Below are 113,938 nucleotides of genomic sequence, written 5' to 3'. Positions count from 1 at the left end.
ACGGAACGCTACTGCCAGCCGGGCCGTGCTCCGCCCCTCGGGACGTGAGCGGAGCGGTCCCGCCAGGGGTGTTCGGCGACTTACCCTGGACGGGTGCCAAAGACGAAAAAGGCGAAGGACGACAAGAAGGTCAAATCGGCCGTGGATTCTTCGCGGGCGAAAGCACCGAAGCTGTCGAAGAAGGCCCTGGAAGCCGATGAGAAGGGGCTCGACTTCGCCCGCGCATGGGTGGAGTTCCCCGATCCGGCGGACGACGAGCAGATCTTCCGTTGCGATCTGACCTGGCTGACCTCCCGGTGGAACTGCATCTTCGGAAGCGGCTGCCAGGGCATCCAGGCGGGCCGCGCGGCCGACGGGTGCTGTTCGCTGGGCGCCCACTTCTCCGACGAGGACGACGAGAAGCGCGTCGCCGAGCACGTGGCGCGGCTCACGCCGGAGATCTGGCAGCACCACGACGAGGGCACGGAGCACGGCTGGGTCTCCGAGGACGACGAGGGCTCGCGCCAGACCCGCCCGTTCAACGGCTCGTGCATCTTCCAGAACCGCCCCGGCTTCGCGGGCGGGGCGGGCTGCTCGCTGCACATCCTGGCCCTGAAGGAGGGCCGCGAGCCGCTGGAGACCAAGCCGGACGTGTGCTGGCAGCTGCCGGTCCGGCGCACGTACGACTGGATCGACCGCCCCGACGACACCCGTGTTCTCCAGGTCTCCATCGGTGAGTACGACCGCCGCGGCTGGGGTCCGGGCGGCCACGACCTGCACTGGTGGTGCACCTCGGCGACCTCGGCGCACGGCGCGGGCGATCCGGTCTACGTCTCCTACCGGGCGGAACTGACCGAACTGATGGGCAAGGCCGGCTACGACCGCCTGGTCGAACTGTGCGAGCAGCGCCTGGCCTCGCAGCTCCCCCTGCTGGCCCCGCACCCGGCGGACCCGGTCGGCTGATCGCCTACGACGTGGAGGGGCTCGGGTCGCCGCTGTCGCTCGGCGGCGGCGACGAGCCCGGGTCGGTCGGCGCGGAGCTGCTGGGAGTCGGCTCGGGGGTGGGCGTCGAGGGCGGCTGGCTCGGGGTCGGCTCGGCGGAGGACGCCGTCGGCGTGGGGGCCGGGTCGACGGGTGGGGGGTTCCCGGGGCTGCTGGGCCGCGGCTCCGGCGCGGGGTCGGTGGGGCCGGGGACGGTGCCGTAGCCCTCGATGGAGACGATGACGCCCGCGGGCGAGACGGCCACGCGCGCGTGCCAGTGCCCGGAGGGCTCGCGGAGCGGGTCGACGTACACCTTGACCGTCACCGACTCTCCGGGCCGCAGGGTTCCCGACGACCGGCTCAGATACAGCCAGCGGGCTCCGGTCGCGGCCGACCACCGCACGGGCTCGTCGCCGGAGGCTGTGAGCGTGATGAGGGTGGTGTCACCGCTGGTCCCGGCCGTCACCTCGAGCTGCGCTGGACCCTTCGTACCGACCCCGTTGACGCTGATGACCTCGACGGACACATCGGACGCGCCCTCGCCGAAGCCGCCGCCGGGCCGGGTGCTGGCGTTGCCGGCGTTCTCGTAGCCGCCGCCGGCGGCGGACCCTTCGAGGCCGCCGGGCCCGTGGTCCCGGCCGGCGGTGGCGCCGGGGCCGCCGCCCTCGCCGTCGTCGACGAGGGGCCCGCCTCGGTAGGCGGACCACAGAGCGATCACCGGCGCGGCGACGACGGTGGCGACCACGGTCGTCGTGACGGCACGCGCGCGCAGCCGGTCGCGGCGGGCGGCGCGGTCCTTCGGGTCCATCGGGAAGCCGCGCCGGTCGAAGCGGGGGACGGCCGCGCCCCGCGCGCGCGGGTGGTGCGCCATCGCGACGTGCAGGGCCGCGCGGGGGGCCTCCAGTACGGGCAGCGCCTCGGGTGTGACGCTCGCGCCGGGCCAGCGGCCGGGCACGGCACGTTCCGCGGCGCGCCGGCAGCGGGGGCAGTCGTCGACGTGCCGGACCAGTTCGCGGCGCAGGGCGGTGCTGAGCACGAGCTGCTGGTCGCCGGTGAGACGGGCGACGCCGGGGCAGCCGCCGGTCTCCACGACGGCGAGCACCGCGCGGGTGCGTTCCACCTCGCAGGCGGCGGAGGCGAGGAGTTCGCGGGCGGCGGCGAGGTCCAGGCCCAGCACGGCGGCGACCTCGTGGGCGGCCAGGTGATGCCGTACGGCCAGCTCAAGGGCCTCGCGCTGCTCCGGGCTGGTGCCGGCCGCCTCCGGCCAGGCGAGCAGGGCCAGTTCGCGGCGCCGCCGCTGCTGCACCTCCTCGGAGACGGGCGGTCCCTGGGCCGGGACCGGCCTGGGCCGGGGGCCGTGGCGGCCCGCCGCGTGGCCGGGCTGACGTTTCTGCCTGGCCTCCGCCATCTTCCGCAGGCACGACCAGCGGGCCAGGGCGTACAGCCAGGCCCTGCGGTCGTCGGCGGCCTCGGGCGCGCGCCCGCCCCGCCGCTCCGCGAGCGCCAGTACGTCACCCAGCGCGGCCGTCGCGGTGTCGTGGTCGCACAGTACGGACAGGCAGTAGGTGAACAGCCCGTCCAGGTACGGCTCGTAGCGCGCAGGCGTCCGCTGCGCCAGCGTCCTCGCGGCGCCGCGGTCACGCGCCTCGCGGTGCGCCCGGTGTGCGCCGGTGGTGCGGGTCGAGGTTTCCGGGCTGCTGCTCATCACCCGTGCGACCGTAGGCGGCCGATGGCCGGCCATTCCGGCAGCTTGAGCACATTTACTCCGTACGGGTGAAACGATCCCTCATAAGGGGACACGCGGTGGTCCTGCCCTGGCCTGTTCCCCTGCACAACTGGCCGATTCCGGGTGCTGCCGGGTTGTTGCCGAGGCGGGGGCGTCGCGCAGCTCGGCGTCAGCGAGGTGCCTCCCCCAGAGGGGGACCCCCAGCCCACCCGCGCCGCCCTGGGGGTACCTCCCAGGCCCTTAAGGCACTGGGGGAGGCACGCATGCCCGCGGCGGGGGGGGCGCGCAGCCCGGGGCGACGGCGGCGCGCAGGCGGGGGCGGCTGCAGGCCGCGGGCAGCGGGGAGCGGCCACGGCCCGGGGCATCAGGCGCGTACGGCGGGGAGGGGACGGGGCGGGGGGTGTCCGCCCGCAGCGGCCGCCGTCAAATGCCAGAGCCCCCATAAGTAACTGGTTCGGCGGACCGAGGACGGATCCCCCCCGCCCCGGCCCCGCACCCCCCACCCACGTAGCGCGCTACAGCAGCAGGCCGCCGCAGGCACCCCTGTCAGTGCCGACCGCTACCGTTTCCCCCATGGCCGCCCGTACGAAGACCGCCAAGGACCGCCCCTCCTACCGCTGCACCGAATGCGGCTGGCAGACCGCGAAGTGGCTAGGCCGCTGCCCGGAGTGCCAGGCATGGGGCACGATCGAGGAGTACGGCACGCCCGCGGTCCGCACGACCGCCCCCGGCCGCGTCACCACCTCCGCCCTCCCCATCGCCCAGGTGGACGGCCGCCAGGCCACCGCCCGCACCACCGGCGTCCCCGAACTCGACCGCGTACTCGGCGGCGGCCTGGTCCCCGGAGCGGTCGTCCTGCTCGCCGGCGAACCGGGCGTGGGCAAGTCCACCCTCCTCCTCGACGTGGCCGCGAAGGCCGCGAGCGACGAGCACCGCACCCTGTACGTCACCGGCGAGGAGTCCGCGAGCCAGGTCCGCCTCAGAGCGGACCGCATCGGCGCGCTCGCCGACGACCTCTACCTCGCCGCGGAGACCGACCTCGCCGCCGTACTCGGCCACTTGGACGCCGTGAAGCCGTCGCTGCTCATCCTCGACTCGGTGCAGACCGTCGCCTCCCCCGAGATCGAGGGCGCCCCCGGCGGCATGGCGCAGGTCCGCGAGGTCGCCGGCGCGCTCATCCGCGCCTCCAAGGAGCGTGGCATGTCCACCCTCCTGGTGGGCCATGTCACGAAGGACGGCGCGATCGCGGGCCCGCGCCTGCTGGAGCACCTCGTGGACGTCGTCCTGCACTTCGAGGGCGACCGCCACGCCCGCCTCCGCCTGGTGCGCGGCGTCAAGAACCGCTACGGCGCCACGGACGAGGTCGGCTGCTTCGAGCTGCACGACGAGGGGATCACGGGCCTCGCCGACCCCAGCGGCCTGTTCCTGACCCGCCGCGCGGAACCCGTGCCGGGCACCTGCCTGACCGTCACCCTGGAGGGCAAACGCCCCCTGGTCGCGGAGGTCCAGGCACTCACGGTCGACTCCCAGATCCCCTCCCCCCGCCGCACCACCTCCGGCCTGGAGACGTCCCGGGTGTCGATGATGCTCGCGGTGCTGGAACAGCGGGGCAGAATCAGCGCACTGGGCAAAAGGGACATCTACTCCGCGACGGTCGGCGGAGTGAAACTCTCCGAGCCCGCCGCGGACCTGGCGGTGGCCCTCGCCCTGGCCTCCGCGGCCAGCGACACCCCCCTGCCCAAGAATCTCGTGGCGATCGGTGAGGTCGGTCTCGCCGGCGAGGTCAGACGGGTCACGGGCGTGCAGCGCAGACTGGCCGAGGCACACCGTCTGGGCTTCACGCACGCCCTGGTACCGGCCGACCCGGGCAAGATCCCGCCGGGTATGAAGGTGCTGGAAGTCGCGGACATAGGGGACGCGCTCAGGGTTCTGCCGCGCTCGCGTCGCCGAGAGGCCCCCCGGGAGGCGGAGGAGCGCCGGTAGACTTTGCCCTGGTCTCGCCCGTCCGTACGAACCGCGTGCGCGTACGGGAGCGCCCCAGAACCCGCGACCGGAGGAGTGCAGTGGCAGCCAACGACCGGGCAGCAGCTCCCGGAAAGTCCGGTGGGAGTGCCGGTTCCGATGGTCTGATGCGCGCTTCCCTGAGCGCCGTGGCGCCGGGTACGGCGCTGCGCGACGGCCTGGAGCGCGTGCTCCGCGGCAACACCGGCGGCCTGATCGTGCTGGGCTCGGACAAGACCGTCGAGACCATGTGCACGGGCGGCTTCGTACTGGACGTGGAGTTCAGCGCGACCAGGCTGCGCGAGCTGTGCAAGCTGGACGGCGGCATCGTGGTGTCGTCCGACCTGTCGAAGATCCTGCGGGCGGGCGTGCAGCTCGTGCCGGACCCCACGATCCCGACGGAAGAGACCGGCACCCGGCACCGCACGGCGGACCGTGTCTCGAAGCAGGTCGGCTTCCCGGTGGTGTCGGTCTCGCAGTCGATGCGCCTGATCGCGCTGTACGTGGACGGCCAGCGCCGGGTCCTGGAGGACTCGGCGGCGATCCTGTCCCGGGCCAACCAGGCCCTGGCGACCCTGGAGCGCTACAAGCTGCGCCTGGACGAGGTCGCGGGGACGCTGTCGGCGCTGGAGATCGAGGACCTGGTGACGGTCCGGGACGTCTCGGCCGTGGCGCAGCGCCTGGAGATGGTCCGCCGTATCGCCACCGAGATCGCCGAGTACGTCGTCGAACTGGGCACGGACGGACGGCTCCTGGCGCTCCAGCTCGACGAGCTGATCGCGGGCGTGGAGCCCGAGCGCGAGCTGGTCGTACGGGACTACGTGCCCGAGCCGACGGCCAAGCGCTCCCGCACGGTGGACGAGGCACTGGCGGAGCTCGACGCACTGAGCCACGCGGAACTGCTCGAACTGTCCACGGTGGCAAGGGCGTTGGGTTACACGGGCTCGCCCGAGACGCTCGACTCGGCGGTCTCGCCGCGCGGTTTCCGTCTGCTGGCGAAGGTCCCGAGGCTGCCCGGCGCGATCATCGACCGCCTGGTGGAGCACTTCGGCGGCCTTCAGAAGCTGCTCGCCGCGAGCGTGGACGACCTCCAGACGGTGGACGGCGTGGGCGAGGCGCGCGCCCGCAGTGTGCGCGAGGGCCTGTCCCGCCTGGCGGAGTCGTCGATCCTGGAACGCTACGTCTGAGACGGGCCGGCCGACCGGCCCCGAAACGGATAGCGGAACCCGCCACCCCGAAACGGGTCACCCCGCAACTGGTCACGCCGGAGCCGAAAGCCCCGAAACGGACCGCCCCGGAACGGGTCACCCCAAAACTGGTCGCCCCGAAAAACTAGTCGGCCTTCAGCAGGAACGACGTCTGCGCCTTGGCGAACCCCGCGGACCGCGCCTCGACGAGGTACGTCCCCGCCCCGGCCACCCCTGCCGGAGGCGTACCGCACTCGGCGGCGCTCGGCTTGCGGTCCCACTCCACGGTGTAGGTGATGCTGCTGCCCGCGGGCACCCGGTACAGCCGGCCGGCGGCGCCCTCCGGGCAGTCGGCCGAAGACCAGTACGGGTCGTCCTCGTTGGTCCGCGTGATGGTCAACACCGCACCCTTGGGCCCGAGATCGACCTTGCAGTCGCTGCCGGAAGAGTTCTTCGCGGTGATCTGGAACGAGGGCGTCTGGTCCGGCGAGTAGGAGTTGTGCAGGCTGCGCAGGGTCAACGTCACGGCGTTGGAAGTGCAGTTGGGCAGCGAGGAGCTCGCGGGCAGGGCGCTGACGGAACCACCGCCGCTGTCGACGGCACCTCCCGCGGATCCCGAGCCACCGGCGCCGGACCCGTCGCCCCCGTCGGAGCCGCCCGCCCCGGAACCGTTGGCGCCGTCGGAGTCGTCGCCGGTGCCGGACCCCGCGTCACCGCCGGAGCCGGACCCCGATCCGGAGCCTGACCCGTCGGACCCCCCGTCGCCCGACTCGTCGCGCCCGCCCGGGGCTTGACTGATCGCCGGCCCCGAACCGGAGGGACCGGGAGTGATGGTGGAGGGCGCGGGATTCTTGCCGTTGGTGCCCTGCGCGTCCTTCCTGCCGCCGCCGCCCGAGGCGACGACCCAGGTGGCCAGCAGCGCCAACAAGGCGACCATGGACACCAGAACGACCCTCCGTCGCCAGTAGATGGAGGAGGGAAGCGGCCCGACCGGATTGCGCAGAGATCCCACGGCGCAAACTGTACGAGAGATCGGCGCCTCAGCCTGCCCCACCCGCCGTTGATCGCATCAACTTTTCCGGATCATCATCCCGGACTCCCCGACGAGCGTTCGCAGTCGCGCGCCTTGCACCTCTGGCCAAGGCCCCCCGGCGGCTCGGCCCACCCCGCCACACGCCCCGGGTGGCGCTCCCCCCGACCCCCCGCCACCGCATGGCAGGATCGGAGGTGCCATGACTGCTCCCACGAAGCCCCCGCACAGCACGCCCCCGCCCACGGAGACGGCCGAGACAGCGGCAGCCGCCTCCTCCCGGGGAGCGGATCTGCACGCACCGGTCATCGACTGGTTCGACGAGAACGCCCGTGACCTGCCCTGGCGGCGCCCCGAGGCCGGGGCGTGGGGCGTGATGGTCAGCGAGTTCATGCTCCAGCAGACGCCGGTCAACCGCGTCCTGCCGGTGTACGAGCAGTGGCTGGCCCGCTGGCCGCGCCCGGCGGACCTCGCCCGCGAGGCCCCCGGCGAGGCGGTACGCGCCTGGGGCCGGCTCGGTTATCCGCGCCGCGCGCTGCGGCTGCACGGCGCCGCGGCCGCCATAACGGAGCGGCACGGCGGTGACGTGCCGTCCGACCACGCCCAGTTGCTCGCGCTGCCCGGCATCGGCGAGTACACGGCCGCCGCGGTGGCGTCGTTCGCGTACGGGCGCCGGCACGCGGTGCTGGACACCAACGTACGGCGGGTGTTCGCGCGCGCGGTGACGGGCGTGCGGTATCCGCCGAACGCCACCACCGCCGCCGAACGCAGGCTGGCCCGCGCGCTGCTGCCGGAGGAGGAGGCGACGGCCGCGCGCTGGGCGGCGGCCTCGATGGAGCTGGGCGCGCTGGTGTGCACGGCGAAGAACGAGACGTGCCACCGCTGCCCGATCGCGGCGCAGTGCGCCTGGCGCCTCGCGGGCAAGCCGGAGCACGACGGCCCGCCGCGCCGGGGGCAGACGTACGCGGGCACCGACCGCCAGGTCCGCGGCAAACTGCTCGCCGTACTGCGCGAGGCGCGCACGCCGGTCGAGCAGTCCGCGCTCGACGCCGTCTGGCACGAGCCGGTGCAGCGCGCCCGCGCCCTGGACGGGCTGGTCTCCGACGGCCTGGTCGAACCGCTGCCGGGCGGCCTGTACCGCCTGCCGTCGAGCTGAACCCGGCCGACCCGCCGAGCCACCGCAGCGGACCCGTAAGAGACGGGACCGCCAAGAAGCCGGACCCGTAACAAACGGCCGTAACGAACGACGGCTCCGACCCGCGCCCCAAATTCCCCCAAAGCACGGCAACTCAGCGACCCGCCTTACCCCGTTCCTACTTCTGTTACACAACCGACGGACAGCCGCGCGCTGTCCGCAGGCTGCTTCGGACAGCCCCGTGACAACCCCTCCGTAGCTTCTTGGGCAGACCAGACACGGGGAAGCGGGAGGCGGTTGATCATGGCGCAGGGCGAGGTGCTCGAGTTCGAGGAGTACGTCCGTACCCGGCAGGACGCGCTGCTGCGCAGTGCCCGCCGGCTGGTACCGGACCCCGTCGACGCACAGGACCTGCTCCAGACCGCCCTGGCCCGTACGTACGGCCGCTGGGAGGGCATCGCCGACAAGCGGCTGGCCGACGCCTATCTGCGCCGGGTGATGATCAACACCCGGACCGAGTGGTGGCGCGCCCGCAAGCTGGAGGAGGTCCCGACCGAGCAGCTGCCCGAGGCCTGCGTGGACGACTCCACCGAGCAGCACGCCGACCGTGCCCTGCTGATGGACGTACTGAAGGTGCTCGCCCCGAAGCAGCGCAGCGTGGTCGTGCTGCGACACTGGGAGCAGATGTCCACGGAGGAGACGGCCGCCGCTCTCGGCATGTCGGCCGGAACCGTCAAGAGCACGCTGCACCGGGCCCTCGCGCGGCTCCGCGAGGAGCTGGAGTCCCGCGATCTCGACGCACGCGCGCTGGAGCGTGAGGAGCGGGAGCGTTGCGCGGCCTGAGCGGCGCGGAATCCACACAGGACCGGTACCAGGCGGAGCCCCCTCGGGGTTCCGCGGAAGCCGGACGGTACGAAGCCGGACGGTACGAAGCCGCACAGTACGGGGAGCGCACGGCGCCCCCGCGCGGGCGGGACTCCTGGCGGGCGGTGAGCACGGCGGCGGCCGGGCTCGCCGCCCTCGCCCTCGCGGTCTCCGCGTGTTCCACCGGCGGCACCGGCGCCCGCGACGAGGGCCCGGCCCACGCCGACGGCATGGCGGGCGCGGCAGCCTCCCCCTCGGCCCCGGCGCCGGCCTCCTCGCGGGTGAACGCCGTACGGCTGGTGCAGGAGGACCCGCTGGTGTCGGGCGCGGTCAAACAGGGCCTGCGCCCGTGCGTCGGCGACAAGTACCCCGTCGACGTGTCCTACGGCGAGCTGACCGGCGGCCCGGCCGACGATGTCGTGATCAACGTGCTGACCTGCGGTGACACTGTCGGTGTCGGCTCGTACGTGTACCGCCGCGAGGGCGGCCGCTACGAGAACGTCTTCCGGGTCGAGGAACCCCCCGTCTACGCCGAGATCGACCGCGGCGACCTGCTGGTGACCAAACAGGTCTACGACGAGGGCGACCCCGTGACCGACCCGTCCGGCGAGGACGTGATCACCTACAGCTGGGCGACGGACCGTTTCGTCGCCAGGCACCACTGGCACAACGACTACGGCACGACCGCCGGTGGCGAGCAGCCCGCCCCGGCGCCCGAGAGCGACTGACGGAGCATCCGGATGGCAGACCAGACCCACGTGCTGTTCGTGGAGGACGACGATGTCATCCGCGAGGCCACCCAGCTCGCCCTGGAGCGGGACGGCTTCGCGGTCACCGCCATGCCCGACGGGCTGTCGGGCCTCGAGGCGTTCCGCGCGCACCGCCCGGACATCGCCCTGCTGGACGTGATGGTGCCGGGCCTGGACGGGGTGAGCCTGTGCCGCCGTATCCGCGACGAGTCGACTGTGCCAGTGATCATGCTGTCCGCGCGGGCCGACTCCATCGACGTGGTGCTCGGCCTGGAAGCGGGCGCCGACGACTACGTCACCAAGCCGTTCGACGGGGCCGTGCTGGTCGCCCGTATCCGTGCGGTGCTGCGCCGCTTCGGGCACGCGAGCGGCGGCGCGCAGGCCGAGGAGGCCGGGGCCGCGGTCGGCGGGGTGCTGAGCTTCGGTGACCTGGACATCGACACCGAGGGCATGGAGGTGCGGCGGGCCGGACAGCCGGTCGCGCTCACCCCGACCGAGATGCGCCTGCTGCTGGAGTTCTCCTCCGCGCCGGGGACCGTGCTCTCTCGCGACAAGCTCCTGGAGCGGGTGTGGGACTACGGCTGGGGCGGTGACACGCGGGTCGTCGACGTGCATGTCCAGCGGCTGCGGACGAAGATCGGCCAGGACCGCATCGAGACCGTGCGCGGCTTCGGCTACAAGCTCAAGGCGTGAGCGGGCGGGGGCGGGGCGCGGCCGTGCGGGGGGACACCGGGGGATCGCTGCCCCGACGCGTGAACACATGGACCGGGCTCGGGCGCCGGCGACGACAGTCCGACGGGGACGGCGCCCGTCCGCCGGGGCTCGTCCCCGGGAGCGGTGACGGCGACCGTTTCACCGAGCCCACCCGCCGGAACGACGACGATCTGTACGCCGCCCCTGCCCGCCGGAACGACGACGATCCGTACGCCGCCCCTGCCCACCGCACCGCCGAGGACGCGTACTCCGACCAGACCCGTCGCACCGCCGACGACCCGTACATCGGCCGGGCCTTCCGCACCGCCGACGACCCGCGCCCCCGGCTGCCGCTCCCCCACCCCTTCCCCCACCACGACAGCGGCTCCCGTCCCGGGCACCCGCACCACCCGGTCACCGGTCCGCGCCCGGGGGCGCACCTCCGTTCGCCCTGCCTCGGCAGACTCACCGGCCCCCTGCTCCGTACGCGCCTCGGCCGGCGGTTCGCCGGGAACCTGCGCCGGACCCGGATCGGCAGACGGCTCGGCAGGCGGCTCGGCGACGGTCTGCGCACCGGACTGCGCTGGAAGCTCAGCGCGGCCATCGCCCTGGTCGGCGCGCTGGTCGCGGTGGCGCTGAGTCTGGTCGTGCACAACGCCGCCCGGGTCTCGATGCTGGACAACGCCCGTGACCTGGCCGACGAGCGGGTGCGGATCGCCCAGCGCAACTACGAGCTGAACGGCCGCCCCAACTTCCCCAACATCGTCGTCGACGACCCCGATCTGCCCGCCGAGCTGCGGGAGAAGGTGGAGCGCGGGCGGCGGGCGACCTATGTGTGCGACAGCCACGACGGGCCGCCGGAGATCTGGGCGGCCGTGCCGGTGACGGACGGGCGGGTACTGTCCCTGCACAGCGGCTTCCCCGACCGCAGCGCGGACATCCTCGACGACCTGGACCAGGCGCTGGTCATCGGCTCGATCGCGGCCGTCCTCGGCGGCAGCGCGCTCGGCGTGCTGATCGGCGCACAGCTGTCGAGCCGGCTGCGCCAGGCGGCCTCGGCCGCGAACCGGGTCGCCAAGGGCGAGACCGAGGTCCGCGTCCGTGAGGAGATAGGCGGGGTCGTCCGGGACGAGACCGACGATCTCGCGCGGGCGGTGGACGCGATGGCGGACGCGCTGCGCCAGCGTCTGGAGGCGGAGCGGCGGGTCACCGCCGACATCGCGCACGAGCTGCGCACCCCGGTCACGGGCCTGCTGACCGCGGCCGAACTGCTGCCGCCGGGCCGTCCGACCGAACTGGTGCTGGACCGGGCCAAGGCGATGCGCACGCTGGTGGAGGACGTGCTGGAGGTGGCCCGGCTGGACGGGGCCTCGGAGCGGGCGGAGCTCCAGGACATCATGCTGGGCGAGTTCGTGGCCCGGCGCGTTGCGGCCAAGGACCCGGACGCCGAGGTGCTGGTGGTGCACGAGTCGGAGGTCACCACCGACCCGCGCCGCCTGGAGCGGGTGCTGTTCAATCTGCTGGCCAACGCCGCCCGGCACGGCCGCCCGCCCATCGAGGTCACGGTCGAGGGCCGGGTGATCCGGGTCCGCGACCACGGCCCCGGCTTCCCCGAGGACCTGCTCGCCGAGGGCCCGAGCCGCTTCCGCACCGGCAGCAAGGACCGCGCCGGGCACGGGCACGGCCTGGGCCTGACCATCGCGTCCGGCCAGGCCCGGGTGCTGGGGGCCCGGCTGACCTTCCGCAACGTACGGCCTCCGGGCGCGCCGGAGCATGTGCCGGCCGACGGCGCGGTCGCGGTGCTGTGGCTGCCGGAACACGCGCCCACGAACACGGGCAGTCACCCGATGCTCCCGGCGCCGAAGTAGCCCCGGCCTCACGACGGCACCGGCGGCCCCGGAGTCACCGGCTCAGCAGGCCCGGTCCGCTCAGCAGGCCCAGTCCTTGTCCAGGTCGAGCTCGCCCTCGTGGGGCTGGGTGAAGGAGAACCAGTTCCCCGAGTCGTCGCGGAACAGGGCCTCCGTGCCGTACGGGCGCTCCTGGGGGTCCTGGAGGAACTCCACGCCGCGGTCCTTCAGCTTCTTGCAGTCGCCGTGGATGTCGTCGGTGGTGAGCACTCCGGCGCCGAGCACTCCCTTGGTCACCAGCGTCTTCACCATCTCGGCGGACTCGGGGTCCATGGCGGGCGGGCCGGGCACCATCAGGGTGAGCTCGACGTCGGGCTGTGCCGGGGAGCCGACGGTGAGCCAGCGCATCCCGCCCTCGCCCATCGTCATGTCCGTACGGACCTCCAGCCCCAGCTTCTCGGTGTAGAACTCCTTGGCACGGTCCTGGTCCAGTACCCAGACGGTCGAGATCTTGAGTCCCTTGATCACGGCTTGCTCCTGTGAGGTGCTGCTGAACTGGCTTGTGCTGCCACCGTAGGCAGCACGGCCCCCGGCCCGCTTCTCCGGAATTGCGCTGCCTCTCGCTTCTCCGGAGTCGGGCTCCACGGCCTCCCCGGGACCGCGCTCCCCTGCTTTCCCGGCGCAGCCTTCACCGCCCCTGGCCGTCGCCGCCCTGTCGGCCACCGGGTCCGCCGCCGAAGCCGCCCGCCCAGAGCATCGCGTAGCACCCGGGTATGAGCGCGGCCCCGCGGCCGACGTGTGTCGCCCGGTACTCGCTGGGGGTCAGCCCGGTCCACAGCTTGAACCGGGTCGAGAACGTGCCGAGGCTGCTGAAGCCGACCAGGTGGCAGATCTCGGTGACGGTCAGATTGGCGGTGCGCAGAAGGTCCTGCGCCCGCTCTATCCGGCGGTGGGTCAGGTACTGGCCGGGGGTCTCGCCGTACGCCCCTTTGAAGGCGCGGACGAAGTGGTAGCGGGAGTAGCCGGCGTGTGCCGCGACCGCGTCCAGGTCGAGCTCGGGATCGGCCCAGTCCCGGTCCATGGCGTCCTTGGCGAGCCGCAGCTGCCGCAGTCTGTCCACGCGGGCCTCCCCTCCGTCGTCGCACGGCCCTGTTCCTCCATGAACCGATGGTGGCACGGGGGTCTGACAACGCCCCCGGCCCGCGGCGGGGACTGCACGGCGGAGCCCTGCCGGGAACGCCGCAGGCCCCCGGGGCGGACACCCGGGGGCCTGCGGTCACGCGCTGGTCGGACGGCTTTCAGGCGGCTCTCAGACGGCTTCGGCGGGGGCGTTCGGCGCGGCGCCCTCGGTCTTCTGCGGCCCCGCTCCCTTCAGCGGCACCTCCTTGACGAACACCGACGCGATCACCGCGATCACCGCCACGGCCGCGCCGAGCAGGAAGGCACCGTGGGTGCCGGAGGAGACGGCGTGCTGGTAGGCCTCGCGGGCCGCGGCCGGCAGCTTGGCCAGGCTCGCCGCGTCGAGCTGCGCGGACTGCTCGGTCATCCGGGAGCCCAGCGCGCCGGCCCGCTCGGCCATGACGTCCTGGACGCGGTGGTTGAACAGCGCGCCCATGATCGCCACACCGAAGGACGAGCCGAGGGTGCGGAACAGGGTGGTGGTGGACGAGGCGACGCCCATGTCCTTCAGTTCCACGCTGTTCTGGGCGACCAGCATGGTGATCTGCATCAGGAAGCCCATGCCCGCGCCGAGCACGGCCATGTAGAGCCCGGAGGTGAGCCGCGAGGTCCCGGTGTCCATCAGCGACAGCAGGTACAGGCCGGTGACCATCAGGGCGCTGCCCGCGACGGGGAAGATCTTGTAGCGGCCGGTGCTGGTGGTGACCCGGCCCGCGACCATCGACACGACGAGCATCGCGCCGAGCATCGGCAGGAGCAGCAGACCCGAGTTGGTCGCGGAGGCGCCCTGCACCGACTGCTGGTAGAGCGGCAGGAAGAGCACCGCGCCGAACATCACGAAGCCGGTGAGGAAGCCGATGACGGACATCAGGCTGAAGTTGTGGCTGCGGAAGATGTGCAGCGGCACGATCGGCTCCGCGGCCCTCTTCTCCCAGAACAGGAATCCGACGAGCGAGGCGACGCCGATGGCGGTCAGCTCCATGATCCGCGCGGAGGTCCAGGCGTACTCCGTCCCGCCCCAAGTGGTGACCAGGACGATGGAGGTGATGCCGACGGTGAGCAGCGCGGCGCCGACGTAGTCGATGCGGGCCTTGGCGGCCTTCCTCGGCAGATGCAGCACGGCGCCCACGGCGGCCAGCGCGACCACGCCGAGCGGGAGGTTGATGTAGAAGGCCCAGCGCCAGCCCCAGTGGTCCGTGATGGTGCCGCCGACGAGGGGGCCGCCGATCATCGCCAGCGCCATGACACCGGCGATCAGGCCCTGGTACTTGCCGCGCTCACGCGGGGGCACGAGGTCGCCGATGATCGCCATCACGCCGACCATCAGACCGCCGGCGCCCAGACCCTGGACGGCGCGGAAGCCGATGAGCTGGCCCATGTCCTGGGCCATACCGCTGAGCGCGGAACCCGCCAGGAAGATCACGATGGACGCCAGGAACGAGCCCTTGCGCCCGTACATGTCGCCGAGCTTGCCCCAGATCGGGGTCGAGGCGGCGGTGGCCAGGGTGTACGAGGTCACGACCCAGGAGAGGTGCTCGAGGCCGCCCAGTTCGCCGACGATCGTGGGCATCGCGGTGCCGACGATCATGTTGTCCAGCATCGCGAGCATCATCGCGATCATCAGCGCGAGGATGACGACCCGTACGTTCTGCGGCTGTCCGGGGCTCTCCGGGGTCGCCGCGGGCGCGGAGCCGTCTTCGTCAGGCTTGTTCTTCTTCGGTGTCGCGGTGTCCGCCATCGTCTCCCCCAGCCCGGGTACTTACTTGCCGACCGGCTAGTTGCCTACACTGGAGGAAGCTAGCCCTCTAACTAGCCGGGCGTCAAGTAAGTTCAGTCGAGCCGATTTCCGCGGGAGCGCGAGGAGTACGAGGATGGGCGTCACGATGGACGGCACCAAGCAGCAGCGCCGCGGCAACACCCGCCAGCGCATCCAGGACGTGGCCCTCGAACTCTTCGCCGAGCAGGGATACGAGAAGACCTCCCTGCGCGAGATCGCCGAGCGCCTGGAGGTCACGAAGGCCGCGCTGTACTACCACTTCAAGACGAAGGAAGAGATCCTCGTCAGCATCTTCGAGGACCTCACGCAGCCGATGGAGGACCTCATCGAGTGGGGCAGCCGTCAGCCGCACACCCTGGAGACCAAGCACGAGATCATCCGGCGCTACAGCGACACCCTCGCGGGCGCGGCACCGCTGTTCCGCTTCATGCAGGAGAACCAGGCGACCGTCCGTGACCTGCGGATCGGCGACAGCTTCAAGGAGCGGATGCGCCGGATGCGCGACATCATCGTCGACCCCGGGGCCCCGCTGATCGACCAGATCCGTTCGGTCAGCGCGATCTTCACGCTGCACGCCGGGATGTTCTTCCTCCAGGACCTCGAAGGCGACCCCGAGGAGAAGCGCGAAGCCGTCCTCGAGGTCGCCATGGACCTGATGTCCCAGGCGCACTCGGGCGCCTAGGTCCGCCGCGGGGCAGGCGGGAGTTTGACGACAGGGCCTGGGGCCCTTTCTGCCGGAGATCCGCCGGACGGGCCCTGAGAGCAGTCGGTCAGAGGTCTCAGACCTTCAGACCCTTGCCGCGCAGGAAGGCGACGGGGTCGATGGCCGTGCCGTAGTTGGCGGTCGTGCGGATCTCGAAGTGCAGGTGCGGACCGCTGGAGTTGCCGGTGTTGCCGGACAGGGCGACGCGCTGGCCGGTGCCGACGACCTGGCCGACCTTCACGTCGACGCGGGACAGGTGCGCGTACTGCGAGTAGGTGCCGTTGGCGTGCTTGATCACGACGGCGTTGCCGTACGCGGGACCGTCACCGGCGCCGTTGCCGCCGGCCTTGACCACGGTGCCGCCGTGCGCGGCGACGACCACGGTGCCGCTCGGGACGGCGAAGTCCTGGCCGCTGTGGGTGGACTGCCACATGCCGCCGGCCTGCGCGAAGCTCGCGGACTTGGCGTAGTGCTTCACCGGCGAGACCCAGGCCAGAGCCTTCTTGGCGGCGGCCTTCTTCGCGGCGGCCTTCTGCGCCGCCGCCTTCTTGGCAGCGGCCTGCTTGGCGGCGGCGGCCTTCACCGCGGCCGCCTTCTTCGCGGCGGCGGCCTTGGCCTGCACGGCCGCGGCCTTCTCCACGGCCTGGGCCTGGGCGGCGGCCTGGGCCTGAACGGCAGCCTGCGCCTGGACGGCGGTCGCGGCGACGCCGGCCGCGGAGTTGTCCACGGCGGCCGCGACCCCGGCTCCCAGCACGGCCGACGCTCCCAGGCCGGCGGCCAGGACAGCGGCACGGGTGCGAAGGGACGTGCGGAAGAAACGGGACGTGACGCGCTGGGACATGAGGAACCTCGTGGGGTGGGGGACATGAGCGACCACCCGGTGCACAACTGCGTCCGGATGGCTATCCCTTGGTACCCGGATCGCCCATCAGGCCCCAAACGTGTGATCTACGACGAAAGCTAGTACCGATCACCCAAAGCCCCGAATCATTGACAGAACCCCGAATTGGGACGAATCACCCAAGAAGCCGCGATCAGCGGCATGAAGCCCAGGCGTTCGGCACGGGACACCCACCTCAAGATCGCCACTATTCCCCCTAGTAACGGACAAATCGCCTGTGCGGCATGTCACCGGGGCCTCCGCCGCTCTGTGACGGGCGCTACGCGCCGCTGACCTGCGATGTGACGGGGGCTACGCCTTTTACTACCGTCCAGTAACCTGCCGGTCCCCTCGACGCCACCTGATCCGTCGAGCATGCTCACGACACGTTGGTTGTGTACGGGACGCCGTACACGCGTGAGAGGACCCCCACACATGACCGGACGACGCCTCTGGACGCGTCGCGCTGCCGCGACCGCCGTGACCGCGACCGCCCTGGTGGCCCTGGCCGCACCGGCCCAGGCCGCACCGGCCGCCACCGGCACGATCACGACGGCCGCCGCCGCGACCGCCGCCGCGGACGTCGACTACGCCACCTGGCAGAAGGACTGCCGGGCGGTGATGAACCAGGCGCTGCCCGAGATCAAGCAGCGCATCGCCCAGCCCAGGCCGGGCGAGAAGCAGGCGATCGTGCTCGACATCGACAACACGGCCCTGGAGACCGACTTCGGCTTCAGCTACCCGCAGCCGGCCAACAGCCCGGTCCTGGAGGTCGCGCGGTACGCCCAGGAGCACGGCGTCGACCTGTTCTTCGTCACGGCCCGCCCCGGCATCATCTACGGGCCGACCGAATGGAACCTGGAGTACCGCGGCTACGAGGTCAGCGGCCTGCACGTCCGCGGCTTCCTCGACCTGTTCAAGAACGTCGCCGACTACAAGACCGCCCAGCGCGTCTCGATCGAGAACAAGGGCTACACGATCATCGCGAACATCGGCAACAGCGCCACCGACCTCTCCGGCGGCCACGCCGAGAAGACCTACAAGCTGCCGGACTACAACGGCCAGCTCTCCTGATCCCACCCCCGCAACTGCGGGTAGCCTCACCCCTGTTGACGCGATCACGGGGGTGGGGCGGGATGGATCCGGCGGTACTGGGCGGCAGACTCGCCTCTTCGATGATCGCTCCACTCCTGAAGAAGCTGTTCCGCTCCGACGGCCCCGGCGCGGGCCTGGTCGACAAACCGGTCAGGCTGTCCGCCCTGGTCTCCTTCCGCGGCGAGAAGCGGGCCCTTCAGGAGCGGGACGTCCGCGGGCTCGCCGCCCAGCTCGTCGCCCAGGCCGTGGACTCCCCCGGCGAGCCGCCCTTCCCCGCCGACGAGCGGCACGCCGTCACCGAGGCCCTCGCCCGCCGTCTGATCGCGCTCGGCGACCTGGACATGGACGACGTACAGGCCGTACGCCTCGGCCGGCGCGAACTGGCCGCGAAGCTGCGGGCCGCGGCCCCGGCCGACGGGCTGTCGGCGGACGCGGAGCACTTCCTCGACTCGGCGACCGAGTGGGCCTGCCTGCACATCCTGGAGTTCTTCACCCGCCGGTCCACCTTTGTGGCACGCACCCTGGTGGAGCAGACCCGCGGCCAGGCGGACCTCATCGCCAAGGTCGACGCCCTGCTCGCCCGCACCCCCCGCCCGGCGGCCTCCGACACGGCCTTCGAACGCCGCTATCTGCCCTACGTCGCCGACCGCCACGACCACCTCACCATCTACGGCCTCGACCTGCGCGACTCCCCCGACCGCTGGCCGCTGGAGGTGGCGTACCTCAGCCTGGAGGCGACCGGCACGGGCCAGGACGTCCCCTTCGAGGAACCCGAGCCCGCCGCCCCGGCCCACATCCCCGCCGAACAGGCCCTGCGCGACCACGCCCGCGTCCTGCTGCGCGGCGATGCCGGCTCCGGCAAGACGACGCTGGTGCAGTGGCTGGCGGTGACGGCGGCGCGGGACACCGGCGAGATCCCGTACGTCCTGCCGCTGCGGACCCTGATCCGCCGCCCCGCGCTGCCCGCGCCCGCCGACTTCCTCACGGCCGTCGGCTGCCCGCTCGCCCCGCCCGAGGGCTGGGCGGACCGCGTACTGTCCGCCGGTCGCGCGCTCGTCCTGGTCGACGGCCTGGACGAGATCCCCGCCCCCGACCGCCATCGCGCCCGCGACTGGCTCCTGGACCTGATCAGGGCGTTCCCGGGCAACCGCTGGCTGCTGACCTCCCGCCCCACGGCCGTACGCCCCGACTGGCTGGCCTCGGAGGGCTTCCGCGAGCTGCTGCTGGCGCCCATGCGGCGCGGGGAGGTGGCGAAGTTCGTCCACCGCTGGCACCGGGCCGCCCGCGCCCCGGAGTACGAGACCCCGCTGCTGGACTCCCTGCGCACCAAGCGCGACCTGGCCCGCCTCGCCACGAACCCGCTGATGTGCGGTCTGATCTGCGCCCTGCACCGCGAGCGCCGCGGCTACCTTCCGACCGGCCGCAAGGAGCTGTACGACGCCGCGCTGGCGATGCTGCTGACCCGCCGCGACAAGGAGCGCATGGGCTCGGTGGACCAGGTCGACCTGGGCGAGGAGGCGCAGCTCGAGCTGCTGCAACGTCTGGCGTACGCGCTGGTGCTGAGCGGCCGCACGGAGATGGACGCGGAGACGGCGGAGGGCATCGTCGAGCGCTGTCTCCCCTCGATCGCCCTGACGTCGGACGCCCGGTCGGTCCTCGCCCAGCTCCTGCTGCGCAGCGGCCTCCTCCGCCAGCCCGCCGACGGCGTCCTGGACTTCGTCCACCGCACCTTCCAGGACTACCTGGGCGCCCGCTACGCCGTCGAGGAGGGCCACTTCGACGTTCTGCTGAGCCACGCCGACGACACCCAGTGGGAGGACGTGATCCGCATGGCGGTGGCCCACGCCCGCCCCCGCGAACGTGCCTCACTCCTACGACAGCTCCTGTCCAGGGACACCCCTCGGCTGACCCTGCTGGCCCTGGCCTGCCTGGAACACGCGCCGGCCCTTGATCCGAGCGTGCGCGGGGACGTGGAGGCCCGGGCGGGTGCGCTGATCCCGCCCGGCACGAAGGACGACGCCAAGGCCCTCGCCGAGGCCGGGCCGCTGGTGCTGGAGCTGCTGCCGGGGCCGGAGGGGCTGACGGACGCGGAGGCACTGGGGGTGACGGTCGCGGCGTCCGTACTGGCGACGGAGGAGCCGGAGGGAGCACTGGCTGTGCTGCGGCGGTTCCGCGACCACCCCGACCTGGATGTGCGGCGGCAGCTGGTGGGGACCTGGCACCGGTTCGGCACGCAGGAGTACGCGCGGGAGGTGCTGGATCATCTGGACCGGCAGAACCTGATCCTCACGTGCCGGTCGTACGAGCAGGCGGACGCGATACGCCTCATGCGGCCCTGGACCCGGCTGAGCTTCGAGCAGTCGGCGGCGGACTTCCTCCCGCTCCTGGACCCGGCCACGGTCGAGCTGCTGCGGCTGGACGGCACGGCCGACCTGACCGATCTGTCGGTGCTCTCGGGTTTCACGTCCCTGTCCGACCTCTGGCTGTTGAGCTGCCCCTCCGCCAGGAACCTCGCCGCCTTGGCGGACCTGCCGCTGACGAACCTGCTGGTGGGCCCGATCGCGGACGCGTCGGGACTCCGCGAGCTGCGGTCCCTGACGCACCTCACCCTGTTCGACCACCGCGGGTGGCTCACCGACCTGCTCCCGCCCGCCGCACCGCTGGAGTACCTGCACCTCAGCGTGGCGGGCGGCACACTCGACGGTCTGCGCCGGTGGCGCACACTGACGTCGCTGAGCGTGCACGCGCGGGAGGTGATGACCACGGCGGACTGGTCCGAGATCGCCGCCCTGCCGGCTCTGGAGAGGCTCACGCTCCAGTCGTCGCTGGTCTTCTACACGTCCGGCCTCGCCATGCCCGAGCTGCCTCTGATCCAGGACCTGCGGCTGTTCCGTCCGGGCGGAATGGACCCGGCCCACTGCCGCATCCTCGCCTCCCGCCTGCCCAACGTACGCACCATCGAAGTCTTTGGCTCGCCCGGCTGGACCGCGCACGAGCTGGCGGACGGCTTCCCGTCCGCCGAGATCGTCGTCCGGTCCGACTGACCCCTGGGCACGCCGAAGGGGCCGGCGCCTGCACGGCACCGGCCCCTTCGGTCACGCTCACCCCCGGAGGGCTACGCGTCCTTGCTCAGGTTGGTGGGCCCGCCACCCGCGGCCTGCTCGATCGGCGGGACGTCGGGGAGCGCGGACTTCTCCTCGCCCCGGAAGGTGAAGGTCTGGTTCTCGCCCTCGCCCTCCGTGTCGACGACCACGATGTGGCCGGGACGCAGCTCGCCGAAGAGGATCTTCTCCGACAGCGTGTCCTCGACCTCGCGCTGGATCGTGCGACGCAGCGGACGCGCGCCCAGCACCGGGTCGTAGCCCTTCCTGGACAGCAGCTCCTTGGCGGACTGGGAGAGCTCGATGCCCATGTCCCGGTCCTTCAGGCGCTCGTCCACCTTGCCGATCATCAGGTCGACGATCGCGAGGATGTCCTCCTGCGTCAGCTGCGGGAAGACGACCACGTCGTCGACGCGGTTGAGGAACTCGGGCCGGAAGTGCTGCTTGAGCTCGTCCGAGACCTTGTTCTTCATGCGCTCGTAGTTGGTCTTCTTGTCGCCCGAGGCCGCGAAGCCCAGGTTGAAGCCCTTGGAGATGTCCCGGGTGCCGAGGTTGGTCGTCATGATGATGACCGTGTTCTTGAAGTCCACGACCCGGCCCTGGGAGTCGGTCAGACGACCGTCCTCCAGGATCTGCAGCAGCGAGTTGAAGATGTCCGGGTGGGCCTTCTCGACCTCGTCGAAGAGGACGACGGAGAACGGCTTGCGGCGGACCTTCTCGGTCAGCTGGCCGCCCTCTTCGTAGCCCACGTAGCCGGGGGGCGAACCGAAGAGACGCGAGACCGTGTGCTTCTCGCTGAACTCCGACATGTCGAGGGAGATCAGCGCGTCCTCGTCACCGAAGAGGAACTCGGCGAGCGCCTTGGACAGCTCCGTCTTACCGACACCGGACGGACCGGCGAAGATGAACGAGCCACCCGGACGCTTCGGGTCCTTCAGACCGGCGCGCGTACGGCGGATCGCCTTCGACAGCGCCTTGACGGCGTCCGTCTGGCCGATGACCCGCTTGTGCAGCTCCTCCTCCATGCGGAGCAGGCGGCTGGACTCCTCCTCGGTCAGCTTGAAGACCGGGATGCCGGTGGCCGTGGCGAGGACCTCGGCGATCAGCTCGCCGTCGACCTCGGCGACGACGTCCATGTCGCCGGCCTTCCACTCCTTCTCCCGCTTGGCCTTGGCGGCCAGGAGCTGCTTCTCCTTGTCGCGCAGGGAGGCGGCCTTCTCGAAGTCCTGCGAGTCGATCGCGGACTCCTTGTCGCGGCGGACGCCGGCGATCTTCTCGTCGAACTCGCGGAGGTCCGGCGGCGCGGTCATCCGGCGGATGCGCATCCGGGAACCGGCCTCGTCGATCAGGTCGATCGCCTTGTCCGGCAGGAAGCGGTCGGAGATGTACCGGTCGGCCAGGGTGGCGGCCTGGACCAGCGCCTCGTCGGTGATGGAGACCCGGTGGTGGGCCTCGTACCGGTCACGGAGACCCTTGAGGATCTCGATCGTGTGCGGCAGGGACGGCTCGGCGACCTGGATGGGCTGGAAGCGGCGCTCGAGGGCCGCGTCCTTCTCCAGGTGCTTGCGGTACTCGTCCAGGGTGGTGGCACCGATGGTCTGGAGCTCACCGCGGGCCAGCATCGGCTTCAGGATCGAGGCGGCGTCGATGGCGCCCTCGGCGGCACCCGCACCGACCAGCGTGTGCAGCTCGTCGATGAACAGGATGATGTCGCCGCGGGTGCGGATCTCCTTGAGGACCTTCTTCAGGCGCTCCTCGAAGTCACCGCGGTAGCGGGAACCGGCGACCAGCGCGCCGAGGTCCAGGGTGTAGAGGTGCTTGTCCTTGAGGGTCTCGGGCACCTCGCCCTTGACGATGGCCTGGGCGAGGCCCTCGACGACGGCGGTCTTGCCGACGCCGGGCTCACCGATCAGGACCGGGTTGTTCTTGGTGCGGCGGGACAGCACCTGCATGACCCGCTCGATCTCCTTCTCGCGCCCGATGACCGGGTCGAGCTTGGACTCACGAGCGGCCTGGGTGAGGTTCCGGCCGAACTGGTCGAGGACCAGGGACGTCGAGGGGGTGCCCTCGGCAGGCCCGCCGGCGGTGGCGGTCTCCTTGCCCTGGTAGCCGGAGAGCAGCTGGATGACCTGCTGCCGCACCCGGTTGAGATCGGCGCCCAGCTTGACCAGGACCTGGGCGGCGACGCCCTCGCCCTCACGGATCAGGCCGAGCAGGATGTGCTCCGTGCCGATGTAGTTGTGGCCCAGCTGAAGGGCCTCGCGGAGCGACAGCTCCAGGACCTTCTTGGCACGGGGGGTGAAGGGGATGTGCCCGGACGGGGCCTGCTGGCCCTGGCCGATGATCTCCTCCACCTGCTGGCGGACCGCCTCGAGCGAAATCCCGAGGCTCTCAAGGGCCTTGGCGGCGACACCCTCACCCTCGTGGATCAGGCCCAGGAGGATGTGCTCGGTGCCGATGTAGTTGTGGTTGAGCATCCGGGCTTCTTCCTGAGCCAGGACGACAACCCGCCGCGCGCGGTCGGTGAACCTCTCGAACATCGTTAATCGCTCCTCAGAGCGGTCAGGCAGTGGGGGGAACTTCCCCTCCCTGTCCTTCCGCAGCTTAGTCCCGCAAGCGGGGACCGCTCATTCCAACTGCCGACACCCTCGATGGCCTCCTGACCCCGAACGCCGACATCTGCTCCAACCCGATGGTGCGAGACGATGTTCCCGCAGGCCAGGCAGTTACCCCAGTCGCCACTACGCCGATGGCGAACGTGAGACGGCCTTTCCCGCGCGTCGCCCCCTCCCACTAGGGATGTCTTACCCCGTGGGACTGACACTCCATACCGTGCGCCCCCGGTCCCTCCGCTACGGGCGAACAACCTTGCGTCTCCCCGTACGCCCACCCGACCCCTCTTCCGGCACTCTGCGCACCTGTGGCGGCACCCAGCGTAACTCCGGCGCCGTTTCACCGGTTGCACTTGTCATGGTTGGCGCCCACCCGCCCGTGGCCCCGGTCCCTCCGGCCTCCCCGGCCCTGTCGTCCGTCTCCCCGACGGTCCCTCTTCCCCGCCGGGGCCGCCGGGCGGCCGGGGCGCATGCCCGGGTCCGGCGCTGGTACGAGAACGAACTGGGATGGGCGACAGTGCCCGGTGATCCGGTACGACTTTCGGTCGGTCCGCGCTTCGACGTGCTGGACGTCCCCGCGGCGGCGGGCCTCGCGGCCCTGCGGCATCTGCGGGCGGGCTCCCCGGTGGCCGTGTGCGGGGACCGGATGTGGCTGCTGACGGCCGCGGGCAGCGCGGAGGAGCTGCCGGCCGTGCTGGCCTGGCTGGAATGGGGGGCGCTGGCGACGGACCTGGTGCCGGTCGGCGCGGGCCGAACGATTCTGGCCCCATGGCCGCCGGGGCCGGAGTCGAGCACACCGAGGTCCGCGGACGAGCCGCTCACGAGCGGCCGGGGAGCGGGAGGTCCGGCCGCGGCCGGTCATCGGACGCCGGCGCCCGCGACGGGGCCACCGGTCCGGTCCGGCTCACTGCAGGGGGCCGCTTGGCTGCGGCCCCCCGTGCCGGGATGCGAGGTGGAGGCCTCGCTGCCGACGCTGTCGGCCCTTGGGGGCGCACAGGACGCCCCCGATCTCGCGAGGGTCGTGGACACGGTGGCCACGCAGTGCCACCGGATCCGGCTGCGGCGCGAGGGCGCGCAGCCACCGGTCATGCCGTAGTACCTCAGCCGTTGGCCTTCTCGTACGCCTCACGGATGGACGCGGGAACGCGGCCGCGGTCGTTGACCTCGTAGCCGTTCTCCTTGGCCCAGGCGCGGATCGCCGCGGTGTCCTGACTGCCGCCGCCGGCCGCGGCGCGCGTCTTTCCGCGCCCGCCCGAAGCACGGCCCCCGGTGCGCCGGCCGCCCTTGACGTAAGGGTCGAGAAGGCTGCGCAGCTTGTCCGCATTGCCGGTCGTGAGATCGATCTCGTAGGTCTTGCCGTCCAGCGCGAACGTCACGGTCTCGTCGGCCTCGCCACCGTCGAGGTCGTCGACAAGAAGGACCTGAACCTTCTGTGCCACCGGATTTCCTTTCATCGATAACGTGAGGGTCGAGGGTCCGCGGCTCCGCCGTTTCGCCGCCCCCTCTTATATGCAGTACTGCACTACGTCGGAAAGCAAACCGCTTTTGCTGGAAAAACACAAACCCCCGGGAGAGGACCGCAGGCCCGCCCCCGCCCGGGAAACATGCGCGATTCGGACATAGGGGAACCGGGCAAGGGGGATCGGCCAGAATACCTCCGGCATAGGCGACGGCATACCCCTTGGGATACCTGGGGATACCTGGGGATACCTCAGGCATACCTGGGGCATAGGGCCGGCGTCGATCACAGATGCAGAAGCATCCGGCTGTTGCCCAAGGTGTTCGGTTTCACTCGTTCGAGACCGAGGAACTCCGCTACGCCCTCGTCGTAAGAACGCAGCAGCTCCGCGTACACATCCGTGCCCACAGGCGTCTCGCCGATCTCCACGAAGCCGTGCCTGCTGAAGAAGTCCACTTCGAAGGTCAGACAGAAAACGCGCCGAACGCCGAGCCACCGCGCGGTCTCCAGCAACTTCTCCAGCACCTGATGGCCGACACCCGCCCCCTTCAGGCCGGGCCGGACCGCCAGGGTGCGGACTTCCGCGAGGTCTTCCCACATGACGTGCAGGGCGCCGCAGCCGACGACCTCGGCGTTGTCGTCGCGTTCCGCGACCCAGAACTCCTGGATGTCCTCGTAAAGCGTCACGGTCGCTTTGTCGAGCAGGATGCCGTCACGGGCGTAGTCGTCAAGGAGTCGGCGCACGGCGGGGACATCGCTGGTCCGGGCCCGCCGGACGGTGATGGCTTTAGCGGAGACTTCGGGACTGGCTGCTGACATGAGCGGACGCTATCGCCCGGCGCCCTCCGGTGCCGAGCCGGGGTTGTCCCCGCCGGCCGCTTCGGAAGGACCGACAGGCCGAGCGGGTTCTGCGGCTTCCGCGGGTTCGACGGATTCCGGGCCTTGGACGATCCGTACGGCGTCCGTGAGGGCCTGGCGCTGTTCGTCGCTCATCATCCCGAAGAAGGCGACGAGAGCTGCCGCCGCGTTGTCGCTCTGCGCCCAGGCGTCGTTCATCAGGGCCGCCGCGTAGGCGGCTCGGGTGGAGACCGCCTCATATCGATAGGCCCGGCCTTCCGCCTCGCGGCGTACCCAGCCCTTCTGATGGAGATTGTCCAAAACGGTCATCACCGTGGTGTAGGCGATCGACCGTTCCTGCTGCAGGTCTTCCAGGACTTCCCGAACGGTCACCGGGCGGTTCCACTTCCACACCCGCGTCATGACCGCGTCTTCGAGTTCTCCCAATGGGCGAGGCACAGCTCAGCACCATAGTGGGAGATCAAGCGGATGGCATGACAGACGTGCACATCGATCTACATAACGAGACAAAAAGGGCGCACGACTCTCGGTTCGGCCCGCCGGAACGGTGCCACGAGGAGTCGTACGCCAGGTCGCCGCGCGCCCCGGGAGGGATCAGACGTCGGCGCCCGCGGACGGGCGGGCGCCCTGCGCGCGCTTGAGGGCGGCGTCGACGGCCGCGTCCTCCTTGGCCTTCTGCGAGCCGCCCTGGGTCTTGACGATCACCCGGATCACTCCGATGAAGAACACGGCCATGACGGCCGGGGGCAGGAGCGCGGAGACGTAGTCCATGCCCCCAGAGTAGCCACGCGCGCGTGGGGGACCGTGACCGGGTGCCGACGGCTCCCCCGTGACACACGCGCGCGGCGCCGCCGTCCTCTCAGCCGGCGGCCAGGTGCTGCGGCGGGTCGGCGGGCGGCTGGGGCGGCTTGCGCCGCGGGAAGACCTCGCCGGGCGTGGGAATCGGCCGACGGGCGGGCTCGGGCGCGGCGGGCTTCTCGGGGCGGGGCCCTCCCGGCTCCTCGCCCGGCCGGCCCTCCGGCTCCTCCTCGGCGCCGAACGGCCCGGCGAGGCCTCCCGGTAGCGCCAGGAGCCGGGTACGGGAGGCGGGGACGGCGGGGACGAGACTCGCGGCGGTGCGGGCGGCGGTACGGCGGGCCAGGCGCGCGCGTACGTCCTGCTCGGCGAGCCTCTGACAGCGGGCGAGGAGCGCCGCGGCGACCGGGTTGCCCCTCAGCGCGCGCAGAGCGGCGAGGTCGTCGGGTTCGGGGCGGTGGCCGGCCCCCAGCACCTCCTCCAGCAGCGTCAGATATCCGGCCGCCGTGCCGGGCAGGGCTTGCCGGTAGCGGGCGAGGTCGGCCACCAGGAACGCCCGAAGCCGGGCCCCCTCCCGCATCGCCTCGTCTAGCGACTCCGCGAGGCGATGACATTCCTGGACGTCCTGGGCCGGGGCGGGGCCGGGGTGCAGGGCGAGGGCGAGAGCGCGGCGGAGCACACGCAGCTCCTCCGCGCCGAACGCCATGCCGCCGCGGGATCCGTATGGCGTGGGCATGCGCCGACAATACGCGCTAATCAGACAAACTCTGCGTATCCCGCACGTGTCCCCGCCCTATGCCACCCACCCGGCTGCACGGGAAGACTGACGGGGCGCTGCGCAACTCGGCGCGACGAGGTACCTCCCCCAGAGGGGGGACCCCCAGCCCACCCGTGCCGCCCTGGGGGTACCTCCCAGGCCCTTAAGGCGCTGGGGGAGGCACGCATGCCCGCGGCGGCGGAAAGACGCGTACGGCGGCAAGGGGACGGGGCGGGGGGTGTCCGCCCGCAGCGGCCGCCGTCGAACACCAGAACCCCCGTAGGAGACCGGATCGGCGGACCGAGGACGGACACCCCCCGCCCCGGCCCCGCACCACCCACCAACCGCAGGCGCGAAGCCAGCAGGCCGTCACATACGCGACACGTTCCGCTCGTACACCAACCGCAGCCCGACCAACGTCAACCACGGCTCGTGCTCGTCGATGACATGCGACTCACCGAGCACCATCGGCGCCAGCCCACCCGTGGCGATGACCGTCACCTCGTCCGGATCGGACGCCAGCTCCCGCGCCATCCGGCTGACGACCCCGTCGACCTGCCCGGCGAACCCGTACACGATCCCCGACTGCATCGCCTCGACCGTGTTCTTGCCGATGACACTCCGCGGCCGCGCCACCTCGATCTTCCGGAGCTGCGCCCCCTTCACCCCGAGCGCCTCCACGGAGATCTCGATGCCGGGCGCGATGACCCCGCCGATGTACTCCCCGCGCGCGCTCACCGCGTCGAACGTCGTGGCCGTACCGAAGTCGACGACGATCGCCGGCCCCCCGTACAGCTCGACGGCCGCGACCGCGTTGATGATCCGGTCCGCGCCGACCTCCTTGGGGTTGTCGGTGAGGATCGGCACGCCCGTCTTGACGCCGGGCTCCACGAGCACGGCGGGTACGTCGCCGTAGTACCGCCGCGTGACCTCCCGCAGCTCGTGCAGCACCGACGGCACGGTCGCGCAGATGGCGATGCCGTCGATGCCGTCCCCGAGCTCGTCGCCGAGCAGCGGGTGCATGCCCATCAGGCCCTGGAGCAGGACCGCCATCTCGTCGGCGGTACGGCGCGCGTCCGTCGAGATCCGCCAGTGCTCGACGATGTCCTCCCCGTCGAACAGGCCGAGCACGGTGTGCGTGTTGCCCACGTCGATCGTCAGCAGCATGGCCGGTACCGCTCCCTTACTCCGCCGCGCGCAGGTCGAGGCCGATGTCGAGGATCGGCGAGGAGTGCGTGAGCGCGCCGACGGCGAGGAAGTCCACGCCGGTCTCCGCGTACGCGCGGGCGTTGGCCAGGGTCAGCCGCCCCGAGGCCTCCAGCGCGGCGCGGCCGCCGACGAGGGCGACGGCCTCCTCGCACTCACCGGGGGTGAAGTTGTCGAGCAGGATCAGGTCGGCCCCCGCGTCGAGGACCTCGCGCAGCTGGTGCAGGGTGTCGACCTCGACCTCGATCGGCACCTCGGGGAAGGCCTCGCGGACGGCCTTGAAGGCCTGGGCGACGCCACCGGCGGCGACGACGTGGTTGTCCTTGACGAGCGCGGCGTCCGACAGGGACATGCGGTGGTTGACGCCGCCGCCGCAGCGCACGGCGAACTTCTCCAGCGAGCGCAGCCCGGGCGTGGTCTTGCGGGTGTCGCGGACGCGGGCGCCGGTGCCCTCCAGGGCGTCGGCCCACGCGCGCGTGGCGGTGGCGATGCCCGACAGACGGCACATCAGGTTCAGCGCGCTGCGCTCGGCGGTGAGCAGGTCGCGGGTGCGGGTGGTGACGGACAGCAGCTTCTGCCCGGCGTCCACCTGCTCGCCGTCCTCGACGTGGCGTTCGACCTCGAACTCGTCGGTGGCGACGACGGAGACGACGGCCTCGGCGACGCGCAGGCCGGCGACGACGCCGGCCTCACGGGCGACGAAGTCGGCGGTGGCGACGGCGTCCTCGGGGATGGTGGCGTCGGTGGTGACGTCGACGCCGCCGGCCAGGTCCTCCTGGATCGCCACGTTGGCGATGTCCTCGACCTCGAGCGGGTCGAGCCCGGCGTCGGCGAGCAGCTGCGCGAGGGCGGGGTCGAGCCCGCTCTCCGGGTACTCCTCGTCGGCGCCGCAGGCGCAGCCGTCGCCGCAGCCGCCTTCTTGGACGAGGGGAAGGTCGGTGTCGCTCACTTCTGTCACTGCTCCTGAGAGGGCTGGGGCTGCCGGGTCGGGGGAAAGTCTGCGGTGTCGGTGGTGTGCACGGCGAGCGTGCGGTCGGGATTGAGCCGTACGACGATATGGCGGCGCCAGGCCGTGTCGTCCCGGTCGGCCCGGTCCTCGCGCCAGTGGCAGCCGCGGGTCTCCTCACGCAGCCGGGCGGCGGCGACCAGGACACGGGCGACGCACAGGAGGTTGGTGGCCTCCCAGGTGTCGACGCCGGGCTCGGCGGTCTTGCCGTTCTCGTCGAGGGCGTCACGGGCGTCGGCGTGCAGCCGCTGGAGCTGCTCGGCGGCCCGGTCGAGGGAGCCGGCGGAACGCAGGACGCCCGCGCCGGCGGTCATGGCCCGCTGGATGGCGAACCGGGCCTCGGCGGCCTGCAGGGGGTGCGCCGGGACCTCGGGGTGGGGCACCGGCGCGGGCACGCGCGCGTGGAGCCGGTTCTCCGCGTGCCGGGCGGTGATGTCGCCGGCGATGCGCTCGGCGTAGACCAGGCCCTCCAGCAGGGAGTTGGAGGCGAGCCGGTTGGCGCCGTGCACGCCGGTGCAGGCGACCTCGCCGCACGCGTAGAGGCCGGGCACGGTGGTGCGGCCCCGGGAGTCGGTGCGTACGCCGCCGGAGGCGTAGTGGGCGGCCGGGGCGATGGGGATGGGTGCGGTGACGGGGTCGATGCCGTGGGCGCGGCAGGCGGCGAGGATCGTCGGGAAGCGGTGCTCCCACATCTCGGCGCCGAAGTGCCGGGCGTCGAGGAACATGTGCTCGGCGTCCTGCTCCTGCATGCGGCGCATGATGCCCTTGGCGACGATGTCGCGGGGCGCCAGCTCGGCCAGTTCGTGCTGCCCAACCATGAAGCGCACGCCGTCGGCGTCGACGAGGTGGGCGCCCTCGCCGCGTACGGCCTCGGAGACGAGCGGCTGCTGCCCCTCGGCGTCGGCGCCGAGGAACAGCACGGTCGGGTGGAACTGGACGAACTCCAGGTCGGAGACCTCGGCGCCGGCGCGCAGCGCGAGGGCGACGCCGTCGCCGGTGGAGACGGACGGGTTGGTGGTGGCGGAGAAGACCTGGCCCATGCCGCCGGTCGCGAGGACGACCGCGGGGGCGTGCACGGCGCCCACGCCGTCGTGCTGGCCCTCGCCCATGACGTGCAGGGTGACTCCGGCGGTGCGGCCGTCGGCGTCGGTGAGCAGGTCGAGGACGAGCGCGTTCTCGATCGTGCGAAGGCCACGCGCCCGTGTGCCCGACGGCATCACTCCGTTGACCGCCTCGACGAGCGCGCGGGAGATCTCGGCGCCGGTCGCGTCGCCGCCCGCGTGGGCGATGCGGCGGCGGTGGTGGCCGCCCTCGCGGGTGAGCTCGATGCCGCCCTCGTCGTCGGTGTCGAACTCGGCGCCGGTGGCGATGAGCCGGTGCACGGCGTCGGGGCCCTCGGTGACGAGGATGCGCACGGCGTCCTCGTCACAGAGTCCGGCGCCGGCGACGAGGGTGTCGTCCAGGTGCTGTTCGGGGGTGTCGCCCTCGCCGAGGGCCGCGGCGATGCCGCCCTGCGCCCAGCGGGTGGAGCCGTCGTCCAGGCGGGCCTTGGTGACCACGACGGTGGTCAGGCCCGCGGCCTGGCAGCGCAGGGCGGCGGTCAGGCCCGCGACGCCGGAGCCCACGACGACCACGTCCGCGTCGATCGACCAGCCGGGCGCGGGCGCGTGCAGTCGTATGCCTGTGGTGGTCACGAGGCGGCTCCGAAGGTGAGGGGGAGATTGTCGATCAGCCGGGTCGTCCCGACCCGGGCGGCGACGGCGAGGACGGCCTCGCCGGTGAAGTCGTCGTCGATCTCGGTGAAGTCGGCGGGGTCGACGAGCGCGAGGTAGTCGAGGGTCAGCGGCGGGACCAGACGGGCGGCGTCGTCCAGGACCAGACGGGCGGCCTGGCGGACGGCGGCCGCGGCGCCGGGCACGGCCTGCGCGACGGCGTGCGCGTCGGCGGCGGCGCGGGACTCCCCGAGGGCGCTGAGCGCCTCCGCGCGCGCGGGCGGCGCGGGCACCTCCAGGGCGCGGGCGCGCAGCGCCTCCTGGGCGGCGTGCCGGTCGCGGCCGGCGAACAGCGCGCGGGACAGGGCGAGCGCGGTGCGGCGCTCGGGCGCGGAGAGGTAGCGGTTGCGGCTGGACAGCGCGAGGCCGTCGTCCTCGCGCACGGTCGGCACGCCGACGATCTCCATGCCGAAGTTGAGGTCGCGGACCATGCGCCGGATGAGGGCGAGTTGCTGGGCGTCCTTCTGGCCGAAGAGGGCGAGGTCGGGCCGGGTGAGGTGGAGCAGCTTGGCGACGACGGTGAGCATGCCGTCGAAGTGGCCGGGCCGGGAGGCGCCTTCCAGGCGTTCGCCCATGGGGCCCGCGCTGATCCGTACCTGGGGTTCGCCGCCGGGGTAGACCTCCTCGACGGAGGGTGCGAAGACGACGTCCGCGCCGGCCTGTTCGGAGATCTTCAGGTCGGCGTCCAGGGTGCGCGGGTAGCGGTCGAGGTCCTCGCCCTGGCCGAACTGGAGCGGGTTGACGAAGACCGTGACCACGACCTCGCCGTCCGGCCCGGCGGCCTCGCGGGCGGCGCGGACGAGCGTGGCGTGGCCCTCGTGCAGGGCGCCCATGGTCATCACGACGGCGCGGCGGCCGCCACGCGCGCGTGCGGACAGTTCGGCGGCGGTGCGCAGCAGGGTGGTGGTCATCGGGCGTCTCCTTCGGCGCCGTAGCTCTCGGCCTCGTCGGCGAGTACGCCGAGCAGGTCCTCGGCGAGTTCCGGCTTGAGCAGTCCGCCGGCCAGCGCGCGGTCCGCGGTGGCGCGGGCCATGGCCAGATAGCCGGCCACGGTCTGCGGGGCGTGCTTGCGCAGCTCGGTGACGTGGGCGGCGACCGTGCCCGCGTCCCCGCGCGCGACGGGCCCGGTCAGGGCGGCGTCGCCGGAGCGCAGGGCGTTGTCGAGGGCGGCGCCGAGGAGCGGTCCGAGCATCCGGTCGGGGGCGGCGACACCGGCGGTGCGCAGCAGTTCCATGCTCTGGGCGACCAGGGTGACCAGGTGGTTGGCGCCCAGGGCGAGGGCCGCGTGGTAGAGCGGGCGGTTCTGCTCGGCGATCCACTCCGGCTCGCCGCCCATCTCGATGACCAGGGCCTCGGCGGCCAGCCGCAGCTCGTCGGGGGCGGTGACGCCGAAGGAGCAGCCGGCCAGGCGCTGTACGTCGACGGCGGTGCCGGTGAAGGTCATCGCCGGGTGCAGGGCGAGCGGCAGGGCGCCCGCGCGCGTGGCGGGGTCGAGCACCTTGGCGCCGTAGCGGCCGGAGGTGTGCACGAGGAGCTGGCCGGGGCGTACGGCGCCGGTCTCGGCGAGGCCCTCCACCAGGCCGGGCAGGGTGTCGTCGGGGACGGTGAGCAGCACCAGGTCGGACCGCTGGAGCACCTCGGCGGGCGGCACGACGGCGACGTCGGGCAGCAGTTCCGCCGCGCGGCGGCGGGAGGCGTCGGAGACCGCGGAGACGGCGACGGGCCGGTGCCCGGCGAGCCGGAGGGACGCGGCGAGCGCGGGGCCCACCCGGCCGGCGCCGACGACGCCCACGGTGAGCCGTGCGGGGCGGTCCCTGGGGTCTGGTTGTTGGACTGTACTCACGCGACGGTGGCCTTCCCGTTCCAGTCCGCTCTGGGTACCGGACGATTTCTCGTCATGTTAACGCGATCGGTTCGAGGGGTCCCCGGTCATCCACAGGCTGTGGGTTTCCCCACGCGGTCTTCGCGAACCCGCCCGAGGCTCCGCACACGGGCGGCAGGCGTCCGCGCGGGGAGGGCCTTCGCCCCCCTCCGGACGGCGGGACCGGGAAAATCCCTGTGCCGTGCCCCCGCGGATGACGAGATGATCCGCCCCATGAGCGACGTGGCGCGGCACGAGGACGGACAGGACACCCGATCGGGGCCGGAGGCCTTGCGCGAGCGGCGGCGCGCGGCCCACCGCGAGGCCCGGCGGGTGCTGTCCCGCGCGGGCTTCGGGAAGTCGCTCCGCGAGCGGCTGACATGGCTCCAGGAGGCCGGCGCCGAGGCGTACGACCTGGACGAGACCGCCGACATGTACGGCGACCGGATCGTGGAGGCCCTGGAGGCGCGGGTCGCCTCCCTGCTGGGCCACGAGGCGGCCGCGTTCTTCCCCACCGGCACGATGGCCCAGCAGGTGGCCCTGCGCTGCTGGGCGGGCCGCACCGGCGACGCCGCGGTCGCGCTGCACGGGCTGGCCCACCCCGAGGTGCACGAGCGGCAGGCGTTCAGCCGGGTCAGCGGGCTGCGGCCGGTGCGACTGACGTCCGAGTCGCGGCAGCCGACGGCCGCCGAGGTGCGTGACTTCGAGGAGCCCTTCGGGGCGCTGATGCTGGAGCTCCCCCTCAGGGACGCCGGTTTCCTGCTGCCGGGCTGGGAGGAGCTCGGCGAACTGGTCGACGCGGCGCGCGAGCGCGAGGCGGTGGTGCACTTCGACGGGGCGCGCCTGTGGGAGTCCACCGAGCACTTCGGCCGCCCCCTGGACGAGATCGCCGGCCTCGCGGACAGCGTCTACGTGTCCTTCTACAAGTCCCTGGACGGCTTCGGCGGCGCCGCGCTCGCGGGCCCGGACTCCCTCGTCGAGGAGGCGAAGACCTGGCGGCACCGCTACGGCGGGCTGGCCTTCCAGCAGTTCCCGACGGCCCTGTCCGCGCTGATCGGACTGGAGCGCGAGCTGCCCCGGCTGCCGGAGTACGTCCGGCACGCGCGCGTGGTCGCGGCCGCGCTGCGTGAGGGCCTCGCCGGGGCTGGTGTGCCGTGGGCCCGGGTGCACCCCGGGGTGCCGCACACCCATGAGTTCCAGGTCTGGCTGCCGTACGCCCCCGAGGTGCTCGCGGAGGCCGCCGTGCGCCAGGCCGAGGAGACCGGCACGATGCTGTTCGCCGGCGGCTGGCAGCCGGGCGGGCCGGAGCTGGCCCTCACCGAGGTCACCGTGCGCTCGGCGGGCCTGGAGTGGACGGCGGACGACGTACGGCGGGCGGCACGGGAGTTCGCCGCGCGGCTGCCGGAGGCGGGCGACCGCTAGCCCCGGCGGCGAGGACAGGCAACCGCTAGGGCCGGCGAGGGACGGACGACCACCAGCCCCGGCGAGGGGGGCCGGCCCGATTGACGGGGCCCGTCAATCGGCGGCGGCGTTGTCAGTGGCCGGGTGCACCATGGGGCCATGAGCGTGAGCATCGACATCACCGGGCTGCGGACGGACAGGGTGGTCTTCGTGACCGCCCCGCTGGCCGAGCTCGGCATGGCGCTGCACGCCCTGTCCGAACCGGCCCACCACCCCGGCCTCCAGGCGTGGGCCACCGGCGTGACCGCCCGCCTGGACCCGCATCTGGCCGACCGGATGTGCGAGGCCGACTTCCTGTGGCGGACGACGTTCTCGGACGTGTTCATGCCGTTCGCGGGCCTGCCCGGCGGCACCCTGCCGGGCGCGACGCTCGCCGAGGAGCTGGACCAGCTCGACAAGCTGACCGACGAGCAGTTCGTGGACGCGGCACTGGAGTTCGTGTGCCTGTCCCCGTCCGACGACCCGCCGCCGCTGGTGCTCAGCGACCCCGAGGTGCGCCGCCGGGCCCTGGAGACGGCCGTCGCGCGCGGGCCGCAGCAGGTGCGCTTCACCCAGCGGCTGCTGGACGACCCGCCCGCCGTGCGCGCGTGGCTGCGCCGCTTCCTGGAGGACTGCGACGAGGCCTTCTTCGCGGCGGCCTGGTCCCGGCTGAGCCACCAGCTGGCGGCCGACGCCCGGCACAAGACCGAGCTGCTGCGCCGCCGCGGCCTGGCACCGGCGCTGGCCGCGGTGTCCCCGGCCGTCTCCCTGGACGAGCGCGGCGGCCGGATCGTCGTGGACAAGGTGCTCGAAGGACGTACGTCGGCCGGGCCCGACGGCCTGCTCCTGATGCCGACCAGCCTCGGCAGGCCCCATCTGTCGGTGCTGCACCGCGCGGGCTGGCAGCCGGTGCTGCACTACCCCGTCGGCTCGCCCGAGCTGACCTCGCCGCCGTCGGTCGAGGAGCTGACGTTGCGGATGACCGCGCTGTCCCACCCCGTGCGGATGCGCCTGTGCCGTCATCTGGCCCGCAGCGCGTACACCACCAGCGACCTGGCCCAGGTGCACGGCATGACCGCGCCCGAGATATCCCGGCACCTCGGGGTGCTGAAGAAGGCGGGGCTGGTCACCACGCGCCGACGCGGGCGGTACGTCCTGCACCAGCTGGACGTCGCCGTGGTGGCCCGGCTCGGCAGCGACTTCCTGGAGGGCATCCTCCGCTGAGCAAGGCCGCGGCGGGAGCGGCCCGGGCTCAGTCGAAGCGGATGTGCCGCAGCCCCACCCAGGCTTGACGTACCCGCGTCCGCAGCGCGCCCTCGTTGTTGCGCCGCAGCGTCAGCCCGGCCAGGACGGCGATGCGGTCGGCGGTCTTGGGCACGGTCGTGTGGTCGGTCCACAGATGCTCGGCGAACTCCGGCTCGCTCAGCCGCTCCAGGCAGTGGTCGAGCCGGGAGACGGCCCAGCTCTCCCGGCGCAGCCCCGCGTTCCTCCCTGCGACGTACCGCGGGAGATGGCCGAACCCCCGCTCGCGCAGCCGTTTCAGTACGGTCTCGCGCTGGGCGAGCAGCGTGAAGTGGTGCACGGGGTGGCCGAGTTCGCGCAGGCGCCCGACGGTCTCGGCGAAGCAGCCGGGGTCGGTGACCGTCATCGGCGCGATCACCACCCCGTCGTGCTTGGTCAGGGCGAGGTCGAGGACCTCGACGACGCCGGTGCGCCAGGACGTCAGCTCCTGGAAGTCCCCGCGCAGTCCGGGCGGGAGCATGCGGCGCAGGCCGAACCCGGCGTGCTCGGGGTCGCAGACGACGCTGCCCGGCAGCCGGCGGTGTATCTCGTGTGCGGTCTGTGTCTTGCCGCCCCCGAAGGGGCCGTTGATCCACAGGAGCATGCGCAGACCGTACCGGGGCGCCGCGCGTACGTCAGCCGTGTCCGCCGGCCCGCACCAGCCCGGTCTCGTAGGCCAGCACGACCACCTGTACGCGGTCGCGCAGGCCGAGCTTGGTCAGGATGCGTCCGACGTGCGTCTTCACGGTCGCCTCGGACAGCACGAGCCGGGCGGCGATCTCACCGTTGGACAGTCCCTGCGCGACGAGGATCATGACCTCGCGCTCGCGCTCGGTGAGCCGCTCCAGCTCCTTGTGCTGGAGTTCGCGCCCGCCGGTGGGCAGCATCGGCGCGAACCGGTCCAGCAGCCGCCGGGTGGTGGAGGGGGCCACGACCGCGTCGCCGCTGTGCACGGAGCGGATGGCGGCGAGGAGTTCACCGGGCGGCACGTCCTTGAGCATGAAACCGGAGGCGCCCGCCTTCAGCCCGGAGAAGGCGTACTCGTCGAGGTCGAAGGTGGTCAGGATCAGCACCTTCGGCGGCTCGGGCTCGGAACAGATGCGCCGGGTGGTCTCGACGCCGTCCAGCTTCGGCATCCGGACGTCCATCAGCACCACGTCGACATCGGTCGAGCGCAGCACCTGGAGGGCCTCGACGCCGTCGCCCGCCTCCGCGACGACCTCCATGTCCGGCTGTGCGGCGAGCACCATCCGGAATCCGGTGCGCAGCAGCACCTGGTCGTCGACGAGCATCACGCGGATCGTCATCGGGTCCTCTTCCGTCTTGCGGGGGTCGGCTGGGTCCTACGGGGTGTCGGCCGCGGGGCGTACGACAGGTCTCAGTGGGCCGGTTTGAGCGGCAGCAGGGCGCTGATGCGGAATCCTCCGCCCGGCCGCGGGCCGGCGTCCAGGGTGCCGCCGACCATGCCGACCCGCTCGCGCATGCCGATCAGGCCGTGGCCCCGGCCGTCGACGCCGCCGTCCTCGTACAGCTCGTGCGGGGCGCCCTTGCCGTCGTCCTCGACGAGCAGGCCGAGGCCGTCGTCGAAGTAGACCAGGCGCACGCTGGCGCCGGCGTTCGCGCCGCCGTGCTTGCGGGTGTTGGTGAGCGCCTCCTGCACGATGCGGTACGCCGTGAGCTCGACGCCGCTGGGCAGTGGTCGCGGGGTGCCCTCGATCTTGAAGTCGACGGGCAGCCCGGAGCCGCGGCACTGCTCGACGAGCTCCTCGATCTGCTCGACGTCGGGCTGCGGCACGTACTCCCCGGCCTCCTGGTGCTCGCCGGTGCGCAGCACGCCCAGCAGGCGGCGCATCTCGGCGAGGGCCTGGCGGCCGGTGGAGGAGATGGTCTCCAGGGCCTTCTTCGCCTGGTCGGGCGCGGCGTCGAGGACGTAGGCGGCGCCGTCGGCCTGGACGACCATCACCGAGACGTTGTGCGCGACGACATCGTGCAGTTCGCGGGCGATCCGGGCGCGCTCGGCGGCGACGGCGACCTTCGCCTGTGCCTCGCGCTCCTTCTCCAGCCGGGCCGCGCGCTCCTCCAGCTGCGCGAAGTAGGCGCGGCGGGTGCGCAGCGAGTCGCCGAGCACCCAGGCCAGCGCGAACGGCACGGTCTGGAAGACCGCGATCGCCACGTTGCCGAGCGCGCTCGCCTCGCTGTCGGGCCAGCGCATCTGGGCCAGCGGCGCCGCGACCAGTCCGGCGGCCAGGCCGAAGCGGCGGGCCCAGCTCGCGCCGGTGGCGGCGACGGTGTAGACGATCACCAGCAGGGCGAAGTCCGCGAGCATCGTCGACACGTTCAGGGCGAGCTGGGCGACACCGACGACCGCGGCCAGGACCAGCATGTTCTCCGGCATACGGCGGCGCAGCGCGACCGTGACGCACAGCAGCAGCGTCACGGGGACGACGAGCCAGAGCTCGTTCCTCCCGTCGGTCCGCTCGACCGCTCCGCTCGCGACGGACAGCCCGAACAGGACGATCGCCCAGAAGGTGTCGACCCCGGTCGGGTGCCTGCGGAGGAAGTCATAGAGACGCTGCACGTAACCCAGAGTAGGGAAGACGGATGTGTGCCCGGGTCAACCGGAGGGCCGATCCGTGCCCGCCGCGCGTACTCCGCAAGGTGGAGGCCTCGTTCTCCTGTACGCCTAGCCTCGGTCCATGGGCTTCGTCTTAGCCTTGCGTCGTGGACGACGAGGTGTGGCGGGAGACGCGGGGCGCGGGTCCCGGTGACGGGTGGGCCGCCGAGTGGCTCGGGTGGCGGGCGGCGACGCGGCACGCGCTGTACGGGCCGGAGGGCTTCTACCGCCGCCCGGAGGGGCCCGCCGGGCACTTCCGGACCTCCGTGCACGCCTCCGCGCTGTTCGCGCGGGCCGTGGCCCTGCTGCTGTGCCGGGTCGACGAGGCGCTGGGGCACCCGGACCGGCTGGACTTCGTCGACATGGCCGCGGGCCGGGGCGAGCTGGCCGCCGGGGTGATCGCCGCGCTGCCCGCCGAGGTGGCCGCACGCGCGCGCGTGCACGCCGTCGAGATCGCCGCGCGCCCGCCGGGGCTGGATCCCCGGATCGAGTGGCACGCCGAGCCGCCGACGGACGTCACCGGGCTGCTGTTCGCGAACGAGTGGCTGGACAACGTCCCCGTCGAGATCGCCGAGGTGGACTCCGCGGGCGTGCCCCGGCTGGTCCTCGTGCGCCGGGACGGCGCCGAACGACTCGGGGAGCCCGTCACGGGCGCGGAGGCGCGGTGGCTGGAGCGGTGGTGGGCGCTGCCGGGCGAGGAGGGGTGGCGGGCCGAGATCGGGCTGCCCCGCGACACGGCCTGGGCGGAGGCGGTCGGGCACCTGCGGCGGGGGCTCGCGGTGGCCGTGGACTACGCGCACACCGCCGACGCGCGCCCCCTGTTCGGGACGCTGACCGGCTTCCGTGAGGGGCGCGAGACGGCGCCCGTGCCGGACGGGTCCTGCGATGTCACGGCGCATGTGGCGCTGGACGCGTGTGTGCTTCCGGGCGGGCAGGTGACCACCCAGCGTGCCGCTCTGCGCGTACTCGGCGTCACCGGCGCACGCCCCTCACTCGCGCTCGCCTCCACCAGCCCCGCCGAGTACGTGCGCGCCCTCGCGAGCGCCGGGGAGGCCGCGGAACTCACCGCGCCGGGCGGCTTCGGCGACTTCGGCTGGCTGGTCCAGCCGGTCGGCATCCCGGACCCGCTCGCCGAGGCGACCGCCTGACGTCCCGGCCACCGCCTGAGCCCCGCCGGGCGTCGCGGCCCGCGCCACCGGACGCCCTCGCCGGCCTCCCGGCCCGCCCCTCCGGCCCCGCGCCAGCCTCCGGGCACGCGCCACCGGACGCCGTCGCCGGCCTCCGGGCCCGCACCACCGACCCGTAGGGCCTACTTGTCGATGTCCCCGACCACGAAGAACATCGACCCCAGGATCGCCACCATGTCCGCCACCAGCGTGCCCGGCAGCAGCTCGGTCAGCACCTGGATGTTGTTGTACGAGGCCGAGCGCAGCTTCAGCCGGTACGGCGTCTTCTCGCCCTTGCTGACGAGGTAGTAGCCGTTGATGCCGAGCGGGTTCTCGGTCCAGGCGTAGGTGTGCCCCTCGGGCGCCTTCAGGACCTTCGGCAGCCGCTGGTTGATCGGGCCGGGCGCCAGCTGGGCGAGCCGGTCCAGACAGGCGTCCGCCAGGTCGAGGGCGTTGTGGGTCTGCGCCAGCAGGCACTCGAAGCGGGCGAGGCAGTCGCCCTCCTCACGGGTGACCACCTTCAGGGTGTCCTGGAGCTCGCCGTACGCCAGATACGGCTCGTCGCGGCGCAGGTCGAAGTCGACGCCGGAGGCGCGTGCGATCGGACCGCTGACGCCGTAGGCGTGCACGGCCTGCGGGGTGAGCTCGCCGACGCCTCGCGTGCGCCCCCGGAAGATCTCGTTGCCGAGGACCAGGTCGTCGAAGACGTCCATGCGCGAGCGCACGGCGGCGACCGCGCCGCGCGCGCGGGTGGCCCAGCCCGCGGGCAGGTCCTCCTTCAGGCCGCCGACGCGGTTGAACATGTAGTGCATCCGCCCGCCGGAGACCTCCTCCATGACGTTCTGGAGGACCTCGCGCTCCCGGAACGCGTAGAAGACCGGCGTGATGCCGCCCAGCTCGAGCGGGTAGGAGCCGAGGAACATCAGGTGGTTGAGCACCCGGTTCAGCTCCGCCAGCAGGGTACGGGTCCACACCGCGCGCTCGGGCACCTCCATGCCGAGCATCCGCTCCACCGCGAGGACGACGCCCAGCTCGTTGGAGAACGCCGACAGCCAGTCGTGGCGGTTGGCGAGCATGATGATCTGGCGGTAGTCGCGCGCCTCGAACAGCTTCTCCGCGCCCCGGTGCATATAGCCGATCACCGGCTCCGCGCTCGTGATGCGCTCACCGTCCAGGACGAGCTTGAGCCGCAGCACACCATGCGTCGACGGGTGCTGGGGGCCGATGTTGAGCACCATGTCGGTGCTCTCCGCGGCGCCGCCGATTCCGACCATGGTCTCCGTCTGAGGAGTCATGGACACAGTCTCTCCTACGTAGGCTGGCCGTATGGAGACGGGGAGCCGGGAAGACACACAGCCGCGCGAGGCCGAGCCGGTGTGGACCGCGCTGCCGCCGGGACTGCTGCGGATGCGGCGCCTGCTGCTGGTGGTGTGGCTGGGAATCCTGGGCCTGGGCCTGGGCCTGCTGCTGGGCCTGGCCGCCGGACCGCCCTGGGCGGCGTTCGCCCTGCTCCCGCTGGCACTCCTGGTCTGGGGCTGGGTGCTGACCGGCCGCAACTGGCGGTCCTGGCGCTACGCCGAGCGCGCCGACGACCTGCTGATCAGCCGGGGAGTGATGTGGCGCAAGGTCACGGTGGTCCCGTACGGCCGTATGCAACTGGTCGAGGTGACCTCCGGGCCCGTCGAACGGCACTTCGGGCTGGCCAGCGTCCAGCTGCACACCGCGGCCGCCGCGACCGACGCCACCATCCCCGGCCTCGACCCGGCCGAGGCGGAACGGCTGCGGGACCGGCTCACCGAGCTGGGCGAGGCCCGATCGGCGGGGCTGTGACCGCGCCGGGCGCCGAGGAGGGCGCGCGGCGGCAGCAGCACGGAACCGAACGCGACACCCACCCCGAGGCAGCCGTCGCCGCCCCCGGGGCGGCCCTCGGCGAGCGGCGGCTGCACCCCGTCACACCACTGCGGCGGGCCTGGGCGCCGATCGCCGTGATCGTCGGCTGGGCCGTGCACGACCCGGGCCAGGCGCAGCGCCAGCTGGAGCGGCTGACCACCACCACGCTGCTGATCGCGCTCGCCGTGGTCATCCCCGCGGCTTCCCTCTACGGCTTCCTGACCTGGTGGTACACACACTTCGCGGTCACCGACAGCGAGCTGCGCATCCGGACAGGACTGGTCTTCCGGCGCACCGCGCACATCCGGCTGGAACGCATCCAGGCCATCGACGTGACCCGGCCGCTGCTCGCCCGGATCGCGGGCGTGGCGAAACTCAGACTCGACGTCGTGGGCGCCGACAAGAAGGACGAACTGGCCTTTCTCGGAGAGCGCGACGCGCGTGCCCTGCGCGCGGAACTGCTCGCGCGCGCCGCCGGGTTCGCGCCCGAGACGGCGCACGAGGTCGGCGAGGCACCGGCGCGCGAACTGCTGCGCACGCCCCCAGGAGTGCTCGCGGTCTCGCTGCTGCTGACCGGCGCGACCTGGGGCGCCCTGATCGCCGCGCTCGTCGTGCCGCCGCTGCTGTGGCTGGCCACCCACAACGTGTGGACGGTCCTGGCGACCGCGCTGCCGCTGCTGGGCGCGGCGGGCGCGAGCAGCGTGGGACGGTTCGTCGCCGACTACGACTGGACGCTCGCCGAGTCCCCGGACGGGCTGCGCATCGACCGCGGGCTGCTGGACCGCAGCCACGAGACGGTGCCGCCGGGCCGCGTGCAGACCGTACGGATCGTCGAGCCGCTGCTGTGGCGCCGCCGCGGCTGGGTGCGCGTGGAGCTGGACGTGGCCGGGTCCTCCAACTCCGTGCTGCTGCCGGTCGCCCCGCGCGAGATCGCCGAGCCGCTCGTCGCCCGCGTGCTGCCCGGAGTGACCGTGCCGCCGTACGCGGCGCTGTCGCGGCCGCCGCGCCGCGCGGGCCGGTGCGTGCCGCTGTGGTGGCGCGGACACGGACTCCTGGTCACCGACACGGTGTTCGCCGCCCGGCACGGGCTGCTGCGCCGCAGCCTCGCCCTCGTCCCGCACGCGAAGGTGCAGAGCGTACGGCTCACCCAGGGGCCCTGGCAGCGCCTGTGGCGGCTCGCCGACGTACACGTGGACACCGGGGCCGACAAAAGCGTCCCGGCTCGGCTGCGGGACGCACGGGAGGCCGAACTGCTGCTGCACGCGCAGGCGGAGCGGTCCCGGACCGGCCGCCGGGTCGCGGGGCCCGACCGCTGGATGGCGTCCTAGGCCGGAACGCCGGATGGCGTCCTGGGCCGGAACACGAAGGCGCGGCGGCCCGAAGGCGCTGCGGCGCCGGGGCGGGAAGGGCGCCAGGAACGCGCGAAGGGCGCCCCGCCGATGCGGGGCGCCCTTCGCGTGTCGTGAGGCGGCGTCAGGAGACCGCGCTGCGCAGTCGCTGGACGTCGATCTGCTCGGTCTCGTCGTGCGCCGTCAGGTCGATCACCTGGCCGACGGCCCTGGTGCTCTCGTCGGCGGGCCTGAACCGTGCCTCGGCCTCGGCCTTGTGCAGGTCCAGAGCCTCCTGGCCGACGACGTCGGCGAGGTCCTCGTTCTGCACGGCCTCCAGCGCCGCGGACTCGGACTTCTGCGTGCCGAAGAAGTCGAATCCGCCCTGCACCGCCTGGCGTCGGGCGGGAGCCCCCGGGACGACGGCCACGGCGGTCGGGACGGTGAAGTGCCCGCGGGTCTGCCGCACGGGCAGCGCGGCGGCCGGCCGGGGCGCGGGGAGCATCCCGGCCGAGCGGGCGGCGGGAGCGTCGGCGGCGGCGGGGGTCTCGGGGGCGTCCTCGGCGGAGTGCTCTTCCGTCGAAGCGGCGGAGTCCTCCTGCACGGAAGCGGCCGAGTGCTCCTGCGTGGAAGCGGGCTCCGGCTGCTCGGTGGTCTCGGGGGCGGCGGCCGCGCGCTCGTGCTCGTCGGCCGCCTCGGACTTCCCCTGCGCCTCGTCCTCCGATGCCTCGTCGGCGGGGCGCTCACCGGGCCCGCCGGGACCGTCGGGCCCTTCGGGGTTCCCGGGGGTCTCCGGCTTCTCGGCGGTGGTGACGCCGGCCTTGCCCGCGGGCTCCTCCACGGGGTCCTCGGTCAGGCGGTCCAGGGCCGCGTTCGCCCGCAGGAACAGCCGGGAGCCCTCGGGGGAGAACACCGCGAGGGTCTTCGCCTCGTCCTCGCGCGCGTGCTCGTCCTCGCGCGCGTGCTCCGCCTCGGCGGCATCGGTCCGCTCCTCGACGGGCTCGGTCCGCTCCTCCGCGGCCTCTGCCCGCTCCCCCGCGGCCTCGCTCCGCTCGGGCTCGGCCTGGCGCGGCACCGGCGCGGGCGGCAGCGCGGCACGCGCCGGGGTGGTCGCCTCTATCTCCAGCAGGCGGCGGCCCTCCAGGGCCGTGGCCCGCTCGGTCTCCGCGGTGGCGTACCGGCGCAGCAGCGACGCGTGCTCGTTGCGCAGCTTCGCCAGTTCCGCCCGCTTCGCCCGCAGCCGCTGCTCCAGCTTGCCGCGCAGCTCGCGCGACTCGTCCAGGTCGGACTCCAGTTCGGCGACCCGTTCCTCGTGGCGCCAGTCGTCGCTCGCACGCGCGCGCGTGAGGTCGGCGACCTGCTTGCCCGCCTGCGTGTCCCAACGGCGCATGACGACGGCACTGGTGACCGCGGTGACCGCGGCGACCGCGGCGAGACCGCGCAGCAGTACCGCTTCCGTGAACACCCAGGGGCCGAGAGCGCAGACAGCGGACACGCCTGCGATCGCCGACGGAGGCAGCAGCCTGTGCAGAGGCGGGGAATGGCGGTGACGTCCACGTGGCATGGCCAGAAACTTACCGCGCGTAGGCACGTCATGGTGCCTTGGGTCACAAAAACTCGGCCATGCCCTGGCCTTCACAGCGCATCAGGAATTCACGCCGCCCCACGGGCACCGTCGGCCCCGTTGCGCCCGGCGCCTACAGCGAGTGAACCTCCGTGTCGAACTCGTCGTCCTAGAGGGCGCAATGTCGGCGGATGCCCGGATCGGCACCGGTACCGAGCCCTCTCGCGGAACCACGGGAAGCGATGACTGCCAGGGAAGAACAGGACATGCCGGGCACCGACACGGCCCCGCCCTTCCGCACACGGCACCTGCCCGGCGGTCCCCGCCCCGAGTCCGTCCCCGTCCTCGCCGCCCGCGCGGGTGTCCTGGTGGGCCTGCTGGACATCGCGGCGGGCGTTTTCCCCCGCTTCCGATACAGCCGAATCCACACCCTCCCCGACGTACTGCCGAGCGCCGTCGGCCCGTTCGCGGCTGCCCTCTCGCTCAGCGCGGGCGTCCTGCTGCTCCTGCTCACCCACGGCCTCGAACGCGGCCGGCGCCCGGCCTGGCGCGCCACCGTCGCCCTGCTGCCGATCGGCGCCCTCGCCCAGTTCGCCCACCGCGGCTCCGTCCTCGGCCTGCTCGTCCCGCTGGGACTGCTCTGGCCGCTGCTGCGCCACCGCGACCGGTTCGCCGCCCCGCCCGACCCGCGCGACCGCCCGCGGGCGCTCGCCCACTTCGTTCTCATGGGCGCCTTCTCGCTCGCCCTCGGCCTGGTCGTGGTCAGCGCCCACCCGGGCGCCACGATCGGCGACCCCAGCCTGGCCGACCGGCTCAGCCACGTCCTGTACGGGCTGCTCGGCCTCGACGGCCCGGTCGGCTACCGCGGCACCGCCTCCTGGACGGTCGCCCTCTCCCTCGGCGCTCTCGGCCTGCTCACCGCCCTCACCACGCTCCACCTCGCCCTGCGCCCCCGCCACGCCGGCACCCGTCTCACCCCCGAGGACGAGACCCGGCTGCGCGCCCTGCTGGAGCGGCACGGCGGTCGCGTCGCGCTCGGCCACCGCGCCCTGTGCCGCGACACGGCCGTCGTCTTCTCCCCCAGCGGCAAGGCCGCCGTCACCTACCGCGTCGTCTCCGGCGTCATGCTCGCCGACGGCGACCCCGTCGGCGACGCCGAGGCATGGCCCGGCGCCATCGAACGCTTCATGGACGAGGCCCGCGCCCACTCCTGGACCCCCGCCGTCATGGGCTGCTCCGATACCGGCCGCCGGGTGTGGACCCGGGAGACCGGCCTGGACGTCCTCGAACCCGGCGACGAGGCGGTGGTGGACACCGCGGATTTCTCCCTCGCCGGCCGCCCGGTGCGCGACGTACGCCGGACGGCCGGGCGGACCGGCTGCGCAACCCGGGTACGTCGTGTCCGTGACCTCGGCGACACCGGTCCGGACCGCGTCCGCCGCGCCGCCGAGGACCGGCGTGGCTCCGAGGACCGGCGCGGCACCGAGGACCAGCGCGGCACCGACACCGAGCGCGGCTTCGCCCTCGCGCTCGGCAGACCGGCCACCCCGCCGACGGCGACCGCCTGACGCCACCGCCCCGTCCCCCTCGGCGGACCACGCCCGGGGGCCGGGGACCCGTCGGCCCCCGACGCCGCCCTCTCCACCCCCGGGCACGCACCGGGCCGCACGCCGTTCACGGCCCGCGCGGGGCCTACGCTGACCATATGAGCAAGCAGAGCGGACGCGGGATCGTCGCGGGCCTTCCGGACTGGGACCGCTGCGCGGTCATGGGAGTCGTCAACGTCACCCCCGACTCCTTCTCCGACGGCGGCCGCTGGTTCGACACCACCGCCGCCATCAAGCACGGCCTCGAACTCGTCGCCCAGGGCGCCGACCTGATCGACGTCGGCGGCGAGTCCACCCGCCCCGGCGCCACCCGCGTGGACGAGGACGAGGAACTGCGGCGCGTCGTCCCCGTGGTCCGCGGGCTCTCCTCCGAAGGCGTCGTCGTCTCCGTCGACACCATGCGCGCCTCCGTCGCCGCCCGGGCCCTCGCCGCCGGAGCGGCGGTCGTCAACGACGTCAGCGGCGGCCTCGCCGACCCCGGCATGGTCCCCGCCGTCGCCGAGGCCGGCGCCCCCTTCGTCGTCATGCACTGGCGCGGCTTCCTCCAGGGCACCAACGTCCAGGGCGCCTACGCCGATGTCGTCGGCGAGGTCGTCGACGAGCTGCACGCGCGCGTACAGGCCGTCCTCGACGGCGGTATCGCCCCGGACCGGATCGTCGTCGACCCGGGCCTCGGCTTCTCCAAGGAGGCAGAGCACGACCTCGCCCTCCTCGCCCACCTGGACCGCCTGCACGCCCTCGGCCACCCGCTGCTCGTCGCCGCCTCCCGCAAGCGCTTCCTCGGCCGCGTCCTCGCCGGCCCCGAGGCCGCCCCGCCGCCCGCGCGTGAGCGCGACGCCGCCACCGCCGCCGTCACCGCGCTCGCCGCACAGTCCGGCGCCTGGGCCGTCCGCGTGCACGAGGTCCGCGCCTCGGCGGACGCCGTACGGGTCGCCCGCGCCGTGGAAGGGGCGCGCGCCCAGACGGACGCGCCGGTCCCGGACTTCGAGCGCCCCCCGCACACACCCGACCGCGCGCCCGGCGCGCAGCCCCACGAAGGAGCCCGGTGAGCGCCCCTCACACCGACGTCGAAGAGGTCGAAGCCGCCAACACCGCCTTCTACGAGGCACTGGAGCGCGGCGACTTCGAGGAGCTGTCCTCGCTCTGGCTCACCCCCTCCGACCTCGGCGTCGACGAGGAGTACCACGACCCGGCCGACACCGGCGTCGTCTCCTGCATCCACCCCGGCTGGCCCGTCCTCACCGGCCGCGCCGAGGTCCTCAGGTCGTACGCCCTGATCATGGCGAACACCGAGTACATCCAGTTCTTCCTGACCGACGTCCATGTCTCCGTCACCGGCGACACTGCCCTGCTGACCTGCACGGAGAACATCCTCAGCGGCGGCCCCGCACCCGAGGCCGGCGGCGAACTCGGCCCCCTCGTCGGCCAGCTCGTGGTCGCCACCAACGTCTTCCGGCGCACCACGGACGGCTGGAAGCTCTGGTCCCATCACGCCTCCCCCGTCCTCGCCGAGAAAGACGGCGAAGAAGACGAGGACACACCCGAATGACGGGGTAGGCGTCCTCACAGGACGCGACACGGCGCCCACCCACAGGGACGAACAAGGATTGGACCAGCTGCAGCCGGGGTAGGGGCGGCTTCCGACCCGTGAGGCGCCGGGTTCCCCAGGGGAAACACCCGCTGAACACTCCTGGCCCCGGCCCGGATCCACGACCCGTGGCCCGGCGCTGTCAGTGCCCGCAGGTAGATTCGTTCGAGGCCGGACTGCCGCCCGCACGCGGCACGGACCGGCTCTCACCGACGATTGCAGGAGTGATTCGCGTGGATCGTGTCGCGCTGCGCGGCCTCAGGGCCCGGGGCCACCACGGTGTCTTCCCCAAGGAACGCGAGGAGGGCCAGACCTTCATCGTGGACCTCGTGCTCGGCCTGGACACCCGACCGGCCGCGGCCGACGACGACCTGGCGAAGACCGTGCACTACGGCATCGTGGCCGAGGAGGTCGTCGCCGTCGTCGAGGGCGAACCGGTCAACCTCATCGAGACCCTCGCCGAGCACATCGCCCAGACCTGTCTGAAGCACGACGGGGTGCGGGAGGTCGAGGTCTGCGTCCACAAACCGGACGCGCCGATCACGGTCCCCTTCGACGACGTGACCGTCACCATCATCCGGAGCCGAGCATGAGCACCTCGTTCACCGAGGGTCCCAGCGACCCGACCGTACAGCCGGTGCCCGCCTCCGTCGTGGAGAAGGTCGACGCCGCCGACACCACCCTCCACAACCCCCGCCGCGCCGTGCTCTCCCTCGGCTCCAACCTCGGCAACCGCCTGGAGACCCTCCAGGGCGCCGTCGACGCGTTCGAGGACACCCCCGGCGTCCGTGTGAAAGCCGTCTCCCCCGTCTACGAGACCGAGCCCTGGGGCGTCGAGCCCGGCAGCCAGCCCTCGTACTTCAACGCGGTCGTGATCCTCAAGACCACCCTGCCCCCGTCCTCCCTGCTGGAGCGCGCCCACGCGGTCGAGGAGGCTTTCCACCGCGTACGCGACGAACGCTGGGGCGCCCGCACCCTCGACGTCGACATCGTCGCCTACGCCGACGTCGTCTCCGACGACCCCGTGCTCACCCTGCCCCACCCCCGCGCCCACGAACGCGCCTTCGTCCTCGCCCCCTGGCACGACGTCGACCCCGCCGCCGAACTGCCCGGCCGCGGAGCCGTCGCCGCGCTCCTGGACGCGATCACCCGCGAAGGCGTCGCGCCGCGCAAGGACCTGGAACTCCGGCTGCCCGAGTAGTCGTTAAGGTCGACACGACCACCACGTCCGGGGGAGCTGAAGGAACACCGTGAGAGAGCTGCGCATCAGGGTGCTGGCAGGCGTGTTCATCGTCGCCGGAATCCTGTCCTGGGCGGGCGCCCGCCTGTGGAACTCGGTCGGAACCCTCCCCAGCGTCCCCCTGGCCGCACCCATCGTGCTGGCCGTGATCGCCGTGATCCTGCTCGCCACGGCCCTGTCCCTGCGCGCCCGCCTCAAGGCCCAGCGCGAACGCCGCCCGGGCGCCAAGGGCGTCGACCCCCTGATGGCCGCCCGCGCCGTCGTCTTCGGCCAGGCCAGCGCCCTGGTGGCCGCCCTCGTCGCCGGCATGTACGGCGGCACCGGCGTCTTCCTCCTGGAGTACCTCGACATCCCGGCCCGCCGCGACCAGGCCATCTACGCCGCCTTCTCCGTCGCCGCCGGAATCGCCGTCATAGCGTCCGCCCTCTTCCTGGAACGAGTCTGCAAACTCCCCGAGGACGACGACAACCACAACGGCACAGGCGCAGCCCCGGCGGCCTGAGCGTCACCGGGCCGCCCGAAGGGCACCACCGCCTGAGAGCCCTCGGCGGGCTCCAGGAGCTCAGCGGGCCATGATCAGGCTCATCGCCTCGTTGCGGGTCGCCGCGTCCCGCAGCTGGCCGCGCACCGCCGAGGTGAGGGTCTTGGCGCCCGGCTTGCGGATACCGCGCATCGACATGCACATGTGCTCGCACTCGACGACGACGATCACACCGCGCGGCTCCAGGATGTCCATGAGGGAGTCCGCGATCTGCGTGGTGAGTCGTTCCTGCACCTGCGGCCGGCGGGCGTAGACGTCCACCAGCCGGGCCAGCTTCGACAGCCCCGTGATCTTCCCTGAAGTGGCGGGGATGTAGCCGACATGGGCGACGCCCCTGAACGGCACCAGATGATGTTCACACGTGCTGTACACCTCGATGTCCTTCACCAGGATCATCTCGTCGTGTCCCAGGTCGAACGTCGTGGTGAGCACGTCCTCCGGCTTCTGCCACAGCCCCGCGAATATCTCCTTGTAGGCCCGCGCCACCCGGCCCGGTGTCTCCTTCAGGCCCTCGCGGTCCGGGTCCTCGCCGACCGCGATCAGGAGCTCGCGTACGGCGTTCTCGGCGCGCTTCTCGTCGAACTCGCCGATGGGGCCCTCGCCGTCCAGCGTCACGGGGTCGGTCATCTCGTGCCTCGTTCCTGAATAACTGTCGCGTCCGGATCACGCGTCTCACATGCGGGCATACGGAAATGCCGCGCCCCCCAGGCTAGAACCAGGGGGGCGCGGCATCCATTCCGGGCCCGGTGGGGTCACCGGGGCCGGAGGGGTCAGCTCTCGGGGCGGTCCTCGGTGACCGGTTCGGCCACCGGGGTGGGCTCCGTCGCCGTGGACTTGGCGGTGCTGATCGCCGGGGTCGCGCCGTTGGCACCGTTGGTCAGTGCGAGCTCCTTGGGGGAGAGCACCGGCGGGCGGGTGGACGGCGTGCGGCGGGAGGAACCGGTCCAGGCAGGTCGCGCCGGGCGCTTGACGATGGCGGAGAAGATCTCGGCGATCTCCTCCTTGCCCAGCGTCTCCTTCTCCAGCAGCTGGAGGACCAGGTTGTCGAGGACGTCGCGGTTCTCGACCAGGATCTCCCAGGCCTCGTTGTGCGCGTTCTCGATGAGCTTCTTGACTTCCTCGTCCACCAGGGCGGCGACCTCTTCCGAGTAGTCGCGCTGGTGGGCCATCTCACGGCCGAGGAACGGCTCGGTGTTGTCGCCGCCGAACTTGATGGCGCCGAGTCGCTCGGTCATGCCGTACTGGGTGACCATCGCGCGGGCGGTGGCGGTGGCCTTCTCGATGTCGTTCGCCGCGCCCGTGGTCGGGTCGTGGAAGACGAGCTCCTCGGCCGCACGGCCGCCCAGCATGTAGGCCAGCTGGTCCAGCATCTCGTTGCGGGTCGTGGAGTACTTGTCCTCGTCCGGCAGGACCATCGTGTAGCCCAGCGCGCGGCCGCGGCTGAGGATGGTGATCTTGTGGACCGGGTCGGAGTTCGGCGAGGCCGCCGCGACCAGGGCGTGACCGCCCTCGTGGTACGCGGTGATCTTCTTCTCCTTGTCCGACATGATCCGGGTCCGCTTCTGCGGGCCCGCGACCACACGGTCGATCGCCTCGTCCAGCATGTGGTTGTCGATCAGCTTCTTGTCCGAGCGGGCCGTGAGCAGCGCGGCCTCGTTCAGCACGTTGGAGAGATCGGCACCCGTGAAGCCGGGGGTGCGGCGGGCGACGGCCGAGAGGTCGACGTCCGGAGCGACCGGCTTGCCCTTCTGGTGGACCTTGAGGATCTCCAGGCGGCCCTGCATGTCCGGGCGGTCGACCGCGATCTGGCGGTCGAAGCGGCCGGGGCGCAGGAGGGCCGGGTCGAGGATGTCGGGGCGGTTGGTGGCGGCGATCAGGATGACGCCGCCCTTCACGTCGAAGCCGTCCATCTCGACGAGCAGCTGGTTCAGGGTCTGCTCGCGCTCGTCGTGACCGCCGCCGAGGCCGGCGCCGCGGTGGCGGCCGACCGCGTCGATCTCGTCGACGAAGACGATGGCCGGGGCGTTCGCCTTGGCCTGTTCGAACAGGTCACGGACTCGGGAGGCACCGACACCGACGAACATCTCGACGAAGTCGGAACCCGAGATCGAGTAGAACGGCACGCCCGCCTCGCCGGCGACGGCGCGCGCGAGGAGGGTCTTGCCGGTGCCGGGCGGGCCGTACAGCAGCACGCCCTTGGGGATCTTGGCGCCGACGGCCTGGAACTTGGCCGGTTCCTGGAGGAACTCCTTGATCTCGTGGAGTTCCTCGACGGCCTCGTCCGAGCCCGCGACGTCGGCGAAGGTGGTCTTGGGGGTGTCCTTGGTGATGAGCTTGGCCTTCGACTTGCCGAAGTTCATCACCCGGGAGCCGCCGCCCTGCATCTGATTCATCAGGAACAGGAAGACGACCACGATGAGGACGAAGGGAAGCAGCGAGAGCAGGATGCCCACGATGGGGTTCTGCTTCGACGGCGAGACGGTGTACCCGTCCGGGATCTGCTTCTCCTGGAACTTCTGCTGGAGCGTGCCGGCGATGGTCACGCCCTGGTCGCCGATGTAGCTCGCCTGGATCTTGGAGCTGTCCTCGACCTTTACGCCGTCCTTGAGCTCGACCTTGATGGTCTGCTCGTCACCTGTCGTCAGCTTGGCCGACTCGACCTTGTTCTCGTTGATCGCCTGGATCACCTGGCCGGTGTCCACCGTCTTGTAGCCCCCGGACGAGCCGACGACCTGCATCAACACGACCACGGCAAGGACGGCCAGCACGATCCACATGACCGGCCCACGGAAGTATCGCTTCACGTCCATCCATACGGAGCGGTGCCGCCCCGTCCCTCCTGCCATAGTGAGTTTGATAAGACAGTTCTTCTGACGGTACCCCAGCTTTGCGGCCGGAAGCCGCACGGACTGGCGGGGAACCCGTCTGCATGCTCCAACGGCGCGACACCCGCCGGGGTTCCCGATCTTCGTACGGCACTGGGCCCTTCGGGTCAGCCGCCGTAGACGTGGGGCGCGAGCGTACCGACGAACGGGAGGTTGCGGTACTTCTCGGCGTAGTCGAGGCCGTAGCCGACGACGAACTCGTTGGGGATGTCGAAGCCGACCCATTCGACGTCGATGGCGACCTTGGCCGCGTCGGGCTTGCGCAGCAGGGTGCACACCTTCAGCGTCTCGGGCTCGCGGGAGCCGAGGTTGGAGAGCAGCCACGACAGGGTCAGGCCGGAGTCGATGATGTCCTCGACGATCAGGACGTGGCGGCCCTTGATGTCGGTGTCGAGGTCCTTGAGGATCCGTACGACGCCGGAGGACTGGGTGCCCGCGCCGTAGGAGGAGACGGCCATCCAGTCCATGGTGACGGGGGTGGACAGCGCTCGGGCGAGGTCGGCCATGACCATGACGGCGCCCTTGAGGACTCCGACGATGAGCAGGTCCTTGCCCGCGTACTCAGCGTCGATCTTCGCGGCCAGCTCGGCCAGCTTCGCGTCGATCTCTTCCTTGGTGATGAGCACCTGCTTGAGGTCGGCACCCATGTCTTTCGCGTCCACCCGCATCACTTTCGGTCGTCCCACCGGCCGTCCGGTCCCTCCCGTGAAGAGGGACCGGGTCGTCTCCCCTCGTGGGAGAGATTTCAGCCTTGCCGAATCACCAGTCTGCCACCCTGGCGCTGGGCCACGACTCTGCCGGGGAGATTGATGGCTCCCTGGCCGCGCCAGCCGGTGATCAGCCGGTCGACTTCCTCGATGTGCCGGGCGAAGAGCGAACCGGCCGGAGCGCCCGCCTCGATGGCGGCGCGGCGCAGGATCCGGCGGCGTACGGCGGGCGGCAGGGCGTACAGCTTGGCGCACTCCAGGCGTCCGGTGGCGTCACGGACGGCGGCCTCGGCCTGACTCGCCCAGGCGTCGAGCGCGTCGGCGTCGTCGCGGGAGAGCTGGGCCGTTCGGGCGAGGGCCTCCACGACGCCTTTGCCGAGTGCCTTCTCCAGGGCGGGCAGGCCTTCGTGGCGCAGGCGGGAGCGGGTGTACGCGGGGTCGGTGTTGTGCGGGTCGTCCCACACGGGCAGCGACTGGACCAGGCAGGCCTTGCGGGCGGTCTGGCGGTCGAGCTGGAGGAAGGGGCGCCGGTAGCGGCCGTCGGCCCCCGAGACCGCGGCCATGCCGGACAGGGAGCGGATGCCGGAGCCGCGGGCGAGACCGAGCAGGACGGTCTCGGCCTGGTCGTCGCGGGTGTGGCCGAGGAGGACGGCGGTGGCTCCGTGGCGGGCGGCGGCGGCGTCCAGGGCGGCGTAGCGGGCGTCGCGCGCGGCGGCTTCGGGTCCTCCGTCGCGGCCTACGGTGACGGTGGCGGACTCGACGGGGTCGAGGCCCAGTTCGCGCAGGCGCACGACGACTTCCTCGGCGCGCAGGTCGGAGCCGTCCTGGAGGCCGTGGTCGACGGTGACGCCGCCGGCCCGGATGCCGAGCCTGGGGGCTTCGAAGGCGAGGGCCGAGGCGAGCGCCATGGAGTCGGCGCCGCCGGAGCAGGCGACGAGGACGAGCGGCGGCGGGGTGTGCGCGGGGCTCGTCGCGGGTGGTGTGGAGTGGTGGTCGGTGAGGATGTCGTGGAGGACGCGGCGGACCGCCAGGCGTATCGCCGCGACCGCAGGATGGGGACCCATGTCCGGTTCCCTTCATGAAGTTTTCGGGGGTGAGCCCGAGTTCGGTCACTCAGAGTGTGTCGATGGTGACAGAAATGGGCGGTTCCCCGAGCATTGCACGCCTGTCCATGCCTCACGGTCCCTCGGACGGGTGATTGGAGGGGCGTTCGACTGCCGTCGGCCGAATACCCTCGCTCCGATCGCGCGGGGTGTCATGTGTCGGTCCTGCCGTGCACCCGTGTGATCCAGTCCGCCGGTTTGGCGATCTCGGTCTTGGTGGGGAGGGTGTTGGGGGAGGTCCAGACGCGGTTGAAGCCGTCCATGCCGACCTCGTCGACGACGGCCCGGACGAAGCGTTCGCCGTCGCGGTACTGGCGGAGTTTGGCGTCGAGGCCGAGGAGCCTGCGCAGGGCGAGGTCGAGGCGGGAGGCGCCCTTGGCGCGGCGCTGCTGGAACTTCTCGCGGATCTCGGCGACGGAGGCCACGACGTCGGGGCCGACGCCGTCCATGACGTAGTCGGCGTGTCCTTCGAGGAGGGACATGACGGCGGTGAGGCGGCCGAGGATCTCGCGCTGGGCGGGGGTCTGCACGAGTTCGACGAAGGAGCGGCCTCCGTCGTCCTCCTCGCCCTCGGGGCGGCCTCCGGCGAGCGACTGGGCGGCCTCGCGGATGCGTTCCAGGACGGTGCCGGGGTCGACGTCGGTCTCGGCGAGGAACGACTGGATCTCGCCCTCGAGGTGGTCGCGCAGCCAGGGCACGGCGGTGAACTGGGTGCGGTGGGTCTCCTCGTGCAGGCAGACCCAGAGGCGGAAGTCGTGCGGGTCGACGTCGAGTTCGCGTTCGACGTGGACGATGTTCGGGGCGACCAGGAGGAGCCTGCCGCCGCCGTTGTCGGCGCCGGGGAGGTCTCGGGTGCCGGGGGCGAAGGTCTCGTACTGGCCGAGGACGCGGGAGGCGAGGAAGGACAGCAGCATGCCGAGTTCGACGCCGGTGACCTTGCCGCCGACGGCGCCGAGCACTGCGCCGCCGGGGGTGCCGGTGCGGCGGTCCTGCATCTTGTCGAGCAGGGGCTTGAGGATGGCGCGGAACCCGGCGACGTTGGCCTTGACCCAGCCGGGCCGGTCGACGACGAGTACGGGTGTGTCGGCGAGGTCCTCGCCGCCGAGGCGGGTGAACGCGCGCACGTGCTGCTCGGAGGCCTTGGCGTGCCGGCGCAGTTCGGCGACGACGGCGCGGGCCTCGTCACGGCTGATCTCGGGGCCGGGCCGCAGGAGGCGGGTCGCGGTCGCCACGGCGAGGTTCCAGTCGATCATCCCAGCGGATGCGGCACCACCGATGCTCGTCATGCGTCAACCGTACGTGAGCGGCCCCCTCGGGGGCAGGGCGCTCGCGGCGGGGCATGTGCGTGATGTCCCGGGCGCCGGGCGCTGTGCCCGTCCGTCGCGTCGCGCGCTGCGGACGGGCGTGGCGCCGCCGGGGCCGGCTCAGCGGCAGCCGCAGTCGGCGAGTGCGGTGGCCACCCGGTCCAGGGCGGTCTGGGCCGCGTCCTTGTCGAGCGTGCCGGAGGCGAGGAAGGCGAAGGCCAGGAGGCGGCCGTCGCGGTCGACGACGGTGCCGGCGAGGGCGTTGACGCCGGTGAGGGTGCCGGTCTTGGCGCGGACGAGGCCGGCGGCGCCGTCGGCGTAGCGGGTGCTCAGGGTGCCGGTGAACCCGGCGACGGGCAGGCCGGTGAGGGCGGGGCGCAGTTCGGGGCGGGCGGGGTCGGCGGCCTCGGCGAGCAGCGCGGTGAGCAGGCTCGTGCTGAGCCGGTCCTCGCGGCTGAGTCCGCTGCCGTCCTTGAAGACGGCGCCCGCGACGGGCAGGCCGAGCTTCTTGAGCTGGGCGTGCACCGCCTGTCCCGCGCCGTCGAAGTCGGCGCGGCGGCCGGTGGCGAGGGCGGTGTGGCGGACGAGCGCCTCGGCGATGTCGTTGTCGCTGTTGGTCAGCATGCGCTCGACGAGGGTGGCCACGGGCGGCGAGGAGACGGTGGCGAGGGTCTGCGCGCGCGTGGTCGCCTTGGAGGGTCCGGGGGCGCTGGTGCGGATGCCGTGGGCCTTCAGGAGGCCGGCGAAGGCGCGGGTGGCGTCGGCGGCGGGTTCCTTGCTGCGGGTGGCGGTGCCGCTGGTGGAGTCGTCGACGCGGGCCTCGTCGGTCATCAGGGCGGTGACGGGGGCGATGTTGTCGTTCTCCCCGATCGGGTGACGTTCGGGGCCGGTGTAGAGCGTGGTGTCGTAGGAGAGGGTGACCTCGCGTACGCCGCGTTCGGCGAGTTTCCTGGCGGTGCGGTCGGCGAGGGTGCGCAGGTCGGCCCAGCCGCCGGCGTGGCCGCGGGCGGTGAGGGTGGGGTCGCCGCCGCCGACGAGGACGAGTTCGCCGGTGTCGGGCTCGAAGGCGGCTCGGGTGGTGAGGCGGTGGTCGGGGCCGAGCGCGGACAGGGCGGCGACGGCGGTGGCGATCTTGGTGGTGGAGGCCGGGATCAGGGCTTCGCCGGACGCTTTGCCGTACACGGATCTGCCGGTGGCGAGGTCGACGACGGCGGCGGCTCGGCGTTCGCCGAGCGCGGGGTCCTGGAGCAGAGGGCCCAGGACGTCGGCGAGGGGGCGGGCGCCGGGCGCGGACCCCGCGCCGGGCGCGGAGCCGCCGAGGCCGGTGAGCACGGTCGGGGCGCTGGGGGCGGGGCGCGGCGCAGCGGGCTTCCTGGCGGATCCGCGACCGTGAGATGCGCCACCTGTGTGCTGCTGGGCGACCGCCCGGTCGCGCTCGGCCGTACGCTGACCGGTGGAGTCCCAGGGACCCGCTGCGGTGACCGCACCGGCGGCCAGCGCCAGTCCGGCCACCCCGGCACCCGTGGTGAACTGCCAGGTTTTCACCCGCTTGACCTGCGGTTTCGTGGGCCGTGCCCATCGCGTCAACCGCGGTGTCGCGGCTGCGGCGATCCGGGCGAGGCGGGGTCGTACGGCGTTCGCGGCCCGCACCAACCGGGGCCTCGCAACCCGCCACGGCCTGAGCTCTGGCACGACCACCAGCCCCTTTCGCGATCACACACCTGCGTGAGGGACACTTAATCACCAGAACTGTGCGCTGATCATGGAGGAGCCACCGGTGGAGTTCGACGTCACGATCGAGATCCCGAAGGGTTCGCGGAACAAGTACGAGGTGGACCACGAGACCGGTCGTATCCGCCTGGACCGCCGACTCTTCACGTCGACCGCCTACCCGACCGACTACGGGTTCGTCGAGAACACTCTCGGCGAGGACGGCGACCCGCTCGACGCGCTGGTCATCCTGGACGAGCCGACCTTCCCGGGCTGTCTCATCAAGTGCCGCGCGATCGGCATGTTCCGGATGACGGACGAGGCCGGCGGCGACGACAAGCTGCTGTGCGTGCCGGCGACCGACCCGCGTGTGGAGCACCTGCGCGACATCCACCACGTGTCGGAGTTCGACCGGCTGGAGATCCAGCACTTCTTCGAGGTCTACAAGGACCTGGAGCCCGGCAAGTCCGTCGAGGGCGCCAACTGGGTCGGCCGGGTCGAGGCCGAGCAGGAGATCGAGCGGTCCTACAAGCGGGCCGAGGAGCAGGGCGGCCACTGAGCCCCCTGCCGCAGAGCCGATACGACGGGCCGTACGCGCATGCGTGCGGCCCGTCCGGTTATCTGTACGCATACTGACCTTGGTTCGGTGTCGTACAGGGAGCGCTGCTTTAAGTGACGGAAGCGGAGGACCGCAAACCGCAGTCGGACGAGGCGAGGAGCGCGTTCACCCCGCCTCCCGGGGTCGGCCCGGCGGACGGTGTGGACACGGAGTCGTCGACGACGTCCGAGTTCGCCGTCCCGAAGGGGCTGGACGTCCCCTCGCCGCCCGGTCCCGAGCCGGAGGGGTCGGCGTTCACCACGCCGAGCACGTACAGCTCCAAGGGTGCTCCGGCGGCGTTCACGCCCGCCACCGGGATACCGCTGGTGAGTCTGACCAAGGGCGGGCCCTGGCAGGACCGGATGCGCACGATGCTGCGGATGCCGGTGGCCGAGCGGCCGGCGCCGGAGCCGGTGCAGCGCGCCGAGGAGGGCGGTCCGGCCGTCCCGCGCGTGCTGGACCTGACGCTGCGTCTCGGTGAGCTGCTGCTGGCGGGCGGGGAGAGCGCCGAGGACGTGGAGACGGCGATGTTCGCGGTGTGCCGTTCCTACGGTCTCGACCGCTGCGAGCCGAACGTCACCTTCACCCTGCTGTCGATCTCGTACCAGCCGTCGCTGGTGGACGATCCCGTGACGGCGTCCCGTACCGTGCGCCGCCGTGGCACCGACTACACGCGGCTCGCGGCGGTGTTCCAGCTCGTCGACGACCTCAGCGACCCGGCTACCCATGTCTCGCTGGAGGAGGCCTACCGGCGGCTCGCGGAGATCCGCCGCAACCGGCACCCGTATCCGACCTGGGTGCTGACCTCGGCGAGCGGGCTGCTGGCGGGCGCGGCCTCGCTGCTGGTCGGCGGTGATGTGATCGTGTTCGTCGCGGCCGCGCTGGGCGCGATGCTCGGCGACCGGCTGGCGTGGCTGTGCGCGGGGCGGGGGCTGCCGGAGTTCTACCAGTTCACGGTCGCCGCGATGCCGCCCGCGGCGATAGGGGTCGCGCTGACGCTCACCCATGTCGATGTGAAGGCCTCCGCCGTGATCACCGGTGGGCTGTTCGCGCTGCTGCCCGGGCGGGCGCTGGTGGCGGGTGTGCAGGACGGTCTGACCGGCTTCTACATCACCGCGGCCGCGCGTCTGCTGGAGGTGATGTACCTGTTCGTGGGCATCGTCGTGGGCGTGCTGGTGGTGCTGTACTTCGGCGTCCAGTTCGGTGCCGAGCTCAAGGCGGACGAGGCGCTGGTGCTGGCCGAGCGGCCCGTCGTGCAGATCGTCGCCTCGATGCTGCTGTCCCTGACCTTCGCGGTGCTGCTTCAGCAGGAACGATCCACCGTGCTCGCCGTCACCCTCAACGGGGGCGTGGCGTGGTCGGTGTACGGCGCCATGCACTACGCGGGCGGTCTGTCGCCGGTCGCCTCCACGGCGGTGGCGGCGGGGCTGGTCGGCCTGTTCGGGCAGTTGCTGTCGCGGTACCGGTACGCCTCGGCGCTGCCGTACACGACCGCGGCGATCGGGCCGCTGCTGCCGGGGTCGGCGACGTACTTCGGGCTGCTGTCCATCGCGCAGAACGAGGTGGACAGTGGGCTGGGTTCTCTGACCAAGGCGGCGGCGCTGGCGATGGCCATCGCGATCGGCGTGAATCTGGGGTCGGAGGTGTCGCGGTTGTTCCTGCGCGGACCCGTTGCCTCCGGCGGTGAGCGGAGGGCGGCGAAGCGGACGCGGGGGTTCTGAGCCCCCGGGTCCCCCTGCGAGGTCGTTCGGGTGCGGGTTCGTCGGGGCTTTTCGCGCAGTTCCCCGCGCCCCTGAAAAGCATGCGCAGTTCCTCGCGCCCCCAAAAACCTGCGCCGGTCCGCGTCCCCTTTAGGGGTGTTTTTGTCAGCCCTGGTTGTAGGGGTGGGGGTACTGCTGTTGGTTCTGCTGGTGCTGGGGGGTGTACGGCTGGTTGTGGTTCTGGTCGTAGCCCTGGTCGTACTGCTGGTGGCCGTTGTAGTACGGGTCGGGGGCTGGCTGGGCGTAGTGCTGCTGGTCGTAGCCCTGGTCCGGGCCGTACTGGTTGCCGTACCGGCCGTTCTGGTCGTCCGGCTCGACGCGGCGGAGCTGGGTCGTGGCGTCGTCCATCGGCGGGTAGGGCTGGTACGGCTGCTGCTGGGGGGCCGCCACCTGCTGCTGCGGGGCCGGGTTCTTCTTGGCCTGGGAGCGGGCCCTGAGGAACTCGATGATGATCGGGACGACCGAGAGGAGGACGATCAGGATGAGGATCGCCTCGATGTTCTTCTTGACGAAGTCGATGTTGCCCAGCCAGGAGCCGAGCAGCGTGACCCCGGCGCCCCAGAGGATGCCGCCCAGGACGTTGAAGATCAGGAACGAGCGGTACCGCATGCCGCTGACGCCCGCGATGATCGGCGTGAACGTGCGCACGATGGGCACGAAGCGGGCCAGGACCAGGGACTTCGGGCCGTACTTCTCGAAGAACTCGTGGGCCTTGGTGACGTTCTCCTGCTTGAACAGCCGGGAGTCCGGGCGGTTGAACAGGGCCGGGCCGACCTTCTTGCCGAACATGTAGCCCGCCTGGTCGCCGAGGATCGCGGCGAGGCAGATCAGCAGGATCGCGGCCCACAGCGGGAAGTCCAGCTGGCCGGAGGTGATCAGCAGGCCCGCCGTGAACAGCAGGGAGTCGCCCGGCAGGAAGAAGCCGATGAGCAGCCCGGACTCGGCGAAGACGATCAGGAGCAGGCCCCAGATGCCGAAAGTGTCGAGCAGGTGGTTCGGGTCGAGCCAGCTCGGTCCGAGTGCGAGCGTCGTCACGGTTCCGGGCTCCTGAGGGGTGAGAGAGGTACGGCGGCGTCCAGTGCGGCCGGGCCAAAGCTATCAACGCCCGGCGGCCGCCCCAGGTTCCACCGGGTGACTCCAGGATGCACTGTGGGTTCGCGGGGACAAAGCTGTGAGCCATGGGCATCGATGACTACGGCGGCGGCCAGGGGCCCCAGCCGGACGTACTGGTCGTGACGACGAACGACATCCCCGGATTCCGTGTCGAGCAGGTCGTCGGCGAGGTCTTCGGGCTGACGGTCCGCTCCCGCCATCTCGGCAGCCAGATCGGCGCGGGTCTGAAGTCACTGGTCGGCGGTGAGCTCAGAGGGCTCACCAAGACGCTGGTGGAGACCCGCAACCAGGCCATGGAACGGCTGGTGGAGCAGGCGCGCGCGCGTGGCGCCAACGCCGTGCTGGCCTTCCGCTTCGACGTGACGGAGGCGGCGGACGTGGGTACGGAGGTGTGCGCGTACGGGACCGCGGTGGTCGTGGCCCGGGAGTGACCCGCCCGTGGTGAGTCCGGACCGCCCGGGAGCGAACGGCTCGCTCCCGGGCGGCGGCGTCACGAGGTGCGCCGGGCGGCGTTCGCCGCGATCGCGTCCCGCAGATGCTCGGCCAGGCCCGGGCGCATGGTGTCGTAGAACGCCTTGAAGCGCTCGTCCGAGACGTACATCTCGCCCAGACCCCGGTGCATGTCGTACGGGCACTCGTAGAACCAGGTGCAGATGTGCTGCCGGTGCTCCTCGGCCATGCTCATGGCGGCCTCGCCGTCCGGCCGCCCGCCCGCGGCCATCAGGGCGTCGTAGCGTTCGCCCCAGTCGGCCACCTCGGCCTGCATGCGCTTCCAGTCCTCCTTGGTGTAGCGCGCGGTGCGGCGCTGCGACTCGGCGTAGGCCTCGGTGCCGCCCCAGCGCTGCTCCGCCTCCTCGGCGTACTGCTCGGGGTCCTTGTCGCCGAACACCTCGAACCTCTCCTCGGGCGTGAGACTGATGCCCATCGTGCGTGCCTCCATGGCGTGCTCCACGGCCGCCGCCATCCTGCGCAGCTTCTCGATCCGGGCGGTCAACAGCTCGTGCTGCCGGCGCAGATGTGCGCGCGGGTCCGCGTCCGGGTCGTCGAGCAGGGCGGCGACCTCGTCGAGGGGGAAGCCGAGCTCCCGGTAGAACAGGATCTGCTGAAGCCGCTCGAGGTCGCCGTCGGTGTAGCGCCGGTGGCCGGCGTGACTGCGCTCGCCCGGGGCGAGCAGGCCGATGGCGTCGTAGTGGTGCAGCGTGCGCACCGTGACCCCGGCGAAGTCGGCGACCTGTCCCACGGAGTAGCTCACCTTCCGCTCCTTTCTCGGTACGCCCTCCACGGTGGGGCCTCACGCGACGTGAGGTGCAAGGCGGATTCTGCCGCTAGCGGCTGAGTCGCCCGAACCGCCTCACCGCCAGCGGGAAGAACACCGCCAGCAGGCCCAGCGGCCAGGCCACGGCGGACCAGACGTGGGCCGTGTCGACCGGGCCGGCGGCGAAGAGGTCGCGTACGGCGGTGGCCGTGTGGGACAGGGGGTTCCAGTCGACGACGGTGCCCAGCCAGCCCGGCATGGAGGCGGGGGTGGCCAGGGCGTTGGAGAGGAAGCCGATGGGCCAGACCAGGATCTGGACCGCCTGGACCATCTCGGGGCGGCCGGCCACCAGGGCGAGGTGGATGCCGATCCAGAGCATGGCGAAACGGAAGAGCAGAAGCAGGCCCATCGCGGCGAGGAAGGCGGCCGGGCCGCCGTGCGTCCGCCAGCCGAGGGCGAGGCCCACGCCCGTCAGGGCGGCCAGCACCAGCAGCGACTGGAGCATGTCGGCGACGGACCGGCCGACCAGCACCGCCCCGTCGGCCATCGGCATGGAGCGGAAGCGGTCGACGACGCCCTTGGTGAGGTCCTGGGTGACGGCGATCATGGTGCCCTCCAGACCGAAGGCCATGGTGAGGGCGAGCATGCCGGGGATCAGGTAGTCGAGGTACTCCCCCTGCACGCCGCGCCCGCCTCCGATGAGGTAGCCGAACATCAGCATCAGCATCACGGGGAAGACCAGGGCGACCACGACCTGCACCGGCTGCCGTGCCCAGTGGGCCAGCTCGCGGCGGGTCATGGTCCAGGAGTCGGTCAGCGCGTAGGTGGTCACATGGTCTCCTTCACTCGGTGCCCGTCGCCCGTCAGGTGCAGGAACACCTCGTCCAGGGTGGGCCGCCGCAGGGCGATGTCCTGGGCCTCGATCCCGGCCTCCCGCAGCGCCTGTACGACCTCGGCGAGCGCGGTCATGCGGTCGGTGACCGGGGCGCTGAGCAGCCGCCGGTCGGGGTCGACGGAGACGGTGTCCTTGGGCAGCGGCAGCAGGGCGACGGCCGCGCCCAGCCGGCCGGCGTCGCGCAGTACGACCTCGACACGGTCGCCGCCGAGCGCGGACTTGAGCTCGTCCGGGCTTCCCTCGGCGACGATCCGGCCGGAGTCGACCACCGAGATCCGGTCGGCGAGCTGGTCGGCCTCCTCCAGGTACTGGGTGGTGAGCAGGACCGTCGTGCCGCCGCCGACCAGGGAGCGGACCGCGTCCCACACCTCGGCGCGGCCGCGCGGGTCGAGGCCCGTGGTGGGCTCGTCCAGGAAGAGCACCTCCGGATCGGTGATCAGGGACGCGGCGAGGTCGAGGCGGCGCCGCATGCCGCCGCTGTACTGCTTGACGGCCTTGCGGCCGGTGTCGGCCAGGCCGAAGCGTTCCAGGAGCTCGTCGGCGCGCGCGCCCGCGCGGCGGGCCCCCAGGTGGTACAGGCGGCCGAACATCTCCAGGTTCTGGCGGCCGCCCAGTTCCTCGTCCACGGCCGCGTGCTGGCCGAGCAGGCCGATACGCAGGCGGACCTCACGGGCCCGGGTGACGACGTCGTGCCCTGCCACCTCGACGCGGCCCGCGTCCGGCCGCAGCAGGGTGGACAGGATCCGCACCAGGGTCGTCTTCCCGGCGCCGTTGGGGCCCAGCACGCCCTGGACCGTGCCGCTCGGGACGGTCAGGTCGAGTCCGTCCAGGGCGTTCTTGTCTCCGTATGTCTTGCGTGCGCCTTCCACGGCGATCGCCGTACCGGTCACGAGCCACCCGCTCCCCTCGCTAGTCAAACTTGACTACAGCCTCACGGTAATACCCGGAAGGCTAGTGGTCAAACTTGATTAGCCCGGATGCGTGTCAGCGGGCGTCGCCCGGGTGCCGCTCCCCCGTCGCCCAGGGGTTCTCCTGGCCCTCGGCGAGGACGCCGACGAACGGGTCGCCCTCGCCCGCGAAGACGTACGCCCCGCCCTCGACGCGCTCGATGAGGCCCCGGGTCCACTCGGCCTCGGCGTCGGCCGTGTGGATCCAGAGGTTCATGATCTCGCCGATGTGGCCGAGCTGGCCGGGGCCCTGTTCGGGCACATAGTGCTCGGTGACGGCCCCGCGCCACTCCTCGATGCGGCGGATGCGCTCCTTGAGCAGCGCCACCGCCTCGGCCCGCGGCAGATCGACCATGAAGCCGATCGCCGCGGACTTCATGTCCGTCTTCTGGTCGTAGTTGGTCAGCGCCTCACGGACCAGGCCGAGGTACTCGGCGATCCCCAGGTCGGTGATCTCGTACTCGGTGCGGGGCGGGCCGCCTGCCGTGGAGGGCGCGATCTCGTGCGCGTGCAGCAGGCCCTGCTTCGCCATCTGCTTCAGCGCGTGATAGATCGAGCCGGGCTTGGCGTTGGACCACTCGTGCGCGCCCCAGTACTCCAGGTCGTTGCGCACCTGGTAGCCGTGGGCCCGCCCGTGCTGGCGCACGGCGCCCAGCACGAGGAGACGGATCGCTGACATGGGGCCAGCGTAGAGCCCCGCCTCCGCGCCCCGTTCACCCCCAGGAGCCGCCCTGTTCCTCGGCGACGAGCTCGAAGGCGGTCCTGCCGTCCAGGGACTCGCGGATGATGTCGGCGTGACCGGCGTGCCGGGCGGTCTCGCGGATCAGATGCAGCACCAGCCAGCGCATGGAGACCCGCTCGTCCGGCGGGAACCAGGGCTCGTCCGGCAGCGCGAAGGTGTCGTCCAGACTGGGCACCGACCGGACGAACGCCTCCGTCTCGGCGGCGACCTTCTCCCACTGGTCCAGCTGCCCCTGGAGCGTCTCGTCGCCGATCAGGCGGAAGTTCTCGTGCCAGTTGGTCTCGTCCCGCCGTACGGCCGGCGGCTCGCCCTTGGCGCGCGCCACCCAGCCCTGCTCGACCTCGGCGACATGCTTGACCAGCCCCGCCAGGCTCAGTTCGCTCGCGCTCGGCCGCGCGGACGCCTGCTCGTCGGTCAGCCCCAGTACCGAGCGCCGGATGCCGCCGCGCTGCTCGGCGAGGAAGGCGAGCAGCGCTCCCCGCTCGTCGCCCCGCTGCTCAGCCCGCACATGAGTGACCATTCCCGTCGCCTTTCGCCGTGTTCGCCGTCGTTCCTCCCGACATCAGTAAAACTACGGGCCCTTGCGGTCAGGTTCTGTCCGCAAAGGCCCGGGGTGGCGAAAGTGGCGCGGGAAAACGGGTTCTCCGCGGGGCGGCCGGTCAGAAGGGGAACCGGCTCCGGCCGTGCTGTACGGAGATCCACTTCATGGTGGTGAAGGCGTCCAGGGTGCTCTCGCCGTTGAGGCGGCCGACGCCGGAGTTCTTCTCACCGCCGAAGGGGACGAGCGGCTCGTCGTGCGTCGTGCCGTCGTTGACGTGGAACATCCCGGTGTCGATGCGCTGGGCGAACCGCACGCCGCGCTCGACGTCCGCCGTGTGCACGGCCCCGCTCAGGCCGTAGGGCGTGTCGTTGACGAGGGTCACGGCCTCCTCCTCACCGTCGAACGGGACGAGGAAGGCGACCGGGCCGAACACCTCCTGCCGCAGCAGGGGGGAGCCGGCCGGGATGTCGGTGAGGACGGTCGGCTCGACGAGGTTGTCGCGGGTGGCGCCGCGCACCAGGGCGGTGGCACCTTCGGCGACGGCCTGCTCGATCACGCCCGAGATGGCCTCCGCCTGGGAGGAGTTGATCAGCGGGCCGATCACGGTCTCGGGGTCGCGCGGGTCGCCCGCCTTCAGGGACTTCACCTTGGCGACGAACTTCGCGGTGAACTCCTCGGCCACCGAGCGGTCCACCAGCACCCGGTTGGCGGCCATGCAGACCTGGCCCTGATGGACGTAGCGGCTGAAGACCGCGGCGTCCACGGCGTAGTCGAGGTCGGCGTCGTCCAGCACCACCAGGGCGCTGTTGCCGCCCAGTTCGAGGATGGTGCGCTTGAAGTGCGCGGCGCAGACGGTGGCCACGTGGCGGCCGACCTTGTCGGAGCCGGTGAACGAGATGACCTTGGGTATCGGGTGCTCGATGAAGGCGTCGCCTATCTCGGCGATGTCCGTGACGACGACGTTGAGCAGACCGGCCGGCAGACCCGCGTCCTCGAAGATCTTCGCGATCAGGGTGCCGCCGACGACCGGGGTGTCCTGGTGCGGCTTGAGGACGACGCCGTTGCCGAGCGCGAGCGCCGGGGCGACCGACTTCAGCGACAGCAGGAAGGGGAAGTTGAAGGGGCTGATCACGCCGACCACGCCCACGGGGACGCGGTAGAGGCGGTTCTCCTTGTTCTCGTCCGGCGAGGCGATGATCCGGCCCTCGGGCCGGGTGGCCATGCTGATCGCCTCGCGCAGGAACTCCTTGGCCAGGTGCAGCTCGAAGGCGGCCTTCATCCGGGTGCCGCCCAGCTCGGCGACGATCGCCTCACCGATCTCCGGCTCGCGCTCCTCGACCAGCCGCAGCGCCTTGTCCAGCACCGCGCGGCGGGCGAACGCGCCCGTCTCGGCCCACTGACGCTGCACGCGCGCGGAGGCGCGGTAGGCCTCGTCGATCTCCTCGGCGGTGGCGATGGTGATCGAGGCCAGCTTCTCGCCGTCGTACGGGTTGAAGTCGATGATGTCCCAGGAACCGGAGCCCGGACGCCACTCGCCGTCGATGTACTGCTGTGCCAGGTCGGTGAAGTAGGACGACATTCGCTCCCTCAATCCCCTGCCGGAGAAGCAGACGAAGCGGTCGAGCGGTCACGGCGGGAAGTACCGGCCCCCGAACGGCTTCACGGTCCGATCAAGCGTCATCGTACTTGCGTTTCAAGACAGTTGAAGGAGACCTCGGAGAAGATCCCGGCTCTCGTCGGGTCCCGGGCTGTCGTTCTGGAGCTCCTTCAGGGCGGCCTCGTACTGCGTGACGTCCTCGGTCTTGTCGAGGTACAGCGCACTGGTCAGCTGTTCCAGATAGACGACGTCCGACAGGTCCGACTCGGGGAAGCTGAGGATGGTGAACGCGCCGCTCTCCCCGGAGTGCCCGCCGAAACCGAACGGCATGACCTGGAGGCGGACGTTGGGCCGCTCGGAGATGTCGATCAGATGCTGGAGCTGGCCGCGCATCACCTCGCGGTCGCCGTAGGGGCGGCGCAGGGACGCCTCGTCCAGGACGATGTGGAAGTCCGGGGCGTTCTCGTCGACGAGGTGCTTCTGCCTCTCCAGGCGCAGCGCCACCCGCCGCTCCACGTCGGCCTCGCTCGCGCCCTTCATGCCGCGTCGCACGACCGCGCGGGCGTAGCCCTCGGTCTGGAGCAGGCCGTGCACGAACTGGACCTCGTACGCCCGGATCAGGGAGGCGGCGCCCTCCAACCCGACATAGGTGGGGAACCAGTTGGGCAGCACGTCGGAGTAACTGTGCCACCAGCCCGCCACGTTGGCCTCCCTGGCGAGGGAGACCAGTGCGTTGCGCTCCGTCTCGTCGGTCACGCCGTACAGCGTCAGCAGATCCTCGACGTCTCTCGTCTTGAAGCTCACCCGGCCCAGCTCCATCCGGCTGATCTTCGACTCGGAGGCACGGATGGAGTACCCGGCCGCCTCACGGGTGATCCCGCGCGCCTCGCGCAGTCGCCTGAGTTGCGAGCCGAGCAGCATGCGCCGCACCACCGATCCGGGCTCTCCCGCGCTCACGTTCGCCAGCCTCCCCAAGTCTTCAGGGCCCGCAGTCTGCCACTAAAACACTTCGAGCAGTACTCGCCCGATTACAGAGACGGAAAGTAGCCAAAGATTCAACAGAGAACCAGTGCGGCGGCCGACCGGTCGGGAGGTCGAAGATGGCAGAAAAAATGGCTAAGAAGCGGTACGGGAGCGACCAATTCGGTCACGTGCACGTGCATCTGCCCTTGCATCTGCTCTACGCATCCGAAACCATGGTCCCGCGCCACCGCTGCATCGCAACGACCGCGAATTCCCGGGAGTGCCTCGCATGGGGACGAATGGATCGACCATGCTCAAGCCGTTACGGCAGGGCCTTCCGCCGCTCGACCCCGCGGCCGTGTCCAGCGCAGCCTCCTGCGCCCTCCCCGCTCGCTACGAAGCCGTCCGCGACGCACGGCAGTTCACCCGCAGAGCCCTTGAGCAGTGGGACCTCGACGAGCGGTTCGACGACGTCGGCCTCGTGGTGTCGGAACTGGTGACCAACGCGCTGCGGCACGCACTGCCGGAGGGCGGGGCGGCCGGGGTGCGGGTGCCGCAGCAGGAGCCGTCCGTACGGCTTCATCTGATGCGGTGGACCGAGCGGCTGATGTGCGCGGTGCGCGATCCCAGCAACGACAGTCCCGTCGCGCGCGATTCCGACGATTTCTCCGCGGAATCGGGACGGGGGCTGTTTCTGGTGGACTCCTTCAGCGACAGCTGGGGATGGCATCCGCTGGCCGGCACGCTCAGCGGAAAGGTCGTCTGGGCGCTGTTCCGGCTTCCGTCGGACGGGTGACGGAACGCGGCACGTCCCGTCGCCCGGGCTCTACGCGCGTTACGCGGTAACGCGGGCCTGTCTGCCGCCCGTTGGCTCGTGCCAACGCGGTCAGCCCGCTATCAGATGGTCGAACTCCCCGTCCTTGATGCCCAGGAGCATCGCCTCGATCTCGGCGCGTGTGTAGACCAGCGCCGGGCCGTCGGGAAAATTCGAGTTGCGCACGGCTACGCGGCCGCCCGGAAGACGGGCGAATTCCACGCAAGAACCCTGCGAGTTGCTGTGGCGGCTCTTCTGCCAGGCCACGTCCCGCAGCTTCGTCGCGGCCATGCCGTTGTACACGTCGTGGTCCACAGGTCGCTCCCCGGTGGTGCACTGGCTGGTGTGGCCATTGATGCATTGGTCAACTGTGCCGGATCATAACGTTGTTCATGTGCAGATGCATGGGCAGATGCACGTGCACGCGCGGTGGTCCTGTGATTACAGCCGCGCATACGTCCTGGTAGGCGGGCTGCCAACGACTACCGCGGCGATCGCCTGACACACGACCGCCTGCCCCTGTTCATGATCTTCCCTGCCGTACGCCGTGTCGTGCGGTTTTACTGCGCCGGGCGCCGCCCCGCCGATCGTCCGGATCAGTTCCTCCGTACAACAGGTATGGACGCTCCGAAGGGCGATCCTGTTCCACCCCCGGGCCGGGCGGGAGGGGAATCCCGGCCTCCTGATTGTCCGGATCCCGGCCTTCCGTATAGCGCTTCTTCCTGCGTTCGCGTTCCTCGGTTCACGGATTTCCGGCATACGGGTGCCGGGTTTCCCGTACGGGGCGGGTGAGTCGTCCCCGCGGGGGTGCCGGATCTCACAGGCTCCGGCGGGGTTACGGGCTGGTAGCGTCCGAGCGTTTCGTCCGGCAGTACAGATCCGTCACACCCTGGGGGCTCGCAGTGCATTCGGCGACGTACGCGCGCGTGGCGCGCAGGTGGCTGCGGGGCGCGGCGCTGGCCGCGGGGCTGACGGGCGTGCTCGTCCTGAGCGGCTGCACGGACGACGGGCCGGGGAACGACGACCCGACGACCGGCGCCACGTCGTCCTCCTCCGCGAGCGCGACCCCGGACGGCGGCGCCACGCCGGCGCCCGCCGACACACTGGAGGGCACCTGGCTCACCACCTCCGAGGGCAGCGCCGTCGGCCTGGTCGTCACGGGAGAGCAGGCCGCGCTGTTCGGCTCCAAGGGCACGGTGTGCAGTGGCAGCGCGAGCGCCGGGTCGATCCGGCTGACCTGCACCACCGGCGGCGACGACCGGGCCCTGGGCACCGTGGACTCCGTCGACGGCACGACCCTGAAGGTCACCTGGGAAGGGCGGCTCGGGCAGGAGACGTACCAGCGCGCCGAGGGCGGGAAGCTGCCCTCCGGGTTCCCGACGGCCGGGCTGGGCTGACCGGTCCGCGCCCGGCTGCCTCCCGCGGGCGGTGAGCCGGCCGGTGCCCAGCTGGGCACCGGGATTCCGCGGGCCGTTCGGTGCGCGAGCCGTTCAGTGCGCGGGCCGTTCGGTGCTCAGTGGGGCGTCGGACTCCGCGGGCCGTCCGGGTTCGCGGGGCCGTTGAACGGCAGCGGCGACGGGTCCGGGTCGAGCGCCTCGGACAGCTCCGTGAGGTGCCGCAGCAGCAGACGGCCGCTCCGGTGGACGACCGTGTCCTCGGCACCGGCCCAGTCGGGCGTCTCCAGCGCCTCCCGCACGGGCGCCCAGTCAGGTGCCCGGCGCTCGCGTACGGCACGGGCGCCCGCCTGGGTCGCCTTGCGCAGGGCGTCGGCCAGCCGCGCGGCGGGCGGCACCGCGGCCGCGTCGCGTTCCGGCAGATGCGCCTCCATGAGCATGGCCACCCGGCCCAGCTGGGTCAGCGCGTCCTCGGCGTCGTCGGCGGCGATCAGGGACAGACCGCGGTGGCGCACCGGTTCGCCCGCCGCCTGGGCCACCGCTGTGTGCCAGGCCGCGCGGGCGGCGCGGGACAGCAGGACGGCCTCACGCACATCGGGCGCCCTCCTCCCGTCGGGCTCGGCGTAGTGCCGTACGACCGCGGCGGCGTACCGGCCCTGGGCGAGCAGCCAGTCGGCGAGGTAGCTGCGCAGGCGCGGGGTCTCCCAGGCCGGGTAGACGGCATAGGCGACCATCGCCAGCACACCGCCCAGCAGGGTGAGCAGTACGCGCTCGGGCACGGTCTGGGTCCACTGCTCGCCGCCCATGCCGAGCAGGAAGACGACGTACGCGGAGGTACACGCCTGGGTGACGAACTGGCCGGTGCGCATCAGCAGATACATCAGCGCGGCGCTGAGCACCGCCAGCGCTCCCGAGACCTCCGGGTCGGGTCCGGTGAGCTGGAGGACCCCGGTGGCCGCGGTGACGCCGACCAGGGTGCCCGCGAAGCGGGCCACCGCGCGGCTGTACGTCTGCGAGAAGTCCGGCCGCATCACCATCACGGCGGCCAGCGGCGCCCAGTAGCCGTGGCCGAGGGGCAGGGCGGCACCCAGCAGATAGCCGAGGCAGGCGACCACCGTGGCGCGGATAGCGTGCCGGGTGATGGGCGAGGACCGGTGGCGCAGCTCGTCCCGCATGGTGGCGAGTAAGAGCGGCGCCAGGCTCAGCAGGGAGGGGCGGCGGAGGTGGCGCACGGGCCGGTCGTCGCCCTTCGCCTTCGCCTCGCCGCCCGCCGTCTCCACCACCTCCCGCAGGAGGCGGCCGAGGCGGGTGGCCGCGCGGTAGGGGGCGCCGTGCAGGATCGAGCCGGTGTCCGGGGTGCGGAAGGCGGCGTCCGCGGCGGGCGGCACCCGGACCGCCCGGCCCCGGCGGATCGCGCGGGCGGCGGCGTCCAGGGTGTCGGCGGCCGCGCCGAGCAGTTCGCGCGCGCGGTCGCGTTGCGGGCCCTCGGCCGGGACGCCGACGGCCGGGTCGGCGAGGGAGGCGAGGACGGGCCGGATGCGCTCGGCCAGACCCCGTGCGCCGTGCAGTTCGGCGGGGCGGTTGCGGGCCTGCCGCGAGGTGATCGTCGCCGCCGCGCGGGCCTCCATCAGCGGCAGCGGGTCGAAGGGCGCGACCGGGTTGTGCCGCAGTCGGCGCGCGTAGTCGGCCTCGGCGGCGAGGGCGTCGGCCAGGGCGTCGCGCTGGCGGCCCCAGGGACGCACGGGGATCAGCAGGATCAGGGCCGCCTGGATCAGCCCGCCGACGACCATGGTCGAGGCGTGCAGGGCCGCGTCGGCGACCGAGGTCGGCAGGGTGACGGTGACCAGCATCATCGCCACGTTGGAGGAGGCGATCAGACCGGTCGTCGGGCCCGTGGCCCAGCTCAGCCCGGCCACGAAGGCCCACACGGCCAGCAGCAGGAGGAACAGGGGCAGGTACGGGATCGTCAGATAGCCGAGGAACGTCGACACCGCCAGGCTCGCGCCGGAGGCGAGCGCCAGTTGGGGCCGCGGGCGCCAGCTGCGCTGGAAGGTGGCGATCGCCGCCTGGAACGCGCCGAACGCCGAGCTCGCCGCCGCCTCCGGGCCCAGCGTCCACAGACACAGCCCGATGGTGATCCCGAGCCCCGCGGCCGCGCGCAGCGCGATCAGCGGCTCCAGGCGCTTGCGCTCCACCGCCAGGCCCGAACGCGAGGTCTCCTTCAGCGCCCGGAACCAGGTCATTTTGTCAATGTACGGGACATTTCGACAGGGTCCTCGGCGAGGGCCGGGGGCGGCTCCGGGGCCTCCTGTACGGCGAGGTGGGCGCCTAGGTGGTCGCTTGAGTCGGGGCGGGTGAGCGGTGGGTGGTCGCGTGCCCGGCAGCCGGCGAGCGGCGGTCGGTCGCGGGCGTCGAGGCCGGCGAGTGGCGGGTGGTCGCGGGCGTCGAGGCCGGCGAGTGGCGGGTGGTCGCGGGCGTCGAGGCCGGTGGACGGGCGGGCAGCGGGGTCGGCGCGCGGTGGGCGGCCGGGTGCGGCATGATCCTTGGGCATCCACCCGAGACACCGAGGACCAGCCCATGCGTGCCGTTCGCATCACCGTCGCCGCCCTTGCCGCGAGTCTCGCGCTGACCGCCTGTGGCGGCGGAGGCTCGGACGACTCGGACCCCAAGCCGCGGGCCGGCGGCGCCTGCGCGGTCGGGGACGTGAAGGTCGAGGCCGGGCCCGCGAACGCCGCGCCCGCCGCCGGGGACACCGGGAACCTGCCCGTCACGGTCACCAACAACGGCCCCGAGTGCACCCTGAAGGGCTTCCCCGGGATCGAACTGCGCACGGCCGACACCGCCGCGGCCGTCGCGCCGGACCCGGCCGCGAAGGCCACCACCCTGACCCTCGCGGAGGGCGCGTCCACCTCCGTCACCCTGACCTACGTCAGGGGGGAGGCGGGCACCGGCTCCCTGGACGTGAAGACCCTGCGGTTCACCCTGCCGGGAGCCTCCGAGAGCCAGGACTTCCCGTGGTCGTACGGCCCGGTGGCCGGGACGGCGGACGCTCCGGAGGCGTCGCTCACCGCGTTCCAGCAGACGGGCGACTGACCGGGGCGGCGGTATCGCGCACGGGCCCCAGGCCCTGTCGTCGAACTCCCGTCGTCGCCCGGAGGGCGGCCCTGCGGCGTCAGGTGCGTGCTCTGGGGGTCCCCTCTGGGGGAGTGCCGGGTGCAAGCCCTCGTACTGGACGTACTCGGGCTTGTGTTTGGTGCGGCGAGTGGGGGCACCTCCCACGAAGTGGGGGAGCGTGCAGGGCGTCGCGGGGCAGGCGGGAGTTCGACGACAGGCCCTAGCCGAGGCGGTGACGGGAGCGGACCTCCGCGTGGTCGGCGGCCCGGGAGCCTTCCGTCCAGCCCGCCTCGTCGCTGACCCCGCGCAGCCGGCTCGTGGTCGTCTCCGGGAAGAGACTGTCGGTCGCGGCGGTGACCGCGACCTCGCGGGAGGCGAGGACCGGCAGCAGGTCGTCGGCCACCTGGGTCTCCGCGGCGGCCGCGAGCCGGGTGCCGACGCGATGCGCGTACGCGGCCAGGAACGACTGCCGGAAGGTCTTGGTCCGCTTACGGCCGCCGGCCCGCTGGGCGGCCTCCGCCCGGGTCATGGCCGTGGTGGCCTGCACCAGCAGTGAGGCGTAGAGGAGTTCGACCGCCTCCAGGTCGGCCTCGAAGCCGACCACCGTGGAAAAGGCGAGGGGCTCGTTCCACACGGCCCGGCAGTGGTTGGCGGTGGCGACGGCGTCCAGCAGGACCGCCTTGGCCTGCTCGTACGGCGGTTCGACGCCGATCCGGCAGGCCGCGGGCGCGTCCGGGGCCGGCGCCCGCGCGGCGATGAGCGCCTCGTCCACACTGTGCCGCGCCATCAGCTCCTGCGCCTTGGCGCTCAGCGCCTCCGCCTCCTCCGGGTATCCCGTCGCCTCGGCCTTGGCGAGCAGCGCGCGGATCCGGGTGAGCATCTTGGACTCGCCGCGCGGGGCGGCGCCCGTCCGGCCGGCCCCGGGGTGGTCCAGGGGCTCCAGCGACGGCAGCCGCAGCAGCAGGCGGTACAGCTCCAGGACGGACGTGGCGTGCGTGAAGCGGTCCGTCCGCCGCGGCGGGTCCGCGGGCAGTCCGGCGAGCTGGGCGTTCCAGCGCGGCCCGCGCGGGCCGTCGTCCGGCACCTGCGCCCGGACCAGGGCCGCCAGCAGCCGTACGTGGACGTCGTCCAGGTCCCGCCGCACCAGCCGTACGACGTCGGCGGGCTGCCAGCCGCGGCGCCAGGCCGTCTCCACGAACTCCCGTCCGCGCCGCTCCAGTTCGGGGTCCGCGGCCGGGTCGGCGGCGAGCAGGGAAGCGGCGGTGTCGAGGGCGTGTCCGGGCGTGTCGCCGTACAGCGCGGCCTCGAAGGCACGTTCGACGGTGGTGGGGGTGCTCACCGGTCGATGGTCTCACCCGGGGGTTCGGGGACCCCGCGCGGAGGCGGCCCGGACGAGACCCGGACAAGTGTCAACCATCGGTTGACAGCACCGGGGGTGCAACCTACGGTTGACACATGACGAAGAACTCCGCCATCACCACCTCCGTACGCCTCGACGACCTCATCGCGGCCATCAAGAAGGTCCACGCGGAACCGCTCGAGCAGCTCCAGGACGCCGTGCTCGCCGGTGAGCACCTGGGCGACGTGGCAGACCACCTGATCGGCCACTTCGTCGACCAGGCCAGGCGCTCGGGCGCCTCCTGGACCGACATCGGCCAGAGCATGGGCGTCACCCGGCAGGCCGCCCAGAAGCGGTTCGTGCCCAAGGAGTCGGCCGACCTCGACCCCAGCCAGGGCTTCAGCCGCTACACCCCGCGCGCACGGAACACCATCGCCGCCGCGCACAACGAGGCCGTCGCCGCGCGCAACGCCGAGGGGCGGCCCGAGCATCTGGTCCTCGGCCTGCTCGCCGAGCCGGAGGGCCTCGCCGCGAAGGCCGTCACCTCCCAGGGCGTCCTGCTCGACACCGTCCGCCAGGCGGCGCAGGCCGCGCTGCCGCCGGCCGTCGAGGACGCGCCCGAGCTGGTGCCCTACGGGCCCGACGCCAAGAAGGTCCTGGAGCTCACCTTCCGCGAGGCCCTGCGCCTCGGCCACAACTACATCGGCACCGAGCACATCCTGCTGGCCCTGCTGGAGTTCGAGAACGGCGAGGGCCTGCTGAACGGGCTGGGGATCACCAAGGCGGCCGTGGAGCAGTGGCTGTCGGAGGCGCTGGCCCTGCTGGTCGCCGCCCAGCAGCCCGAGACCTCGGAACCGGACACGGACTGAACGGGCCGGACACGGGCCGCGCGGACGCGGACTGAGCGAGCCGGGTACGAACCACGCGGGCACGGACTGAACAGGCGGGACACGGGCCGCGCGGGCACAGACCGCGTGCGCACAAACTGCGCGGACCGGACTCGGCCCTAGCGGCGAATCAGCTGGTCAGGGCCGTTGTCAGACCCCGGTGTCACACTCGGGGCATGGCCGACCGCTGGGCGCTCGCTCCGGCCGAGGACGGTGGCGTGGAGGTCGCCGCCCTCGGTCCCGACGGCCTGCCCGCGGGGCCGGTGACCTGGGAGCCCGACCTCGCCGGGGCCGTGCGCGGACGGCCCGGGGTCACGCGCTGGGTGTGGCGCTCCACCGCCGAGGTCTATCCGCGTCTGCTCGCCGCGGGGGTGCGGGTGGAGCGGTGCTACGACATCGAGGACGCCGAGATACTGCTCCTCGGCCACGAGGGCCGGTACGGCGAACCGCGCTCGGCGGCCGCGGCCCTCGCCCGGCTGCGCGGCGGCCCCGTGCCGGCCGACCCGCGCCAGCGCGCCGCCGAACCGGGCGCGCAGTCCCCGCTGTTCGAGCCGCAGGGAACGCACGTACCCCTGCGGGACCTGATCGACGTGTACGCCGAGCAGCAGCGCCGGCACGACGCGACCGCGCACCCGGACCGGATGCGGCTGCTCACCGCCGCCGAGTCGGCGGGCCTGCTGGTGGCCGCCGAGATGAACGCTGCGGGACTGCCGTGGAGCGCGGAGGTCCACCGCAGCGTCCTGCACGAACTGCTCGGCGAGCGGTACGCGGGCGGGGGCGAGCCGCGCCGACTGGCCGAGCTGGCCGACGAGGTCTCCGCCGCCTTCGGCCGCCGGGTGCGGCCCGATCTGCCCGCCGATGTGATCAAGGCCTTCGGCCGGGCCGGGGTCAAGGTCACCTCGACCCGCCGCTGGGAGATCGAGAACGTGGACCACCCGGCGGTGAAGCCGCTGCTGGAGTACAAGAAGCTGTACCGCATCTGGGTCGCCCACGGCTGGTCCTGGCTCCAGGACTGGGTGCGCGAGGGCCGGTTCCGCCCGGAGTTCGTCGCCGGAGGCACCGTCACCGGGCGCTGGGTGACCAACGGCGGGGGCGCCCTGCAGATCCCCCGGGTCATCCGGCGGGCCGCCGTCGCCGACCCCGGCTGGCGGCTGGTCGTCGCCGACGCCGACCAGATGGAACCCCGTGTGCTCGCCGCGATCTCCCGCGACCCCGGGCTGATGGAGGTGGCGGGCCGCGAGAGCGACCTCTACCAGTCGGTGTCCGACCGGGCCTTCTCCGGCGACCGCGCACAGGCCAAACTCGCCGTCCTGGGCGCGGTGTACGGCCAGACCTCCGGGGACGGCCTGAAGAACCTCGCCGCGCTGCGCCGCCGGTTCCCCAGGGCGGTCGCCTACGTCGACGACGCCGCCCGCGCGGGTGAGGAGGGCCGACTGGTGCGGACCTGGCTCGGGCGGACCTGCCCGCCCGCGGTGGGCGCGGCCGACTCCGCCGAGGAGGCCGGGCTCCCCCAGGACGAGGCGTCCGAGGAGACCCCGGGCCAGGAGTGGGTGCCGGGCTACGCCTCCACCAACGCCCGTGCCCGCGGCCGTTTCGCCCGCAACTTCGTCGTCCAGGGCAGCGCCGCCGACTGGGCCCTGCTGCTGCTCGCCGCCCTGCGCCGCGCCTGCGCGGACCTCTCCGCCGAGCTGGTCTTCTTCCAGCACGACGAGGTGATCGTGCACTGCCCGGCCGAGGAGGCCGACACCGTCGTCCGGGCCATCCGGGAGGCGGCGGAGCTGGCGGGACGGCTGACCTTCGGGGAGACCCCGGTGCGGTTTCCGTTCACCACGGCGGTGGTGGAGTGCTACGCGGACGCCAAGTGAGGTGCCGGGCGGACGCCCCACGGCCGTGCGGACGCCTCGCATCCTGGCGGGGCGGGCTCCCGCCGGCCCGCCCGCGGTCAGCCCGTCGCGCCCAGCAGTTCCCGCAGCTCCGCCACGACCACCTTCTCGTCGGTGCCGTCCAGCGCGGTGAGCGCGGCGCGCCACTCCGCGTGGGCCTCCTCCGTACGGCCGCGCTCGCGCAGCAGGTGTCCTTGCTGATGGCGGGCGAGGGCGCGGGTGTAGCCGTCGGCGCGGGCGTCGGCCCGTCCGATCAGCTCGGCGCACTCCCGCCCGGCCCGGCAGGTGCGCCCGAGCAGACGCAGGGCACGCACCAGGCCGAGCCGCGTCTGGGACTCGCCGTGCCAGTCGCCGTGGCCGCCCAGGATGCGCAGGCTCTCCTCGAAGTGCGGTACGGCCGCGTCCGGTTCGCCGAGGGTGAGATGGGCGTACCCGATGTTGCAGTGCGCCGAGTGCTGCACGATGACCGCGCCGATCTCGACCCCGATCGCGAGGGAGCGGCGGTGCTGCTCGATGGCGGCGCGCGGGTCGGTGTGCTCGTAGAGGTTGCCGAGGTGGCTGTAGGTGACGGCCTCGCCCTGCGGGTCGTTCAACTGCCGCGAGTACGCGAGGCTCTGGCGCAACGCGTCCCCCGACTCGGCGTGCCGGCCCAGCCCTTCGAGCAGCAGGCCGCGGTTGTTGAGGCAGCGGCGGATGCGGGTGACCTCGTCCAGCCGCCGCCAGATCTCCAGCGACCGGTCGTTGAGGGCGAGCGCCTCCGTCTGGCGGCCGGTGAGGAAGTGCAGCCCTGCGAGGTCGCCCAGCGCGTACGCCTCGGCCGCCGCGTCCCCGAGCCGCCGCGCCACGGTGAGGGCGGCCCGCCCGAGCACCTCCATTTCGGCGACCCGGCCGCTGCGGTGCAGACAGGGGAACAGCAGACGCAGCAGCGTGGAGAGCCGGGCGTCGGTGGCCCGCCCGGCCCCGGCGCGGCGCTCCGCCAGCGCCACGATGTTCGCCAGTTCCCCGTCGGCCCAGGCGAACGCCTCCTCCGGGCTGCCGAACGGCGGTACGGCGGTGACGTCCGCGGCGTGTCCGGGCGGCTGCGCGACGGTCGGACGGCGGCGGTCGTCCAGGTCGAGGCCGGGTTCGAGGATCGCGGTGAGGATGCGTTCGGCGACGGCCGCGTACCAGCGCAGGGCGGCCTCGGCGGTCTCGTCGTCGGGGCCCGCGGCGGTGCCGGGGTCCGGCCCGGCGGCGGCCGACCCGCTGTCCTGCGCGGAGTGGGCGAGTTCGCGGGCGAAGTCGCGGACGAGGTCGTGCGGGGCGTAACGGCCGTACGCCGTCTCCTCCAGCAGGGCCACGTCGACGAGCCGGTCGAGGGCGGCCTCGGCGCGCCGTTCGTCGGTGCCGAGGAGCCGGGCGAGCAGCGGGACGCCGTACGCGGGCAGGTCGAGGGCGCCGATCCGGCCGAGGGCGGCGGCCGCGTCCCGGTCGGCCTCGCGGTCGGAGGCGGCGAGCGCCTCGTGCGCGACGGCGAGGGAGCGGCGCACGCTCAGGTCGTCGTACTCCAGGTGATGCAGCCGCCCTTCCGTGGCGGCCAGTTGACCGGCCAGCACCTCCGGGGTGAGCGCCCTGCGGGCGGCCAGCCGGGCGGCGACGACGCGCAGGGCGAGCGGGAGCCGACCCGCGAGGCCGACCAGCGGATGACCGGGGTCCAGTCCGTCACGGCCGGAGACCGCGCGCAGCAGGGCGGCGCTGTCCTCGTCGCTGAGCGGCGAGAGCGGGAAGCGGACGGCTCCGTCGAGCGCGGTCAGGGGTGAGCGGCTGGTGACGATCACCGCGCAGCCGGGTCCGGCCGGCAGCAGCGGCCGTACCTGCGCGGCGTTCGCGGCGTCGTCCAGGACCATCAGGGTGCGGGCCGGGGCGAGCAGGGAGCGCAGCAACGCGGCCGCGGCGTCCGGGTGTTCGGGGATGCGTCGGGGTTCGGTGCCGAGGTCGCGCAGCAGGGCGGCGAGGGCCTGGCCGGGGGTGAGCGGGGTCATGCCCGGGGTGGCGCCGTGCAGGTTCACGTACAGCTGCCCGTCCGGGAAGCGTTCCCGGAGCCCGTGCGCCACGTGCAGGGCGAGCGCGCTCTTGCCGACCCCGGCCATCCCGCTGACGACGGCCACGGCCGAGGGGCGGGCCAAGGTGTCGAGGACGTCGTCGCGGACACCGGCGCGGCCGGTGAAGTGGGCCGGGGGCGGCGGGAGTTGGGCAGGGCGGGGGGAGGCGGTGCGGCGCGGGGAGGCGGCTTGGGCGGTTCGCCCGGAGGAGTCGGCGGTCCGCGCCTCGGGCCCGGGGGCGGTGTCCCGGGCCCGGCCCGCGCCTTGGCCGTGGACTGCCGGCGGCTTCGTCGCTGTGGAGGCGCCGGAGGGCTCCCCGCGCTGGCCGCGCAGCACCTCCAGATGCGCCTCACGCATCGCGGGGCCCGGTTCGACGCCGAGGTCCTCGACGAGACGGGCCCGCAGATCGCGGTGGACGGCGAGGGCCTCGGCCTGGCGTCCGGTGGCGTTCAGGGCGAGCATCAGCTGCCGGTGGAAGGTCTCGCGCAGCGGATGCTCGGCGGCGAGGGCCGCGAGATCCGGTACGAGAGTGCCGGGCCGGCCACCGGGAACGGCCAGCTCGGCGTCGTAGCGCCATTCGAGCAGCAGCAGCCGTGCCTCGGCCAGACGCTGCACGAAGGCGTATCCGCCGAGCTCGGACGAGAGTCCGCCGAGCGGCGTACCGCGCCAGAGCGCCAGAGCGGCGGCGCACTCGCGCAGGGTCCGCTGCCAGTCCCCGCCGGCGTGCGCGGCACGAGCCGCGGCGACGTGCGCGTCGAAGACGTCGACGTCCAGCTCGCCCCGCTCGACGCGCAGCAGATAGCCGGGCGGTACGGCACGCAGGCGCGCAGGGTCGTCGAGGAGGCGGCGCAGCCGGGTGACGTGGTTGTGCAGCGAGGCGTGTGCTGACGCGGGGGGCTCGTTGCCCCACAGCGCGTCCTTCAGCGAGTCGACCGGCACGACACGGCCGGCCTCCATCAGCAGGGCGGCCAGCAGGGAACGCACCTTGCCGCTGCGTACCGAGCGCACGGAGGGAACGCCGTACGCACGGTCGCCGAGGTGACCGGAATCCCGGACGTGGCCGGAATCGCCGACGTGACGGGACTCGCCGACGCGGCCGGGCTCGCGGCCATGGCCGGGCTCACGGTCACGGTCACCGCTGCCGTCACGGCCGGACTCACGGCCACGGCCGCCGCCGCTGTCGCTGTCCCGGTCGTAGAGGACTGGCGGTCCGAGCAGTCCGAACCGCAGCTCGTGCCGTGACCGGCGCCGCTCCCCCGGGCTCCCGGCTCCGCTGGCGCAGGGAGGTGCCCCCATCCCGCCCCACTGCCTTTCCGCGCGGCCGAGCGGTCGCGCACCCTGCGGGAACGGCCGTACCTGGCCGGTTTCCCACTGCTCCACGGCGGTTTCCCGCCCTCTGTCCCCGGTCGCCCCGGACGGCGGCGCCGGGCGGTCGACGAAATCCGGCGAAGAGGCGACGGAATCCGTCGTGATCCACTACCGTTACGGCGGTTTACCAGGATGCCCAGGCATGGTTCCGCCGTCTGCTGCGTCGCGGCCCGGCCGCCCGTCCGCCTCCGCCCGCCGGCTTCGCACCGGAGGGCCGGCGACGACGCCGGGAACCGTTGGCCACATGTTAGCGATCCGTTGGTGCGACCTGATGTGATCACTTCATCGGATCTGGCCCGACGGTGCGCGCGTGATGACGCGAGCTCGGGGGAGTGTCGCCGCCGCGGCCGGATCCGGGGGCCGCGGGGGTCCCGGTCGGCAGAGGTGAGCGACCGGGATCCTCGTTCATCCCACGCCCCCCACCCAGCCGCCGGTCGCCCAGTCGCCACCCGCCGCTCCCCCTCGTCGGCCCGGACGTCAGCCCCGGCCTGGCACGGCTTCGAACCCGCTTCCACTCCGTCGGCCCCGGCCGAACGCCAGGCCTTTGTCGCGGACAGGCTGCAAACCCCGCGCGTGCTGTTCGCAAACCATCGCCAAGGTCCCGCCGCGACGGAAACCCCAACTCGCCTGTCAGTCATGCGTGTTACAGTCCCACGGCTCGATGCCCAGCAAGTTGGCATCGAAAACGGAGGGAAAAAAGTGAATCGAAAGCTGGCTGTAGGTGTGCTCGCGACCGGGCTCTTCCTGACAGGCATGGGGACAGCGTTCGCAGGCGCGAGCGGGGGAAGCAGCGAGATCCAGGCGCGTGCCGCCTGGAAGGGCATTCCCAAGCTGACGAGCGGAGGGGTGGAGTTCTACCAGGGGCAGTACAAGTTCGAGCCCTCGCAGACGAACCACGGCGCCTTCCACTGGAAGGGCAAGCTCAAGGACGCCAGCCCCGACGACGGGCACAACGTCTACATGCAGGTCAAGGTCGAGGGCTACGACTGGAACCGCTTCAACGGCAAGCAGAAGAAGACCGTCTCGCTGGACAAGCTGGTCTGGGACGGTGCCGCGCTGCACACCGACGACGCCTGGATACGGGCCTGCCGTGACCGAGGCTCGCTGCGCCCCGACAACTGCTCGGAGACCAAGCACTACAAGCGCTGAGCCAGACTGACGGATCGCATCCGTCAGTCAGGACACACCTCTGGGCCCCGGTCTGACCAACCGGGGCCCTCCGGCTCCCCGGGGGACACGATCAGTACCAGTACGTCAGACACGTCACACATCCTCTCCGCGAGCGGAGTGGAGTTCTCCTACGGCTCCACACCGGCCGTGCGCGACGCGCATCTCGCGCTCGCGCGGGGCGAGGTCGCGGCGATCACCGGGGCGAGCGGTTCCGGCAAGTCCTCGCTGCTCTACTGCCTGGCGGGAGTGCTGCCTCCGTCCCGCGGCAGGATCAGTTTCGAGGGGCAGGACTACACCGACCTCGACGACGAGGAGATCAGCGCCCTGCGCCGGGAGCGGTTCGGATTCGTCTTCCAGTACGGCGAGTTGCTGCCCGAGCTCACCATCGAGGAGAACACCGCCCTGCCGCTGCGCCTCGCCGGTCGGCGCAAGCGCCCCGCGCTCAAGGCAGCCGCCGAGGTGCTCGACCGGCTCGGCATCGGCGAGCTGCGCGAGCGGCGGCCGTCCCAGGTGTCCGGCGGGCAGAGCCAGCGCGTGGCCGTCGCCCGGGCCCTGGTGCACAAGCCGGCCGTGGTCTTCGCCGACGAGCCGACCGGCGCCCTCGACAGCGCCAACGCCGGCGCCGTCCTGAAGGAGTTCCTGGACCTGGCCCGCTCGCAGGGCACCGCCGTGCTCCTGGTCACCCACGACCGCACGGTGGCCGCGCAGGCCGACAGCCGCTACACGATGGCCGACGGGACCCTCGCCCCCGTGGGAGCGGCGGGATGAGGGAGTTCCTGCTCGGACTGCGGCTGCTGTTCGGCTCCGGCCGGGGTGCCCGCGTCCGCTTTCTGCTGATGACCCTGGGCGGGTCGCTCGGCGTGTGCTGTCTCGCCCTCGTCCTCACCATCCCGGCGATCCTCGACGCCCACGACGGCCGGGCCGCCGCCCGCGAGCCCAAGGTCTTCCAGGGCGAGCGATCGGGTCGGCCCACGCTCGTCCTCGAACGGTCCGACGCACACGGCTCGAAGATGTTCGGCCGTGTCTTCCTCGCCACCGGCACCACGGACACACCGAAGCCTCCCCCGGGCCTGAGCAGGATGCCCGAGCCGGGCGAGGTGTACGTCTCCCCCGCGCTGCGCGACCAGCTCCGGCGCGAGCCCGGCCTCAAAGGGCTGCTGCCGGGCCGGGAGAAGGGTCTGATCGGACCGGCCGGTCTGACCGACCCCAACGAGCTGTACGCCTACATCGGCACCACACGCGACCGTATCGGGGCCGAGGCCCGGGAGTTGAAGAGCTTCGGAGCGCCCTACGCGCCCACCACGGCGGTCGAGCCCTCGACCCTGGAGATCCTCCGCTTCACCCTGGCCACCCTCGTCCTTCTGCCGCTCGGCGTCTTCCTGTCCGTGTGCGCCAAACTGTCGGCCGCCAGCCGCAACCGCCGGCTCGCGGCCCTGCGTCTGCTCGGCCTGAGCGCGAAGGGCACCCAGCGGGTCAACGCCGCCGAGACGGTGGTCGCCGCGCTGCTCGGCGCACTGCTCGGGCTGGGCGAGTTCGCGCTGCTCAACCGGGTCATGTCCGCCACCGGGCTGCCCGGGCTGAAGTGGTACCCGGGTGACGGCGCCCTCTCCGGCGAGACGGTCGCCATCTGCCTGCTCGGCTGCCCGGCGCTGGCCTGGTTCGTGGGGCGCATGAGCGCCCGCGCCGCGGCCCGCAATCCGCTGAGCACACGCCGTTCCGCGGCACCTCGGGCACCGCGTGTGTGGACGATCCTCGTGCTCGTCTCCGGCCTGGGCCTCGTCATCGGCTACAGCGCCACCGGACTCACCGCCCACCCCGCCCAGAGCCAGGGGATACACGCCGTCCTGGTGGTGGCGGGGGCGCTGCTGACCGGCCTCGGCCTCGTCCTGACGCTGCCGCTGCTGTCGTACGCCCTGGCCAAGCGCCTCGCCCGGTCCGGGAACCTCGCCCTCAACCTGGCCATGCGCCGCAACGAGGTCGAGCCCGGCAGCGCGATGCGTGTGGTCACCGGCCTGGTCCTGCTGGTGTTCTCCGCGTCCCTCGCCCAGGGCGTGCTGGTCGAGTTGAGCCAGGTGTCCCGCAACACGTCGCCCGCACAGCAGTACAGCCTCTCGCTGGATCCGCTCACCCAGGAGCAGCAACGACAACTGCGCGGTATCCCGGACGTCGAGGCGAGCGCCGTCGTCATGGACAACGTCGACCTCGACAGCGACATCTCCAGCGCCGTGATCGCCACCTGTGCGCAGGTGGCCAAGATGGTGCGGGAGTCCAAGGGCTGTGTCGACGGCAGGGCGATGCGCCTGCTGAACCTGGACGGGGCCCCGGTCTCCGCGAGTCCGTCCAGTTACGTCGTGCGCAAGGACGGCAAACGCGGCACCTTCCGTGTTCCCGGGCCGAGGGAGACGGTGGTGTACGTGTCCAGCACCTCGACGGGTCTCGGCGGCGACATCCTGCTCCCGCCCTCGGCGCTCCCCACGGGTGCCGTTCCCGTGGGCGCCTACCTGGTCCTCTCCTCCGGCTCCGACCCGTCGACCGTACGCACCGTCCTCGACCGGATCGGCGCCATCGCGCCCACCTCGGAGGTCGATCTGGAGGGCGTCAACGTCGAGGCGCTGCAGCAGATCACCGTCATCGAGACCTTGCTGTTCCTGGGCATGGTGATGGGTCTGGTCATCGGCGTCGCCGCCTTCCTCGTCTCCGTCACGGACCGGGCCGTCGAACGCCGCGCCCAGGTGACCGCCCTCGCCCTCATCGGAGCCCGGCCGCGCACCCTGCGGGCCGTGCAGTGCCTCCAGGTGGTCCTGCCGCTCACCGTCGGCCTCGTCCTGGCCCTGGTCTGCGGAAAGCTCGCGGAGTCCGCCTACCTGGTCACCGGCGGCGGCGCGATCTTCTGGGACGGCGCGGGCGTACCCCCGCTGCTGGCGGCCGCCCTCGGCGTCCTCGCCATCGCGATCGCCGGCACCCTCCCCCTGGCCGGCCGCCGCATCGACCCGGAACTGATCCGCCGCGACTGACCCCGGCGCCCCGCCCCCCGCTACCTCCCCACGGACAGGATCCTGTCCGTGGGGAGGTAGCGGGGGGCTCACCAGTGGCGTCGCCACAAGGCCGACGAAAAAAGAAAACCACAGGTCAAAGGCTTGACCTGTGGTTTCAAGTGGAGCCGCCTTCGGGATTCGAACCCGAGACCTACGCATTACGAGTGCGTTGCTCTGGCCATCTGAGCTAAGGCGGCGCGCTGCCGACACTATGGTGCGATCGGCAACGTCGGTAAGTCTACACAGTTTCCGCGGGTGCTCCGCACCAGCCCCGGAGGAGGACCTCCGGGGCCGGTCGCAGGGCTACGAGCAGCGCTTTCCGTCGGCCGGCGGGGTTCCGCGCAGCAGGAAGGCGTTGATCGTCGAGTCGATGCAGTCGCTGCCGCGGCCGTACGCCGTATGGCCGTCGCCCACATAGGTGAGCAGTCGGCCGGAGGAGAGCTGACCGGCCAGCGCCCGCGCCCAGCGGTAGGGGGTCGCCGGGTCGCGGGTGGTGCCGACCACGACGACGGGCGCAGCGCCCTCCGCCTCGATGCGGTGCGGCTCACCGGTCGGCGCGACCGGCCAGTACGCGCAGTTCAGCGAGGCCCACGCGAGACTCCTGCCGAAGACCGGCGACGCCTTCTCGAAGGCGGGCAGCGACTCGCGCACCTGGTCGGGGCCGTCGAAGGCGGGCGGCAGGTCGAGGCAGTTCACGGCGGCGTTCGCGAACATCAGGTTCGAGTACTCACCGCCCGCCTCCCGCTCGTAGTAGGCGTCCGAGAGCATCAGCAGGCCCGCGCCGTCGTTCTCGCGCATCGCCGAGGTCAGCGCCTCGCGCACCTGCGTCCAGGACGCCTCGTCGTACATCCCCGCCAGCACGCCCATGGTGCCCAGGGACTCGCTGAGCCTGCGGCCGTCGATGTCGCCGGTCGGGATCGGCCGCGCGTCCAGCTTCCCGAAGAACGCCGTGAGGGTACGTCCGGCCTGCTCGGGCGTGGTGCGCGGACCGCCGAGCGGGCAGTCCGGCTGCCGTACGCAGTCCCTCGCGAACGCCCGGAACGCCGTCTCGAAGCCCGCCGTCTGCTCCAGGTTCAGCCTGCGCGCGGGCAGCGAGGGGTCCATCGCGCCGTCCAGCACCAGCCGCCCGGCCCGCTCCGGGAACAGCCCGGCGTACGTCGCCCCGAGGAACGTCCCGTACGACGCCCCCACGTACGTCAGCTTCTCGTCGCCCAGCACCTCCCGCAGGATGTCCATGTCGCGGGCCGCCTCGACGGTGGAGACATGCCGCAGCAGCTTCGGCGCGTCCGCCCCGCAGCCCTCGGCGAACTTCTTGAACTCGCCGACCAGGTCGTCCACCTCCCCGGCGTCGTCCGGCGTGGTGTCCGTCTTGGTGTACGCGTCCATGTCGGGGCCGTCCAGGCACTCGACGGGCTCGCTGCGCGCGACGCCGCGCGGGTCGACGGCCACCATGTCGTAGCGGGCGCGCACCTCCTCCGGATAGCCGATCCCCGCGTACGCCTGGAGGTAGCCGATCGCCGAGCCGCCCGGCCCGCCCGGGTTCACCAGCAGCGAGCCGAGCCGCTCGCCCGGCCCGGTCGCCTTCCTGCGGGCGACCGCGAGCCGTACGTCACCCCGGCCCGGGTCGGCGTAGTCCAGCGGCGCCTTCATGGTGGCGCACTCGAAACCGGGCACTCCGCAGCTGCGCCAGGCCAGCCGCTGCGCGTAGTACGGGGCCAGCGCGGTCGGCGTCGCCCGGGGCAGCGCCGCCAGCCTCGCGTGCGCCGCCGAGGCCGACGAACCCGACGCGCTGCCCGAGGAACAGGCGGAGACGAGCAGCGCGGCGGCGGCGAAGAGGGCGGCGGCCGTACGGGATCTGCGAGGGATGCGCCTTGTGTCCATTCCGCGAGAGTAACTCTGCGCGACCGCCCGGACGCCCTGCGTGTGCGTTGTGCCCCGGACGGGGTACGGCGTCAATCCGCGGGGACCGCCCCGGAGCCCCGGCCCGGGGTCAGCCGGATCTGAGAGCCATGGTCATCGCCTCCACCGCCAGCAACGGCGCCACGTTGCGGTCCAGCGCGTCACGGCACGCGCCGATCGCCTCGATGCGGCGCAGGGTCGACTCCGGGGTGCCGGAGCGGGCCATGCGCTCCAGGGCGTCCTCGGCGTCGGTGTTGGCGAGGGCCACCCTCGAACCCAGCTGGAGGGCCAGGACGTCCCGGTAGAAGCCGGTGAGATCGGTCAGGGCCAGGTCGAGGCTGTCGCGCTGGGTACGGGTCCTGCGGCGCTTCTGCTTGTCCTCCAGGTCCTTGATCACACCGGCCGTGCCGCGCGGCATGCGCCCGCCCTGGGCCGCGCCCAGAGCCGCCTTCAGCTCCTCGGTCTCCTTGGCGTCGAGTTCCTCGGCGAGCTGCTTGGCGTCCTCGGCGGCGGCGTCGACCAGTTCCTGCGCGGCCCTGAGGGCGCCGCCGACGTCCTCGACCCGCAGCGGCAGCTTGAGCACCGCGGCGCGGCGCTCCCGGGCGGCCGGGTCCGTGGCCAGGCGGCGGGCCCGGTCGACGTGCCCCTGGGTGGCCCGGGCCGCCGCGGCGGCGACCCCGGGCTCGATGCCGTCGCGCCGCACGAGCATGTCGGCCACCGCGTCCACCGACGGCGTGCGCAGGTTCAGGTGGCGGCAGCGGGAGCGGATGGTGGGCAGCACGTCCTCCAGGGAGGGCGCGCACAGCAGCCACACCGTGCGCGGGGCGGGCTCCTCGACGGCCTTCAGCACGGCGTTCGCCGACTTCTCGTTCAGCCGCTCTGCGTCCTCGACGAGGATGACCTGCCAGCGGCCGTTCGCCGGCGACGTGAACGACTTGCGGACGGTGTCGCGCATGTCGTCGGCGAGGATCTGCGTGCCGACGGCGGCGACCGTGCTGACGTCCGCGTGCGTGCCGATCAGGGCGGTGTGGCAGCCGTCGCAGAACCCGCAGCCCGGGGCCCCGCCGAGGGCGCGGTCGGGGCTCACGCACTGAAGGGCGGCGGCGAACGCCCGCGCGGTCTGCGTACGGCCCGCTCCCGGCGGGCCGGTGAACAGCCACGCGTGCGTCATCTTCGACGCCTCCGGCGGCGGAGTGCCGGTCGTGGCCGCGGTGACCAGGGCGTCGGCGTCCCGGGCAGCGGCGGCGAGCTGCGCGCTCACCTTCTCCTGCCCGACCAGGTCGTCCCACACGGTCATGGGTCAGCCCGCCTTCCGTCACGCTCGGTGTTGCCGCATCCATTGTGCGGGCACCCACTGACAACGCGGACCGCACGGCCGCCGGGCCGCCCCGTCGCGGCGCGGGGACGGCCGCCCGTCACGCCGTTCACCTGTCAGCCGCGACGCCCCCGGCCACGCCGGCCCCGGCCGGTGTCGTCGTCCCGGTTCTCGTCCTCGCGCGGGCCGAGCAGCTCGTCGGCCAGGCTGGGCAGGTCGTCCAGTGGCGTCTCCTCCGCCCAGTCGGAGCGCGGACGGCGGCGCGGGGCGCCCTCCTCGTCGACCTGGGGCAGCTCGCGCGTGCGGTCCTGGGCTCCGCCCGGCCCGGCCTCCGGCCGCTCGTCGCGGAAGAAGCCCGGCGGCACACGGTCCGCCGGATCCCCGCCCGGCACCTGCGGCAGCACGGCGGTCTCCTCCGCCGCACCCGGCGTCACGGGCGGCAGGACCGCCGTCTCGTCCGCCGCGCCCGAGGGCATCTGCGGCAGCACGGTGGTCTCATCGGCCGCCGACGGCGGCACGGGCGGCTGCGGAAGCTCCGCGGTCACCTCCGCGTCGGAGGCACGGCCGGAAGCACGGGGGGCGCGGGAGCCGTCGGAGGCGTCCGACGCTCCGGAACGCCCCGATGCCCTGCCGTCTGCGCGGGTCTCCTGGTCGGCGGCGGCCGCTCGGCCGTCACCGTCGTCGTCCCGCACCGGGCGCAGCACTGCGGTCTGCTCGGCGTCCCGGACCGGGCGCAGCACAGCCGTCTCCTCGGCCGCGCGCACCGGCCGGGCGGACGTGTCCGCCGAGCCGCGGGACGCCTCGTGGGCCGCGCGGGCCTCCTCAGGGGAGACCACGGGCGTCGGCACGGTGGCCGCCTCCGGCGCGCCCGTGGGCGGCGCGGGCGGTGTCGGCGGCTTGGGGCCCGCCGCCGCGGCGGCCGCAGCCTGCTCGGCGGCGCGGCGCGCCTGCTCGGCCCGCAGCAGGGCCTCCTCGGCCTTGCGCTGCTTCTCGAGCCGCCGTTCCTCGGCTTCGGCGCGCAGCCGGGCCTCCTCCTCGGCCCGGCGGCGGCGCTCCTCCTCCTCGGCCCGGCGTCGGGCCTCGGCCTCGGCGCGGGCCTTCTCCTCGGCGAGCAGCCGCTGACGTTCCTCCTCGGCGCGCTTGGCGGCCTCCTCGGCACGCCTGCGGGCCTCCTCCGCCTGGCGCTCCGCCTCGCGACGCTGCGCCTCCTCCAGCTCGCGCCGCTTGCGCTCCTCCTCCTCGGCGCGCAGCTTCGCGAGCTGTTCCTGGCGCTCGCGCTCCAGGCGCTCCTCCTCGGCCTTGCGCGCGGCCTCCTCCTCCGCCTTGCGCCGGGCCTCCTCCTCGGCCTTGCGGCGCGCTTCCTCGCGGGCCTCGATCTCGGCCTCGGACAGCGGCAGCACGGTGTCCAGGCGGTGCCGGATCACGGTGGTGACGGACTCGGGCTCCTGCCCGGCGTCGACCACCAGGTAGCGGCCGGGGTCGGCGGCGGCCAGCGTCAGGAATCCGGAGCGCACGCGCGTGTGGAACTCCAGCGGCTCCGACTCCAGCCGGTCCGGCGCCTCGGTGAACCGCTCGCGGGCGGCCTCCGGCGACACGTCCAGCAGCACGGTGAGGTGCGGGACGAGTCCATGGGTCGCCCAGCGGTTGATCCGGGCGACCTCGACCGGGGAGAGATCGCGGCCCGCGCCCTGGTAGGCCACCGAGGAGTCGATGTACCGGTCGCTGATCACCACCGCGCCGCGCTCCAGGGCGGGCCGTACGACGGTGTCGACGTGCTCGGCGCGGTCGGCCGCGTACAGCAGCGCCTCCGCGCGGTGCGACAGGCCGGCGGACGACACGTCGAGGAGGATCGAGCGCAGGCGCTTGCCGACCGGAGTGGCGCCCGGCTCACGGGTGAGGACGACCTCGTGGCCCTTGCCCCGGATCCACTCGGCGAGCGCCTCGGCCTGGGTGGACTTCCCGGCCCCGTCGCCGCCCTCCAGGGCGATGAAGAAGCCGGTCCCCGCGGGCACCTGCACGGGGTCGTCGCCGCCGAGCAGCGCGTCGCGCAGGTCGTGCCGCAGCGGTACGCCGGAGCGGTCGTCGAGCTTGGCCAGCACCAGCGCGGCCACCGGGAGCAGCAGCGCGCCGACGAGCATCAGGGTGAAGGCGGCGCCGCCGTGGGCGAAGACGAACCGGCCGTTCTCCAGACGGTGCGGGCCGATCAGCCCCGCGATCACGGGGGCGATCAGCACGCCGAGCGCCACGAGGACGCGGACCACGGCGTGCAGGTGCTCGGTGGTGCGGGCGCGGCGGAAGTCCTCGACCTCCTGGTCGAGCAGCGCGTGCCCGATGTTCGCGGCCGCGCCCGCCCCGATGCCCGCCAGGGCGAGGATCAGCAGCACGGTGGTGACGTCCGGGACGAGGCCCGCGGCCAGCAGCGCCAGGCCGGTGAAGGCGATGGCCAGCGCCAGCAGGCGGCGCCGCGACAGCGACACCAGCGCCCTGGGCGCCGTACGGATGCCGACGACGACGCCGCCGGTGAGCGCCAGCACGAGCAGTCCGTAGAGCACCGGGCCGCCGCCCAGGTCCTTGGCGTGCAGTACGGCGACGGAGACGGCGGCGGCCACCGCGCCCGCCACGGCGGCGCAGGTGAGGACGAGCAGCGAGATGGCACCGGTGCGGCCCTTGTCGGCGCCCGTGCCGGTGCGCGGGCGGCGCAGCCCCTCGAGCGGCGACCGCGCGCGCGGGGTGCGCGTGTCGGGCAGCTCCAGGAAGGTCAGCACGGACAGGGACGCGGCGAACAGACCGGCCGCGACGTAGGAGCCGAGCGCCGCCTGGTGCTGGGCGAACCACTCGATGCCCGAGCCCAGCAGGTTGTTCAGCAGAGCCGCGGCGACGAGCGCGGCGGCGGCCAGCGGGATCGCCACGAAGCTCGTGCGCAGCGCGAGCCGGCGCAGGGCGTCCATGTGGTCGGGCAGCGGCCGTACGGTCGCGCCCTCCAGCGGCGGGGCGGGCAGCAGGGCGGGCGCCGCGCTCTCCCTGCTCACCGTCCAGAAGCGCTCGGCGACGCCGGACACGAACACGGTGACCAGCAGGGCGGCCAGGGCGTTGTCCGGTGTCCAGTCGATCCACAGCGGCGCGATGATCAGCAGGGCAACCCGCACACCGTCGGCGCCGACCATGGTCCAGCGGCGGTCGAGCGGGCCCTCCTGCGCGGTGAGGGAGGTCAGCGGTCCGAGCAGGACCGCGCCGAACAGCAGCGTCGCGAGGACGCGTGCTCCGAAGACCGTCGCCACCGCGAACGCCGCTCCGCGGTAGCCGCCGCCGAAGGAGCCCTCGGTGATCGCCGCCTGGAGCGCGAGGAGCACCAGCACCAGCAGGGCGAGGGTGTCGCCGACACCCCCCACCAGCTGTGCGCTCCACAGCCGCTTCAGCTGCGGGGTGCGCAACAGGGCACGGACCGCGCGCTCGCGGGAGTCCGCGACCAGGGCGTCGTCGGGGGCGGGGCGGGGGGCCGTCGGCTGCTCGGCTCGCGTCATGCGTTCAGCCTATCGGGACCGGCCGACACTCAGCGGCGCCACCCGAACACGCGAACGTCCCGGCGCCTGACAGGCGCCGGGACGTTCGCCGGGCGAACACTCAGGGCTCGTGGAACACCCTGACCGGAAGGTTGGCGGATCGGAAGGTTGGCGGGATCAGTCCTCGGCGGGCGCGGAGGATGCCGCGGTCTTCTTGGCGGCGGTCTTCTTGGCCGTCGTCGTCTTCTTCGCGGCCGCGGTCTTCTTCGCCGTGGTCGTCTTCTTGGCGGCGGTCTTCTTGGCCGTCGTCGCCTTCTTCGCCGGGGCCTTCTTCGCCGTCTTCTTGGCGGGACCCTTCGCGCGCTTCTCGGCGAGCAGCTCGTAGCCGCGCTCCGGGGTGATGTCCTCGACGCTGTCGCCGGAGCGCAGGGTCGCGTTGGTCTCCCCGTCGGTGACGTACGGGCCGAAGCGGCCGTCCTTGACCACGACCGGCTTCTCGCTGACCGGGTCGGTGCCCAGCTCCTTCAGCGGCGGCTTGGCGGCCGCGCGACCGCGCTGCTTGGGCTGGGCGTAGATCGCCAGCGCCTCTTCCAGCGTGATCGTGAACAGCTGGTCCTCGGTCTGCAGTGACCGCGAGTCCGTGCCCTTCTTCAGGTACGGGCCGTAGCGGCCGTTCTGCGCGGTGATCTCCTGGCCCTCGGCGTCCGCGCCGACGACACGCGGCAGCGACATCAGCCGGAGGGCGTCCTCCAGGGTCACCGTGTCCAGCGCCATCGACTTGAACAGCGAGGCCGTCCGCGGCTTCACGGCGTTCTTGCCGGTCTTCGGGGTGCCCTCCGGGAGCACCTCGGTGACGTACGGGCCGTAGCGGCCGTCCTTGGCGACGATCGTGTGGCCGCTGACCGGGTCGGTGCCCAGTTCGTAGTCGCCGCTCGGCTTGGCGAGGAGTTCCTCGGCCATCTCGACGGACAGCTCGTCGGGGGCCAGGTCCTCGGGGATGTCGGCGCGCTGGTGACCCTCGGCGTCCTTCTCACCGCGCTCGATGTACGGGCCGTAGCGCCCGACGCGCAGCACGATGTCGTTGCCGACGGGGAACGACGACACCTCGCGCGCGTCGATCGCGCCCAGGTCGGTCACCAGTTCCTTGAGGCCGCCGAGGTGGTCCCCGTCGCCGTTGCCGGCGTCGGCCGCGCTGCCGTCGTGGGTGCCCTCGCCGAAGTAGAAGCGCTTCAGCCACGGCACGGACTGGGCCTCGCCGCGGGCGATGCGGTCGAGGTCGTCCTCCATCTTCGCGGTGAAGTCGTAGTCGACGAGCCGCCCGAAGTGCTTCTCCAGGAGGTTGACCACGGCGAAGGACAGGAAGGACGGCACCAGGGCCGTGCCCTTCTTGAAGACGTAGCCGCGGTCGAGGATCGTGCCGATGATCGACGCGTACGTCGACGGGCGGCCGATCTCGCGCTCCTCGAGCTCCTTGACCAGGCTGGCCTCGGTGTAGCGGGCCGGCGGCTTGGTGGCGTGGCCGTCGACGGTGATCTCCTCGGCCGAGAGGGCGTCGCCCTCCGTGACCTGCGGCAGCCTGCGCTCGCGGTCGTCCAGCTCGGCGTTCGGGTCGTCGGCGCCCTCGACGTAGGCCTTCAGGAAGCCGTGGAAGGTGATCGTCTTGCCGGACGCGCTGAACTCGACGTCCCGGCCGTCGGCGGCGCTGCCGCCGATCTTCACGGTCACGCTGTTGCCGGTCGCGTCCTTCATCTGGGAGGCGACGGTCCGCTTCCAGATCAGCTCGTAGAGCTTGAACTGGTCGCCGGTCAGTCCGGTCTCGGCGGGCGTGCGGAAACGATCACCCGAAGGGCGGATCGCCTCGTGCGCCTCCTGCGCGTTCTTGACCTTCCCGGCGTACGTGCGCGGCTGCGCCGGCAGGTAGTCGGCCCCGTACAGCTGCGTGACCTGGGCACGGGCGGCGGAGACCGCGGTGTCCGACAGCGTCGTGGAGTCCGTACGCATGTAGGTGATGAAGCCGTTCTCGTACAGCTTCTGGGCGACCTGCATGGTCGCCTTGGCGCCGAAGCCGAGCTTCCTCGACGCCTCCTGCTGCATCGTCGTCGTACGGAACGGGGCGTACGGCGAGCGGCGGTACGGCTTGGACTCGACGGACCGCACGGAGAAGCGGGTGTTCTCCAGGGCGGCGGCGAGCGCGCGGGCGTTCGCCTCGTCGAGGTGGAGGGTGTTCGCGCTCTTGATCTGTCCCAGGGAGTCGAAGTCGCGGCCCTGCGCGACCCGCCTGCCGTCGACGGTCTGCAGGCGCGCGACCAGCGACGACGGATCCGAGGAGTCCCCCGCGCGGCCGGTCGCGAAGGTGCCCGTCAGGTCCCAGTACTCAGCGGAACGAAACGCGATGCGCTCGCGTTCCCGCTCGACCACCAGGCGTGTCGCGACGGACTGCACGCGGCCCGCCGACAGCTTCGGCATGACCTTCTTCCACAGGACCGGCGAGACCTCGTAGCCGTAGAGGCGGTCGAGGATGCGGCGGGTCTCCTGCGCGTCGACGAGCTTCTGGTTGAGCTGGCGCGGGTTGGCCACGGCGGCCTGGATCGCGGATTTGGTGATCTCGTGGAAGACCATCCGCTTGACCGGGACCTTGGGCTTGAGCACCTCCTGGAGGTGCCAGGCGATGGCCTCGCCCTCGCGGTCCTCATCGGTGGCGAGGTAGAGCTCGTCGGATTCCTTCAGCAGGTCCTTGAGCTTCTTGACCTGGGCCCGCTTGTCGGCGTTGACCACATAGATCGGCTCGAAGTCGTGTTCGACGTCCACACCGAGGCGGCGGACTTCGCCGGTGTACTTCTCCGGCACCTCCGCGGCGCCGTTCGGAAGGTCACGGATGTGCCCGACGCTCGCCTCGACGATGTAGCCGGGGCCGAGGTAGCTCTTGATCGTCTTCGCCTTGGCAGGCGACTCGACGATCACGAGTCGGCGGCCGCCATTCGCGGTCTCGCTGGTCGGGGACAACTTCGCTCTTCTCTCCGGTCGAGGCTCGGGCCTCCCCAGGCCTTGCTTCCCGGGGTCGGGTGGTGACGCTGCGGAGTGTGACGGTACATCCCGCCCCCGTGTCAAACGGGAAAAGCCCGCAACGGCCACTCGAACGGTAACCCGACTACCGCCCTTCCTGCCGCCCGGAGTGTCCAGCGGTTCGTTCCGGTCTATCCGGAGTGTGCCCTCCCTATTACTGCGGAGCCCGCCCTTCCGGGCCGTCCGGCCGACACTTCCCGGCCATCTCCCGGAGGCCTCGGCGACGCCCGCGCACGCGGCCTGTCCCGCCCGGACCTGCGTCTACGTCCGATGCGGGCCGATTCGGCGATCATCCGTGGCAGGAGCGCCGACGCGGTGCGCCCGCGGGCCTCGGCGCGGCGGCCCGGGATCCGCCCGCGGCTCAGATCTGAGTGAAGCACCACACGCCGACGGCGAGCGCGATCACGGCGACGACGCCGGAGACACCGGCCGACAGGAACTGCCGCACCCCGTCCGCGACGGGTTCCCGGTGCCGCACGCGGACCGCTGTCCACACCAGCAGGGCGCCTCCGAACAGGGCGAACACCCCTCCCGCGAAGATCGCCGGTCCGCTCTCCATGGCCGCCCGTCCCTTGTCTCACGTCCCACGTACCGAGCCGACGTGAGGTTGACACGCGCGGGCTACCTGGAGGCGAACCCCAGGTGAACGGGCGGCCGACGGGACGGTGCGGACGTCTGCCGGCACACCCGGGCCGTGGCGGAAGCGGGCCACGGCGCACCCGGGCCACGGCGGACGCGGCGGGACCGTGCGCCGCCCGCCGCCGTGGGCGGCCCGGGCCCGCCGTGGTGCGCGACCCGCCTCGGCGGCGGGTCGCGCAGATCGACGCGATCTCGACGGTGCGGCGGAGGTGGTCGGGGCGCGGTCAGCGGTCCGCGGTCCCGGGCACGGTCCGGGCGGGGTCCGTGATCCGGGCCCGGTCCACGGTCAGCCGCGCGTCAGACCCCCGGCTCCAGGAAGCCCTGCTCCACCAGCACGCGGATCTGAGCGGGTGTGCGGTCGCGCAACAGGACCGGGTCCTCGCCGATCAGCTGGGCGATGGCGTCCAGGATGCGGCCGGCGCTCAGCGAGCCGTCGCACACCCCGGCGAAGCCCGCGCCGACCGTGTCGACCTTGGTGGCCCGGCGCATACCGCGGTTCTGACGCAGCACCACGTGCTCCGGGTCCTCGGCGCCGGGCAGCCCGACCTGCTCCTGCACGACCTCCGCGGCCAGCCTGAACCGGTCCTCGAGCAGGGCCGCGTCGTCGCGTCCGCGCAGATAGTCCAGGCGCTCGAAGTGGGCGCGCACCGCGTCACCGAGCGGCTGCTCGACAGGGTGCGGCCACTCCTCGACCGTGAGGGAGGGCTCGGCGGCGTCCGTCCGGCGCAGGGTGATCCAGCCGAACCCGACGGCTTTCACCTTGCGCGCCTCGAACTCGTCCAGCCACGCGTCGTACCGCGACTGGTACTCGGCCTGGTCGCCGCGGTGGTCACCGGCGTCCCGGAGCCACAGCTCGGCGTACTGAGTGATGTCCTGCACCTCGCGCTGCACGATCCAGGCATCGCACCCGCGGGGCACCCACGACCTGAGTCTGTCCTGCCAGTCCTCCCCTTCCACGTGCTGCCAGTTGGCGAGGAACTGCGCGAACCCGCCCACGTTCAGCCGTTCCCCCGCTCCCTGAACGAGCGAGCGGCACAGATCGTCCCCGGACATGCCGCCGTCGCGGTAGGTCAGGCGGGCGCCGGGCGAGATGACGAAGGGCGGGTTGGAGACGATCAGGTCGTACGTGTCGCCGTCGGGCAGCGGTTCGAACAGCGAGCCCTCGCGCAGATCCGCGGCCGGGGCGCCGGACAGCGCCATTGTGAGCGCGGTGATGTGCAGCGCGCGAGGGTTGAGGTCGGTCGCCGTGACACGCGTGGCGTGCTGCGCGGCGTGCAGCGCCTGGATGCCGGAGCCGGTGCCCAGGTCCAGCGCGGAGGCGACGGGCGTACGGACGGTGATGCCGGCCAGCGTCGTGGAGGCGCCGCCGACCCCGAGCACGACGGCCGTGTCCGTCTGGCGGCCCCGTCCTGCGATGCCACCGGCCCCGCCGACGGCGCAGCCCAGGTCGGACACGATGAACCAGTCCTCGCCGTCCAGCCCGCCGTACGGCCGTACGTCGACGGTCGCGGCCACCTCGTCGCCGGCCGGCACCAGCCAGCCGCCTTCCAGGCACTCGGCGACGGGGAGCACGTCCGCGGCACGTGCGCGCGGGACCGGCTCCTGAAGCAGGAACAGCCGCGTCAGCACTTCCAGGGGCGTGTCCCCCCGCGTCGCCCGCAGGGCCGGCACGGTCTCGCTGCGGGCGAGGGCGGCGTAGGCGGGGGCGCCGAGGAGGTCGAGCAGTCCGTCGGCGGTGAAGTCGGCGGCGAGCAGGGCCTCGCGCAGCCGGGTGGCCACGTCGGGGCGGTCGGCGGAGGGCAGGGGGGACGGGGTGGCGTTACTCACGCCCCCCATTGTGACGGCCCTCCGCCGAACACTCAGCTCTTCCGGCCCCTCCCGCGAGGGGCCTGGCGGCGAGGATCAGCCGTTCGTCGCCGGGGCCGAGGCCGGGGCGGAGGTGCGCTTGCAGCTCTCCTGCTTGCTCATCGCCTGGCCGACCTCGCCCTCCTCCAGGGTCGTCAGGGCGTCGCTGCCGCTCTTGCTGAGCTTGTCCAGCTCGGTGGCGATGTCCTTCAGACCGTCGGCGAACTTCGCCTGGTCCTTGGTGTTCAGCGCGTCGACCTGCTTCTTCAGCGAGGCGTACGACGCGGAGATGGTGTTGAGCTCCTTGACCGCGTCCTGCTGCTTCTTCTCGCCGTTCTCGACGTTCGGGGGCCCGGCCTTGCCGACGGCCGTGCCGATCGCCTTGTAGGCGTCGGACATGTCCTGGAAGGCCTGCGAGTCGGCCTTCTGGACCTCGGCCGGCGTGCTGTTGTCCGAGGCCTCCTTCTTGATGGCCTCGTTGGCGGCCTCGATCTTCTTCGCCTGCGGCTGCACGGCGTCGCAGACCTGCTTGGCCCAGGCGTCCAGTTCCTCGTTGCCGTCGTCACTGCTGCATCCCGACAGCGCCAGTACCAGTACCGCACCGCCGGACAGTGCGGCCGCGAGCTTCTTGTTCACCGGATTGGTCCCTTTCCATGGCTCTCGGCCCCGGAACATACACGCCAAACGGGCGACACTCGCAGAACAAGCGTCTGCTCTGTCTTCTTTTGTCATCATTTGCACCAAGAGAGAGAAGGCTCACGAGAGCACCGTCCGGCAGGACCGCACACGAACGAGGCGGGCGGACGGCGCGTCAGCACGCGCCGTCCGCCCGCCCCTTGGAGCGGCCGTCGTACGACGGACTACGAAACCACCGCGGGATCGGCCGACTTGGACGCGGTCCCGGACTCGTCCTCGTCACCCACGGCGATACCGCGCCGCTTGGACACGTACACCGCGCCCACGATCACCGCGAACGCGAGCACCGACACCAGGATGCGCACACCCACGCTCTTGTCGGCGCCGTAGGAGAACTTGATGATCGCCGGCGCGATGAGCAGCGACACCAGGTTCATCACCTTCAGCAGGGGGTTGATGGCGGGGCCCGCGGTGTCCTTGAAGGGGTCGCCGACGGTGTCGCCGATCACCGTCGCCGCGTGCGCCTCGCTGCCCTTGCCGCCGTGGTGCCCGTCCTCGACGAGTTTCTTGGCGTTGTCCCACGCGCCACCGGAGTTGGCGAGGAAGACCGCCATCAGCGTGCCCGCGCCGATCGCGCCGGCGAGGTACGCGCCGAGCGCGCCGACGCCGAGCGTGAAGCCGACGAAGATGGGCGCCATCACGGCGAGCAGACCGGGCGTGGCCAGCTCCCTGAGCGCGTCCCTGGTGCAGATGTCGACAACCTTGCCGTACTCCGGTTCCTCGCTGTAGTCCATGATCCCGGGCCGTTCCCGGAACTGCCGGCGCACCTCGAAGACCACCGAACCCGCCGACCGCGACACGGCGTTGATCGCCAGCCCCGAGAAGAGGAAGACGACCGCGGCGCCCGCGATGAGCCCGACGAGGTTGTTGGGCTGGGAGATGTCCATCGACAGGGTCATCGCCGAGCCCTCGCCGCCGAGTTTCTCGCCGACGTCCCGGGCGCCGGTAATGATCGCGTCCCGGTACGACCCGAAGAGCGCCGCCGCGGCCAGGACGGCGGTGGCGATGGCGATGCCCTTGGTGATGGCCTTGGTGGTGTTGCCGACCGCGTCGAGGTTGGTGAGCACCTGCGCGCCCGCGCCCTCGACGTCCCCGGACATCTCGGCGATGCCCTGGGCGTTGTCGGAGACCGGCCCGAAGGTGTCCATGGCGACGATGACACCGACCGTGGTGAGCAGGCCGGTGCCGGCCAGTGCCACCGCGAACAGCGCCAGCATGATCGACGTACCGCCGAGCAGGAAGGCGCCGTAGACGCTCAGTCCGATCAGCAGGGCGGTGTAGACGGCCGATTCGAGCCCGATCGAGATACCAGCGAGGACGACCGTCGCCGGGCCGGTGAGGGAGGTCTTGCCGATGTCCCTCACCGGGCGGCGGGTGGTCTCGGTGAAGTAGCCGGTCAGCTGCTGGATGACGGCGGCCAGCAGGATGCCGATGCCCACCGCGACGAGCGCGAGGATCCGCGGGTCGCCGCCCTTGGCCTGGATGGCCGCGTCGGTCACCCCGTCGAGCTCGGCGTACGAGCCCGGGAGGTAGAGGAAGACCGCCGCCGCGACGAGGACGAGGGAGATCACCGCCGAGACGAAGAAGCCGCGGTTGATCGCCGTCATACCGCTGCGGTCGGACCGGCGCGGGGCCACCGCGAAGATGCCGATCATGGCCGTGACCACGCCGATCGCGGGCACCAGCAGCGGGAACGCCAGCCCGGAGTCGCCGAAGGCCACCTTGCCCAGGATCAGCGCGGCCACCAGGGTCACGGCGTACGACTCGAAGAGGTCGGCTGCCATGCCCGCGCAGTCTCCGACGTTGTCGCCCACGTTGTCGGCGATGGTCGCGGCATTGCGCGGATCGTCCTCCGGAATGCCCTGCTCGACCTTGCCGACCAGGTCGGCGCCGACGTCGGCGGCCTTGGTGAAGATGCCGCCGCCGACACGCATGAACATGGCGATCAGCGCGGCACCGAGACCGAAGCCCTCCAGCACCTTCGGCGCGTCGGCCGCGTACACCAGCACCACGCACGAGGCGCCCAGCAGGCCGAGCCCCACCGTGAACATGCCGACGACGCCACCCGTACGAAAAGCGATCTTCATCGCCTTGTGCGAGACCTCGGTGAGATCCTTTTCCGGTTCGCCTTCCGCCGGAGTCGCTTCCCGAGCAGCGGCGGCGACGCGCACATTGCTGCGCACGGCGAGCCACATGCCGATATAGCCGGTGGCCGCCGAGAAGGCGGCACCGATCAAGAAGAACACCGACCGTCCGGCGCGCTGATTCCAGTCGTCCGCGGGCAGCAGCATGAGCAGGAAGAACACGACGACGGCGAATACGCCGACCGTGCGAAGCTGCCGGGTCAGATAGGCGTTGGCGCCTTCCTGGACGGCTGCCGCGATCTTCTTCATGCTGTCGGTGCCCTCGCCCGCGGCGAGCACCTGGCGCAACAACATCCCCGCGACCACCAGGGCGGCCAGGGCGACGACCGCGACGACCACCACGAGGACGCGGTTGCCGTCGGTCAGGACTGCGGCTGCGAAGGTCGTGGGGTGATCAAGCTGATGAGTGGTAGAAAGCCCCGCCATTCGTCCTCCTTGACGCTTGGGCTGAGCTCAAGATGTGGACGGATTCTAGGTACCGGAACCTGATCAAAACAGTGCGCCGTAAATGGAATTTGCAATCCAGCAGTAATGCCCTGAAGGCATTGACCGGTGATCCATTGAATGGATCACCCGGCGAGTACCCAGATCGTGAAGCAATTCACGAAATGCATCGCCGGAAACAGTACGGGTTGGTAGGAACTCCTGCCGCAACCACTGTAGGCGGGGGCACTGACAGCCGCACACGCAGAAAGGCCCTGCCGGCGGCAGGGCCTTTCTGGTGAACGGGGGTCAGACGAGCGGCGCCGCCACGGGCGGAGTGGTGGGCCAGGTCATCCGGATCTGCCCGCCGTGCTCCCCGGCGGTGACCTCCACGTCGTCGACGAGGCCGCTGATGACCGCGAGGCCCATCTCGTCCTCCTCGGCGTCCGCGTCCTCACCGGCCGCGCCGGGCGCCCGGTCACCGGGGGCGGAGCGGGGCGCCTCGTCGCCGACCTCGATGGAGAACTGCTTCTCCTCCTCGATCAGCAGCACCTTCACCGGCGTGGTGATCCCGGCGCTCTGGTGCAGCCCCACCGCGCGCGTGCACGCCTCGCCGACGGCGAGCCGGACCTCGTCGAGGACCGCCTCGTCCACTCCGGCCCTGCGTGCCACCGCGGCCGCCACCAACCGGGCGGTCCGCACATGCTCGGGCAGCGCGCTGAAGCGGAGTTCGACGGTGGCCATGCATCCCCCTCAAAGCTATGGGCGTGCTGTCGGGGTCCGGCCGCAGTGCGCCCGGACCCCCGGTTGAACCGTGCCGAGCCGGGCCGCACGGGCCCGGCATCGGTGATCAGTCGGTGGCCTCCACCGCTTCCGCGACCGAGGTGTGAATGGGGAACACCTTGGTCAGACCGGTGATGCGGAAGATCTTGAGAATGCGCTCCTGGTTGCAGACCAGACGCAGGGAGCCCTCATGGGCACGTACCCGCTTCAGGCCGCCGACCAGTACGCCGAGACCGGTGGAGTCGAGGAAGTCCACGCCCTCCATGTCGACGACGAGGTGGAAATTCCCGTCGTTCACCAGCTCGACCAGCTGCTCACGCAGCTTGGGCGCGGTATATACGTCGATTTCGCCACCGACCTTGACGATCGTGCGATCGCCGACGGTCTCGGTCGACAGGGACAGGTCCACGGATCCTCCAGCACCTTGCTATCGAGCGGTCACCCTTGGGCACCTCGGCGGAGCCCCCGGGAGGTTCGCCAGCCGCGATGGCATTCAATCACTTACCGGCAGGCGTGCACGACGCCTTGAGCCCATTGTCCGTCACGCCGGTGACACACTCGGTGCCGATGGCCAAGAATCACCGATCCGATCGACACCCGACGGACTCCGCGCTCCGCCCGGCCCCGGGCACGGTCCTGGACCGTCTCGCCTCGGGTCCGAGCCGGGCCTCGCGCATCACTCATACGGAGCACTTGCCCCCGCGCGAGGGCCGCCATGCCGTCTGGCCCGACCGGATCTCCGCGCAGGTCGTGGCCGCCGTGCAGGCCGCGGGCGTCGAGCACCCCTGGGAGCATCAGGTACGAGCCGCCGAGCACGCCCTGGACGGCGAGTCCGTGGTCGTCGCCACCGGCACCGCCTCCGGCAAGTCGCTGGCCTATCTGGTCCCCGTGCTCTCCACTCTTCTGGAGGGTTCCAGGGCTCCGAACGGCCGTGGCGCCACCGCTCTGTACCTCGCCCCCACCAAGGCCCTGGCCGCCGACCAGTGCCGTTCCGTGCGCGCCCTGGCCCAGCCACTGGGCAACGCGGTGCGCGCGGCCGTGTACGACGGCGACACGCCTTTCGAGGAACGCGAGTGGATCCGCCAGTACGGCAACTACGTCCTCACCAACCCCGACATGCTGCACCGCGGGATACTCCCGTCCCACCCCCGCTGGTCCTCCTTCCTGAAGGCCCTGAAGTACGTCGTCGTCGACGAGTGCCACACCTACCGCGGCGTCTTCGGCTCCCACGTCGCCCAGGTGCTGCGCCGACTGCGCCGCCTGTGCGCCCGCTACGGCTCCTCCCCCGTGTTCCTGCTGGCCTCGGCCACCGCCGCCGACCCGTCGGTGGCCGCCCGCCGGCTCACCGGGCTGCCGGTGGTCGAGGTCGCCGACGACGCCTCCCCCCGCGGGGAACTGGTGTTCGCCCTCTGGGAGCCCCCGCTCACCGAGATGCAGGGCGAGAAGGGCGCGCCGGTCCGCCGCACGGCCACCGCCGAGACCGCCGACCTGCTCACCGACCTCACGCTCCAGGGCGTCCGCAGCGTCGCCTTCGTCCGCTCCCGGCGCGGCGCCGAGCTGATCTCGGTCATCACCCAGGAGAGACTGGCCGAGATCGACCGCTCCCTCGCCCGGCGCGTGGCCGCCTACCGCGGCGGCTATCTGCCCGAGGAACGCCGCGCCCTCGAACAGGCCCTCCACTCCGGTGAACTCCTCGGCCTCGCGGCCACCACCGCCCTCGAACTCGGCATCGACGTCTCCGGCCTGGACGCCGTCCTCATCGCCGGCTACCCCGGCACCCGCGCGTCCCTGTGGCAGCAGGCCGGCCGCGCGGGCCGCTCCGGCCGGGGCGCCCTCGCCGTCCTCGTCGCCCGCGACGACCCGCTGGACACCTATCTGGTCCACCATCCGGAGGCCCTGTTCGACCGTCCGGTGGAGTCGACCGTCCTCGACCCGGACAACCCGTACGTCCTCGCCCCGCACCTGTGCGCCGCCGCCGCGGAGGTCCCGCTCACGGAGGAGGACCTGGAGCTGTTCGGGCCGGCCAGCGCGGATCTGCTGCCGCAGCTGGAGGCTGCGAAACTGCTGCGCCGCCGCACCAAGGCCTGGCACTGGACCCGCCGGGAGCGGGCCGCCGACCTCACCGACATCCGCGGCGGGGGCGGCAGCCCCGTGCAGATCGTCGAGTCCGGCACCGGCCGCCTGCTCGGCACGGTCGACGCCGGCTCCGCCCACGCGACCGTCCACGAAGGTGCGGTCCACCTCCACCAGGGCCGTACCTATCTCGTCCGCTCCCTCGACCTGGACGAGTCCGTGGCGCTGGTCGAGGAGGCCGTTCCGCCCTACTCGACCGTCGCCCGCGACACCACCTCCATCTCCGTCCTCGAAACCGACACCGAGATCCCCTGGGGCGACGGCCGCCTGTGCTACGGCTCCGTCGAAGTCACCAACCAGGTCGTCTCCTTCCTGCGCCGCCGCCTCATCACCGGTGAGGTGCTCGGCGAGACCAAGCTCGACCTCCCGCCGCGCACCCTGCGCACCCGCGCGGTGTGGTGGACCGTCACCGAGGACCAGCTGGACGCCGCCCGGATCAACCCGGAGATCCTCGGGGGCGCCCTGCACGCCGCCGAGCACGCGTCGATCGGCATGCTGCCCCTCTTCGCAACCTGCGACCGCTGGGACATCGGCGGCGTGTCGGTCCCGCTCCACCCCGACACGCTGCTGCCCACGGTCTTCGTCTACGACGGCCATCCGGGCGGCGCGGGCTTCGCCGAACGCGCCTTCCACACCGCCCGCGCCTGGCTCACCGCCACCCGCGAGGCCATCGCCTCCTGCGAGTGCGACAGCGGGTGCCCGTCCTGCATCCAGTCCCCCAAGTGCGGCAACGGCAACGACCCGTTGCACAAGCGGGGGGCCGTGCGGCTGCTCACGGAGCTGCTTCGGGGGGCGCCTGCGGAGGGGCCGCCCACGCAGTGATTCCGCGAGGGGCCGGCGCCGCCATACTGACTCCGCGAGGGTCCGCCCCCGCACTGATTCTGCGAGCGGCCGGGCCCGTACTGATTCCGCGCAGGTCCGTGCCCGTTCTGATTCCGCGCCGGTCCATCCCCCCACGGAACCCTTGGCCGTCCGTCCCCGTACCGAACCCGTCGCGGTCCGCCTCCGCGTCGAACCCCGGAGGGTCCAGCCCCGTCCCCGGCCCCTGGGGGTCCGTCCCCGCGGGACCCGCCCGTGCACGGGCCTCCGCCATGAACGGCCCCCGCGCCAAGGCCGCCGTCACGTCCGAGATCTCACCGCTCAGCACGCACCGCACCAGCCGCACGCCCTGCGCTCCGGCCACCCGTGCAGCATGCTCGCAGGCCGCCACACCGCCCTCCGGCCAACGGTCCGCCGCGGCCAGCGCCGCCATGTCGGCACCGCGCGCGGCATGCTGGCGCACCACCACGGCCTGCCCCAGGGCGAGCACGACACCGAACACGACGCACAGCACGGCGATCGCGCCGACGCTCCACACGGTGGCCGAACCCCGGTCGGAGCCGTACGGCCGTCCGGGTGCCGACAAGGCAGCGACGACCCGGCGCCCCCTTCCCGCAGCCCCTCTCACGACCCCACCCCCACCGTCTCCTCCGCCGCGGCCACAGCTTCCTCCCGCACCTGGAAGGGCAGGCCGGTCAGCGCGGCCGGCTCGGCCACCACGGCCACCCGGACGAGGTCGCCCTCGCGGGTCACGGTCACCCGGGCACCGGGTGGCGCCGCCTCACGGGTCACCTTCACGACGGCCTCCTCGGGGTCCTGCCGCGCCGCCGCACGAGCACCGGTCCTGGCCGCGTCCATGCACTGGATCTGCGCGGCCACGGCGAGCAGGCCCCACACCAGCGCCATCGCGAACATCACCAGCACCGGCAGCACCACCGCCGACTCGGCCGTCACGAAGCCGCGGTCGCCCCGCCCCCGCTCATTTCCCCGCATCGAGGGCCCGCTTCACGATCGCCTGAAGTTCGGCGCTGACCTGCCCGCTGGTGACGACCTTGTAGAGCACCACCGCGAACGCGGCCGCCGCGACGATGCCGAGGGCGTACTCCGAGGTCACCATCCCCGCGTCCCGTCGCCGCGACCGGCACCAGCCGCGCATCCCGCACACCAGAGCACCCAGCCGCGCCCGCACCAATCCGCACATCTCAACCTCCGTGATTTCTCGTTCCGTTCGCTTCTCTTCGACTGCCACCGGCTCCGACTCGCCGGCTCCGACCTGGTGTCTCCGTCCACCACCTCCCGTCCACCACTTCCCCTCCACCACCTCCGTCCGCCGCCGCACCCGCGGACCCGTCACCGCCCCTCCGCTACCGCCCCGATCCACCACCCCCGTTCCGCGCCGCAGCCCCCGGCCGACCTCCGCAACCCGCCGTCAACCGCCCCCTCCCAGCACCTCGCCGGCCAGCCCGATCACCACGGGCAGCACGCCGACAGCGATGAACGCGGGCAGGAAGCACAGCCCCACGGGCGCCGTGACCAGGACGGCCGCGCGTCTCGCACGGGCCGTCGCGGTGCGGGTCCAGTCGGCGCGGGCGTCCGCCGCGAGCCGGGAGACGGGCCCGGCCGCCGGAAGCCCCGAGACGTCGGCGCGCTCCAGCAGCCGCGCGAGGCCCTGCGCGCCCGGCACCGCGGCGAGTCCGCGCCAGGCCCCGGCCGGCTCACCACCGAGTCGCACCTCGGCGGCCCCTCGCGCGAGCGCCTCTCCGACGGAACCGCCCAGCGCCTCCCCGACCGCCTGTGCGGCCACGACCGGACCGGCTCCGGCGGCGATGCAGGCGGCCAGCAGATCCGCTGCGAGGGGGAGTTGACGGGCGCCCTGGGCCGCTCGCACGGCATCGAGCGCCCGTGCGGTGCCCTCCGCGGCCGCACGGCCGCGCCGCCACCGCCACAGGGCTCCCGCCCCGGCCAGACCGGCCAGGGCCCCGGTGAACCCGCCGACCAGCACCCACCCGGCGCACACCACGCCGACCGGTGCCGACCAGGTCCGCAGTGCGGGGAGGACGCGTGGGGGCGATCCGCGGCCCGCCGCCTCCACTGCGAGCAGCGCGGCCAGCCGTCGCCGGACCTGGCGCTCGCGCCGCAGCGCGGCCAGCCGGTGGGCCACACAGACCACGGCGGCGCCCGTCACCAGAACCACCCACAGCCTGTGGACAACCTCCTGGCTCATGCCGCCTCCGCTCCCCGGACGATCCGCAGCGCCCACCACAGGCCGACGCCCTCCAGCAGCACGCCGGCCAGCAGACAGCCCAGCCCGGCCCCGGTGTGCAGCAGCACCCGCAGCGGGTCCGCACCGAGGGCGGTGCCGAGCAGCAGGCCGAGGGCCGGCAGCCCGGCGAGCATCACCGCGGTGGAGCGGGCGCCCGCCAACTGGGCCCGCAGATCGGCCCGCTGGTCGCGCTGCGCCCGCAACGCCCCTTCGAGCCGGTCGAGTCCGGCGGCCAGGCCCGCCCCCTGGTCCACGGCCACCCGCCAGCACGCGGCCAGTCCCAGCAACCCTTCCGCCCCTGGACGCCGGGCCGCCGTCGCGAGCGCCCCGGGCACGTCCCCGCCGAACCGGGCCGCCGCCAGCACCGCGGGCTGCGCCTCACCGAGGCCGCCGGACTCCTGCGCGGCCCGCAGCAGCGCCTCGCCCGGCTGCCGTCCGGCCCGCACCTCTCCGGCGAGCACCCCGCACAGGGCGATGACCGCGTCGCCCCGGCGTTCCCGTGCCAGCCCGGCCTCCCTGGCCAGCCGCACCCTCCGCAGCACCGGCAGCCCGGCAGCTCCCGCGACGGCCGGCAGCACCGAGGCACCCAGCACGGCCAGCGCCAGGCCCACGGCGGGCGACCACCACTCGGGCCGCACCTGCTCCCGCACGCGCCGCAGGCAGCCGCCCGGCCACGGCCACCTGGGCGGCGGCCCCGTGCCCACCGCTCCACCGCCCGCCAGCAGCAACCGCGCGCGCCGGGAGCCGGACTGCCGCTCAGCGGCCAGCCAGGCGGCCACGGCCACACCCACCAGGGCCACCGCGATCCCCATCTCGCTCATCACGCTCACGCGCCCTCACCCCTTCCGTCCACCGGCGGCGACCCACCGGCCTCCACGGCGCCGCAGTCGTCCCGGAGCAGCTCCCGCAGCCGCTCCCACCCCCGCTCGTGCACGAACGCCCGAGCGCCCCACCGCAGCGCGGGCACCGTCCGCACCAGCCCGGCCGCGTCCCGCTCCAGCACATGGACCTCGGCGATCCGGCGCCGCCCGGCCCGGTCGCGCGCCAGGTGCAGCACCACCGACAGGGCGGCGGCCAACTGGCTGTGCAGTGCGGCCCGGTCGAGCCCGGCGGCCGTACCGAGGGCCTCCAGCCGGGCGGGGACGTCGGCCGCCGTGTTCGCGTGCACCGTGCCTCCGCCGTCGTGGCCGGTGTTCAACGCCGCGAGCAGGTGCACCACTTCGGGGCCGCGCACCTCGCCCACGACCAGTCGGTCCGGCCGCATCCGCAGGGCCTGGCGGACCAGGTCCTCGAGGGTGACGAGGCCGGCGCCCTCCTGGTTGGCGGGTCTGGTCTCCAGGCGTACGACGTGCGGATGGTCGGGCCGCAGCTCCGCCGAGTCCTCGGCCAGCACGATCCGCTCGCCCGGCCCGACGAGCCCGAGCAAGGCGCTGAGCAGGGTCGTCTTGCCGCTGCCGGTGCCTCCGCTGATCAGGAAGGACAGCCGCTCCCGCAGCAGGGCCCGCAGTACGCGGTCCCCGCCCGGCGGCACCGTGCCCGCCGCCATGAGCTCGTCGAGCGTGAACGCCCGCGGCCGCACCACGCGCAGGGCCAGGCAGGTGCAGCCGACGGCGACGGGGGGCAGTACGGCGTGCAGCCGGGTGCCGTCGGGCAGCCGCGCGTCGGCCCAGGGCCGGGCATCGTCGAGACGCCGCCCGGCCACCGCGGCCAGCCGTTGCGCGAGCCGCCGTACCGCCGCGGCGTCGGCGAAGGCGACCCGGGTCAGTTCCAGGCCACCGCCGCGGTCGACCCAGACCCGGTCGGGAGCCGACACCAGCACGTCGGTCACCGAGGGATCGGCGAGCAGCGGCTCCAGCGGCCCGCTCCCGATCAGCTCGGACCGCAACTGCTCGGCCGCTCCCAGCACTTCGGCGTCCCCGAGCACCCGCCCCTGCTCCCGCAGAGCCTGGGCGACCCGGGCGGGCGTCGGCTCCGCCCCGCTCTCGGCCAGCCGCCGCCGCACTCCCTCCAGCAGTTCGGGCGTCAGCCCGCCACCCTCACCCTGCCGCCGTAAGCCCGGCAGCACCGCGACACCCGTTCCGTCGCCGCTCGCACCGGGCCGCCCCGCGCTCCCCGGCGGCACGGCCCGCTCCCCGGCACCGCCGTAGGCAGCGCCCCGCCTCGCAGCGGGCGGCCCGAGTCCGGACACCGCGTTCATGCCGCACCCGCCTCGATCAGCGCCCGCTCCCAGAACTCCCTGCAGAAGCGGGCCAGCGGTCCGCGCCCGCCCGCGCCCGGCGGGGATTTCCGGCCGTGCGGCCGCAGCAGAGCGGACTCGACCGGGACCTCCCCGATCAGCGGCAGCCCGAGCAGGCGCGCGACCTCCCGCTCGTCGAGGCCGGGTGCGTAGGGGCCTCGGACCGCGACCCGCAGATCGCGCAGGACCATCCCGAACGCGGCGGCCACACGGCCCGCCGCGGCGACGGCACGCAGTTCGGCGGGGACGACGAGGACGCCGACATCGAGCTGGGACAGGGCTTCGGCGACGCTCTCGTCGAAGCGGCGGGGCAGGTCGACGACGACCGTGCCGCCCCGGCGCCGGGCTGCGGCGAGCACCGCGCGCACGGCCTGCGGCGGGACGGCGACGCGGTCGCCGCGGTCCCAGCTGAGCACCCGCAGGGAGTGCAGCTCGGGCAGCGACTCCTCCAGGGCCCCGCTGCCGACCCGCCCATGCGATCCGGCGAACGCGGGCCAGCGCAGCCCGGCGGTGGTCTCGCCGCCGAGCAGCACGTCGAGTCCGCCGCCGAGCGGGTCGGCGTCCACGAGCAGGGTCCGTACCCCGTCGCGCGCGGAGGTGACGGCGAGGGCGCACGCGAGCGTGGAGGCTCCGGCGCCGCCGCGGCCGCCGATCACGCCGACGGTGAGCGCGGGCCGGCCGACGCCTTCGGCGACATCGGCGATGCGGTCGACGAGCCACTGTTCGCCGTCGGGGAGCATCAGGACGTGGTCGGCGCCGATCTCCACGGCCCGCCGCCAGACCCCGGAGTCGTCCTGGTCACGGCCCACCAGCACGACTCCTCGCCTGCGGGCGGCCCCGCGCACCCGGCGGGCGGCGTCGTCGCCGACCAGCACGAGCGGTGCGGCCTCCCAGCCACCCCGGCGGGCGGGCACGGCGGGATGGACCTCGGGCGTGGCGCCCGCGGCGGCGCACAGCCGCAGCAGATCGTCCAGAAGCCCGGCGTCCTCGGTGACGATGAGCGGTCTGCCCTGCCGGCCCCCGGCCGCGGGCGATGGTTCATGAGTGATGACGTCGGCCATGGCGCGACTTCCCCCTTCGCTGCGTGTCCCGCGCGGCCTCTTCGGCCCCGCGTTTCCCATCCGTGTGAAGAACCGGGAGACCGGCCTCCATTTGAGCGGCCGACAGAAACCGGCCAAACGCGCCCGACAAACGAGAAGTGGTCACGAACTCGTCGCGTTCGGAGCGCGTTGGAATCACGGTGCAGCGATCCCGGAAATGGTGTGGATCTTGGTCAATTACTGTGGACGGCCGGGCGGTTGTGAATATCGCCGTCACCCATACCGGTGACGCTGGACCCTCTCCTGTACGACTCCCGGAGAGGAGTCCGACGGCTACTCTGGGTGACGAAGTGTGGGCATGACGAAGGGGCGGCCTCAGCCGCCCCGAAGCGGCTCAGTGCCGCGCGAAGAAGAAGAAAACCCACCCGGACATGCGACGACCCCCGCCGGGGGGGAGAGCGGGGGTCGTCCCCACGGCCGACTCGGGGGGGGAGGAGCCGGACCGGGTTAGCACGGTCGCGAACGATCCGTGACTTCCATGGTGTACCCGAGAGCCTTCTCAGGCAAACCCACACGCCCCACCTTACGCCGAATGGGCTGCGCCTATGCTCAGGGTCGTGGAAAACCACTCGATGCCCCGCACAGCCGCCTTCTTTGACCTGGACAAGACGGTCATTGCGAAGTCGAGCACACTCACGTTCAGCAAGTCGTTCTACCAAGGCGGTCTGATCAACCGCCGGGCCGCCTTGCGTACCGCATACGCACAGTTCGTCTTCCTCGTGGGCGGCATGGACCACGATCAGATGGAACGCACCCGCGACTACCTCTCCCAGATGGTGCGCGGCTGGAACGTCCAGCAGGTCAAGGAGATCGTCGCCGAGACGCTGCACGACATCGTGGACCCGATCATCTACGACGAGGCCGCCTCGCTCATCGAGGAGCACCACACCGCCGGGCGGGACGTGGTGATCGTCTCCACTTCGGGCGCGGAGGTCGTCGAGCCCATCGGCGAGCTGCTCGGCGCGGACCGCGTCGTCGCCACCCGGATGGTCGTCGGGGACGACGGCTGCTTCACCGGGGAGGTGGAGTACTACGCATACGGTCCCACCAAGGCGGAGGCGATCAGGGAGCTGGCGGAGTCGGAGGGGTACGACCTTTCGAGGTGTTACGCCTACAGCGACTCGGCGACCGACCTGCCGATGCTGCAGACCGTGGGCCGTCCGCACGCCGTGAACCCGGACCGCGCACTGCGCCGCGAGGCGATCGCGCGCGGATGGCCGGTTCTCGACTTCCACCGGCCCGTGCGGCTCAAGCAGCGGCTGCCCGCCTTCTCCGTACCGCCGCGCCCGGCGCTCGTCGCCGCCGCCGCGATCGGCGCCGCGGCGGCCACCGCGGGGCTCGTCTGGTACGCCAGCCGGCGCCGCGCGACAACGGCCTGACCTGCGGCGGGCGTTGCCCGCACCGGACGTTCCACGAGACCGCGGCCGGTAAATGTTCTGTTTGAACCTAAAAGTAAAGAAGTATGGCCAGGACTACCGCTTGCTCCCGACCTGGAGTACAAAGGAGTCAACGGCCCGCGAGACCAAGGACATCCGCGAGGATCACCTTCACTACGCATCTGGCCCCACGGACCGCGCATGAACATCGGGCACCCACGCGACGTCGACCCGTCGATTACGGGCCAGCCGCACCAGGTGACGGGCAAAGACCCCGGCCTGATGGGCAACATATCGAGGACGCTTGGTAACCGGGTGAACATGCCAGCGGCGGTACGAGGACTCGTACCGCCGCAACTCTTTTCAGCCCAAGTGACAGGCCCTGCGGCAGCCCCCGTGACAGGCCCTTCGACAGGGACGACGGCCTACGCCGCGCCGCGCTGGAGCGCCTCGCACACCGCCGTCGACTCGCGCGCGCCCAGCTCGATCGCCCTGCCGCAGTGCGCGATCCAGGCGGCCATTCCCTCGGCCGTGCCGGAGACATAGCCGTCCAGCGCCGTCAGATAGGCCGCTGGGCCCAGTTCGGCGTGGCCGACCTCGGCAGGGCAGACGGACTTGGGGTCGAGGCCGCTGCCGACCAGGACGATCCGCTCGGCCGCGCGCGCGACGAGGCCGTTGTGCGAGACGAACGGGCGCAGCGCCATCAGCTCACCGTGCACGACGGCCGCGCTGACCAGCGCCGGAGCCGAGCTGCCCGCCACGATCAGCCCGGACAGGCCCTCCAGTCGCGCGGAGACCTCGTCCGCGTCCGGCAGCGGCAGCTCCACCAGCGGTTCGTCGACGGGCTCGCCCGCCAGGCGCGGGCGCCCCGAGCGCTCGGTGTCGTCCGCGGCAGCCACCAGGTGCAGCCTGGCCAGCACCCGCAGCGGCGACTGCCGCCAGATGGACAGCAGCTGGCCCGCCTCCGCGGTCAGCCGCAGCGCACCGCCCATCAGACGCGCCTCGTCGTCACCGCTGAAGTCGGTGCGCCGGCGCACCTCCTCCAGAGCCCAGTCCGCGCCGGACAGCGCCGCCGAACCCCGGGCGCCGCGCAGCGCCGCCTCGGAGGTGATCTCGTTGCTGCGGCGGCGCATGACGCGGTGCCCGTAGACCCGGTCCACGGCCTTGCGCACGGATTCGACGGAGTCGGCGACGCCGGGCAGTGCGCCCAGGGCCGCGAGCGGATCGGCGGTCGCGCCTGTCGTACTCATGGGTACGACAGTACGCAACCGGCGCCCACGCCCCACGAAGGAGTGGTCTTCTTCACGTCCGGCCCGTCGGGCAGCACCCCGCGCCACTACGCTTTATGAACATGAAAATTGCTTTCGTCGGGAAGGGCGGCAGCGGGAAGACCACCCTGTCCTCCCTGTTCATCCGCCATCTGGTGGCCACCGGAGCGCCGGTCGTCGCGGTCGACGCGGACATCAACCAGCACCTGGGCGCAGCGCTGGGCCTCGACGACGCGGCGGCCGCCGCCCTGCCCGCGATGGGCGACCGGCTGCCGCTGATCAAGGACTACCTGCGCGGCGCCAACCCGCGCATCGTCTCCGCCCGGACGATGATCAAGACCACTCCGCCCGGCGAGGGCTCACGTCTGCTGCGGATCCGCGAGGACAACCCGGTCTACGACGCCTGCGCCCGGCCGGTGGAACTCGACGGCGGCGCCGCCCGTTTGATGGTCACCGGCCCCTTCACCGACGCCGACCTGGGGGTCGCCTGCTACCACTCCAAGACCGGAGCGGTGGAGCTGTGCCTGAACCACCTGGTCGACGGGCCCGGTGAGTACGTGGTCGTCGACATGACGGCGGGCTCCGACTCCTTCGCCTCCGGCATGTTCACCCGCTTCGACATCACGTTCCTCGTCGCCGAGCCGACCCGGAAAGGGGTCTCCGTCTATCGCCAGTACAAGGAGTACGCCCGCGACTTCGGCGTCGAGCTCAGGGTCGTCGGCAACAAGGTGCAGGGCCAGGACGACCTCGACTTCCTGCGCGACGAGGTCGGCGACGACCTGCTCGTCACGGTGGGGCACTCCGACTGGGTGCGCGCCATGGAGAAGGGCCGGCCGCCCCGGTTCGAACTCCTGGAGGACGTCAACGCCCGTGCCCTGCAGGCATTGCGGACCGCGGCCGACGCGACGTACGAGGGGCGTGACTGGGAGCGCTACACGCGCCAGATGGTCCACTTCCATCTGAAGAACGCCCAGACATGGGGCAACGAGCGCACCGGGGCCGACCTGGCGGCTCAGGTCGACCCCGGTTTCGTGCTGAGCGAGAGCGTCCTGAGCGGGAGCGTCACACAGCCTGCGTGACGCTCCCGCCGGGCACCGGGCCCGTCAGGCCTCGGGTCGTTCAGGCCTCGCGTCCGTCGGACCTCGCGTCCGTCAGGCCTCGGGTCCGTCAGGCACCGGGTCCGTCAGACACCGGGTCCGTCAGACACCGGGTCCGTCAGACACCGGGTCCGCCGTCGGGCGGGCGCCCTCTCCCCGGACACCGCTCCCCGGGACACCGCGTCCGCCGCCCGCGGTCGCGCGGCGGATGTTCCTACTGCCGCGCGGCGGGTGCTCCCGGCACGCCCTTCGGGGCCGGGGCCGGGGCGGCCGCCAGGAAGGACTCCCAGCCCTGCCGGGGAGCCTCGCCGACGTTCAGCGTGCGCAGCTTGGCCAGGGTGTCCGGGTCCTGGGCGTCCAGCCAGTCGGCGAGCTGCCGGAAGGAGACGCACCGCACCTCGGACTTGGTGCACACCCGCTCGATGACCTCCTGGATGGCCCGCATGTAGGTGCCGCCGTTCCAGGACTCGAAGTGGTTGCCGATGATCAGGGGCGCGCGGTTGCCGTCGTAGGCGCGCTGGAAGCCGGCGAGCAGGCCGTCGCGCATCTGGTCGCCCCAGAACGTGAACTTGGCCGGGTCGCCCTGGGTCTTGGTGCCCGACTGGTTGACCATGAAGTTGTA

Annotated in this window: 95 protein-coding genes, 1 tRNA gene and 2 pseudogenes (1 of these 98 running past the window's edge); 37 read left to right on the top strand and 61 right to left on the bottom strand. The window is 72.5% G+C overall.

Translation table 11 applies throughout. From position 1 onward, the window contains the following. The first annotated feature begins 93 nt into the window (after positions 1-93). On the top strand, positions 94-942 hold the full coding sequence (locus ACZ6SQ_RS18810; protein WP_386386246.1) for a DUF3109 family protein: 849 nt from the start codon (positions 94-96) through the stop codon (positions 940-942). Between the two features lie 4 nt (positions 943-946). On the opposite strand, the gene ACZ6SQ_RS18805 is transcribed toward ACZ6SQ_RS18810, so the two are convergent. Beyond that, on the bottom strand, positions 947-2,665 hold the full coding sequence (locus ACZ6SQ_RS18805) for a BACON domain-containing protein (RefSeq protein WP_469563075.1): 1,719 nt from the start codon (positions 2,663-2,665) through the stop codon (positions 947-949). Between the two features lie 594 nt (positions 2,666-3,259). On the opposite strand from ACZ6SQ_RS18805, the gene radA reads away from it, so the two are divergent. Further along, positions 3,260-4,669 carry a DNA repair protein RadA gene (gene radA, locus ACZ6SQ_RS18800; RefSeq protein WP_469563073.1) on the top strand — a complete coding sequence of 470 codons (1,410 nt, stop codon included), beginning with the start codon at positions 3,260-3,262 and terminating at the stop codon, positions 4,667-4,669. Between the two features lie 80 nt (positions 4,670-4,749). Further along, a complete protein-coding gene (gene disA, locus ACZ6SQ_RS18795; RefSeq protein WP_386386252.1) occupies positions 4,750-5,874 on the top strand; it encodes a DNA integrity scanning diadenylate cyclase DisA in 1,125 nt (374 codons plus the stop codon). A gap of 145 nt (positions 5,875-6,019) precedes the next feature. On the opposite strand, the gene ACZ6SQ_RS18790 is transcribed toward disA, so the two are convergent. Next, positions 6,020-6,886: a hypothetical protein gene (locus tag ACZ6SQ_RS18790; protein ID WP_469563069.1), complete on the bottom strand. Its 867-nt coding sequence runs from the start codon at positions 6,884-6,886 to the stop codon at positions 6,020-6,022. A 220-nt stretch (positions 6,887-7,106) separates the two neighbouring features. Here ACZ6SQ_RS18790 and ACZ6SQ_RS18785 point away from each other — a divergent pair, with 220 nt between their 5' ends. The 5 genes from ACZ6SQ_RS18785 (at position 7,107) to cseC (ending at position 12,213) form a co-directional block, all read left to right on the top strand. Further along, positions 7,107-8,060 carry an HhH-GPD family protein gene (locus tag ACZ6SQ_RS18785; protein WP_469563066.1) on the top strand — a complete coding sequence of 318 codons (954 nt, stop codon included), beginning with the start codon at positions 7,107-7,109 and terminating at the stop codon, positions 8,058-8,060. 282 nt (positions 8,061-8,342) lie between these two features. After that, a complete protein-coding gene (locus ACZ6SQ_RS18780; protein ID WP_356697129.1) occupies positions 8,343-8,882 on the top strand; it encodes a SigE family RNA polymerase sigma factor in 540 nt (179 codons plus the stop codon). 146 nt (positions 8,883-9,028) lie between these two features. Continuing rightward, positions 9,029-9,631 (top strand): hypothetical protein, encoded by a 603-nt coding sequence (locus ACZ6SQ_RS18775; protein ID WP_469563062.1) that lies wholly within the window; start codon positions 9,029-9,031, stop codon positions 9,629-9,631. A 12-nt stretch (positions 9,632-9,643) separates the two neighbouring features. Further along, positions 9,644-10,345, top strand: coding sequence for a two-component system response regulator CseB (gene cseB / locus ACZ6SQ_RS18770; protein WP_469563060.1), 702 nt, complete (start codon positions 9,644-9,646; stop codon positions 10,343-10,345). A gap of 530 nt (positions 10,346-10,875) precedes the next feature. Continuing rightward, entirely contained in the window at positions 10,876-12,213 is a 1,338-nt protein-coding gene (gene cseC, locus ACZ6SQ_RS18765; protein ID WP_469563138.1) for a two-component system sensor histidine kinase CseC, read from the top strand. A gap of 60 nt (positions 12,214-12,273) precedes the next feature. On the opposite strand, the gene ACZ6SQ_RS18760 is transcribed toward cseC, so the two are convergent. The 3 genes from ACZ6SQ_RS18760 to ACZ6SQ_RS18750 form a co-directional block, all read right to left on the bottom strand. Further along, a complete protein-coding gene (locus tag ACZ6SQ_RS18760) occupies positions 12,274-12,720 on the bottom strand; it encodes a VOC family protein (RefSeq protein WP_389329840.1) in 447 nt (148 codons plus the stop codon). 160 nt (positions 12,721-12,880) lie between these two features. Further along, positions 12,881-13,273: a helix-turn-helix transcriptional regulator gene (locus tag ACZ6SQ_RS18755; RefSeq protein ID WP_469563135.1), complete on the bottom strand. Its 393-nt coding sequence runs from the start codon at positions 13,271-13,273 to the stop codon at positions 12,881-12,883. A gap of 228 nt (positions 13,274-13,501) precedes the next feature. Further along, positions 13,502-15,109 carry an MDR family MFS transporter gene (locus tag ACZ6SQ_RS18750; RefSeq protein WP_469563058.1) on the bottom strand — a complete coding sequence of 536 codons (1,608 nt, stop codon included), beginning with the start codon at positions 15,107-15,109 and terminating at the stop codon, positions 13,502-13,504. A gap of 133 nt (positions 15,110-15,242) precedes the next feature. Between ACZ6SQ_RS18750 and ACZ6SQ_RS18745 the strand changes: the two genes are divergently transcribed. Then, positions 15,243-15,830: a TetR/AcrR family transcriptional regulator gene (locus ACZ6SQ_RS18745; RefSeq protein WP_386386264.1), complete on the top strand. Its 588-nt coding sequence runs from the start codon at positions 15,243-15,245 to the stop codon at positions 15,828-15,830. A gap of 97 nt (positions 15,831-15,927) precedes the next feature. Here ACZ6SQ_RS18745 and ACZ6SQ_RS18740 read toward each other — a convergent pair whose 3' ends face one another. Then, on the bottom strand, positions 15,928-16,692 hold the full coding sequence (locus tag ACZ6SQ_RS18740) for a M23 family metallopeptidase (RefSeq protein ID WP_469563055.1): 765 nt from the start codon (positions 16,690-16,692) through the stop codon (positions 15,928-15,930). Positions 16,693-17,166: 474 nt separating this feature from the next. On the opposite strand from ACZ6SQ_RS18740, the gene ACZ6SQ_RS18735 reads away from it, so the two are divergent. Both ACZ6SQ_RS18735 and ACZ6SQ_RS18730 read left to right on the top strand, forming a co-directional pair. Further along, a complete protein-coding gene (locus ACZ6SQ_RS18735; protein ID WP_469563053.1) occupies positions 17,167-17,805 on the top strand; it encodes an HAD family acid phosphatase in 639 nt (212 codons plus the stop codon). Between the two features lie 62 nt (positions 17,806-17,867). Beyond that, complete coding sequence (locus tag ACZ6SQ_RS18730; RefSeq protein ID WP_469563050.1) at positions 17,868-20,870, top strand: NACHT domain-containing protein; 3,003 nt, start codon at positions 17,868-17,870, stop codon at positions 20,868-20,870. Between the two features lie 71 nt (positions 20,871-20,941). Here the strand turns inward: ACZ6SQ_RS18730 and ACZ6SQ_RS18725 are convergent, their stop codons facing one another. Further along, positions 20,942-23,467 (bottom strand): ATP-dependent Clp protease ATP-binding subunit, encoded by a 2,526-nt coding sequence (locus ACZ6SQ_RS18725; RefSeq protein ID WP_469563048.1) that lies wholly within the window; start codon positions 23,465-23,467, stop codon positions 20,942-20,944. A gap of 589 nt (positions 23,468-24,056) precedes the next feature. Here ACZ6SQ_RS18725 and ACZ6SQ_RS18720 point away from each other — a divergent pair. Further along, a complete protein-coding gene (locus ACZ6SQ_RS18720) occupies positions 24,057-24,635 on the top strand; it encodes an SCO3374 family protein (RefSeq protein WP_469563046.1) in 579 nt (192 codons plus the stop codon). Positions 24,636-24,639: 4 nt separating this feature from the next. On the opposite strand, the gene ACZ6SQ_RS18715 is transcribed toward ACZ6SQ_RS18720, so the two are convergent. The 10 genes from ACZ6SQ_RS18715 to ACZ6SQ_RS18670 form a co-directional block, all read right to left on the bottom strand. Continuing rightward, positions 24,640-24,978, bottom strand: coding sequence for a histone-like nucleoid-structuring protein Lsr2 (locus ACZ6SQ_RS18715; RefSeq protein ID WP_386386276.1), 339 nt, complete (start codon positions 24,976-24,978; stop codon positions 24,640-24,642). A gap of 305 nt (positions 24,979-25,283) precedes the next feature. Next, complete coding sequence (locus ACZ6SQ_RS18710) at positions 25,284-25,817, bottom strand: amino-acid N-acetyltransferase (protein ID WP_386386278.1); 534 nt, start codon at positions 25,815-25,817, stop codon at positions 25,284-25,286. 9 nt (positions 25,818-25,826) lie between these two features. Further along, on the bottom strand, positions 25,827-26,258 hold the full coding sequence (locus tag ACZ6SQ_RS18705; protein ID WP_386386280.1) for a BlaI/MecI/CopY family transcriptional regulator: 432 nt from the start codon (positions 26,256-26,258) through the stop codon (positions 25,827-25,829). 192 nt (positions 26,259-26,450) lie between these two features. Next, positions 26,451-26,627 carry a hypothetical protein gene (locus ACZ6SQ_RS18700; RefSeq protein WP_386386282.1) on the bottom strand — a complete coding sequence of 59 codons (177 nt, stop codon included), beginning with the start codon at positions 26,625-26,627 and terminating at the stop codon, positions 26,451-26,453. A gap of 88 nt (positions 26,628-26,715) precedes the next feature. Then, positions 26,716-27,357 (bottom strand): hypothetical protein, encoded by a 642-nt coding sequence (locus tag ACZ6SQ_RS18695; protein WP_469563132.1) that lies wholly within the window; start codon positions 27,355-27,357, stop codon positions 26,716-26,718. Between the two features lie 420 nt (positions 27,358-27,777). Next, positions 27,778-28,575, bottom strand: a complete 798-nt coding sequence (locus ACZ6SQ_RS18690; protein ID WP_469563043.1) for a type III pantothenate kinase — start codon at positions 28,573-28,575, stop codon at positions 27,778-27,780. A gap of 16 nt (positions 28,576-28,591) precedes the next feature. After that, entirely contained in the window at positions 28,592-29,563 is a 972-nt protein-coding gene (gene nadC / locus ACZ6SQ_RS18685) for a carboxylating nicotinate-nucleotide diphosphorylase (protein WP_469563041.1), read from the bottom strand. Between the two features lie 5 nt (positions 29,564-29,568). Beyond that, positions 29,569-31,314 carry an L-aspartate oxidase gene (locus ACZ6SQ_RS18680; protein ID WP_469563039.1) on the bottom strand — a complete coding sequence of 582 codons (1,746 nt, stop codon included), beginning with the start codon at positions 31,312-31,314 and terminating at the stop codon, positions 29,569-29,571. Next, complete coding sequence (panC, locus tag ACZ6SQ_RS18675; protein ID WP_469563037.1) at positions 31,311-32,303, bottom strand: pantoate--beta-alanine ligase; 993 nt, start codon at positions 32,301-32,303, stop codon at positions 31,311-31,313. The genes ACZ6SQ_RS18680 and panC overlap by 4 nt, the downstream gene beginning before the upstream one ends. Then, positions 32,300-33,235 carry a Rossmann-like and DUF2520 domain-containing protein gene (locus tag ACZ6SQ_RS18670; protein WP_469563036.1) on the bottom strand — a complete coding sequence of 312 codons (936 nt, stop codon included), beginning with the start codon at positions 33,233-33,235 and terminating at the stop codon, positions 32,300-32,302. The genes panC and ACZ6SQ_RS18670 overlap by 4 nt, the downstream gene beginning before the upstream one ends. Before the next feature lie 252 nt (positions 33,236-33,487). Between ACZ6SQ_RS18670 and ACZ6SQ_RS18665 the strand changes: the two genes are divergently transcribed. Continuing rightward, positions 33,488-34,675: a threonine aldolase family protein gene (locus ACZ6SQ_RS18665; RefSeq protein ID WP_469563034.1), complete on the top strand. Its 1,188-nt coding sequence runs from the start codon at positions 33,488-33,490 to the stop codon at positions 34,673-34,675. Positions 34,676-34,813: 138 nt separating this feature from the next. Further along, positions 34,814-35,917 (top strand): DUF5937 family protein, encoded by a 1,104-nt coding sequence (locus ACZ6SQ_RS18660; RefSeq protein ID WP_469563032.1) that lies wholly within the window; start codon positions 34,814-34,816, stop codon positions 35,915-35,917. A 28-nt stretch (positions 35,918-35,945) separates the two neighbouring features. Here ACZ6SQ_RS18660 and ACZ6SQ_RS18655 read toward each other — a convergent pair whose 3' ends face one another. From ACZ6SQ_RS18655 to ACZ6SQ_RS18645, 3 genes are all read right to left on the bottom strand, one after another. Beyond that, a complete protein-coding gene (locus tag ACZ6SQ_RS18655; protein WP_469563031.1) occupies positions 35,946-36,578 on the bottom strand; it encodes an AAA family ATPase in 633 nt (210 codons plus the stop codon). A gap of 31 nt (positions 36,579-36,609) precedes the next feature. Continuing rightward, on the bottom strand, positions 36,610-37,281 hold the full coding sequence (locus ACZ6SQ_RS18650) for a response regulator (protein ID WP_469563028.1): 672 nt from the start codon (positions 37,279-37,281) through the stop codon (positions 36,610-36,612). A 71-nt stretch (positions 37,282-37,352) separates the two neighbouring features. Continuing rightward, positions 37,353-38,552: a sensor histidine kinase gene (locus tag ACZ6SQ_RS18645; RefSeq protein WP_386384271.1), complete on the bottom strand. Its 1,200-nt coding sequence runs from the start codon at positions 38,550-38,552 to the stop codon at positions 37,353-37,355. A 155-nt stretch (positions 38,553-38,707) separates the two neighbouring features. On the opposite strand from ACZ6SQ_RS18645, the gene ACZ6SQ_RS18640 reads away from it, so the two are divergent. After that, positions 38,708-39,736: an SAM-dependent methyltransferase gene (locus tag ACZ6SQ_RS18640; RefSeq protein ID WP_469563130.1), complete on the top strand. Its 1,029-nt coding sequence runs from the start codon at positions 38,708-38,710 to the stop codon at positions 39,734-39,736. A 161-nt stretch (positions 39,737-39,897) separates the two neighbouring features. Here the strand turns inward: ACZ6SQ_RS18640 and ACZ6SQ_RS18635 are convergent, their stop codons facing one another. Further along, complete coding sequence (locus ACZ6SQ_RS18635) at positions 39,898-41,049, bottom strand: NADH-quinone oxidoreductase subunit D (protein ID WP_469563025.1); 1,152 nt, start codon at positions 41,047-41,049, stop codon at positions 39,898-39,900. Between the two features lie 31 nt (positions 41,050-41,080). Here ACZ6SQ_RS18635 and ACZ6SQ_RS18630 point away from each other — a divergent pair, with 31 nt between their 5' ends. Further along, positions 41,081-41,584, top strand: a complete 504-nt coding sequence (locus tag ACZ6SQ_RS18630) for a PH domain-containing protein (RefSeq protein WP_469563023.1) — start codon at positions 41,081-41,083, stop codon at positions 41,582-41,584. Between the two features lie 110 nt (positions 41,585-41,694). Continuing rightward, the gene (locus tag ACZ6SQ_RS18625) at positions 41,695-42,972 is read left to right on the top strand and encodes a PH domain-containing protein (protein ID WP_469563127.1); all 1,278 of its coding nucleotides are present in this window, start codon (positions 41,695-41,697) and stop codon (positions 42,970-42,972) included. A gap of 145 nt (positions 42,973-43,117) precedes the next feature. Here the strand turns inward: ACZ6SQ_RS18625 and ACZ6SQ_RS18620 are convergent, their stop codons facing one another. Continuing rightward, positions 43,118-44,536 carry a coiled-coil domain-containing protein gene (locus tag ACZ6SQ_RS18620; protein ID WP_469563020.1) on the bottom strand — a complete coding sequence of 473 codons (1,419 nt, stop codon included), beginning with the start codon at positions 44,534-44,536 and terminating at the stop codon, positions 43,118-43,120. A gap of 266 nt (positions 44,537-44,802) precedes the next feature. On the opposite strand from ACZ6SQ_RS18620, the pseudogene ACZ6SQ_RS18615 reads away from it, so the two are divergent. The 6 genes and pseudogenes from ACZ6SQ_RS18615 to ACZ6SQ_RS18590 all read left to right on the top strand — a co-directional run. Then, positions 44,803-46,103: pseudogene (locus tag ACZ6SQ_RS18615) on the top strand (phosphatidylglycerol lysyltransferase domain-containing protein); the annotation flags it as partial. 138 nt (positions 46,104-46,241) lie between these two features. Further along, the gene (gene folP, locus ACZ6SQ_RS18610) at positions 46,242-47,192 is read left to right on the top strand and encodes a dihydropteroate synthase (protein ID WP_469563125.1); all 951 of its coding nucleotides are present in this window, start codon (positions 46,242-46,244) and stop codon (positions 47,190-47,192) included. Continuing rightward, positions 47,189-47,692 carry a nuclear transport factor 2 family protein gene (locus ACZ6SQ_RS18605; protein ID WP_469563019.1) on the top strand — a complete coding sequence of 168 codons (504 nt, stop codon included), beginning with the start codon at positions 47,189-47,191 and terminating at the stop codon, positions 47,690-47,692. The genes folP and ACZ6SQ_RS18605 overlap by 4 nt, the downstream gene beginning before the upstream one ends. Positions 47,693-47,964: 272 nt before the next feature. Next, positions 47,965-48,324, top strand: a complete 360-nt coding sequence (folB, locus tag ACZ6SQ_RS18600; RefSeq protein ID WP_386384258.1) for a dihydroneopterin aldolase — start codon at positions 47,965-47,967, stop codon at positions 48,322-48,324. Further along, on the top strand, positions 48,321-48,932 hold the full coding sequence (gene folK / locus ACZ6SQ_RS18595) for a 2-amino-4-hydroxy-6-hydroxymethyldihydropteridine diphosphokinase (protein WP_469563017.1): 612 nt from the start codon (positions 48,321-48,323) through the stop codon (positions 48,930-48,932). The genes folB and folK overlap by 4 nt, the downstream gene beginning before the upstream one ends. 49 nt (positions 48,933-48,981) lie before the next feature. Then, positions 48,982-49,473: a DUF3180 domain-containing protein gene (locus ACZ6SQ_RS18590; RefSeq protein WP_386384254.1), complete on the top strand. Its 492-nt coding sequence runs from the start codon at positions 48,982-48,984 to the stop codon at positions 49,471-49,473. Between the two features lie 60 nt (positions 49,474-49,533). Here the strand turns inward: ACZ6SQ_RS18590 and folE are convergent, their stop codons facing one another. The 6 genes from folE to dacB form a co-directional block, all read right to left on the bottom strand. Next, positions 49,534-50,139 carry a GTP cyclohydrolase I FolE gene (folE, locus tag ACZ6SQ_RS18585; protein ID WP_469563016.1) on the bottom strand — a complete coding sequence of 202 codons (606 nt, stop codon included), beginning with the start codon at positions 50,137-50,139 and terminating at the stop codon, positions 49,534-49,536. Positions 50,140-50,282: 143 nt separating this feature from the next. Then, positions 50,283-52,322, bottom strand: coding sequence for an ATP-dependent zinc metalloprotease FtsH (gene ftsH, locus ACZ6SQ_RS18580; RefSeq protein ID WP_469563014.1), 2,040 nt, complete (start codon positions 52,320-52,322; stop codon positions 50,283-50,285). 182 nt (positions 52,323-52,504) lie between these two features. Next, the gene (gene hpt, locus ACZ6SQ_RS18575; RefSeq protein ID WP_386384296.1) at positions 52,505-53,065 is read right to left on the bottom strand and encodes a hypoxanthine phosphoribosyltransferase; all 561 of its coding nucleotides are present in this window, start codon (positions 53,063-53,065) and stop codon (positions 52,505-52,507) included. A gap of 77 nt (positions 53,066-53,142) precedes the next feature. Beyond that, positions 53,143-54,168 carry a tRNA lysidine(34) synthetase TilS gene (gene tilS, locus ACZ6SQ_RS18570; protein WP_469563012.1) on the bottom strand — a complete coding sequence of 342 codons (1,026 nt, stop codon included), beginning with the start codon at positions 54,166-54,168 and terminating at the stop codon, positions 53,143-53,145. Between the two features lie 191 nt (positions 54,169-54,359). Continuing rightward, positions 54,360-55,493, bottom strand: a complete 1,134-nt coding sequence (locus tag ACZ6SQ_RS18565) for a zinc-dependent metalloprotease (protein WP_469563010.1) — start codon at positions 55,491-55,493, stop codon at positions 54,360-54,362. Between the two features lie 138 nt (positions 55,494-55,631). Beyond that, positions 55,632-57,209, bottom strand: coding sequence for a D-alanyl-D-alanine carboxypeptidase/D-alanyl-D-alanine endopeptidase (gene dacB / locus ACZ6SQ_RS18560; RefSeq protein ID WP_469563008.1), 1,578 nt, complete (start codon positions 57,207-57,209; stop codon positions 55,632-55,634). 79 nt (positions 57,210-57,288) lie between these two features. Between dacB and ACZ6SQ_RS18555 the strand changes: the two genes are divergently transcribed. Together ACZ6SQ_RS18555 and ACZ6SQ_RS18550 are read left to right on the top strand one after the other, a co-directional pair. Beyond that, entirely contained in the window at positions 57,289-57,780 is a 492-nt protein-coding gene (locus ACZ6SQ_RS18555; protein WP_386384241.1) for an inorganic diphosphatase, read from the top strand. Between the two features lie 113 nt (positions 57,781-57,893). Continuing rightward, positions 57,894-59,540, top strand: coding sequence for a threonine/serine exporter family protein (locus ACZ6SQ_RS18550; RefSeq protein WP_469563004.1), 1,647 nt, complete (start codon positions 57,894-57,896; stop codon positions 59,538-59,540). A 144-nt stretch (positions 59,541-59,684) separates the two neighbouring features. Here ACZ6SQ_RS18550 and ACZ6SQ_RS18545 read toward each other — a convergent pair whose 3' ends face one another. Next, positions 59,685-60,614, bottom strand: a complete 930-nt coding sequence (locus tag ACZ6SQ_RS18545; RefSeq protein WP_469563003.1) for a DedA family protein — start codon at positions 60,612-60,614, stop codon at positions 59,685-59,687. A 143-nt stretch (positions 60,615-60,757) separates the two neighbouring features. Here ACZ6SQ_RS18545 and ACZ6SQ_RS18540 point away from each other — a divergent pair, with 143 nt between their 5' ends. Further along, positions 60,758-61,123, top strand: coding sequence for a YbjQ family protein (locus ACZ6SQ_RS18540; protein WP_386384235.1), 366 nt, complete (start codon positions 60,758-60,760; stop codon positions 61,121-61,123). A gap of 59 nt (positions 61,124-61,182) precedes the next feature. Here the strand turns inward: ACZ6SQ_RS18540 and ACZ6SQ_RS18535 are convergent, their stop codons facing one another. The 7 genes from ACZ6SQ_RS18535 to ACZ6SQ_RS18505 form a co-directional block, all read right to left on the bottom strand. Then, a complete protein-coding gene (locus ACZ6SQ_RS18535; protein ID WP_469563001.1) occupies positions 61,183-61,944 on the bottom strand; it encodes a MerR family transcriptional regulator in 762 nt (253 codons plus the stop codon). A gap of 73 nt (positions 61,945-62,017) precedes the next feature. Continuing rightward, entirely contained in the window at positions 62,018-62,779 is a 762-nt protein-coding gene (locus ACZ6SQ_RS18530) for an ABC transporter permease (protein ID WP_469562998.1), read from the bottom strand. Next, on the bottom strand, positions 62,776-63,732 hold the full coding sequence (locus tag ACZ6SQ_RS18525) for an ATP-binding cassette domain-containing protein (RefSeq protein WP_469562996.1): 957 nt from the start codon (positions 63,730-63,732) through the stop codon (positions 62,776-62,778). Before ACZ6SQ_RS18525 ends, ACZ6SQ_RS18530 begins: the two co-directional genes overlap by 4 nt. A gap of 94 nt (positions 63,733-63,826) precedes the next feature. Beyond that, a complete protein-coding gene (locus ACZ6SQ_RS18520; RefSeq protein ID WP_386384228.1) occupies positions 63,827-64,468 on the bottom strand; it encodes a PadR family transcriptional regulator in 642 nt (213 codons plus the stop codon). Between the two features lie 34 nt (positions 64,469-64,502). Then, on the bottom strand, positions 64,503-65,051 hold the full coding sequence (locus ACZ6SQ_RS18515; RefSeq protein WP_469562993.1) for a DinB family protein: 549 nt from the start codon (positions 65,049-65,051) through the stop codon (positions 64,503-64,505). 139 nt (positions 65,052-65,190) lie between these two features. Continuing rightward, positions 65,191-66,651, bottom strand: a complete 1,461-nt coding sequence (locus ACZ6SQ_RS18510) for an aldehyde dehydrogenase family protein (RefSeq protein ID WP_469562992.1) — start codon at positions 66,649-66,651, stop codon at positions 65,191-65,193. Between the two features lie 114 nt (positions 66,652-66,765). Next, positions 66,766-67,590: a helix-turn-helix domain-containing protein gene (locus tag ACZ6SQ_RS18505; protein ID WP_386384294.1), complete on the bottom strand. Its 825-nt coding sequence runs from the start codon at positions 67,588-67,590 to the stop codon at positions 66,766-66,768. A gap of 331 nt (positions 67,591-67,921) precedes the next feature. Here ACZ6SQ_RS18505 and ACZ6SQ_RS18500 point away from each other — a divergent pair, with 331 nt between their 5' ends. Continuing rightward, on the top strand, positions 67,922-68,428 hold the full coding sequence (locus ACZ6SQ_RS18500) for an ATP-binding protein (protein ID WP_469562990.1): 507 nt from the start codon (positions 67,922-67,924) through the stop codon (positions 68,426-68,428). 90 nt (positions 68,429-68,518) lie between these two features. Here the strand turns inward: ACZ6SQ_RS18500 and ACZ6SQ_RS18495 are convergent, their stop codons facing one another. Beyond that, positions 68,519-68,737 (bottom strand): DUF397 domain-containing protein, encoded by a 219-nt coding sequence (locus tag ACZ6SQ_RS18495; protein ID WP_386384292.1) that lies wholly within the window; start codon positions 68,735-68,737, stop codon positions 68,519-68,521. 611 nt (positions 68,738-69,348) lie between these two features. Between ACZ6SQ_RS18495 and ACZ6SQ_RS18490 the strand changes: the two genes are divergently transcribed. Beyond that, positions 69,349-69,843: a hypothetical protein gene (locus ACZ6SQ_RS18490; RefSeq protein WP_469562988.1), complete on the top strand. Its 495-nt coding sequence runs from the start codon at positions 69,349-69,351 to the stop codon at positions 69,841-69,843. 116 nt (positions 69,844-69,959) lie between these two features. Here ACZ6SQ_RS18490 and ACZ6SQ_RS18485 read toward each other — a convergent pair whose 3' ends face one another. Together ACZ6SQ_RS18485 and ACZ6SQ_RS18480 are read right to left on the bottom strand one after the other, a co-directional pair. Continuing rightward, positions 69,960-72,083: an FUSC family protein gene (locus ACZ6SQ_RS18485; RefSeq protein ID WP_469562985.1), complete on the bottom strand. Its 2,124-nt coding sequence runs from the start codon at positions 72,081-72,083 to the stop codon at positions 69,960-69,962. Beyond that, entirely contained in the window at positions 72,080-72,391 is a 312-nt protein-coding gene (locus ACZ6SQ_RS18480; RefSeq protein ID WP_469562982.1) for a hypothetical protein, read from the bottom strand. Before ACZ6SQ_RS18480 ends, ACZ6SQ_RS18485 begins: the two co-directional genes overlap by 4 nt. Positions 72,392-72,417: 26 nt before the next feature. Here ACZ6SQ_RS18480 and ACZ6SQ_RS18475 point away from each other — a divergent pair, with 26 nt between their 5' ends. Beyond that, positions 72,418-72,933 carry a DUF4232 domain-containing protein gene (locus ACZ6SQ_RS18475; RefSeq protein ID WP_469562979.1) on the top strand — a complete coding sequence of 172 codons (516 nt, stop codon included), beginning with the start codon at positions 72,418-72,420 and terminating at the stop codon, positions 72,931-72,933. Positions 72,934-73,174: 241 nt separating this feature from the next. On the opposite strand, the gene ACZ6SQ_RS18470 is transcribed toward ACZ6SQ_RS18475, so the two are convergent. Further along, positions 73,175-74,293, bottom strand: a complete 1,119-nt coding sequence (locus ACZ6SQ_RS18470; protein WP_469562975.1) for a DUF2786 domain-containing protein — start codon at positions 74,291-74,293, stop codon at positions 73,175-73,177. 116 nt (positions 74,294-74,409) lie between these two features. On the opposite strand from ACZ6SQ_RS18470, the gene ACZ6SQ_RS18465 reads away from it, so the two are divergent. Both ACZ6SQ_RS18465 and ACZ6SQ_RS18460 read left to right on the top strand, forming a co-directional pair. Then, positions 74,410-75,162 carry a Clp protease N-terminal domain-containing protein gene (locus ACZ6SQ_RS18465; protein WP_469562972.1) on the top strand — a complete coding sequence of 251 codons (753 nt, stop codon included), beginning with the start codon at positions 74,410-74,412 and terminating at the stop codon, positions 75,160-75,162. A 194-nt stretch (positions 75,163-75,356) separates the two neighbouring features. Next, positions 75,357-77,045 carry a bifunctional 3'-5' exonuclease/DNA polymerase gene (locus ACZ6SQ_RS18460; protein ID WP_469562969.1) on the top strand — a complete coding sequence of 563 codons (1,689 nt, stop codon included), beginning with the start codon at positions 75,357-75,359 and terminating at the stop codon, positions 77,043-77,045. 77 nt (positions 77,046-77,122) lie between these two features. Here ACZ6SQ_RS18460 and ACZ6SQ_RS18455 read toward each other — a convergent pair whose 3' ends face one another. After that, on the bottom strand, positions 77,123-80,440 hold the full coding sequence (locus tag ACZ6SQ_RS18455) for an AfsR/SARP family transcriptional regulator (protein WP_469563119.1): 3,318 nt from the start codon (positions 80,438-80,440) through the stop codon (positions 77,123-77,125). Between the two features lie 825 nt (positions 80,441-81,265). On the opposite strand from ACZ6SQ_RS18455, the gene ACZ6SQ_RS18450 reads away from it, so the two are divergent. The 3 genes from ACZ6SQ_RS18450 to ACZ6SQ_RS18440 all read left to right on the top strand — a co-directional run bounded on the left by ACZ6SQ_RS18450 (position 81,266) and on the right by ACZ6SQ_RS18440 (position 84,696). Next, on the top strand, positions 81,266-81,661 hold the full coding sequence (locus tag ACZ6SQ_RS18450; protein WP_386384206.1) for a hypothetical protein: 396 nt from the start codon (positions 81,266-81,268) through the stop codon (positions 81,659-81,661). Between the two features lie 138 nt (positions 81,662-81,799). Beyond that, the gene (locus tag ACZ6SQ_RS18445) at positions 81,800-82,450 is read left to right on the top strand and encodes an ABC transporter ATP-binding protein (protein WP_469562967.1); all 651 of its coding nucleotides are present in this window, start codon (positions 81,800-81,802) and stop codon (positions 82,448-82,450) included. Beyond that, entirely contained in the window at positions 82,447-84,696 is a 2,250-nt protein-coding gene (locus tag ACZ6SQ_RS18440; protein WP_469562965.1) for an ABC transporter permease family protein, read from the top strand. The genes ACZ6SQ_RS18445 and ACZ6SQ_RS18440 overlap by 4 nt, the downstream gene beginning before the upstream one ends. Before the next feature lie 141 nt (positions 84,697-84,837). Here ACZ6SQ_RS18440 and ACZ6SQ_RS18435 read toward each other — a convergent pair. The 11 genes from ACZ6SQ_RS18435 to bldG all read right to left on the bottom strand — a co-directional run bounded on the left by ACZ6SQ_RS18435 (position 84,838) and on the right by bldG (position 101,433). Continuing rightward, positions 84,838-84,914: transfer RNA gene (locus ACZ6SQ_RS18435), tRNA-Thr, on the bottom strand. A gap of 106 nt (positions 84,915-85,020) precedes the next feature. Then, complete coding sequence (locus tag ACZ6SQ_RS18430) at positions 85,021-86,598, bottom strand: alpha/beta hydrolase (RefSeq protein ID WP_469562962.1); 1,578 nt, start codon at positions 86,596-86,598, stop codon at positions 85,021-85,023. A gap of 109 nt (positions 86,599-86,707) precedes the next feature. Beyond that, complete coding sequence (locus ACZ6SQ_RS18425) at positions 86,708-87,913, bottom strand: DNA polymerase III subunit delta' (RefSeq protein WP_469562958.1); 1,206 nt, start codon at positions 87,911-87,913, stop codon at positions 86,708-86,710. Between the two features lie 134 nt (positions 87,914-88,047). Next, positions 88,048-91,452, bottom strand: coding sequence for a dTMP kinase (tmk, locus tag ACZ6SQ_RS18420; protein WP_469562955.1), 3,405 nt, complete (start codon positions 91,450-91,452; stop codon positions 88,048-88,050). Between the two features lie 156 nt (positions 91,453-91,608). Further along, complete coding sequence (topA, locus tag ACZ6SQ_RS18415) at positions 91,609-94,434, bottom strand: type I DNA topoisomerase (protein ID WP_469562953.1); 2,826 nt, start codon at positions 94,432-94,434, stop codon at positions 91,609-91,611. A 421-nt stretch (positions 94,435-94,855) separates the two neighbouring features. Further along, positions 94,856-95,053, bottom strand: a complete 198-nt coding sequence (locus ACZ6SQ_RS18410) for a hypothetical protein (protein ID WP_386384194.1) — start codon at positions 95,051-95,053, stop codon at positions 94,856-94,858. 377 nt (positions 95,054-95,430) lie between these two features. Next, complete coding sequence (locus tag ACZ6SQ_RS18405; RefSeq protein ID WP_469562950.1) at positions 95,431-96,969, bottom strand: DUF7059 domain-containing protein; 1,539 nt, start codon at positions 96,967-96,969, stop codon at positions 95,431-95,433. A 66-nt stretch (positions 96,970-97,035) separates the two neighbouring features. Further along, on the bottom strand, positions 97,036-97,653 hold the full coding sequence (locus tag ACZ6SQ_RS18400; RefSeq protein WP_386384190.1) for a small secreted protein: 618 nt from the start codon (positions 97,651-97,653) through the stop codon (positions 97,036-97,038). Between the two features lie 185 nt (positions 97,654-97,838). Next, positions 97,839-100,244 carry a sodium-translocating pyrophosphatase gene (locus ACZ6SQ_RS18395; RefSeq protein WP_469562944.1) on the bottom strand — a complete coding sequence of 802 codons (2,406 nt, stop codon included), beginning with the start codon at positions 100,242-100,244 and terminating at the stop codon, positions 97,839-97,841. Between the two features lie 306 nt (positions 100,245-100,550). Next, on the bottom strand, positions 100,551-100,985 hold the full coding sequence (locus ACZ6SQ_RS18390; protein ID WP_386386709.1) for an ATP-binding protein: 435 nt from the start codon (positions 100,983-100,985) through the stop codon (positions 100,551-100,553). Positions 100,986-101,091: 106 nt separating this feature from the next. Continuing rightward, entirely contained in the window at positions 101,092-101,433 is a 342-nt protein-coding gene (bldG, locus tag ACZ6SQ_RS18385) for an anti-sigma factor antagonist BldG (protein WP_356691665.1), read from the bottom strand. 77 nt (positions 101,434-101,510) lie between these two features. Here bldG and ACZ6SQ_RS18380 point away from each other — a divergent pair, with 77 nt between their 5' ends. Further along, on the top strand, positions 101,511-103,979 hold the full coding sequence (locus ACZ6SQ_RS18380; RefSeq protein ID WP_469562940.1) for a DEAD/DEAH box helicase: 2,469 nt from the start codon (positions 101,511-101,513) through the stop codon (positions 103,977-103,979). A gap of 208 nt (positions 103,980-104,187) precedes the next feature. Here the strand turns inward: ACZ6SQ_RS18380 and ACZ6SQ_RS18375 are convergent. The 7 genes and pseudogenes from ACZ6SQ_RS18375 to ssd all read right to left on the bottom strand — a co-directional run. Then, a pseudogene (locus ACZ6SQ_RS18375) lies at positions 104,188-104,562 on the bottom strand (Rv3654c family TadE-like protein); the annotation flags it as partial. Positions 104,563-104,600: 38 nt separating this feature from the next. Next, on the bottom strand, positions 104,601-104,969 hold the full coding sequence (locus ACZ6SQ_RS18370; protein ID WP_469562938.1) for a TadE family type IV pilus minor pilin: 369 nt from the start codon (positions 104,967-104,969) through the stop codon (positions 104,601-104,603). Further along, complete coding sequence (locus tag ACZ6SQ_RS18365; protein ID WP_469562935.1) at positions 104,956-105,177, bottom strand: DUF4244 domain-containing protein; 222 nt, start codon at positions 105,175-105,177, stop codon at positions 104,956-104,958. Before ACZ6SQ_RS18365 ends, ACZ6SQ_RS18370 begins: the two co-directional genes overlap by 14 nt. A gap of 228 nt (positions 105,178-105,405) precedes the next feature. Next, complete coding sequence (locus tag ACZ6SQ_RS18360; RefSeq protein WP_469562932.1) at positions 105,406-106,200, bottom strand: type II secretion system F family protein; 795 nt, start codon at positions 106,198-106,200, stop codon at positions 105,406-105,408. After that, positions 106,197-107,060, bottom strand: a complete 864-nt coding sequence (locus ACZ6SQ_RS18355; RefSeq protein ID WP_469563116.1) for a type II secretion system F family protein — start codon at positions 107,058-107,060, stop codon at positions 106,197-106,199. Before ACZ6SQ_RS18355 ends, ACZ6SQ_RS18360 begins: the two co-directional genes overlap by 4 nt. Positions 107,061-107,065: 5 nt before the next feature. Beyond that, positions 107,066-108,436, bottom strand: coding sequence for a TadA family conjugal transfer-associated ATPase (locus ACZ6SQ_RS18350; RefSeq protein ID WP_469562930.1), 1,371 nt, complete (start codon positions 108,434-108,436; stop codon positions 107,066-107,068). Beyond that, on the bottom strand, positions 108,433-109,536 hold the full coding sequence (gene ssd, locus ACZ6SQ_RS18345; protein ID WP_469562927.1) for a septum site-determining protein Ssd: 1,104 nt from the start codon (positions 109,534-109,536) through the stop codon (positions 108,433-108,435). Before ssd ends, ACZ6SQ_RS18350 begins: the two co-directional genes overlap by 4 nt. Before the next feature lie 584 nt (positions 109,537-110,120). On the opposite strand from ssd, the gene ACZ6SQ_RS18340 reads away from it, so the two are divergent. Further along, positions 110,121-110,954: an HAD family hydrolase gene (locus tag ACZ6SQ_RS18340; protein WP_469562924.1), complete on the top strand. Its 834-nt coding sequence runs from the start codon at positions 110,121-110,123 to the stop codon at positions 110,952-110,954. Positions 110,955-111,376: 422 nt separating this feature from the next. On the opposite strand, the gene ACZ6SQ_RS18335 is transcribed toward ACZ6SQ_RS18340, so the two are convergent. After that, positions 111,377-112,201: a Fic family protein gene (locus ACZ6SQ_RS18335; RefSeq protein ID WP_469562921.1), complete on the bottom strand. Its 825-nt coding sequence runs from the start codon at positions 112,199-112,201 to the stop codon at positions 111,377-111,379. Positions 112,202-112,302: 101 nt separating this feature from the next. Here ACZ6SQ_RS18335 and ACZ6SQ_RS18330 point away from each other — a divergent pair, with 101 nt between their 5' ends. Further along, positions 112,303-113,298: an ATP-binding protein gene (locus tag ACZ6SQ_RS18330; protein ID WP_469562917.1), complete on the top strand. Its 996-nt coding sequence runs from the start codon at positions 112,303-112,305 to the stop codon at positions 113,296-113,298. Between the two features lie 232 nt (positions 113,299-113,530). Here ACZ6SQ_RS18330 and ACZ6SQ_RS18325 read toward each other — a convergent pair whose 3' ends face one another. Next, a protein-coding gene (locus ACZ6SQ_RS18325; protein WP_469562914.1) for a polysaccharide deacetylase family protein crosses the window boundary here: on the bottom strand, positions 113,531-113,938 show its end. It continues 867 nt past the right edge of the window; only the last 408 of its 1,275 coding nucleotides appear in the window; its start codon lies beyond the right edge, outside the window — the gene reads right to left on this strand; the stop codon is at positions 113,531-113,533.

It is taken from the genome of Streptomyces sp. NPDC048600 (assembly GCF_055587025.1).
This window is presented reverse-complemented; position numbering and strand designations above follow the sequence as displayed.

Coding starts and splice junctions, on each gene's coding strand:
- ACZ6SQ_RS18805 (WP_469563075.1), bottom strand. CDS start 2,665: ATGAGCAGCAGCCCGGAAACCTCGACCCGCACCACCGGCGCACACCGG.
- radA (WP_469563073.1), top strand. CDS start 3,260: ATGGCCGCCCGTACGAAGACCGCCAAGGACCGCCCCTCCTACCGCTGC.
- ACZ6SQ_RS18785 (WP_469563066.1), top strand. CDS start 7,107: ATGACTGCTCCCACGAAGCCCCCGCACAGCACGCCCCCGCCCACGGAG.
- ACZ6SQ_RS18780 (WP_356697129.1), top strand. CDS start 8,343: ATGGCGCAGGGCGAGGTGCTCGAGTTCGAGGAGTACGTCCGTACCCGG.
- cseB (WP_469563060.1), top strand. CDS start 9,644: ATGGCAGACCAGACCCACGTGCTGTTCGTGGAGGACGACGATGTCATC.
- ACZ6SQ_RS18755 (WP_469563135.1), bottom strand. CDS start 13,273: ATGGACCGGGACTGGGCCGATCCCGAGCTCGACCTGGACGCGGTCGCG.
- ACZ6SQ_RS18750 (WP_469563058.1), bottom strand. CDS start 15,109: ATGGCGGACACCGCGACACCGAAGAAGAACAAGCCTGACGAAGACGGC.
- ACZ6SQ_RS18745 (WP_386386264.1), top strand. CDS start 15,243: ATGGGCGTCACGATGGACGGCACCAAGCAGCAGCGCCGCGGCAACACC.
- ACZ6SQ_RS18740 (WP_469563055.1), bottom strand. CDS start 16,692: ATGTCCCAGCGCGTCACGTCCCGTTTCTTCCGCACGTCCCTTCGCACC.
- ACZ6SQ_RS18735 (WP_469563053.1), top strand. CDS start 17,167: ATGACCGGACGACGCCTCTGGACGCGTCGCGCTGCCGCGACCGCCGTG.
- ACZ6SQ_RS18730 (WP_469563050.1), top strand. CDS start 17,868: ATGGATCCGGCGGTACTGGGCGGCAGACTCGCCTCTTCGATGATCGCT.
- ACZ6SQ_RS18725 (WP_469563048.1), bottom strand. CDS start 23,467: ATGTTCGAGAGGTTCACCGACCGCGCGCGGCGGGTTGTCGTCCTGGCT.
- ACZ6SQ_RS18710 (WP_386386278.1), bottom strand. CDS start 25,817: ATGTCAGCAGCCAGTCCCGAAGTCTCCGCTAAAGCCATCACCGTCCGG.
- ACZ6SQ_RS18705 (WP_386386280.1), bottom strand. CDS start 26,258: ATGACGCGGGTGTGGAAGTGGAACCGCCCGGTGACCGTTCGGGAAGTC.
- ACZ6SQ_RS18700 (WP_386386282.1), bottom strand. CDS start 26,627: ATGGACTACGTCTCCGCGCTCCTGCCCCCGGCCGTCATGGCCGTGTTC.
- ACZ6SQ_RS18695 (WP_469563132.1), bottom strand. CDS start 27,357: ATGGCGTTCGGCGCGGAGGAGCTGCGTGTGCTCCGCCGCGCTCTCGCC.
- ACZ6SQ_RS18690 (WP_469563043.1), bottom strand. CDS start 28,575: ATGCTGCTGACGATCGACGTGGGCAACACGCACACCGTGCTCGGCCTG.
- panC (WP_469563037.1), bottom strand. CDS start 32,303: ATGACCACCACCCTGCTGCGCACCGCCGCCGAACTGTCCGCACGCGCG.
- ACZ6SQ_RS18665 (WP_469563034.1), top strand. CDS start 33,488: ATGAGCGACGTGGCGCGGCACGAGGACGGACAGGACACCCGATCGGGG.
- ACZ6SQ_RS18660 (WP_469563032.1), top strand. CDS start 34,814: ATGAGCGTGAGCATCGACATCACCGGGCTGCGGACGGACAGGGTGGTC.
- ACZ6SQ_RS18655 (WP_469563031.1), bottom strand. CDS start 36,578: ATGCTCCTGTGGATCAACGGCCCCTTCGGGGGCGGCAAGACACAGACC.
- ACZ6SQ_RS18650 (WP_469563028.1), bottom strand. CDS start 37,281: ATGACGATCCGCGTGATGCTCGTCGACGACCAGGTGCTGCTGCGCACC.
- ACZ6SQ_RS18635 (WP_469563025.1), bottom strand. CDS start 41,049: ATGACTCCTCAGACGGAGACCATGGTCGGAATCGGCGGCGCCGCGGAG.
- ACZ6SQ_RS18630 (WP_469563023.1), top strand. CDS start 41,081: ATGGAGACGGGGAGCCGGGAAGACACACAGCCGCGCGAGGCCGAGCCG.
- ACZ6SQ_RS18620 (WP_469563020.1), bottom strand. CDS start 44,536: ATGCCACGTGGACGTCACCGCCATTCCCCGCCTCTGCACAGGCTGCTG.
- folP (WP_469563125.1), top strand. CDS start 46,242: ATGAGCAAGCAGAGCGGACGCGGGATCGTCGCGGGCCTTCCGGACTGG.
- folK (WP_469563017.1), top strand. CDS start 48,321: ATGAGCACCTCGTTCACCGAGGGTCCCAGCGACCCGACCGTACAGCCG.
- folE (WP_469563016.1), bottom strand. CDS start 50,139: ATGACCGACCCCGTGACGCTGGACGGCGAGGGCCCCATCGGCGAGTTC.
- ftsH (WP_469563014.1), bottom strand. CDS start 52,322: ATGGACGTGAAGCGATACTTCCGTGGGCCGGTCATGTGGATCGTGCTG.
- hpt (WP_386384296.1), bottom strand. CDS start 53,065: ATGCGGGTGGACGCGAAAGACATGGGTGCCGACCTCAAGCAGGTGCTC.
- tilS (WP_469563012.1), bottom strand. CDS start 54,168: ATGGGTCCCCATCCTGCGGTCGCGGCGATACGCCTGGCGGTCCGCCGC.
- ACZ6SQ_RS18565 (WP_469563010.1), bottom strand. CDS start 55,493: ATGACGAGCATCGGTGGTGCCGCATCCGCTGGGATGATCGACTGGAAC.
- ACZ6SQ_RS18540 (WP_386384235.1), top strand. CDS start 60,758: ATGGGCATCGATGACTACGGCGGCGGCCAGGGGCCCCAGCCGGACGTA.
- ACZ6SQ_RS18520 (WP_386384228.1), bottom strand. CDS start 64,468: ATGTCAGCGATCCGTCTCCTCGTGCTGGGCGCCGTGCGCCAGCACGGG.
- ACZ6SQ_RS18515 (WP_469562993.1), bottom strand. CDS start 65,051: ATGGTCACTCATGTGCGGGCTGAGCAGCGGGGCGACGAGCGGGGAGCG.
- ACZ6SQ_RS18510 (WP_469562992.1), bottom strand. CDS start 66,651: ATGTCGTCCTACTTCACCGACCTGGCACAGCAGTACATCGACGGCGAG.
- ACZ6SQ_RS18505 (WP_386384294.1), bottom strand. CDS start 67,590: ATGCTGCTCGGCTCGCAACTCAGGCGACTGCGCGAGGCGCGCGGGATC.
- ACZ6SQ_RS18500 (WP_469562990.1), top strand. CDS start 67,922: ATGGGGACGAATGGATCGACCATGCTCAAGCCGTTACGGCAGGGCCTT.
- ACZ6SQ_RS18495 (WP_386384292.1), bottom strand. CDS start 68,737: ATGGCCGCGACGAAGCTGCGGGACGTGGCCTGGCAGAAGAGCCGCCAC.
- ACZ6SQ_RS18485 (WP_469562985.1), bottom strand. CDS start 72,083: ATGACCTGGTTCCGGGCGCTGAAGGAGACCTCGCGTTCGGGCCTGGCG.
- ACZ6SQ_RS18480 (WP_469562982.1), bottom strand. CDS start 72,391: ATGCCCAAGGATCATGCCGCACCCGGCCGCCCACCGCGCGCCGACCCC.
- ACZ6SQ_RS18475 (WP_469562979.1), top strand. CDS start 72,418: ATGCGTGCCGTTCGCATCACCGTCGCCGCCCTTGCCGCGAGTCTCGCG.
- ACZ6SQ_RS18465 (WP_469562972.1), top strand. CDS start 74,410: ATGACGAAGAACTCCGCCATCACCACCTCCGTACGCCTCGACGACCTC.
- ACZ6SQ_RS18460 (WP_469562969.1), top strand. CDS start 75,357: ATGGCCGACCGCTGGGCGCTCGCTCCGGCCGAGGACGGTGGCGTGGAG.
- ACZ6SQ_RS18455 (WP_469563119.1), bottom strand. CDS start 80,440: ATGGGGGCACCTCCCTGCGCCAGCGGAGCCGGGAGCCCGGGGGAGCGG.
- ACZ6SQ_RS18450 (WP_386384206.1), top strand. CDS start 81,266: ATGGGGACAGCGTTCGCAGGCGCGAGCGGGGGAAGCAGCGAGATCCAG.
- ACZ6SQ_RS18440 (WP_469562965.1), top strand. CDS start 82,447: ATGAGGGAGTTCCTGCTCGGACTGCGGCTGCTGTTCGGCTCCGGCCGG.
- ACZ6SQ_RS18430 (WP_469562962.1), bottom strand. CDS start 86,598: ATGGACACAAGGCGCATCCCTCGCAGATCCCGTACGGCCGCCGCCCTC.
- ACZ6SQ_RS18425 (WP_469562958.1), bottom strand. CDS start 87,913: ATGACCGTGTGGGACGACCTGGTCGGGCAGGAGAAGGTGAGCGCGCAG.
- tmk (WP_469562955.1), bottom strand. CDS start 91,452: ATGACGCGAGCCGAGCAGCCGACGGCCCCCCGCCCCGCCCCCGACGAC.
- ACZ6SQ_RS18410 (WP_386384194.1), bottom strand. CDS start 95,053: ATGGAGAGCGGACCGGCGATCTTCGCGGGAGGGGTGTTCGCCCTGTTC.
- ACZ6SQ_RS18405 (WP_469562950.1), bottom strand. CDS start 96,969: ATGGGGGGCGTGAGTAACGCCACCCCGTCCCCCCTGCCCTCCGCCGAC.
- ACZ6SQ_RS18400 (WP_386384190.1), bottom strand. CDS start 97,653: ATGTTCCGGGGCCGAGAGCCATGGAAAGGGACCAATCCGGTGAACAAG.
- ACZ6SQ_RS18395 (WP_469562944.1), bottom strand. CDS start 100,244: ATGGCGGGGCTTTCTACCACTCATCAGCTTGATCACCCCACGACCTTC.
- ACZ6SQ_RS18390 (WP_386386709.1), bottom strand. CDS start 100,985: ATGGCCACCGTCGAACTCCGCTTCAGCGCGCTGCCCGAGCATGTGCGG.
- ACZ6SQ_RS18380 (WP_469562940.1), top strand. CDS start 101,511: ATGGCATTCAATCACTTACCGGCAGGCGTGCACGACGCCTTGAGCCCA.
- ACZ6SQ_RS18370 (WP_469562938.1), bottom strand. CDS start 104,969: ATGCGGGGAAATGAGCGGGGGCGGGGCGACCGCGGCTTCGTGACGGCC.
- ACZ6SQ_RS18365 (WP_469562935.1), bottom strand. CDS start 105,177: ATGTGCGGATTGGTGCGGGCGCGGCTGGGTGCTCTGGTGTGCGGGATG.
- ACZ6SQ_RS18360 (WP_469562932.1), bottom strand. CDS start 106,200: ATGAGCCAGGAGGTTGTCCACAGGCTGTGGGTGGTTCTGGTGACGGGC.
- ACZ6SQ_RS18355 (WP_469563116.1), bottom strand. CDS start 107,060: ATGAGCGAGATGGGGATCGCGGTGGCCCTGGTGGGTGTGGCCGTGGCC.
- ACZ6SQ_RS18350 (WP_469562930.1), bottom strand. CDS start 108,436: ATGAACGCGGTGTCCGGACTCGGGCCGCCCGCTGCGAGGCGGGGCGCT.
- ssd (WP_469562927.1), bottom strand. CDS start 109,536: ATGGCCGACGTCATCACTCATGAACCATCGCCCGCGGCCGGGGGCCGG.
- ACZ6SQ_RS18340 (WP_469562924.1), top strand. CDS start 110,121: ATGCTCAGGGTCGTGGAAAACCACTCGATGCCCCGCACAGCCGCCTTC.
- ACZ6SQ_RS18335 (WP_469562921.1), bottom strand. CDS start 112,201: ATGAGTACGACAGGCGCGACCGCCGATCCGCTCGCGGCCCTGGGCGCA.
- ACZ6SQ_RS18330 (WP_469562917.1), top strand. CDS start 112,303: ATGAAAATTGCTTTCGTCGGGAAGGGCGGCAGCGGGAAGACCACCCTG.